The organism is Flavilitoribacter nigricans DSM 23189 = NBRC 102662 (assembly GCF_002646595.1).
GTDB lineage: Bacteria > Bacteroidota > Bacteroidia > Chitinophagales > Saprospiraceae > Flavilitoribacter > Flavilitoribacter nigricans.
Map to the genome: position 1 here is coordinate 56,136 of NZ_PDUD01000018.1, position 115,343 is coordinate 171,478.

Here is a 115,343-nt window from a genome sequence, read left to right on the forward strand (position 1 = left end):
TACCTGCACGGTATCGGGACCTTCGCCGGAACCCTGATCGTCATTCTGGCCGCCGGCCAGTTCATTCAGGTAGAGCAATAAGCCACCCAGCGAGGCTGCCGTGTGGAGGCGATTGCAGGCCTCCTCGTATTGGAGTGCGTATTTTCGGAGGGCATCAATGTTGTTGAGTCGCTGCCGGGCATTCCCCCAGCTGACGATGATCCGCCGGAGGTCCAGTTCTTCCAGCAGCAGATCGAGGATCTCCGCGCTGGAGAGCTCTACCACCTGTTCCCGTAGATCGTTCAGGGACCGAATGAAAGGATTGTGGGCCGCCCAGGCTTCGCGTCGACTGTGTCGCTGGGCTTCTTCTCTGGCTTTCAGAAATGACGCCCGGCTTTCGATGATCTCCTCGATGGGCATTCCGCCCGCCAGCAGCAATATCTCAGCGATGGAGAGTGAGTCGTATTGGTTAAGGATGAATTTCAGACAGGCCAGGATCAGCTTGGCTTCCGCCGTTGCCACCAGTCCGGAACGGGAAATTGCCGCTTTCAGACCGGCCCGGTGCAGCGCCTCCGCTACCAGCTGACATTCGTTATTGGAGCGACAAAGCACCGCCACATCTCCGGGCTGCGCCGGCCCCCAGGCGTTTTCGTCCTTGGGAAATACATAGATCTTTTCGTCCAGTAATTGCTTTATGGATTCGGCGATACAGTTTTCCATCCAGGGGCGTCCCGGAGGGCGTCCTTCTCCGTCGTATTCGAAATGCCAGTGCTTGAGGGCCAGGCCGGTTTCCGTGGGCTCATCCGTTTTATTTGCAGTATCGGCATCCGCTTTTTTGCGCCTCTTGGGCTGCAGGGCCACCTGATCTTCGGGTAATTCGCTGAACGCTTTGCAAAAGATGGCGTTGGCGGCCAGTACCAGTTCTTCCCGGGAACGCCAGGAGAATCCCTGAATGTTTTCCGGTCGAATGCCACCGGTCTGTTCCACAATGGCCTGCATTAGGCGCGGTTCGGCACCCCGGAATCCGTAAATGGACTGTTTTGGATCTCCAACCCAAATGGAATGGCGGGCAAATTGGGACAACCTCAAAAAGATCTCCAACTGAATGGGACTGGTATCCTGAAATTCATCCACCAGCAGCAGGTCGAGTTCCTCCCGCAGGACGTTCTGTACCTGGGGATGATCCAGCAGACGCTTGATGAGCACCTCCATGTCGGTATAATCGATCAGCCCGCGCTCCTTTTTGTAACGGTCGTACTCCCGCAGCGCCTCGATCCCGATATCGAAAATATGGAAAATAAAATCGCGGATATCCTGCTGAAATTGCGGGTGGCCGGTATGACTGAGGGCAAATTCCACCAGGTCGGTTACATCATCCCGGCTTTTGGCGCCTACACTGAGTTTGCCGATCCGGACCCACTGGTGCCAGAATAATTCACCCCTTAATTTTAGCTCTCTGAGAAAGTTCTTGAGCGTTTGGACTTCTGATGCCGTCTTTTTGGTACTGTCCTCGTTCTGTTCGAGCGCGTAGATGGTACTGCCCAGCAGTTCTTCCAGTCGAGCTGCATATTCCCCGGCCGGCCGGTCGGATACAGGGCCCAGGTATTCCCGGAAACTATCAAAAGAAAGTTGTTTACTCCTTTCCAATACCTCAATGGAAAAATCATTGGCCCGGGCGATATCGGTCAGCTGTTTGACCTCTTTTCGCCAGTCGTAATATTCCCGTTTGTGCAATCCGAGGCGGTCACTGAGGCCTTCCACCGTCGCTACCCGCTGGGCGGTAAGGACCGTTGCCAGCGCCTGATTGAACATCAACTGCTGGTCTTCGTCGGCAATGATATCTACTTCGGGCGATACACCCGCTTCAAAGGCGAAGCGGCGCAACAACTTTACACCCAGTCCGTGGACCGTACCGATCAGTGCATTGGTCAGTTGATCGGCCTGTTCGGTCATGCCCTCCTCCAGCAATTTGACCCGGACCCGCTCCTGCAATTCTGCAGCCGCCTTGCGGGTAAAAGTCGTCGCAATGATCCCGCTGGCCCTGACGCCTTCCCGCAGCAGCCGGACCATTTCCTGGGTAAGGCGGTAGGTTTTACCGCTACCGGCACCGGCGGAAATGATCTGAATGTTGAGTTGGGTCATGGATCTTCGTTTTTTGGAGTGAGGGATCAGAGGAGAAGGTCAGGCGTTTAGAATTTGTTCTTCCACATCATACTTTCCACGGGACGGACGGTGCGCTCGTTGTACTTGGCGTTCTGCTTTTTATTGTAGTAATTGATAATGTCACCTTCTACCTGGAAATAGATCAACTGGCCGATGGGCATACCGGCGTAGACGCGGACCGGATGGGTGCAGGAGATCTCCAGGGTCCAGGTATTGCAGAAACCCACGTCTCCCTTACCAGCCGTGGCGTGAATATCAATACCCAGCCGGCCGACACTGGATTTACCTTCAAGGAAAGGCACGGCGCTGTGGGTTTCGGTGTATTCTTCGGTAACCCCCAGATACAGGGTATTGGGGTGCAGGACAAAACCGGTTTCGGGGATCTCCAGATGTTCGATCTCATTGTGGCGGCGGGCATCGAGAATGTGGTCCTTGTAGATGGCCAGGTATTTGCCCAGGTGAACGTCGTAGGAATTGGTGCCCAGACAGGTCCGGTCAAAAGGTTCGATCACAATTTCACCGGATTCAATGCTTTGCAGAATACTCTTATCGCTGAGGATCATTAACGTTAATTTTATGGAGCGACAAAAATATCAAAAAATCCCGGTTTTAAAGTTGCTAAACAATTAGAGGGTATTTGTCCAGGACAAATACCCTCTAACCCGTTTAGTGATTCGGGATCAGCCTAAGCGCCCCGACTTATTGGCGGAAGAAACGCTGTTGGGCGCTGGTGCCTCCGTTCGTTACCCGCAGTACATACATGCCGATGGGAAGTTCTTCTACATCCAGCGTGAAAGTACTTACCTGCTCCACCATATTTTCCTGACGTCCGATCAGCCGGCGCCCGGAAAGGTCGAATACCTCAATACTGATGGCTCCTTCGAGGTCAAGATCTTCGAACAGGGCCTTGAGGTGGATATTCAGTGATTTGCTTACCGGGTTTGGATACAACTGTAATTTGAGACGGTTGGTCACGGTATTGAAAGGTACCTGGATCACGTAGGGTGAACCCGGTCCGACCCGCTCAACCATCACAAAATTCTCAGACAGTACAAAGCATCCGGAACTCATCATAACCTGTCCCAGGGTATCACCCACTTCCGCGATCACTTCACCGGAGTAGGAGAGTCCCCATACCCGACAGATGCCTTCGCTGGCTCCTTCGAAATCCTGCGTATCACCGGCGGGAACACCGAGGATGGCGTTGTTTTCGTCGGTAATCACATAAGTGTAGCTCACGCCGGAAGTGCCGGTGCTGTCGAATGCGATCACATCTTCGATACCATCACCACTGATGATACTGATCTCCGTTTCACCGTCTTCCGTGCTCACCGTGCCACCATCGAAGTGATCGTTCACCAGACTGATGTAATTGGCGGATACCGCGGAACACTGGTCGGATAACTGTGCTTCCAGGATATTCATGCCGAATCCAGCGATGAAGTCACCGGTGAAAGACACACCCCACACGCGGAAAAATCCGGGATTCGCTTTGTTGAAATCTACGACATTACCGCCAATATCCGGGATCAGGATGTTGTTCAGCGTATCGGTGATCACGAAGCGATAGTTCGGATCCGTGCTGGTGGTTTCAAATGCTCCGATATCTCCCATACCATCGTCCAGACAAACGTACAGTGGGTTGCCGAAGGCCGAAGTGATCGTACCGGCATCCAGCGGCGGTGTGCGTTCTACCTGCACAGAGTTGGTGGAAAGTTCGTAACAGCTGGTGGCCAGATCTACCTGGTCGAGGGTATCGCCGACCTCAAAGTTGAGAGAGCCGGTGTAGGAAAGCCCGTGTACCAGATAATCGCCCACTTCATAAGTGTTGAAATCCACCGTGCCTGCTTCGGCTGTGCCCAAAATGGCGGAGTCCGGAGTGGTAATGATATAGGTGTAACCGACAATTGCGGTACTGGTTGTCGCAAAATCAACGATGCCGCTGGTGCCGCCGATACACACCCTAAGATCGGTGCTGCCTTCACTGTCGCTAATCATACCGCCTTCGGGCAGCCCGTTGATCAGGGTGATGTAGTTATCGGAAGTATCGTAACAGCTGTCAGAAAGCATCACCGTGGTAATATCCATGCCGATCGGCAGGGTAGGGGTACCAATATAGGCAACACCCCAGATCCGCAGCGTGTCAAAAGGAGATCCTTCCACATCGATCGTATTGCCGTTTACTTCGCCGAGGATAGAGTTGGTTGCGGTCGTGATCAGGTATTGGTAATTGACCTGCGGGTCATTATTACCGTTTTGGAAAGTGATCGGGTCCGCCACTCCATCGCCGGAGCAGACATATTCCACGTCGGTAGATCCGCTACCGGTGAAAATCGTGCTACCGTCCACACTCAGACGGTTCAGGGTAATGAAGTTCTCGCTGATGCTGAAGCAATCGCTGGACACCGGAACGTCATTAATATTGTCTCCGGGTACCGCAATGATCTCGCCGGTGTAGGCCATACCGTAGATCCGGCAGATACCGCCTACGGCATTGTTGAAGTCAAACTCCGTATCCGTGATCGCAGCGATCAGGAAACCGGATTCATCGGTGATCAGGTAAGCGTACTGGGAATTGGACGCGCCTTCTACACTCAGTTGTACAACATCGGCAAAAGCGTCTCCCACGCAAAGGGTTAGGTTGTCACCGCCAGGAGTGCTGATCGTACCGGCATCCGGTGTATCCCGCACAACGGAGAGATAGTTGCCGGAAAGATCGAAACAGTCATCGGATAAGTTGGCCTGAGTGATGTCATCACCGGTCTGCACCAGCAAATCACCGGTATAGGCCAGTCCGTAGATCCGGCAGGTACCGAGATCCGCCTCGTCAAAATCGAAGCTGGGCTCGGTGGTAGACATCAACAATTCATTGTTTTCATTGGTGATCAGGTAGATAAAGCTACCGGGGAAATCGCTGTCGCTGCTGAATTCCAGCAGATCGGAGCGTCCGTCACCCGGGCAGGTATACTGGATATCCGAACCATCGGCGAAAGTCATGGCGCCGCCGGTTGGCGTTTCCCGCACTACCGTAATGAAGTTGTCGGAAATGCCCCAGCAATCGTCAGACAGTGGATCCTCGGTGATCAGCGATCCGGACTGGATGATCCAGTTGCCGGTAAAGGCAACACCGTAGACCCGACAGTTGCCCGGTTCGGCAAAATCGAAGTCGTATTTGCCGGTGAAACTCACATCCAGCACGCGATTATCTTCCGTAGTGATCAGGTAGATATAGATGCCGGGATAGGTAGAGTTGGTGGTAAATTCCAGAATGTCGGACTGGCCGTCACCCGGACAGGTATAGATAATGTCGTCACCGTCTACGAGATCAATGGTCCCGCCAGTGGGTACTTCGCGCACGACCTGGAGGAAGTTCTCGGAGAGCGAATAACATTCGTTTGAGAACAAAAGGGTATCGGCCTGCTCGCCGACCGGTGCATTCAAGGTGCCGGAATAGGCCAGACCCCAGATGCGGCAGATGCCTTCCGGAGCTCCGTCAAAATCGAAGTTGCTTTCGGTGGTTGTAGCTAAAATAATGTTGTCAGAGTCCGTGACCAGGTAAACGTAGCCGTCGGAAGAAAAACCATTGTGCAGGTAGGTTAGTACATCCGGGTTGCCGTCGCCGGGACAGGTGAACTTCTCCGTTCCGCCTCCGGTGAATTGCAATTGCCCGCCGTTCACTTCTTCCTGGCGGATGGTCGCAAAGCTGTTACTCAGATCGTAGCAACCGTCTGATGGCGCAATATTCGTCAGAATGCTGCCAAAGGGAACATTCAGGGTGCCGGTATAGGAAAGCCCCCAGATGCGATATGTACGCGGAGCAAAAAGATCAAAATCAATGATGCCTCCGTTCACCGTGGAGAATACGCGGTTGTTCACGTCGGTTACTACCAGCACGTAAGGCTGATCGGTAGCCGTAGTGGTCGAAGTAAAGGTAAAGGCATCGGGAATATCGTCATTGCCGCAGGTCAGGGCCTCGGTGTCGCCGTTCAGGATGGTCAGATCGCCACCGTCCACGACGATCCGTTCCACTTCGATAAAATCGTCGGAAAGGTCAGAACAGCCGTCCACCAGCGTGGCGGTCGCCGCATTATCGCCGGGCTGGGCCATTAATACGCCTTCGTAATTGAGTCCCCAGATACGGCTGGTACCTTTGGGCAGGTCGGATAGTGGGATGGCCTCTCCTTCAATGATCTGCAGAATATTATTATCGGTATCGGTTAGCAGGTAAGTATAGGAAAACTCGGCATCGCCGGTATTACTCAGGTTGAGAATGGTCTGTCCGAAGGTATCCGGGCTGTCGCAGCCGGTGAAAGCGTTCGAACCGTCCGCCAGGGTTACTGAGCCGCCTTCGGGGCGGATCCGCGTAATGGTGATGAAATTTTCCGAAACCTGATAGCAACCGTCGGTCAGATCGGCTTCTTTGAGTTCCTGGCCGATGACAGGCAGGATGTTTCCACTGTAGGAAAGTCCACGAACCCGGAAATCATCTTCATCGTCGAATTCATCGATGGAGATCAGATTTTCCGTATAAATGCCTTTGATGAAATTATTGTCGCCGGTCAGGATCCAGGCGTAGCCTTCCTGAGCGGTGCTGGTCGTTTGGAAACTGAAACTATCCGGCAGTTCGTCGATACCGCAGGGGCGGACTTCGGTACTGCCATCGGCCAGCGCTACCTGGCCGCCGTCCACAAAGGTGCGGGTCAGGGTAATGAAATTATCGGAGATATCGAAACACCCGGTCTGCACGTCCGTGAAATCCGGATAAGTTCCGGACGCTCCGGTCAGTTCACCGGCAAAGCTGATCCCTCTCACCCGGCTGTTCCCCATGGGGAGCTCGGAAAGGTTGATCGTATTGCCCTCCACAACCGTGAAGGTCGTTTCGGCTTCATCGCTCAGTATATAAGCGTAGTTAAAGGTTTGGTCATTATCATTACCCAGTGTGATCACTACGTTGGTAGCTTCGGGGTAGTCGCAGGCCTGTACATCTTCCGTTCCGCCGTCGGCGGTGATGGTTCCGCCTTCCGGCTGGGTGCGTACTACGGATACGTAATTGTCGGAGACGTCGTAGCAGCCTTCGGCCAGTTCGGTTTCGTGAATGTTTTGTCCGGCTTCGACGATCAGACCGCCGGTATAGGCAATACCGTAAACGCGGCAAACCCCCTGACTGGCATTGGTGAAGTCGACGTTGCCGTCTTCACTGATGCTGAGCAGTTGGTCATTCTCATCGGTCACCAGGTAGGCGTAGATGGGTTCGTTCACTTCACTGGTAGTGAAAGAGAGCAGGTCGGGCAACTCATCATCCGTACAGATGTATTCGGTGCTGCGTCCGTTGCCGGATTCCACCGTGCCGCCTTCGGGTACAATGTTCAGAACACCTATATAGTTGGGCGAAACGGCCGAGCAGACCGAAGCCAGATTGCTGTCAAATATATTACCGCCCTCCTCAGCTAACACCAGGCCAATGTAGGAAAAGGCATATACCCGCAAATTACCGCCGGGTAAACCGTCGAAAGATACCTTATCACTGATGCTGACGCGCAAGATGGTTCCATCTTCTTGGGTGACAATAAAACCGTAGGGCGTATTTACCCTACTGGTACGGAACCGGATCCACATGATGGCACCGGGTTCACAGGTGATCGTCGTGTCTCCCTCGCGCACCGCAATTTCGGCGGGCACGCAAAGCGAAGAGTTCTGAGCCTGTACCCCGTAAAAAGACAGGAAACATAGCGCCAAAAGCGTGTAAAATCTGATGAGCTTCATAGAATGACGTTAATTTTCTAGTAATCTAAAAAAGACAGTTGTGTTAATAAAAAACCGGCCTGGGTAAAGGGGAGTAGATGGGGGTAGGATAATAAAAGAATACAGACTATTGTGTTCTACGCTACAAACTACATATGGTTTCTAATAAATGCTAAATTGGGTCTAATTGATCCGTTCCTCACGGTTAAATGAGGGAAGGGTACGGTTTCTTGACTAAAAGGCGAGTGGATGTAAAAAGACTATGTTTTGATTAATTGCAGACGCTAAATTATCACAATTTTCCGGACTAGGAAAAAAATAGCCACTTTTTTAATATGTTTTCTTTTTAAATTAAAAAGATCTTTAACATGATGGAAGTTTCGTAGAATAATTCTAATTTTATCCTCCTCACAACTATCTATAATAGCAACTACGAGAAGACCGTTTTAAGCTCAATAACTACTCAATTTACAAACCGGATTGTGTAGCTACTGCTTATCCCTATGGTAAAAATGACGTTAAATAATTGGTGTTTTTTCTCCTTGCTGGGAGTTGTTTTGGTACTTGGCGCACCGGTGGAGTCCCTGGGTAATAACCCGGAAGGCCCCGGAATACCTAAGTCTGAAGGACCTCCTAACAAAACAATTCGTACGGAAGTCGGCCTCACTCCCGAGGAACTGGTCCGCAACGTATTTGTTGCCGGCACCTGTGATAATATCAGCAAGATCAAAGGACTGGGAAATCCCGACGGGATAGGGTATTTTGAGAATGGTAATGCGGCGATCGGATTGGATCGGGGCATTATTTTGGCTACCGGGCCGGTGGCTTACGCCGCAAATTCGAACAGCGCCGGCGATAAAAGTGGCGATTTTGGCGACAAAAGTGGTGATAGCGACCTCGGTAAGCTGGCTTCTACTTCCATCCGGGACCGCGTAGGCCTGGAATTTGATTTTGTTCCGCTCGATTCCTTCGTGACTTTCCGCTACGTTTTCGCCTCGGAAGAGTATTGTGAGTTCGTGGGCAGCAAGTACAATGACGTATTCGGATTCTTTGTCAGCGGCCCCGGAATTGAGGGCGGTTTCACCGGAAATGCGGAAAATGTAGCGCTCATCCCCGGGTCGGCGGATTATGTTTCCATCAATAACGTCAACCATAAAAAGAACAGCCAGTATTACATCGATAATACCCGGAATCACGATGCTGAACGCTGCGGATTCCCCTATGTAGCCTCCGAACGGGAAAAATACATCGAATACGATGGGTTTACGGTACGATTGACGGCGCGTCTCCGACTGACTCCCTGCGAAACCTATCATATCCGCCTCGTAGTAGCCGATGTGGCTGATAATTTTTACGATTCGGCGGTCTTCCTGGAAGCCGGTAGTTTCGACCTCGGTGGCCAGATCAGTGTAAAAGCGATCACGCCCTCGGAGGAAGCCGTATCCGAAGGGTGTAGCGGTACTTTTTTCGAATTTAAAAGAGATAATCCTTCCGTTGAGTTCCCGATGAGCGTGCGTTTTCGGCTGACGGATGAGACAACCGCTGCGGAAGGAACCGATTTCGGTGCTTTCCCATCCTTCATCACCATTCCTGCCGGTCAGCGTACCGTGCGACTGCCAATAGAGGTCTTCAACGATGCGCTGGTAGAAGGCGAAGAAAAAATTGCCATAGAATTAGATATACCCTGTGCCTGCTATTCCGACGGGGCGGAAGTCCTGATCGACGATCCGCCGGATCTGATCGTGCAGTTGGATGATCTGGCAATCTGTCCCGAGCAAACGGAATACCTCATTCCCGAAGTCTCGGGCGGGAATCCGGGTTATCAGTATGCCTGGAGCGACGGATCTACTTCCGACCGACTGCTGATCGAACAGATCCAGGAGGAGCCTTATTATTTGACAGTTACCGATCAGTGCGGCCACGAGATCAGCGTATCCGCCAAAGTTACCCCGACCCAACCACCGCGTGCGACCATCTCGGGTATACAGGGCATTTGTGCCGGGGATACAGCCAGGATAGAAGTGAACTTTACCGGTATCGCGCCCTGGAACTTTACCTATAGTATCGACGGAGAGCCGATCGCCCGGAAAGAAGGTATCAAATCCAATCCGTACTTTCTGGACGCTACCCGCGATGGGGATTACGAGTTGATCGAGTTCTCGGATGCCGGTTGTAGCGGTGAAGTGCAGGGCCTGGGCTCCGTCAGTGTCTATGAGATCCCATTGGGAGCCGAAGCCAGTCCGGTAAGTTGTGCGGGCAGTTCGGATGGCCGGATCGTAATTGATCTGACGGAAGATTTTCCACCCTACCAATACAGCTGGGAGGAAGTGCCGGGTAATACCTCCAAAAATTTGAATAATGCTTCAGCGGGAGATTATACTTTTCGGGTACGTGATGGCCGTGGCTGTTCCAGCTCGATCCGGGTGAGTGTGGAAGAACCGCCGGCATTGATCTTCCCAGAACTGGATTGCGAGTCCATCCGGGACGGAAGCTGGCGACCGGTGGCGACCGGTGGCACGGGACCCTATGACTATTACCTGAACGGTTCCGGGATCAGTGTTGACGTCCTGGCCCAGAGTCTGGAAGCGGGTAACTACTACGAACTGGAAATTGTTGATAGTCGCGGATGTACGGTAACCGATAGTTTACTGGCGCCATATCTGGGAGAAAGTTACGTCAGCCTGCCGCCATCGATCAGTCTGCTGCTGGGATCGGAATACCAGTTGATGCCCGATCTGAGTCTGCCCCAGAACCTGCTGGCCGGCGTGAGGTGGTTGCCGGGAGAGAATCTGTCCTGTGACGATTGCCTGAACCCTTTTATCGAAATGCTGGAAGATGGTAACTATACGATCCGTGTGATCGATAAATTTGGATGTACGGATGAAGCGACTTCCCAGATTATCCTGAATACGGAATATCCGATCTTTATCCCCAATGTATTTTCTCCCAACGGTGATGAAAAAAATGATAGATTTGGCGTGATGTCCCACGCGGCCGTAATAAGCCGGATCCTGAATATGACCTTGTATAACCGATGGGGGAACCAGATCTTTCAGGTCCGGGATGTGCTCCCGGATGCCATCAACGCAAGCTGGGACGGTACCGCCGGCGGACGCCCGGCGCCTCCGGGGATCTACGTTTATCAAATGGAAATAGAACTCGCTAACGGAAGGACTAAAATATTGACGGGCGACGTTCTATTGCTGCGATAACCATACCGACCGAAGCGCCTTGGCAAGCCTGATGGGGTAAAATGGTCAGGACCAAACCGTTACTTTGCGTCGGGAACAGCTGCCTGTGACACACGGCAGCTGGTTCGCTGTAGAGAATTCAAACAATATGCTATGAAGAAAATCGTGCTGCTCTTTGCACCGCTCTTACTTTTGACTCCCTTATTCGGACAAAAGGATTTTTACAAAACCTACGAGTTTACGGAAGCGGATACCCTGAGGGGCATGTTACGACCGGAAAGAACTTGCTATGATGTTACCTTTTACGACATCAATATTCGCATTGACCCCAACCAGCAGGAACTGTCCGGTTGGGTGGACCTGTTCTACCGGACCGTTGAAGATTTCTCCCGCCTACAGATCGACCTCTACGAAAACATGGACCTGGACAGCATCAGTTTTCAGGGCAGATCACTGTCATTCGAGCGCCGGCACGATGCTATTTTCGTAAACTTTCCGACCGAACAAAAAAAAGGGACCAGTGGTCAATTCCGGATCTTCTACCACGGTAAGCCAACGACCGCGAATAATCCCCCCTGGGACGGCGGCTTCGTCTGGAGTAAAGACCGCCGGGGCCGGCACTGGATCGGGGTCGCCTGCGAAGGCGATGGCGCCAGTCTGTGGTGGCCGAACAAAGATCACCTGTCAGATGAACCGGATAGTTTATCCATTCGGGTTTCGGTCCCAAAAAATCTAAGCTGTATTGCCAACGGCGAATTGCGGAAGAAGGTCGATCAGGGCGATTACCAGCGCTGGGATTGGTTCGTATCCTATCCGATCAACAATTATAACGTCACGGTCAACATCGCCAATTACACCCATTTTTCCGATACTTATCAGGCAGCGGACGGCGAGGAGTTGTCGCTGGATTATTATGTACTGGATTATAATGAAGAAAAAGCGCGGGAACATTTCGAGCAGGTTAAACCGATGCTGGCGTGTTATGAGAAGTATTTCGGCAAGTATCCCTTCTGGAACGACGGTTTTGCGATGGTGGAAACTCCCTACCTCGGCATGGAACACCAGGGAGCCATCGCCTACGGTAACCGCTACATGCGCGGATATCTGGGAGGCATGATCCCGGCCGGAATGGATTGGGATTACATCATCATTCACGAAACCGGGCACGAGTATTTTGGCAACAGCATCAGTTGTAACGATCTGGCGGAGATGTGGATCCACGAATCTTTTACTACTTACATGGAGGCTCTTTACGTGGAGTGTGAATACAGCTACGAAGATGCCGTCGGCTATCTGGTCAGTCAGCGGCCGTACATCGATAACGAAGAACCCATTCTGGGGCCGAAAGGCGTCAATTGGGAAGACTGGTCCGGCAGCGATCATTACTACAAGGGAGCCTGGATGTTACATACCCTGCGGCATGCGCTGCAGAATGATGAACTGTGGTTCGATATCCTGAAATCCTTTCACCTGGAACACGCGATCTCCAACGTGACCACGGAAGATTTTATCCAGTGGGTCAATGATAAAACGGGAGCGCAGTGGGACGCCTTTTTCGAGCAGTACCTGGAATATCCCGAAGTTCCTACTCTTGAATACCGGACTACCGCGGTTGGTAACGATCTGAAAGTGGATATCCGCTGGGACTGCGCGGTGGAGGAATTCGCCATGCCGGTCCTGCTCGGAGATCCGGAGGACTGGGAAATGGTTCGCCCCACCACCTATTGGCAATCCGTTACGCTAAAAGACATCGACGAAAAAACCTTTGAGATCGCCACGGATCTTTTCCTGATCAGGACGAAACGGGCGAAGTAGCCATTGTCGGCAGTGCAAAAAGAAAAGTAGCTCCCTGGTTGGGTTTACTGATCACCCGGATCGTGGAATTATGTAGATCCATGATCTTGCGGGCAATGGCCAGGCCGAGCCCCGTACCGGTACTTTTCTCTTTCGCCGGTTGAGCCGATTTGCGGTACCGTTCAAAAATAAAGGCCTGCTCGTCTTCCGGGATCCCGGGCCCGGTGTCCGTCACCCGAACTTCCACCTCCTGTCGGTTGGCGGTAATGGCGATGGTGATCACACCTCCTTCCGGCGTAAACTTCAGCGCATTGTCCATCAGGTTTTGCATGACCCTTTCTACCAGGCCAACGTCGGCAAAAACCATCGGCAGGTCCGGACGCATATCCAGATTGATCTGCACGCTTTTCTGATCAGCCAGGATCTGGAACTTATTTCTCAGATCATTGGCCAGTTCCGTAATAAAGAAGGGTTCCTTTTCCGGAGTGATCTGCTTGGCTTCCAGTTTGGAGTATTCGAACAACTGGTGAACCAGGCGGCTGAGCTTATGGCTGCTGCTCAGCACGATATTCAGGTATTTGTTTCGTTCTTCGGGGTTCAGTTCATCCGCTTTGATCTGCATGGTCTCGATGTATCCCTGCATGATCGCGAGCGGGGTACGGAGATCATGGGATACGTTAGCGATCAATTCCCGGCGCAGGTTCTCCACGGATTTCAATTCCTCGATATTAGCTACGATCCTGTCGGCCATTTCGTTGAAGGTTTCGGTCAATACGGGCAGGTCCTTGCCGGTGGCCGCCGGTATACGAGCCTGCATATCGCCATCGCGGAAACGGCGCACCGTCTGGATGGTGCTCGTCAGTCGCCGGGTGAAATAGCGCAACGCCAGCAGGCCGATCACTACGGCCCCAAGAAGCGTGAGGAAGAAAAGATTCCCGCCCAGCTGAAACAATCGACTTTTGTAAATGGAAGAGGTAACCTGAGCCTGTTTTACACTGGCCAGAATGATGTAGGCATAGCCGTTTAGTTTACCGTCGTGATGAAAAGGCGCGGCGGAAAATACCATCTTTTCATCCGGGATCCGGGGATTATCCCCCACGATCACTTCGTCCTCTTTTTTGTTTAGAAAGCGTTGGATCGGAGCAAGATCCACTTTATCGAGTTTCACATTTTCTTGCGGCACCACGTAAGTGACGATTCCGCCGAGGGTATCGAGCAGATAGACCTCCACGTTGGGATTGATCACCATCATGGAGTGCATGATCTCGTGCAGCATGGCCGTATCCACCGAACCGTCCGCTTCGATCTTCGGCTCGGTTTCTTTAACCAGGTGTTCGGCAATCGAGCCGTACAGGCGCTGGTTGGCCTCCTGAAAATATTTTTGTTCTGTATAGATGGTAACCGCCACGTAGGCAATCCCCAGCAGCACCAATACGCCGAGAAAGGTGAGGGAGATCTTCCAGTATAATCGATTAGTGAAGAGATTTTTCAAGGCCTTTGAGTTAGTTTAGCGTCATGTCTCGTTTTGTAAGGGAGGTAATTGGTGCAAAACGACTGATGACTAATTTGTAAACAATTCTTCATTGAACCGGTAACCTACTCCCCAGGTCGTAAGGATGAACTGTGGATTGGAAAGATCGGGTTCAATTTTGGCGCGCAGACGATTGATATGTGAATTGACGGTATGTTCGTAGCCATCGAAATCATATCCCCAAACTAAATTGAGAATACGGGTTCGATCGTAGCTTTTGCCGGGATTGGAAGCCAGTAGCGAAAGGAGGTCAAATTCTTTGGGCGAAAGTTCGATACGCTGATCACCGACGGTAACTTTCCGCATATCCAGGTCAATGGCGAGCTGACCAAAGTGCATGCGGCGTTTCTTTCCATTGGCATCCTTTTTACTCATCATCTGGGTGCGGCGGAAAATAGCCTTTACCCGGGCGATGAATTCACGAACGCTGAAGGGTTTGGTGAGATAATCATCCGCACCAAATTCCAGACCCAGCACCCGGTCGATCTCTTCGGAACGGGCCGTTAGCATCAGTATGGGCGTGATGATCTCCCGGGCCCGTACCTGCCGGCAGATCTCCGTACCCTCCATTCCGGGGAGCATCAAGTCCAGGATGATAAGATCGTAAGAGGGATCGAGGGCTTTCTGGAATCCATCCTGTCCGTCGAAAGCGAAGGCCACTTCGCAGTCGAGATCCCGCAAATGAATTTCCAGTAAGGCGACGATATCCCGGTCGTCCTCCACGATCAAGACCTTCTTTCTCATGACAATAGGGGAGTATTTGGTGATAGATAACTCCTGCAAGTTAGTCTCCAAATATCACAAAACTGTCACAAGGCAATCTTAATGGTGTGACGCGGACGTTTTTCGGGCGGGTTTTAACAGAAACCTGCCGATTGTCGCGTAATGGAGATCGACAATCGGCAGGATCGGGCTTAGGGTAAGGTGAAACGTACGCCAAATCTGGCGTCTACACTTTCCAGGCTACCCAGACGGATCAGGCCGTCGCCGTTGTTAAAGGCATTTACATTGCAGGTCATGGGCTCAAGGGCGATCGCGGTGCGATAGGGAGGAGTGAAAACCTGTAGGAAATTGTATTTATTATCTCCGGTTTCCTGCCAATAGCGCATTTTTCCCTTTTCGCCGTGGACGTACACGGATGCTTCCACCCGATCGTCGCGGAGGGCAAAGCAGTTATCCAGCGTGGTGCCTCCTAATGTTTTGAGTTCGGCAAACTGGTCGTAATCGTAGCGTTTCCCGTTGGGCAACATTCGCTGATCGATGGCCACCAGTTCGCAGGGCGGGAACTGGAGTTCCAGTTGATCGACTTTTTCGCCCAGATTGAAATAAGGGTGCCAGCCGAAGCCGACGGGGATATCCTGTTCACCATCATTCTGGAAAGCCATCAGAACAGTAAGTTGATTACGCTGATCGATGGAAAACTGGATGTTGAACGTAAATGGAAAGGGATAGGCCGGGTTATCTCCGGCATTTTGGTATTCACAGCCGATGGTAGCTCCTTCGGGGCTTAATTCGACCTGGGTGATCCGCATCGGTTCTTTAGCGCCGAAACCATGGAGGGCGTTGTTGGTGGCCGGGTCATTGATCGGGAACTGGTACGATTGCCCGTCCCATTCGTAAGTGCCGTCTTCCAGGCGGTTCGGGAATGGAAACAATACCACGTTTTTGGACCAGCGATTGCTGTCCATTTCCTGCGGGGTCTGGTAACCGTCCAGAATGGAAATGCCTTCAAAAACGAGATCCAGTACACAAGCTCCGTGGCCGGGTACCAATTCCAGCCGGTTTTTTCCATCCGGACTGCTCAAAGTGTGTTTCTCCCATTTTCCGAATGGGCTGATCTGGTGTTGATACATGCTTTAATTTTTCAGTGCTCGGCGCTGGCCTTCCATCCCATCGTTTGACGGAGAAAGGCTGAGCTTGGCCTAATTTTCCAGTGTTGTAGGTGATTCCTGCAATAGTCGCAATAATACGCCATTTGTCCATCCAAAGCCATCCTGGACCGGATATTCTCCACCGCCGGCTTCCAGGCTCATATCGAGTACATTGTATTTCTCGACCATTTTTCCGGTATGCTTATAGACCCGTACATTGAGATCCACCCAGCGTTCTTTAATGGTATCGGCGAGGTCATTCCGGCCGTAATTCCGTAAGCCTTTGATGGTGATCCACTGCAGGGGTGCCCAACCGTTGGGCGCATCCCATTGCTGACCGGTATTGGTGAGGGTGCTCACCACGCCGCCTGGTTTCAGAAAATCCGACTGTACGATCTGGGCTACCTGCTCGGCCATTTCCGGTTCGGCCATACCGAAGAACAGCGGGTACAGACCGGCGAGGGAAGGCGTGGCGGTAAAGGCGTCTTTTACAAAATTATAGTCCATAAAAAATCCCAGCTCGGGGTTCCAGCAATACCGGATCAGGTTGTCCCGTCGTTGCTGGGCGCGCTGGGCGAAGAGATCGGCTTCGTCCTGCTGCCCGTTCTCGGCGTAAGCCTGTTGCAATTGCAGCTCCAGGTTGTAGAGCAGTGCATTCAGATCCACGGGAATGATCTCGGTAGTCTGGATCGTATTCAGGGTTTGCCCGTCGGCGAGCCAGCGACTGCTGAAATCCCAGCCCGACTCGCAGGCTGCCCGCAGGTCGGAATAGATCTCCTGGGGTGTTCTTTGCTCGTTTTCTTTGGCGGTTTCCACATCGTCCCGGTACATTTCAGCCCGTGGACGTTCGCCCTCATCCCAATAGCGGTTGAGGATACTGCCGTCTTTGAGCCGCACTACGTGTTTGCGGGCCGGATTGGCATTGGAAACGTCTTCCATGCCGTTCATCCAGAAAGCGTATTCTTTTTCCAGAGCCGGCAAATAATTCACCCGTACGGATGGTCCTTTTTCCCCGGCGAGCAGGTCCACCATGGCGGCAAAAAAAGGCGGCTGGGACCGGGTCAGAAAGTAGGTGCGGTTGCCGTTGGGAATAAAGCCGATGGTATCGATCAGATAGGCAAAATTGTCGATCATATTTTCGATCATGTCCACCTTGCCGGCGCTTTGCAGTCCCAGCATGGTGAAATAACTATCCCAGTAGTAGATCTCTCCGAAGCGGCCGCCGGGCACGATATAGGAGTTGGGCAATGGGATGAGCGTCCCCGGTTCTACATCATCCGGTTCGCGGGTAAGTACCGGCCACAGGGCGTTGATGTGTTCGGCGGCGCTGCGGCTGGTATCGGCCTTAAAATTGGTGCTGTATTGGTGGGGCAGCTCAAAATGTTCCAGGACGAAAGCTTCCAGGTCAAAATCTGCTTCCTGCTTTGCCTCCTGGTAGTCGGCTACGATTTTAGTTGGTGCCATCTTTGGGCTGCAGTCTACAAAAGTTTTTCCGTCGGGAAATACGGCGGCCATCTGCACGTCGACGAATAATTCACCGTAGAGTGCTTCGGGCGACTGGAGTCCCGTCAGCGGTGCTGAGGTATCCGGTGCTACATTTTGCCGGCAGGCCGTAAAAAAGAGAATGAACAAAAAGCCATAGATAATACGCATAATCGAAATTTTGAATTATGGGCTTAGCAACTAAACGTCGGGTTAAGGTGTTAACATGGCTTATTCCCTTCCGGGAAAAAACGCCGTTCTGTTTCTGGTCTGATCCGACCAAAGGTACACATCAAAACAATATTCCATGGGGAAAATGGTAAAAATCACACTTTTGCTGGCGAGTACATTGACCGTGATGGCCGGCGCGGCCATTGCCCCGGCATTGCCGACGATCAGCGTGCATTTTGCCGAGGTTCCCCGGGTCGACTTACTGACCAAACTGCTGCTTACCCTGCCGGCGCTTTTCATTGCGCTCTTTTCCCCGGTGATCGGTTATCTGCTGGACCGTTTCGGGAAAATGAGCATATTCCAGGCGAGTATGCTGTTGTACATCGTGGCGGGCTCGGCCGGTTTTGTGCTTTCCAGCCTGCCGCTGCTGCTGGTAAGCCGAGCGTTGCTGGGCATCGCCGTAGCGGGAGTGATGACCACCGCGGTCACCCTGGCGGGAGATTATTTCGAAGGAGAAGAACGGAATAAATTTCTTGGTACCCAGGCGGCGGTGATGGCATTCGGAGGCACGGTATTTGTTACTTTTTCCGGTCTGCTGGCCGATTTCGGTTGGCGCTTTCCCTTCCTGATCTATACCCTGGCGCTTCCCGTTTTGATTTTGGTTCGATTCTATCTGACCGAACCCGAAGTTTCGGATGAGCAAAAGCAGGATGCTCTAAATGGCAATAAAAGCCTGGGAGATAAAGTTCCGGCCCTGATCCTCATCTACGCGACGGCTTTTCTGGGCATGGTAGCCTTTTATCTCATTCCCGTACAATCACCCTTTCTGCTTAAGGAGATCGGCGCCGAGCGACCTTCCATGCAGAGTGTGGGCCTGGTGCTGGCCACCATTATGGCGGCCCTCATGGCGCAGAACTACGCCAGATTGCTCCGGTTCTTAGGCTATCGGGGTATTTTTGCCTTCTGTTTCGGTATTATGGCAGTGGGTTTTATCATAACGGCTACGGCCGGGCAGTACTACCAGGCGGTGATCGGTCTTTTTCTCGCCGGCGGCGGTGCCGGACTACTGATGCCCAACTCCAATACCTGGCTCATGCAACTGTCTCCGCCCAGTATGCGCGGGCGTTTCATGGGGGCTATGACTATGGCTATCTTTCTCGGACAATTTTTTTCCCCGGTATTTTTCCAACCTCTGGTGCGAATTCAGGGTTTACAAGGTGCGCACCTCACCGGAGGGCTCTTCTTACTGGGTATGGCGGTCCTGTACGTGATTAACGGGATCTACCAGGCCAGAAAATGATCTGCGGATAACCTGTCGAAAATCATCGCATTTGGTGATGATGATGGTTTTGGCGAAAGGAAATAATCGGTAAATTTACAGGAAGTGCATGCGCAATCCCTAACTATAAACTGTACTTAAATTGGTTGGCTTCCCCACCAATTTGACGTCGGTATAAAAAACTTCCTCTTATGAAAAACACCATCCAAAGACCGGGAAAATCGGAAGTTGTTCTTTTTCATACTCATTATGATGCCAACGATTCCTTTGACCAATTCCTGGACGTTTTGTTCTACCGGGAAATGAAGTATTTTGCCAGTGATCTGCTCGAAAAGGGGCTGAGCCCGGATGAGATCCAACAGGCCGTCAGCCGGGCCATGCTGGTCGGTAAAACGGCCGGCCTCAATCTCCGACAGCATTTTACCATTGTCTACACCCAATACCGGGGCGGTCTCATGAAGGATTGTAAATTGTCCAAACTGGGTTACGCCATGGTTTTGCTCAATGCAAGTGCCAGCAGCCCGATGGTGGCTAACTGGCAAATGCAGGTCCTGGACCATTTCTTTCAAAGTGAAAATGATACCCTGAATCACTGATCAGCGAAAATCACCGAAAATAATTTTCGCAGTCGCTTTCCCGGATTCTTTGGGGAGGGACGCACAGGTTTGTTGTACACAACGACGAATAACGTTGTGGATACAGCCTTTAGCCGGTGCGCTAACTTCACAGCGCATCATGCAATCTACGGCAAAGCTCGGCATACCCTCTTTAATAGAACGATCGCCTTCGATCAGCGGGATACTAACGGAAGAAACGGTAGTACCATTCGTAAAGCGACCGAGAATGGTATAATAAGTGCCAGCCTCATCTTCAGCTTCCACCAAGGCGGCTTCCGTAACCCAGGCGGAGGCATTTTCCGCAATGGCTAAAACGAAAGCATCGAGACTTTCTTCAGAATGGATAGCGTAATCCTGACCCTGATAAGTTACAGAGAGATCAAAAGGAAGGGTAGGGGACGTGACCAGGTCCTTTTCCTGCCAGGTGAAGGATACAAAGACCACACTGACAAAGAGCAAGAGCAGCAAAATGTTTTTCATACCGTCTAGAGTTTTAAAGGTTAACGCGTTATTTATCAGTAGATAAAATAGGTCGAAAACCTTCAAATGTCCCGGAAAAAACTAGGGTTTAACGGGGTTTTAATACTTCCTTTCCGCTATTTCCCTCCAGCTTATGCCCTCTTAACATTTCTTTACAGGCTTTTCCTCGATAGCTGAATGCGCCCGAAATTGTGATCGACCTGATTGCTGCTCACAATTAGAGGCTGATTTAATTATTCCCTACCTTCCAGCCAGGCTCCTAGGGAGGATTGCGCTAATGGCTCTACGGCCAGATTGGGGAAAGCCGATTTGATCTTTTGGTGCTCCATAGTTTCCGGGGCACTGATCACCAAAGTGCGGATGCCCGGATCATCGGCGGAATCCAACAGGCGTTTTATACCCGTTGCTGGTGGAGCCGCCTTATCCAGCTTTTCAACAAATGTCTTCTGAGGGTGGATCCCAAGCAGATAGTTGTTCTGTTCTCCAGCGACGACATAGATCAGCAGTACTTCATCCTCAAGATAAGCCTGAATCTCCTCTAGCGATCTGGGAGGTTGGCGGGAGGATAGTACTGCGTTGGCCAATTGCGCCGCAGCAAGTGGAGAAAGCAGTTCTTCCTTTTCTCGTTCCAATTGTTGCAGATCCGTCCGCCAGCCCTGGACTTTATCCGAATTGGCGCTTCCGGTTTTCTGCATTTCGTTCCGGATCTGTTCCCGGTAGAATTGAATGTTGATCTCCAGGTCATTAAAGCGCCCCTGCAACGTGTCGGGCAGCGTAGCGATCTCAGACCTTAAGGTAGAAATGGCTGCTTCTTCTTTTTGCGCCATCCGGGCGCGCTCGGAAACTTGGAAGAGCGGTTGTAGGCTCCTGGGTTCCGCTGCGCTTTCGTGGCGCCAAAAAGCAACATCGGCGGACCGTTCGTAAACCGGAAAGGTGTCCTGTGCAAAAAGGACCGCGCTACCCGCAAAATGCTCCCGACGTAGCCGCTCCGCCAGTTTGATGGCCTGCAGATGGTGCTCCAGGGCCGAATTTAGGCGGGACTTATCTTCGGGCTTAGCTTTCGACAGTTCAATCAGCGCCAGCCCCTTATCTCGCAACAGTTTAAGAGAATCCAGATTGCTAACGTTGCCGACCGGTAGGCGGAAGGCAGCGTCGTAATAACTCAGTGCCTGCTCAAAATCGCCCTGCATCGCAAAAATGGTACCCATGTGCCGGAACTTTTTGGCCATCAGCGGGTGATCGGCCCGACCCATTTCCTCATAGGCGGTAATGGATTGTTGCATATAACGGATGGCATCATCGTAGCGGCCCAGGCTGCGGTAGGCATGACTGAGGTTGTGCCAGGTGAATTCCTGGTGGTAGGGTTCCGTTTGGTGGATGGCCTCGGCTTCCTGGAGCACCTGCAGCGCATTATCGGCCTGCCCGGCTTCCAAATAGGCCAGGGCCAAATTATTGCTGCCGTCAATCAATCGCTTGACCACCTCCTGGGAAGCAGATTGCTCCAGCAGTTTCAGATTTTTGGAACCGTATTCGATCGCCTTCTGCAGTTCTCCCTGGCGCATCCGGACGATGCAGAGGTTGTTCAGCACATTGGCTATACTGAGGGCCTCCGCATTCTCCGCATTTTCCAGGATTCCCAGGGATCTTTCGTAGTATTGGGCCGCCCGCCCCCAATCAGACCGGTCCTCGTAGAGATCGGCCAGATTGTTGAGATAGGAAGCAAAGAGATAATCCGGCTCCGTGTAGGCAATCGTCAATAGTTGGTAATTCAGCGCCAATTCGTATTGCTCCAGCTGCCGGTAAGCGACTCCGTACAGATTATACAATTCACCCCAACGGGCATCCCCCTGGGAGAGAGCAAGTTGCTGCATGCGTTTTTCCGCCCGTTTCAGATCCGGCGGTATCTCCATCCATCGGGCCAGTTTGACCCGGTTGTTGGCATTGAGTAGCAGACAGGAGACCAGCGTTTCCGATCGGTCCAGATTTTCCAGGATGGGTATGGCTTTTTCCATATACACCAGAGAACTGTCCCAGCTTCCGTAAACATAATGGAAAACTTCCGCTTTGGTCTGGTAAGCACCGGCCAGCGCTTCCGACCTTTCGTCAAGCTGGGGTGCGGCTACCGCAATGACTTCGTTCAGTGGGCCAAGCATTTTATCCAAATTGCCCCCGTAGAAATGATAGGTCGCCAGGGCTACGCCTCCGGCGGCGAAGGCTTCCCACGCTTCCGATTCCCGGTATAAAGCCTGTAATTGCTGCCGGATCCGGATGGCGGAATCCAGGGCTGGGGTTTCGGCGAGGCTGTCGGCGCGGGCTTCCCAGGTTGGGGCGGTTTTTAGAGTTATGGGGCTGGTACTTTGTGCTGTAAGTAATATTGGCAATGATAGTATCAATTGAAAATGAAGAGTTTTTAAAAAGTGGATCATGACAAAATTTGATTAAAGAATAGAGTGCAGATTTTCAATTCACAATAGGATAAAGTTATACGGTTTTTAGCACGATGATTTTACTCTAATTTCTATTGAGATTTTTCGACGCTTCAACTCACAGCTATTTTACTTTTATAATCTTTGATTTTATGAGGAGTTATCTTCCTTAATTTTTAGTTTGGCTTTTTTTACTTTTAGATCAGCATCTATTTTTTTTAATTTATCTGCAGACACAATCGAAAATTGCTCTAATATAAATATGCCGTGGTTTTCTACTTGCTGTTTATATGTTGCCTTACCTTCGGGATATGGAATATTTTTAAATGTTACATATCCAATAGTTTCCGTATGGATATCCTCAGATGGAATATTGTATAAGAAAAAATCAGCAGGGCAACCTGATCTAACTTGTGTATATTCAGGGTCTTTAAATGGCACAATTACTTCAATTACCCCTTCAAAATAAATATATAACTTTTCAATATTTGGTTCTTTTGGCCATTTCCAGTTTATTGTTCGAATTGTGACGTCAATATGAGGATCGGCAGCAGTGATATTTGTAACTTCTATAGGTGCTTTTTTCCAATTTATACTTGGCATAAGTTTTGAATATTATGGTTAAATTCAAATGAAATTTTCTACACTTAAGATTTGGGGAAGTATCAGATTGTTGGAATAAAAGGAATCAACTGCCATTGCTGCGAATCAGTACCATTGTCATTCCAGGTTCCTATTCCATTTCCATTGCTAACACTTTTTCTTGCATCCCAAACCTGATCATCTTGCTTAAAGGGGGAGCGAATGGTAATAAAAGGATTTGTACCTTCATCCCACCAACAAATGTTCCATAAGAAGTTATTATCTATTTCATTCGTGGTGTTAGAAAGCTTGGGATCCTTCAATTGAAGGTATTCATTTTCACCATTGTAAACTATGGCCTTATTAACAAAAGCTGAATATATTAGCAATCCCGCTGATTTTAAAATAAAATTATTTTCGGTTGATGATGGTACATGAAAGGATATTTGCCATTGAAAAGCGGCTTCAGTCTGATCAAATTTACCAAGACTAACTGCGAAGTTACTATTGGCATTTGGGTCTACGCATATGGAAAGCGTTCGGTTTGATTTGTTTGCAATTCTAAAGATCATATTGTATCGTCTTGAATAGTTAACAAAAAATAGAAAATCAATTAAATTTCGTTTTTATAAAATAGTTTGAGTGTTTCTTTGTATGATTCCAAATTATCGACAAAGCAATATTAGGAAGCTATTCATTTATATGTAAGGACAAGTTTTAACAATTGTTTTTTATTATGAAGATGTTATTTTTTTTTCTTTTATAAACTATTGTTGTGTAGTGATTTACAATTTTTTTTCATAAAAATATTGTTTCAAAAAAATCAACATCTTTCAAATAAAAAAAATAGCTTTTTATATATCTATCAATAACAATTTATATCAAACCTTTTTAATTTTGCAAGGCGGGCTTAAAAGTGTTCTCTTCATAACATTTCTCTAGTCAAAGTCCTATTGTCTGATCTGTAAGAGTTATGTAGTATGAATATTTTTAAAATTTGCATGCCACGGACTTATTTTTAAAAACTCAAAAACCATGAGCCAACCCGCCGTAGAATGGGACTTTATTCTCAACACCCTCATCGACGGGAAGTGTATCCTGCTGATCGGTCCCCATGTCGCGCGCTTATCCCCCGAGCAACCGTTTTTGGATGGCTTATACGAGTCGCTGGATATTGCCAATAATCCGCACATCGCCTCCTTCTACGAAAAGGAGGACTTTTTTTTATTCGGTAGTCCCCAGGCCAAGACCAGAGTGTATTATCAGATCAAGGATTATTACAAAAAGAACGCCCCCCCGCCGGCACTGTACGAAAAGCTGGCCCGGCTGCCTTTTAAAATGTGGATCAATGCGACACCCGATCGCTTTTTGAACGATGCGCTCGATGATTTGGAGATCCCCTACGAGTTCGAATATTTCGATAAAAGTAAGGCCCGGACCGATATCCCGGAACCGTCCACGGCGCGGCCGGTGGTCTATAACCTGACCGGTGTATTGGAAGAGGAAGAGTCACTGATCCTGACGCACAGCGATCTGTACCAGTTTCTGGAGGCCGTACTGGCCCGGCAGCAGATCCCAGGGCGACTCATGAACGCCTGCCTGAGTGCACATAGTGTTATTTTCCTGGGTTTCAATTTCGATAAATGGCACGTGCAGCTGATGCTGCGCCTGCTGCGGATGCACGACGAAGCCGGCCGGCACGTCCGCTACGCTACCGATCAGAAATTTAATGCCGATACCTTGTCCGTTTGTAAGGATCAGTTTCAGATCGAGTTCATCAATGAAGATATCGAAGGTTTCGTCGGGGAATTATATCGCCGTTGCGAAGAGGAAGGTGCCTTGCGGGAACCGGGAGAGAAACAGGAAAGTCCGGCCAATCAGATCCGCATGCTAATCGCCGAGGATGAGCTGGAAGAGGCACTGGATCGCGCCCGCGAATATTTCGAAGGCAGAGACGAAGACCTGATGATGGAAACCCTCGGGATCATCAGCCGGTTTAACCGCCTGAAAAAACGCATGCGCCAGGGCGTACTCGACGAACGGGATGCGGATGTACAAATGGCCAAAGTCCGCCAGGCGATCCTGGAACTAACCAATGAGATGTGAAAATGACCTGCCAGATTTCACCAATCTGGCAGGTCTCGATCCCACAACTCCATCAATTTATTTTATAACCCATTTCACCCATCCATGCAATACCGCTATCCCGGAGCCAGACCCTTTACCGACGAAGACCAGGAGTTGTTCTTCGGCCGGGATCGCGATATTGACGATCTCACCCGGCTCCTGCTGCGTGAAAAACTGGCGGTACTGTACGCCCGCTCGGGGCTGGGCAAAAGTTCCCTGTTACAGGCCGGCATCGTTCCCCGTTTGCTGTCGGAAGGAAGCTACGAGCCCTACAGTTTTCGATTCGGTACCTGGCAGGAAGGCCGGGAAAGCCGACCGGTCCAGCTGACGGTTGATCGCCTCGGATTGGGGGCCGGGCCCTTTTACCTGGACAAACTGATCCCCAACGAAGATTCCCTTTGGTACCACTGCAAGCGGCTGCAACTGCAGAGTCGGCAAAACCGGCTGATCTGGTTGTTCGACCAGTTCGAGGAGATATTTACTTACAATACCGCTGCAGTAGCCCAGTTTGGCGACCAGCTTTCCGACCTGTTGTACCAGCAGATCCCATCCCGCTTCCGGGACGCACTCGAAGAACAAGCGGATCTGCTTACCCAGGAGGAAATGGACCAGTTGTACGAACCCTTAGAGGTACACGCCCTGTTTTCCATACGGGCGGATCGATTGAGCCTGCTCGATCAACTTTCCGGCATTTTGCCCGCTATTTTGCACCAGCGCTACGAATTGAAACCGCTTTACCGGCTGCAGGCCGAAGATGCCATCCTCAATCCGGCTTACAGTCGCCTACCGGGTTTTGCCACTCCGCCGTTCGATTATACGGATGAGGCACTGGATTATATCCTGGAGTATCTGACCGAAGGGGGCACCGAAACGATCGAGTCTTTTCAGTTGCAGATCATTTGCCAGTACGCCGAACAGCAGATATCCGGACCGGAAACCGGTAAACTTATTGCCGTATCGGATCTGGGCGACTTAGGGAATATTTTTAAAAACTATTATGATGGCCGTATCGGCCGATTATCCACTCCCGAGGACCAACTGGCGGCCAGAAAACTGATCGAGGAAGGACTGATCTTCGAAGATGACGAGCGAAGACTCAGCCTGTACGAAGGGCAGATCGAACGGGATTTCGGAGTATCTTCCGCATTGCTGAAAGAACTGGTGGATACCCACCTGCTGCGCTCCGAATCCGATCCGCGGGGCGGCTTTGTGTACGAATTGAGCCACGATACGCTGGTGGCTCCCATCCTGCAGGCCAAACAGCGCCGTCGGCTTCGGGAAGAAGAGGTCCGCCGAAAAGCGGAACTGGAAGAACAGGCCCGGTTGCTGGCCGAAGAACGGAGGAAACGGCGCAAAGCTATTTTGATTGGTATCGGTGGTGTTGCCCTGGCTTTGATTGCCTTCATAGCGATGGTGGTAGCGTTTCATCAGCGATCCCAGGCTAAGGCCAGCCAGCTACTGGCCGAGCAAAACCGGGAAAAGGCGGAACGATCAGATGAGATTGCTCAAATCAAAGCGACCGAAGCGGAGGATTCCCGAGCGCTGGCGGTAAGCCGGGCAAATGAAGCCGAAACCGCCCGGCAAACGGCGCTGGCGGCAGAAAAAGAAACGGCGCTACAACTGGCCCGGCTCCAGGCCGCCAACCGTCAACGGGTAGCCAAGAAGCTGGAAGAGGCGCAGGAACTGATCAATCAACTACAATTCGCACGGATTATACCCCTGTTGCAGGATGCCAGAGAGCTAAGGGTAAATCCGGAGGATACCCGCAAAGCCTATCTGGAGTTGATCTTTTTTTATACGGAAGCCGGCCGGGCCACTTCAGCTTATCAATTGTGGCAGGAAATAGCGGCAAACCGGTCGACGACGGCGGTTGGTACAGATACTTTAGGGTACCTCAGCAAGCAGTTAACGGCTGTGATGCCCGCAGCGTGGTCAAAAACCATTCGGGATAAATATTACCCTCGTCTAATCTCTGTACAGGGAGGGAGCTTCATCATGGGATCATCCAAAGCTAACCGGTCCGATATCTTACCGGAGCACGAAGTCCAACTTGACGATTTTAGTATGGGAGCGACGGAAGTAAGCGTTTTGCAGTACTATTTATATTGTGCCCGGACTGTCCAGGAAATGCCCGACGTGCCCGGTTTACAATTGCTGGGGGATCATCCCATTACCGGAGTGAGTTGGGCCGATGCGGAGCAATATTGTACGTGGCTGGGTGAACAGACCGGCCGGCCGATCCGCTTGCCAACGGAAGCGGAGTGGGAATACGTGGCCCGAAAAGGAAATTATACCGGCAATCTCGGTTCCGTAGCCTGGTTCGAAGAGAATAGCCAAGGGCGGCTCCATCCGGTCGCTCGTAAAGAACCTAATGCCCTTGGGTTCTACGATCTGCTGGGAAATGCCCAGGAATGGTGCAGCGATTGGTATGAGGCCGTCTACTATACCGGTAGCCCGCTCCTTAATCCGAAAGGTCCCGAAAATGGCATCCGGAAAGTACTGAGAGGGGGATCCTGGGAGGATACACTGGGTAATATACAACCCGTGATCAGAAATAAGAATATACCCGGCATTCGCAGTGATAAGAATGGTTTTAGAATAGTGGAAGAATAAATGGGTTCTTCCACTATTCTAATAACCAATACGCTTACACATCCTTCATAGACAACTGGATCCGCCCGCGTTTGCGATCAATCTCCATCACCCGGACCTGGACTTCCTGATTGAGACTAACCACCTCCGCCGGATTTTTGACGAATCGGTTGGCCAGTTGGGAGATATGGACCAAACCACTTTCCTTGATCCCGATATCTACAAAAGCACCAAAATTGGTGATGTTGTTGACGATACCCGGTACGACCATGCCTTCATTTAGGTCATCGATCGTTTTGATGTTGGCAAACTGAAAGGACTTGGCCTCTCCCCGGGGGTCGAGTCCCGGTTTTTCCAGTTCTTTCATGATGTCCTTCAGGGTGGGCAGACCCACTGTTTCGGTGGTGTAACGGTTCAGGTTGACTGATTTCCGTAGCTGGGCATCATCGATCAGGCGCTGTACTGTTACGCCCAGATCTTTAGCCATCTGCTCCACGATCGGATAGCTTTCCGGGTGGACGGCGGTATTGTCCAATGGATTTTTTCCTTCCCGGATGCGGAGAAAACCGGCACTCTGCTCGTAGGCCTTTTCACCCATGCGCGCTACTTTCAGCAGAGCTTTCCGGGATTGGAAGGCGCCGTTTTGCGTACGGTACTCCACAATGTTCTGGGCTAGGGTAGGGCCGAGGCCGGAGACGTAGGTCAACAGGTGTTTACTGGCGGTATTGATGTTGATGCCGATGCTGTTCACGCAACTTTCCACCACCTGGGTCAGACTTTCCCGGAGCTGTGGTTGGTTGACATCGTGCTGGTACTGCCCGACACCGATGGATTTCGGATCGATCTTTACCAGTTCGGCCAGCGGGTCCATCAACCGGCGACCGATGGAAACGGCTCCCCGCACCGTGATGTCTTTATCCGGAAATTCCTCCCGGGCTACATCCGATGCGGAATAAATGGAAGCTCCCGCCTCGTTAACCAAAAACACCTCTACCCGTTTGCCGAAATCGATCTTCTGGCACAGGGCCATGGTCTCCCGACCGGCCGTACCGTTACCGATGGCAATAGCGTCGATCTGGAAGCGGTTCACGAGTTGTTCCAGCGTTCTACAGGCGCCGTATTCGTCCGATTGGGGAGGATGGGGATAGATGGTGTCATTTTGCAGCAGGTCGCCGCTATCATCGAGGCAAACCACTTTACAGCCGGTTCGAAAGCCGGGGTCGATACCCAGTACGCGTTTTTGGCCCAGCGGTGCCGACAGCAGTAATTGCCGGAGATTCAGCGCAAACACTTCGATGGCTTCCTGATCGGCTTCGGATTTGGAAGATTGACGGAATTCCGTCTCGATGGACGGTGCCAATAGTCGCTTATAGGCATCCGCAATGGCCGTTTTAACCTGTTGGGTGGCGGGGCCGTAACCTTTTAGGAATAGCTTTTCGAGTCCATAGAGACTTTGCTCTTCTTCCGGCTCAATGATCACCCGCAAAATTCCTTCGGACTCCCCGCGACGGATAGCAAGCATCCGGTGGGAGGGGCACTTTTTTAGCGGTTCTTGGTAATCGAAATAATCGCGGTATTTTGCGCCTTCTTCCTCTTTGCCCCGGGCTACTTTACAGGTGATCATGGCTTCTCGGGCGAAAGACCGGCGGACCTTATTCCGGGCTTTTTCGTCCTCGTTGATCCATTCGGCCATGATGTCCCGGGCGCCCTGAAGGGCTTCTTCAGTATCCGCAACTTCGTCGTTAAGGAAGGACTGCGCCAGTTGTTCTACGTTTTGTTTCTCCTGTTGGAATAAGATCTCCGCCAGCGGTTCCAGGCCTTTTTCCTTGGCCATGGTGCCCCGCGTCCGGCGTTTGGGTTTGTAGGGAAGATAGATGTCCTCCAGTTCGGTGGCATCGTAGCAGTTCAGGATACGCTTCTTTAGGTTGTCGGTTAATTTTCCCTGATCTTCAATCGTTTGTAGAATAGTTTCTCTTCTTTTTTCCAGATCCGCCAGCCGGCGTCCTTCTTTTTCGATCGCGGCGATCTGCGTTTCATCCAGCGATCCGGTCGCTTCTTTCCGATAGCGCGCAATGAAAGGGATGGTCGCTCCGCCATCTAACAGAGATAATGTGCCGGCCACTTTTTTAGTGGGCAATTTAAGCTGGTCGGCGATCAGGTTGATATGTTGTTGTTTACTCATAAATGAATGTCCTTGCTGGCCAATTGCCCGGTAGCCGGACCAAAGCACGGGGCCTTGAACCGGTTACCGGGCTATCGGCAAATCCGATTACGCTTCCGTGAAATTTTTAATGGTTTGAATAATGATGTCACAGCATTCGTGCAATTGCTCCTCGCTCATCACCAGCGGCGGGGCAAAGCGGATGATGTTGCCGTGGGTTGGTTTGGCCAGTAATCCGTTCTCGGCCAGCTTCAGGCAAATGTTCCAGGCCATTTCGCTTTCTTCGTCATCATTGATCACGATGGCGTTGAGTAGCCCCATTCCCCTTACCAGGGTGACCAGATCGGAAGTCTCAACGAGCTCCTGCTGGATACGGCGTCGGAAAATTTGACCCAGATGTTCGGCCCGTTCGGAGAGTTTTTCTTCTTCTACGACCTGCAGCGCGGCCATTGCCACGGCACAGGCCAGCGGATTGCCGCCGAAGGTAGATCCGTGCTCGCCGGGTTTGATGGTCAGCATGATCTCGTCGCGGGCGAGTACGGCGGAAACCGGGAATACACCGCCGCTGAGAGCTTTCCCGAGGATCAGGATGTCGGGTTTGAAACCGTGGTGCTCGCAGCAGATGAGCTTACCGGTACGGGCAATTCCCGTCTGGACTTCGTCCGCAATGAACAGCACCTGCTTTTCCCGGCACATCTCATAAGCCCGGCGCAGGTACCCTTCGTCCGGTACGACCACGCCGGCCTCACCCTGAATAGGTTCCACCATGAAACCGGCCACGGTCGGATCTTCGAGTGCATCCGCCAGAGCATCCAGGTTGTTATAGGGAATGATCTCATATCCGGGCATATACGGCCCGAAACCTTTCGTGCTGCTTGGATCAGTGGAAGACGAAATGGCCGCCAGGGTGCGTCCCCAGAAATTCCCGCTTACGAATAGGATCTTAGCCTGGTTCAGCGGCACGCCCTTTACTTCGTAAGCCCATTTCCGGCAGAGTTTGATGGCCGTTTCGCCACCTTCTACACCGGTATTCATGGGTAGGACTTTATCGTATCCGAAAAATTTTGTGATGAATTGCTCATAGCGTCCCAGCACATCATTGTGGAAAGCGCGGGAGGTGAGGGTCAGTTGGTCAGCCTGATCCTTGAGTGCCTGGATGATCTTTGGGTGGCAGTGCCCCTGATTGACTGCGGAGTAAGCAGAGAGGAAATCATAGTATTGTTTGCCGTCCGTATCCCAGAGAAAGACGCCTTCACCACGGTTAAGCACCACGGGAAGCGGGTGGTAATTGTGGGCACCGTAGCGGTCCTCCAGTGCAATCAGGTCGGCTCCTTTTAAGTTGTCAGTTGTGGTCATTATCTGTCGGTTTATTGATTAGGCAGGTTGTTGATTATCGGTTGATACGATGATTTGATAATCAGGTATCAGCCCAGCAGGTCTTTACTCTCTATAAGTTTTGCACCTTTTTCCGATAGTTCTTTTAGGGCATTTTCGGAATCTCCTTCCTGGAGATTTACCCCACGACAGCCGTCGGTGATCAGGTAGGTGGAAAAACCCAGTTGGAGGGCATCCAGTGCCGTGAATTTTACGCAATAGTCCGTAGCCAGCCCCATGATGTAGATGGTATCGACTCCTTTCTCCTTTAGGAAATCCCCCATTCCCGTGGCCTTACGGTGACCGTTGTCAAAAAATCCACTATAGCTATCAATGGCCGGATCCGTTCCTTTATTAAAAACGTGTTGAATTTTGGAAGTATTGAGTTCACGGACAAATTCGGCACCGAAACTCCCCTGTACACAGTGGATCGGCCAGAGTACCTGGGGTAGGCCGTGCAGGTCGATCACTTCTCCCGGCGTTTTACCGGCGTGATGGGCGGCGAAACTCTCGTGAGCGATCGGATGCCAGTCCTGGGTGGCTACCACCAGATCGAATTGATCCAGCAGCTGGTTGGCAATGGATACCGTCTGGTCGCCTTCCCGAACGGCCAGCGCACCACCGGGGCAGAAATCGTTTTGTAAATCAATTAAGATCAGCGCTTTCATATCTTCGTACTTTACTTGATGATCAGGGTATCCAGTCCGGCTTTCTGTCGGACAAATTCCCGGATACTTGCTTCGTAATTTCTTTTCTGAGTACTATTCAGGCCGGTTTTCCATTGGATCTCCAATTGGGGGATCTGTAGTGTGGTATCCACTTTGATGATCGGATTCCTGGAAAGGGAAACCGCATCGATATACGGATTCATGCGGACCACATCCTGTTGAATGTTGATCATCCGGATGGAATCCTCGCGCAGACTATCCGCCAGCGTATTTTGTTTTTCCAGCACTTCCAGCTGCCTTTCGGAGATAATACTGAACGAATCGAGCAATTGTTCAAATTGCCCGGTAGTTCCCCGTTGCCAGCGTTTGTCCAGATTTTCCAGCTCAATACTGTAATCCGGGATGGCGTGGAAGCCGGTCCGGTAGATACCGAAGGAATCCTGCATGATCCGGCGGAAATATGCGAAGGAATCAATGGGTATTGTTCGGTTCATCAACTCCAGCACCAGAATATTGGAATCGTACGGGATCTTACTGTTGAGATTAAAGATCTGGGCAAAGCTATATTGATTGTCGTAGGGGAAAGACAAACCTTTGCCCCGCGAAAAGCCGTAGATGTGGGAATCAGTACAGTACCTGAATTCCGAATTAATGAATTTTCGGATACTGTCCTCGTACTGGAGTTTCTGCCAGACATTCCGGAAAATAAAGAGACTCGGAATGATCAGTAAAAAGCTAAAAATCGCAATACGAAAACGAGTTTTCCGCGCTTCCGTCGGATTCACGTAGGACATGTACGGGAAATCCAGCAGCCGGATGATCAGGTAAGTCGTACCGGCAATCGTAAAGGAGTTCAGAAAAAACAGATAAAAGGAATTGATCGCAATCCCATAGTCGCCATTGGCGATCCCGAAGCCGGTCACACAAAGCGGCGGCATCAAAGCCGTAGCAATAGCAACGCCCGGAATGGCGTTGCTTTTATCCTTGCGGGTGGTGGAGATTATACCAGCCAATCCGCCGAAAATAGCTACCCCAACGTCCAGAATGGTCGGCGCCGTCCGGGCCCGGATCTCATCGGTGATCTGATCCAAAGGCGATGCCCAGAAGTAGATGATGCTGGTGGTAAGCGCGATAATAATAGCGATCAGAAAGTGCCGCAGGGAGATCATCAGCGCTTCCCGGTCACTGGTACCCACGGCCAGTCCAATCCCCAGAATAGGCGCCATCAGCGGGGAAATAAGCATCGCGCCGATGATCACCGCCGGAGAATTGAGATCCAACCCCAGCGAAGCGATCATGATCGAGCACATCAGCAGCCAGGCGTTGGCCCCGCGCATGCGCTTATTGGTCTTAATGGCAATGATGGTACCTTCGCGGTCCATCCCTTCCTTAAGATTCACAAAATCCTGAAACCAGCTGCGAAAGGATCGCGCGGATTCATTAACTACATCTTTCAGGGTGTAGCGCTTGCGGGAAGAATATTCGGGCTTGGGTGCTGACATGGGCGCTTAGGTTTTGGTTCATGATCACTTTTTTAAGCGTCCGTCCTCCATTTCCAGTCGCCGGTCACTCATTTCTGCCAGTTCCTCATTGTGGGTAACGATGATGAAGGTCTGTTGCAGATCCTTGCGCAACTGGAAAATGAGTTCATGCAGTTCCGCGGAAGTATTGGAGTCCAGGTTTCCGGTCGGTTCGTCGGCGAAAACCACAGCCGGTTGGTTGATGAGCGAACGGGCAATGGCCACGCGTTGCTGCTCTCCGCCGGACAGTTGGTTGGGTTTGTGTTTGAGGCGTTCGGCCAGTCCCAGATAATCCAGTAATTCTTTTGCCCGGGCCCGGGCTTTATCTTCGTTCTGATTCTGGATCAGCGCGGGGATGATCACGTTTTCCAGAGCCGTAAATTCGGGTAATAAGTGGTGGAACTGGAAAATGAAACCAATATTGTTGTTGCGAAAGGCCGCAAGCCTGCGGTTATTCAGTTCGGAAATGACCTGATCGTTGATCTTAAGCGAACCTTCATCGGCCAGATCCAGCGTGCCGAGAATGTGCAACAGGGTGCTTTTCCCGGCGCCGGATTTCCCGACGATGGCAACGATCTCGCCGCGATCTACTTCCAGATCGACCCCTTTCAGTACGTGTAAATTTCCGAATGATTTATGTATATGTCGTGCCTGAATCAACTTCTTTTGCTTTTGCCCGCAAGATAGGTAATTTTTGGACGATTGGAAGACGGGAAGGGGCTAAGTTGGCAAATTGAAGCTTTTGTAAGTAGGCGGGCGGGGTGAGGTTCCGTCCCGCCTACTTTTCGACTATTTCATTAGGCGCTGATCTCCTTTCCTTTACCGGAAGAAATACAGCAAAATGGCCGTCAAAACCAGCAGGATGACGGATTGATACCGGTAGTTTTTGTACCAGGGAAGCTCCGCCAGTTCTTTGGTCTCCTCCCGAATGATCTTTTTGTTCCAGGTATAGTTGGCCACTTTATCGGCGGGCGGTGGCTGGGTCAATAAACTGGTCACCACATTGACGATCAGGCAGAGGAAAAACAAAAGAGCCGTGCGGTGCAGGAAGTGCATGTTCGTAAACCAGCTGTCCACTCCCCGGATCGACTGGATCAGGAACAGGATGGCGTAGGCAAACCCGAACAGCAGGCTGACGATACTTCCGTTGGCGTTGGCCCGTTTCCAGAACAGGCCGATGATAAAGGTAGCCGCAACCGGAGGAGCGATGAAGCTCAGCACCACCTGCAGGTATTCCCACAGGGAAGCCGCTTTTTCGATCTGCGGTGCCCAGAGGCAGGCCAGGATAACCAGCGTCATGGTAGCGACCTGACCGGTGCGCACCAGTTGCTTGCTGGTCAGACGCGGATTGATCTTGGAAACAAAATCCATCGTGATTAGCGTGGAGGCGGAGTTAAAGGTGGCCGAAACCGAAGACATCATTGCCGCCAGCAATCCCGCCAGTACCAAGCCGAGGATCCCCTTCGGCAATAGATTGAACAAGAGCAGGGGATAGGTCGCATTCGGGCAATCGATCAGGTTCTGGCAGATGTTTCCGTTTGCCAGCTGGTAATTCAATTCTCCGATATTCACATCCTGGAACAGAAGGATCGCAATAGTCCCCGGCAGGATCATTATGAAGATGACCGGCAATTTCAGCAGACCGGCAAAAAGTGCTCCCCAGCGGCCGTGGTTCAGACTTTTAGCGCCGAGTACCCGTTGCACCATGAATTGATTGTTGGCCCAAAAGTAAAAGCCCAGTATGGGGGCACCGATCAGCAGGCCCGACAGGGGCATAAACCGGTCTTTTTCCGGTCGAAATAAACTAAGGATCTGTTCGGCCGTGGTCGGCTGGTAATATTCCGTCTGGTAGATCCGATCCGCTAGGGGAATCGAATCAATAGCCGTATTGGGCGGAAGGCCCATTGCGGCCAGGTCTACATCATTGATCTGGGGGAGTTCCCCGCGGCTGCCCAACTGATTGAGCCCGGTCATCAGTTCGTCCCAGCCCCCGATCTGGTCAAACGCATAATAGGTGATCAGACAGGAACCGATAATGAGCAGTACGGCCTGAATGACCTCGGTCTGGATCACGGAGTTCAGGCCACCGGGCACCGTATAGGCGGCGGCCGCAACGGCGAGTATCGTAATTACCGCAGCGGTGGATAATTCCGGGAACAGCAATTTGAGTACGAGGCTACCGACGTACAGACTGGCTGCCGTATCGATCAGTACGTTGCCCACAATGGTAATAAAGCTGAAATAGTAACGCGAACGACTGTCGTAGCGCCGCTCCAGGAATTCCGGCATGGTGTAGACATTGCTACGCAGGTAGAAGGGCAGGAAAAAGATGGCAAAAAACACCAGCACTACGGTGGCCAGCCATTCGTAATTGAAAACCTGGGTGTTGGTCTTGTACGCGTCTCCGGCCAGCCCCACCAGTGTTGAACTGGAGATGTTTGCCGCAAAAAGGGAGATGCCCACGATGGGCCAGGTCATATTCCGGCCGGCCAGAAAATACTCTTCCGAGTTTTTTTGTTTGCCGTGGTAGATTCCGTAGCCAATTATGAAAATTGCGTAAAGGACCATGATGCCGATATCCAGGCCGGTCAATTGGAAAGTTCCCATAATTTGAAGGTGTCGTTAAAGTTTCGGAAAACAAACTTTGGCTAAGTGGGGGAGGGGGCAAAAAAAAGAGCAAAGACATTAAAAATGCTTCGCTCTTGTAAGAAATCACCCGACTGTTATTATGAAGGATTAAAATTCTTTTGGCTCCTGGCCTGTATCTTAACTCGCTGTGCGAGAACTGTTCATGATCACTTTGACAATTCAAAAGTAGAAATAAACCTGCAGATAAAAAAATTTAGTGTTAATAAATCATTAAATCCGCCTTACAGAAGCAATATTAGGAATAAGATTTAAAATATCAAAGAAAATTTTTCATTTGCCTCATTTATAAATACAATTCTCGATAAAAAATAGTTTAACGGAATAAAAATAGAGTATTTCGAAGCAGCAGCAAATAATGTTTAGTGGGAGTGTTAATTTTTCCGAAAAAGCAAAGAAAATTACAAATTCATAAAAATGGATGTCCTTGAAAATCAAGTAGATAAAAGTAGGGGAGTGGTCCCATTCGCAAACTGGAAAGGGTACTGTCAGGCCTATTGAGGGCGACCAGGAAACCGCAGAACAAAATTTTCCCGCAAGTTAGGGGACGATGCCGCCGGGGAAGGATTTTTTGTTCCCGGAAGATACTGTAAACCGGGTAAAAGGCAACTTTCCCCGTCGCAAATAGTCCTTAAAGATATGATCACCTACGCTGAATTCTGGACTTTTTCCATCTGTCTACTGGGCGCAGTACAATGTTTTTTGCTGAGCTCCTATTTCCTGGTACTGAAAAAGGGTAATTACCGGGCGCACCGGATCTTTGCGGTACTCATGCTCCTGATCGGATTGCGTTTACTGAAATCGGGGCATTACCTTTTTATCGGCGAAGAGATGCCGCGTTGGTGGATGAATGTAGGTTTTGCAGCCCACCTGGCGGTCGGGCCAACGGTGCTCCTTTACCTGAAAACCTATTTCGGACATAAAATACGCCCGAAAAGATACCTGCTGGAATTGTTCCCCGCCGGTTTACTTTTACTATCGGCTCCCTGGCTGGATACGGCAAATTTTTGGTACGTAGGAGGCTACAGTCTCCTGTTGTGCTATACACTCATTTACCAGGCTCTCTCGATCCGGCTGTGGTGGCTGGAAAAAGCAAAAGAACCGGGCAAAGTTTCCTCCCGGTGGATTTCGAGTATTCTTTTTGGCACCGGAATTTTTTTCCTGGCTTATTTCGCCAACTATATCCTGCGGGTGATCCCCTACGAAGCGGCACCGGTACTGTACAGCATGGCCGTATTACCGATCAGTTTATACGCCTGGCGCAGTTATCCGGAATTGGTCCGGTCTCCAGGCAGAGATCCGGCCCGCTACGAAAACCTTAATCTGGACGACCAGCAGATGGCAGACATCCGGGACCGGATCCTTAAATTGCTGGAAAACGAGACTTTATATCTGGATCCGGATCTTGATCTGGGTAAACTGGCGGCGTCGGCATCCGTTCCCAGTCATCTTTTATCCATGACCTTCAACCGGTACATGGGCACTAATTTTCCCCGTTTGATCAACGGTTACCGGGTGCAGGAAGCCTGTCGCCTGCTGCACGATCCGGATAAGGCCCATTACACCATTGCCGCCATTGCTTTCGAGGCCGGTTTCAATTCACTTTCCGTGTTTAATCAGCATTTCAAGAAGGAAACGGGCGTGACGCCTTCAGTCTATCGCAAAGATCGCTAATAAACGAAAAGGCCTGCCTATTGCTCGAAATAACGGATCATTTCTTTCCGGGCTTGCTCGTCCGGTAATTTGCCGTAGGCGGCGCCCATGTTGTCTTCCATGTGGTGCACCTTGGACGTAGCCGGTATGGCACAGGTAACCGCCGGGTGGGAAATGATGAATTTTAGAAAGAATTGGCCCCAGGATGTAATATCGTACGCTGCGGCCCAGTCGGGAAGTTCCTTGCCCTTCACCCGGCTGAAAAGACTGCCACCGCTATACGGCCGGTTGATCAGTACCGCCACGCCCCGGTCTTTAGCCAGAGGGAGCAGACGCCGGTCGGCGTGCCGGTCGTTGATCGAATAATTGACCTGAATGAAATCCAGATCTTCCGTCCGGATCAATTCGGCCAGATCATCGTGTGCGCTGTCGGTGTAATGGGTGATCCCGATGTAGCGGATTTTTCCTTCCGATTTCCATTGCTTCAAGGTCTGGATATGGGTGTGGTAATCAACGAGATTATGCACCTGCATCAGATCCATGGGGTTGGCCCGCATTTCCTGCATGGATTGTTGCATCTGCCGGATACCGGCCTGTTTGCCCCGGGTCCATACCTTGGTAGCCATGAACAGCTCCGGAATAATTTTCAGTTCTCCGGCCAATTCTCCGACCACATCTTCCGAGCGACCGTACATGGGAGAGGAATCGATCACCGTTCCACCTTTTTCCGCGAAGGTTTTCAGTACCTGCTTAATATTTTCCCGTTCGTCGGCATTGTTGCCAATATCGAAAGTTTGCCAGGTGCCCATGCCGATGGCCGGCAGTTGTTCTGATGTACCCGGAATGGTGTGTTTGATGATCTCCATAGAAGGGGTCAAATTTTTGCAATAAGCTAATACCGGTAGTTGGGCGGCAACCATGGCCGCGCCGGCTTTTAAAAGGTCTCTCCGGTTCATACGCAAGTTCTTAAAGTTATTTTGGAATTGATGCTTCATGATCTTTTAATTTTGGTTCGGAAATTTTAGCCAGGTACCAGGAATTCCAGACCCACCATCCACTGATGGGAATACTGATCAATGCGGCGCTTATCGGATGACTTAATCCAACAAATACCAGATCGTAGATCCAGCTTCCGGCAACGTCTCCACTCCGGGAAAAAACCGTATCCACCAGGTTTTTTGCTCCGTATTTGGCACGGGGTTTCAATTGTGTATGCAGCACTTCCCGCAGCGGTCGAACCAGGGCATAACTTCCGACCTTATGCAAGGTCATACCCATCACCAGGATCCAAAAAACCGGACTCAGGAACTGAAAGAATAAAAAGATCCCGACCGTCATGGGAATGACCACGAGCAGTTGTTTTTTTGAAAACCGTCGAACAAGGTGCTGAAAGCCAAACCATTGCAGTAAAAAGCTTGCAACGTGGATGATCAGTGCAATGTTCGCGAGCAGACGCACCTGTTCCAGTGGCTGCAGACTACTGGCAATGACCAGCTCCAACTGTTCAAAGTAAAAAAAAGTGTTGATCATGCCGTACAAAAAGATCTGGATCGCACTGGCCCGGAGTAAAGGCGATTGCCGGACTATCCGAAACAATTCTTTAAAGGCAGCTAAGCGACCTCCCGCATAATTCTGCTTTTCAATCTGCTGATCTACATCCTTTTGGAGGATCAGATGACGTTGAATCCAGAAACTGATCAGTATTGCCGGAATGGCCAGGCCGATCATTCCTTCCCGGCCGATATGATTGACCAATAGACTGCTCACGGTCGATCCGACAATTGCTCCAACCGCCAGTCCGGTAGCAATTTTTCCGAATAGTTGTCCGGCATCTTCTGCCTCAAATCGACTCACCAGTTCACTCCATAACAACGATATACTGAAGAGATTAAATACACTGATACTAACGAAAAAGCAGGCGTTCAGAGCCGGGCCGTTCAGGGACCTGATCTCCGCAAACAGGAACACACCCAGCCAGATACAGAACAGGCCGTAAAAACGCGCCAGCCAGGATCTGAGGGCCGTCCGGCGACCGAATTGGATCGCCAGTGCCAGCATCAGCACCAGGGTGCAGAGAAAAAGGTAGGGGAGCAGGGAGGCACCCAACTGAATACCAATACCGTCCCGGATCGGCCGCAGCAAGAAATTCGCGGTATTCAGCAGAAAAAAACCGGCAATGGCGTATCGGACCGTTTTGGGCATAATGTGGTTTGAGATATGGACTCCAAGTTAGGCCCAAACCGCTTTTTAAACCACCGGATTAATTAATTCGAGAAGCTATACGGAAAGAAATCGGAAAAATGCGGAAAGGAAAAAACGGGAGAGAAGATATTGTATGGATCATCTTCTCTCCCGTTTGGGCATGGGTTTACTGTTCTCCCGGGCGGATCACCTCTACCCAGCCACCGGCCGTGCGGGCATTGATCGTTTCATCGTACATCGCCTGGCAGGATACCGCCGGCAGATAAAAACGACCCTGGTAAGCCGCATTGAGCTGGACGCGGTAAGTATGAGTTTTGGTCGGGAATATATCGAAGAAGGTATACACCCGGTCGTCCCGGAAATCCTGATATTCCGCGGAGCTGGAAGCGGTGAAATTCTGGACGTTATCCATGCGGGTATTCAATACTTCCCATCCGGAAGGAAAGATCTGGTTCAGGGCCATTTCCCGGTAAGGGATCGTTCGAACCCCGGGGTGCTTAATGCTTACTTCGGCGATAAAGTCCGTTCCCTGCGGCAAGACCGACGGATCGATCGTGCGATTTTGCAGGTCCTTATAGGCTACCTTGATACCGAGACTGTTTTCCGCCGGGGTTTCAAAACCCGCCAGTGGCTGTCCGGTCAGAATAAGCCGGGCGAAAAGCAGCCCGTTCCCTTTGTTATCGACTTTGATCGCTTTTCCGGCACTGCTTCCGGCCGGTATATCGATCAGCATCATGGGTTTATCCGAAGCGGCATTGGTTGCCGTTCCTCCCGGAAGCTGGTAGGCAAAGTTGAGTTCGTCGTCCAAACCGGCGCTGGCGGCGAATTTGCCGATCGCCAGCAGGCAGTAGGCGGTAGTCTGGGTACTGTGCCAGCGCTGATTGTTCAGCCCTTCGGACAGCGCCTGCAGCATTTCGGCCGCCGCTGCTTCCTCCTTCATGACTGTGAGCGCTTCCAGGATCATAGCGCGATCGCGCAGCCCGGAGCCGTAGGTATACGACAGCTCCGTGTAATCCTCCACATTGGTGCTTAACCCCTGGATCAGTTGTTTGGCTACATCCGGTTTGCCGGCCTGGGCGTAAGCTGCGGCCAGATTCCATTTTGCGGCGGGTTCCAGTTGCCGGCTTTCGCGTAGCCGGTTCATGGCGCCCAGTTCGGCCTTGCCGGCCAGCGCCAGGGTGTAGAGGCGGTAGCTCTGGGTCATTTCGTAAGCCCGTTTGCTCATGTAGCCGTAATCCTTCAGACTGGGGTCCCAGTTGCGGGCCACCTTTTTCTGGAAGGCGGCCCATTTTTCCAGTTGAATATTGGGCACCGTATAGCCAAGCGCTTTGGCTTCCAGCAGGAAATGACCCGCGTAGCTGGTGGCCCAGTGGTTGGGCGAATCGTCTCCCGGCCAGTAGGCAAAACCACCCTGGTCGGTTTGGAATAACTTCAGGCGGTCAACGGTCGCTTCGATATTTTCCGGTATCTTTTCTTTCTGCTCATCATCCAGTGGAATGAGTTTGTCCACATAAAGCTGCGGGAATCCCGAAGAAACGGTTTGTTCGAGGCAGCCGTAGGGATACTGCAGGAGGTATTTCAGCCGCTCCCCGAGATTGATCGGTGGCATAGCCGAAACTTCCAGTTGGACCTCATTGGTACCTTCCATCCCCGGCAGTTCAACTACCGGCGACCAACTGCTGCCGGCCTGGATGTTTTGACGGACGACATTCGTAATGTATGGATTAGGATTCCGGACATCGATCTCGATCTCCTGGGAAGTCGATTCGCCGTTCCCTTCGGCCCGGATGGTGAATTTGGCGATACCGGTCCGGTCCGCCATTTTTATGGGAAAGCGTACCAGTTGATCTCCGACCCGGCTAAAGCTTACCGACTGACTGGCGGAGCCCAATTGCGCCAGACCGGAACTTTCCTCAATGCTAACCCGGACGTTCCGGACTTTATCTTCCATGGCAAAAACGTTGACGGGTAACTCCAGGCTTTCACCCGGACCCAGTACCCGCGGTAAGGTAGCCAACACCATCAACGGTTTTCGTACCGGAACGCTTTTATCGGCGCTGCCGTAAGCTCCATCGGCGCTGGCCACGACCATCGCCCGGACGGCACCTACATAATTCGGTATTTTGATGGTGTGTTTGGCGGTCCGACCTTTTCTCAGCTGGAAAGGCCCCAAGTGCATCACTACCGGTTTAAATCGGTTGGCATTCTGGTCATCCGGGTTCAGTGCGATCTCACCGTCACCGCCAATACTGAGTATCCGTTCCAATTCTCCGCCGTGGGCGCCGACCACCGCATCGTAAAGATCCCAGGTGCGCACGCCCAGCGCCTCCCGGGAGTAAAAAGCATCCCACGGATCGGGCGTTTTGAAACGCGTCAGGCTGAGCAGCCCTTCGTCCACCAGGGCAACGGTATAAGCCATTGCTTTTCCGTCGGCCTCACTAACTTCGATCGTGACTTCCTGTTCCGGCTGCAGTACTTCCGGCATGTCGATCTCCGGTTGCAGGTGAGTGCCGGGATCCTCCACACTGATCGGGATCACCCCGTACATGCGGATCGGAAGGTCATTATCCTGTTGAGCGTGGGGCTGGATGAGCGCAACGTGGGCGTATACATTGGGCGTCATGGCCTTGGTCGTCTGGAAGGAAAAGGTATTTTCACCGGCTTTGGATTCCCGCCAGAAGGATTCCAGTACCTGGCTGCCGTTCTCAATTGTGATCAGGGCGCGCCCGGAACCACCGCTCGGAATGGTAAGTTTCACTTCCTCGCCGACATTATAAGTTTGTTTATCTGACGAAAAATTCAGCATGGCCGCAGCCTGACGTCCCTGGTCGTCGTCGCCGTTCCAGGGATATCCGGCGTAGAAAAAGTCTCCGGAGCAATGACCACTTTCCGTATCGCAAACGCGCACGAGGTAACGTCCCCAATCGTCTATTTTCAGGTCCCATTCCACCTCTCCGCTGTTGTTCGTCTGGAGGTTAGCAGTTTCCTGGGCATCGTAATGGTTGCTGTTGTTGAAGCGACTGACGTTGTCGTAGCCTTCATCCCACCACCAGCGCCAGTTGACCCGGTACAATCCTACTTTCAGGCTCCGGTTGGCGAGCGGTCGACCGTTCTCGTCCACGGCGACCAGGTCGAGGGATTCATCCTGACCGAGGTCCAGTCTTTTTTCACCGTATTTATTTTTGGGAATCGCAATACCGGCATATACCGGGAAAGGAGAATAGGGAATGGTTACATTATCCGTGCTGAAATCTCCGCCTTTTTCGAATACCCGGGTTTTGAAGCTGGCATTCAGAAATCCGGGCAGCAATTTGGTATTGACCAGTTTGGCGGTGAAGCCGGCCTGCCCACTGTCGTTGAGTTTGCCGTCGTACAGCGTACGGGCATCCTGCTCGATGCGCCGGGCGGGATCATCAAATACATAATCTCCGAATTTATCAAAAGTCGTTCTCTTGGAACTGAGCTGTACTTCCACTTTGGCTTCCAGTCCGGATGCCGGAGCGCCGTGCAGCCAGTTAACCTGTAAACGGGTTTCCAGCGGCTCGTCCGCCTGCCGGATCAGATCCATCTGCGCCAGATTGAGATCGATCTTCAGCCGGTTGGGCTTTACGGTCTCGATCTTCAAAGTTTTCTGGAAAGTAGCGCCACCGGCTTTTACCTTGGCGAGCCAGTTGCCGGTCGGGGCGCCTGTACTGGTAGCAAAATGCAGTGGGTACAGCAGGTCTATATTTTCGGCGGTAGATCTTTTGGTGTGGAGTTGGCCACGCGGATCATACAGTTCAAACTGGATCGGGTAATTGGGCGGCAATTTAGCCTGCCGGTCCTCCAGAATGAAGTTCAGATAGACAGAATCTCCCGGACGCCATACACCGCGGTCTCCGTATAGATAACCCTTTAGCCCTTTCTGGGTAACCGTACCACTGACATCAAACCGGCTGAGAGATAGCGATTTGCCGTCTTCCAGTTTGAGGTAGCCTTTCTCCGGCCCCCGGCTGGCGACCACAACAAAGGGAGACCGATCCAGTTTAACCGTAGCGATACCCTCGCTATTGGTTTGAGCCGTTTTCAGGCTTTGCTTTTGGTAATCAAAAAACTCCAGTTGAACTCCGGACACCGGGTTGGCATTGCGCAGATCCGAAACGGCCAGCAGATAACTACCGTCGTTACCACCTTTGGCCACGATGCCGAGATTGGAGGCCAGTACGTTCCGTTGTACAAAGCGGTCGGAATTATAGTAGGCCGGGTAGCAGGGATCGTCCCGCTGATCCCAGCGATAATCTTCGTAATAACCTTCGATACCGTACCAGGATTCCATAATACTCTGGATGTTCCCGTCTTCATCGAATGGACTTTCGGCCGCGAGTAAGTCTTCTTCCGCTTCTTCCCGGCTTTGATTGTTACAGAAATAATTGCTGTAAGCCGGGCGGAAACCGATCCGGATCTGGTAGATGGCCTCATTGTCCTTTTCAAACAATTCATTGAGATCGAGGGCATAACGCGTCCAGCTTGCCGGATTTGCCTGCGTATTCAGGTTCATCAGATCGACCCGTTTTTGCAGGATAACCCGGCCGACCCGTTGCAGATCATATTCACCATTGAGATCGTTGGTCTGCAGGAACTGCAGGATATTGTTGCTATAGATCTTGAATACTTCAACCTCAACGGCACTGAGGCCAATAGCCTCAAACGGGAAGATCAGGCCCTCCGATTCGGGAAGGATCACGCCGCGTCCGGCCAGCCGGACTTCCGGTTTTATATCTTCAAAGGTAATCTCGTAGACACTCGCCTTCGGCATGCGCTTGTCATTGATGTTGCGCAATCCGGGAGAAACGGTAATGCGACGGGAGCCGACCAGTCGCTCACTGGGATAAACGCGAATGTCGTTCCCCTCAATGATGTAGCGCAGATTGCCGGTATAATCGGAAATAGAGATCAGCCCGTCCAAGTTCTGGTTGGGTTGCAGCGGGTCGGAAAAATGGAGCCGCAGGTATTTTTCATCTCCCCGTACCAGTTGTGCCTGGGTCATTTTAAAGTCGCCCAGAGCCGGCACTTCGACGGTTTCGGAGCCTTTGATGTTCAGGTCGAGCGGCCGCCCGTTCCAGCTCAGATCCACTTCGCCGGGAGCTTCTCCGCGGCGGATACCCATAACGGTAAAGTTGTGCTCATTGCCAACGTGGGACCAGTCTACTGTAAGGTTCCGTCCATCCTGCTTGGCGGTCAGCAGTTGTTCCACGTCCTCGTCATCGGCCCGGTCGGAAGTGACGAGTGTCCCCTGGAGCGCCTGTTCGCTCAGTGTCTGGACATTAGGCGGATAGAGGCCGGCGGTACTGACTGCAAAATACTGATTGCGGGTGTGGAATTCGAATTCGAGATTCCGTACATCGGAGGGAAGATTGTCGAATAATTCACTCAGGTTGACGGTTGCTACGTACACCGTTCCGGATTTCAGCAGTTCGGACGGTTCGAAGCGCAGGGTCTGCTCGTCTTCCCAGATCGCGGTCCCCGAAATACCGGGGGAAAAAGAAATGATACCGCCATCGGCTTCCTGACCGACCTGTTCCATATCGGTGACCTGACTGGCGAATCGAACCCGAATGGGATCTTCCCGCGAAATAATGCCGGAAGTATAGCCGTATACGTAGGCGCCGGCACTTTCCGGCATGGCTTCGGCGTGTTGCTCCCGGCGGCAGGCCGGAAGGAGGATAAGAGAGATCAAAAAAAACAAAAACCAATGTCTTCCTTTGGCTTGGGGTAAGCTGCTTTGCATGCTTTTGGGTTTTTAGAGTGGTTTCAGGATTTTTCCTGTGCTCAAATTTCTTAATTTTAAGCTAAGATCACACAACTAGTAGAGGAATTTTATGTTGGTTGTTAAAAATACCCACGGTCATTATGTCAGACTTATTACCCATGTTTCCCCTTCAAATTGTGGTATTTCCGAATGAGGACCTCAATTTACACATTTTTGAGCCTAGATATCAAGAGTTGGTGCGGGATTGTGAAGAAGAAGAATTAACCTTTGGTATTCCGGCATACATCGAAGGAAAACTGATGGCGATCGGTACCGAGATCCGCCTGAACCGGATCGTTAAAAAATACCCCGGCGGAGAGTCTGATATTCGCACCAAAGGCATGGGCATATTCGCCATTAAAGAGTATTTTGAAAAGGTGCCGGGTAAGCTCTATTCCGGAGCTTCCATTGAACGGCTGGAACTGGACATGGAAGAAGCCCCTTATCTGAATGAGCAGATCCTGGAGAAAACCCGCGAGCTCTTTCAACTGCTGGATATCGAAAAGGACCTGCCCGAAGCGGCCTCGGATCTTTCCGTTTTTGATATTGCCCATCACATCGGACTGAGTCTGGACCAGGAGTACGAGCTTCTCAGTATCGGTAATGCACAGGAAAGACAGGAATTCATAATTGACCATCTTACCCGCCTGATACCGGTGGTGAAACACATGGATGAGATCCGGGAAAAAGCCCGGATGAACGGACATTTTCGACGCATCAATCCGCCGAAATAAAGTGTCGCAATCCCATTAATACATGGTATTGTCGTTGGCGCTGGTCTCGGGTATTTCCTGGATGGCATCCCAGTGCTCTACGATCTTGCCCTGATCATCAAAGCGAAAAAAATCCATAGTGACGTATTGGTCGCCATCCGGCCACATCTGATGGGTGTGCAGCGCAACCAGATCGCCCTGAGCGACGGCCCGCACAAAATCAATACTTTTGGCGGGATACTCCCGCTGCATTCTTTCAAAATAATCGATAAAAGGACCGGTGCCGTCCGCAACCAGCGGATTGTGCTGGATATAACGGTCGCCGACGTATAGGGAGACCGCCTGGCGGGGATTACCTTCGTAAGCCATCCGGTAGAAGGCGATGGCATTCGCCTTGTTGTTTTCTAACTGTGTATTGGTCATAATCTAGGCCTTTATATCCGCTATATGTTGTTCATCGATCTGAGCGGGAACTATTTTTATTCGTAATATAATCACAATACTGACGATAAAAAAGAATCCCAGCATCAGTACGCTGTTGCGCATACTGCCGGTGATCATTTCGAAGAAACCGAACAGGAAAGTACCGAGAATGATGGCCACCTTTTCCAGTACATCGTAAAAACTGAAATAGGAAGTGGTATCCTTGGTGCTGGCGGGCAGCAATTTGGAATAAGTAGAACGGGAAAGGGACTGAATACCGCCCATGACCATGCCTACACCGGCCGCTACCAGATAGAACTGCAACTTGCTATACACAAAATAGGCGGTGATGCAGATGAACGTCCAGATCACCAGCATGGTGATCAGCGAAATTTTATTGCCCTTTACATCCGATAGCTTAGCGAAAAGGTAGGCGCCCACGACGGCAACCAGTTGCAGGATCAGCACGAGAATAATGAGATCAGACCCGGCAAACTCCAGCTCTTTTTCGGCAAAAGTAGAAGCCAGGAACAGGACCGTTTGTACACCTGCACTGTAGCAGAAAAAAGAGAACAGAAAGAACTTGGTATTGTGTTGCAATTTTATGGCCTGCCATACGCGCTTCAGTTCATCGATACCTTTCTGGATCAATCTTTTCTGCGGTTTGTTTTCCGGATCGCTGGGCAGGCGTTTGAAAGGGATCTGGGCAAAGCCGATCCACCAGAGCCCCACCATCAGGAAGGAGATCCGGGCCGCCAGGGTGCCCTCCTCTGGTAAGCCGAACCAGTCGGGCTTTTGCAACATCAACAGATTAATGATCAATAGCAGAATACTGCCAATGTAGCCGTAGGCAAACCCCTTGGCACTTACCCGGTCGTAATTTTTTTCCGATGCAATCTCGGGCAGGTAGGAATTATAGAACACCAGACCACCGGCAAAACCGATGAGACCCAGCATGAACCCGATGGTGCCCAGCCCCAGGGTTTCGTTGCCCTGAAAGAAAAACAGGGAGATACAACCCAGCGAGCCAACGGTGGTGAACAGTTTCAGGAAAAACTTCTTCTTCCCGCCGTAATCCGCGATCCCGGACAGCAGCGGAGAAAGGATGGCAATGATCAGGTAAGCAAAAGAGATCGCGTAGGCAAAGAGAGTCGAATTGTACATTTCAAAGCCAAATACGGAGATCACATCATCCGTTACGGCCAGAAAGTAGGCCGGGAAAATAGCAACCGTGATCACCAGGGCAAAAGATGAATTCGCCCAATCGAACAAGGCCCAGCCGTTTATAGTTTTGGGATTATCCAGTTCGGAGGCTGAGCCGTGATCATGGGGTGAGGTCTGCGTTGGTGTGTCCATTATTATTGTTGATCTTATCCGTTTTGGGAATACCGATCCGGAATGAGGGTGCGAAAATTAGTTGGGGATCCATCCCTAATCAGCTTGCAGTTTTGTGGGGGGCTTTCATTTTATTTGCGTTATACATAAGTACGATCTGATCTTCGCACAAAGCATAAATATGGTGGAAAAAAACCGGGAATTTTAATCTGACGACTGCAAGATGTCATAATTTTTTTTTCTTTGAGACATGAAGATTGCCATTTTATCACGGGGCCCGCAATTGTATTCTACCCAAAGCCTGTTTCGGGCGGGGCGGAGAAGGGGGCACAGCATGCAACTGCTGGACCACGCGCGTTGTAGCCTCGTCATGGAAGACGGGCAATTTCGCATCATCGAGAACGGGCGTATCCTGCAGCCGGTGGATGCCGTAATCCCCCGGATCGGGGCTTCGGTCACGAATATCGGTGCATCGGTAATTACTCATTTTGAGAAAATGGGCATATTTACCGCAGCTTCTTCCCAGGCGCTGCTGCGCGCCAGGGATAAAATGCGTTGCCTGCAGGAATTGCAGGAACACGGGGTGCCGATCCCGACCACTATTCTGGTGGGGAGTAGTCTGGATCTGCCGCAGCTGGTCGACCGGGTCGGTGGCCTGCCCATCGTAATTAAATTGCTGGAGAGTACGCACGGAGCCGGGGTTTTACTGGCGCAAACGATGACGAACGTCCGGGCTACGGTAGAAGCATTCCACCGACTCAATCAGCGGGTGACCTTGCAGGAATACATTCGCGAATCCAACGGTAGTGATATCCGGGCCCTGGTGGTGGACGGCCAGGTGGTGGCCAGTATGAAACGGCAGGCGCAGGCCGGAGAATTTCGTTCCAATCTTCACCGCGGCGCCAGCGCCAGTGTTGAACCGCTCACTACTGAGGAAGAATCCATTGTACTGAAAGCCGCGCAGGTGATGGGACTGGCGGTGGCCGGAGTCGATCTTCTGCGTTCGGCCCGTGGGCCCCTGATCATGGAGGTGAATGCCTCACCGGGGCTGGAAGGCATTGAAAATACTACAGAAGTCGATATTGCGGGCGAGATCATTAATTACGTTGAACGGGGCGTCAGCGCCCGCAAACTCGTGGAGAAGCTGCCCGGAAACGGCCCGGATATTCAATAGATACCAACAAACATGATGACCTTTACCTTTCAGGATGCAGATATTTTTCGGGGAGCTCAACGTATCATTTCGGGGCTGAACTGGCGGTGGAAAGACGGCCAGCACTGGTTGCTTACCGGACCGATCGGAAGCGGGAAAACGACCATTGCGGAAGCGATCATGGGGCGTTGTCGTACGAGTCCCGGCGGACTGACCTTTTACGATGACGGTCAGGTGGTCTCCATATATTCCCTCAAACCGCACATGCATTATCTGGCATTCACCGAAGATACGCATAAGCTGCGGTTCGGCGATGTGTTCTACTACCAACAGCGCTACCAGGCTATGGAAAGTAATGCCGGCCTCACCGTGGCGGAATATCTCTTTGGTAAAAAACCGCAGACGGTTCCCGGAGCACTGGCCCCTCTGAACGTCGAACCTCTCCTGGATCGGCGTTTTATCCAGCTTTCCAACGGACAGACCCGGCGCGTGCGACTGGCAAAAAGCCTAATGACGAATCCCCGCTTTCTGATCCTGGAAGAGGTTTTTACCGGTATTGACCGGCAGACCACCGGCATCATTGAGAATATGCTGGTTCAACAGGCCGAACTGGGTACCCGGATCCTGCTTATCGGAGAATACGCACCTTCCTTTATTACCAATGTGCTGAGTTTGCACGAATCCCAGTCGGCCGAGAGCTGGACCCGGGCCGATTGGATGGCCCGTTCCGATGATCCCACCGTCGCCGATGTAAAGACAATACCCGTCGAACTGACGCGGCCACCGGCTGCCAATCCGGACTGGAATTTTGCGGATGCACTGCGCTTCGACGAGGTTTCGGTCTCCTATCAGAAAAAGACGGTGGTAAAGGATCTGAACTGGCGGGTAAAAAAAGGGGAGAAGTGGATGCTCAGCGGTCCGAACGGATCGGGAAAATCTTCTCTGATCAGTCTGATATTTGCGGATAACCCGCAAGCGTATTCCCAAAAGATCACCTTGTTCGACCGGACGCGGGGAAGCGGCGAAAGTATCTGGGACATCAAGCGAAAGATCGGATTCATCTCACCCGAGCTGCAAACCTACATGCGCAGCCGGCGTAATGCCGTCGACATCGCGGCGGCCGGATATACCAATACCATGGTGCTGAGCCGCAAACTGGTGAAACACGAAATTGATCGTTTGCGCGATCTGTTCGACTATTTTGGCATCCGACATTTGGCCAAAAAACCGTTTACTGATCTCTCGAGCGGCGAACAACGCCTGGTCCTTTTTGTACGTGCCGTTATCAATAATCCGGCGCTGCTGGTCCTGGACGAACCTTTCCACGCTATGGACGAGCATTTTCACCGGCAATGTCTGCGATTTTTAACGGATTTTTGCCACGAGGAAAGGACACTTATCTACGTTTCTCACCTCCAGGAGCCTCCTCCGAAATTTATCACGCACGAACTTGATCTCGGGGCATTATAAGGCCCGAAAAAAGAGGTAAAAATGAACACATTTTCATGCTTTCATGGTTTTGGAAATGTAATTTATTTGATGACCGGATGTTGATTTTGACATCATATAGGTGTTAAAAACAGGTTACTTTTTTACTTTTTTACACTAAGGTTTTGCGTTCATGAACTTAATTAATTGAAAATCAATTGATTAGTTCTAAAAATATGCACTTTTTAACAAAAGAAAATATGAAGATTTATTCATTTATTATATGTAAATAATTGAAAATTAGATTGTAATAAATATTTAAATAAAAAATTTATATCATATCTAACATTTGTTACCCCGTAAATTTGCAACTCATTCCTAAAGGGTCTATACTTGTGTCAACAAAAGGAAATAAATATGTTCAAGACTCGTCAAATGTGTTGTTGCTGTTGTCTGGTGAGCGATCACTCCGGCGGGGCATTTTCGTATTGATGAGCTATATTTTGACAGCTCAGAAGGCCTACTCGGAGATCACGGGTAGGCCTTCTGACGTTTACAGCCCTTCCCTCCGATTCAACCAAACTCAATAGATCATAACAAAAACCAAAAATAACAGTATGTCGGCTTTTGATTTTTCCAAAGTAAGCGAAGCAGCGCGCAAAGATATTATTGAACTGGATCGCCGGATCAACGACTTCAACAGCGGAAAAGAGGACGAGGAGCGCTTCAAGCATTATCGCCTGACGCGTGGGGTTTACGGACAGCGCCAATTTGGGGTACAGATGTTCCGGACCAAGATCCCTTACGGAAAACTCACTTCCGACCAACTGGCCCAGATCGCCAACGTTTCCGAGAAATACACCAACGGTAATCTGCACCTGACCACCCGTCAGAATATCCAGATGCACTATGTAAAGCTGGCTGATTCTCCGGCCATCTGGACGGAACTCGCTTCCGCCGGCGTAACGGCCCGGGAAGCTTGCGGCAATACCGTCAGAAACATCACGGCCTCGCCGACCGCCGGAGTTGATCCGGAAGAGCCGTTCGATGTGTCTCCCTACGTTCATGCTGTTTTTGAATATTTCCTGCGCAATCCGATCTGCCAGGATATGGGCCGGAAGATCAAGCCCGCATTTTCCGCTACCGAGCGGGATTCCGCCTTTACTTATTTCCACGATTTTGGTTTTATTCCCCGCCTTCGTATTGTGAACGGCAAGGAAGTGCGCGGCTTTAAAGTCGTACTGGCCGGTGGATTAGGAGCAGTACCCTTCATTGCCCCCACCGTGTACGACTTTATGGAAACGGATCAGATCATTCCGTTCATGGAAGCTACCATCCGCGTATTCGATCGCTACGGCGAACGGGAAAAGCGGATGAAGGCACGGATGAAATTCCTGCTGCAAAAGTTGGGTCTGGAAAACTTCCTGGAACTGATCGAAGTGGAAAGAAGATCGCTTCTCAATCAGTCTGTACCCATCGAGGTGGAGGAGCAGGAAGTGATAGTACCCGAACTGCCCGAAGAACTGCCGGTTGCGGATATTGATCAGACGCGCTACGAGTTTTGGAAAAACACCAACACCTTCGAGCAAAAGCAAAAGGGCTGGTACGCCGCTTATATCCGGGTGCCACTCGGAGATATCCAGGCGGAAGAGGCCCGTCAACTGGCGGCCTTCATTAAAAAATACGCAGCGGACGATATCCGGATCACCGTCAACCAAGGACTGCTGGTGCGTTACCTGCGTCCGGAAGTATTGCCGCTGCTCTACCAGCAACTGGAAGCGATCGGTTACGGAGAAGGCGGCGCCGACAGTATTGCGGACGTTACGGCCTGCCCCGGAACCGATACCTGCGCCCTGGGCGTAACGAACAGCACCGGCCTGGCGGATGTACTGAGCCAGACCATTCAGAAAGAATATCCCGCGCTGATCACCGATAGTGAGATCAAGATTAAGATCAGTGGCTGTATGAATGCCTGCGGGCAGCACATGGCCGCTCAGATCGGCTTCCACGGAAGTTCCATCAAGCGTGATAATATGGTGATCCCCGCTATGCAGGTCGTACTGGGCGGTGGGGTTTCTCCCGAAGGTAAAGGAAGCACGGCAGATAAAGTGATCAAGTTGCCGACCAAGCGTATCCCCGATGCGATCCGCGCCCTGCTTAACGATTTTGCCGAGCATAAGAATGGAGGAGAGATCTTCAATGACTTCTACCAGAGAAACGGCAAACGCTACTTCTATAACCTGCTGAAGCCGCTGGCCGAGCTCGATGAACTGACGGAGACCGATTTCTTCGACTGGGGCCAGAACGAGCAGTACGAGCAGGAGATCGGAGTAGGGGAGTGCGCCGGGGTAAGCCTCGATGTGGTCGGTACCATTATCAATGACGCCCGGGAGAAGATCGAACTGGCGGAGGATGCTCTGGAAACCGATGAACTGGCTGCGGCCGTTTACCACGCTTACACCAGTTTCGTGATCGGCGCCAAAGCATTGCTGCTGAGCAAGGATGTAAAGTGTAACACCCATATCGGTATCCTGGACAGCTTCCAGGAAGCTTACATCAATGCCGGGGAGTTTCCGCTACAGGGCGATTTCGCATCTTACGTACTGCGCATCAACGAACAACAACCGAATACTCAATTTACCACCCAATATCTGCAGGATGCCAGGGCTTTTGTTGCCAATGTGATCCGTATCCGGGAAGACCAGTTGCAAGGAACTGCCGGAGTGGACAAACTGGTAATTGGTAACTACTATAAAGCGTAAACAATATGTCCTATCATCCACAACCTAAAGTATCTCTGGTCGGTGCCGGTCCCGGTGATCCGGACCTGATCACGGTGAAAGGCTGGAAAGCGCTGCAGAATGCGGACGTTGTTCTGTACGACGCGCTGGTGAGCCCGGAACTGCTGGAAGAAGCTCCCGCAAAAGCCGTGAAGATCTACGTTGGCAAAAGAGCGGGAAAGCACAGCTATAAGCAGGAAGAGATCAACCGGCTGATGTTGGAGTGTGCTATGAAATACGGACACGTTGTCCGGCTGAAAGGCGGAGATCCTTTTGTGTTTGGAAGAGGACACGAGGAAATGACCTACCTGGCGGGCTACGGCGTGCCGGTATATGTGATCCCCGGAATTTCCAGCAGTATTTCGCTGCCGGCTTTGCAGGGCGTTCCGGTTACCCGCCGCCATCTGAACGAGAGCTTTTGGGTACTTACCGGTACTACCCGCGCGGGCACTTTGTCTTCGGACGTGTCCCTGGCCGTGAAAAGCAGCGCTACGGTAATCATTCTGATGGGCATTCGTCGCCTGCGGGAGATCGCCGAACTGTATCGTTCCGAAGGTCGGGCTGATATTCCGGCCATGGTCATCCAGAACGGTTCGCTGCCGGAAGAACGCAGTGCGGTAGGCACGATCGGCGAATTGCCGGCACTGGCCGAAGCGCAGCAAATTGGTACCCCGGGTATTATCGTCATCGGTGAAACGGTTCGGTTACACCGCGACTTTTCCAAAACACTTTTTCAATTAAACAGCCTGCACCAGGAATTGGTGGCTCAATAAAAGGCAAGAGATCATGACAAAAATTACCAGCCATATGATGACGACCGGTCGCAAGCCCAACGATTGCGTACAGCACTGGGAAGTGGATTATCTGAACGAGGTGTTTTCCCCGATGACCTTCCAGGAAAGAATCCAGAATCTATACGAATACTTTTGTGAGGAGGACGTTATGATGACCACTTCGTTCGGTACCAAATCCGTTTTTATGCTGTATTGGGTGAGCCAGTTGCGGCCAAGTCAGGCAGTACATTTTTTGGATACAACCTACCATTTTCCCGAAACCCTGCAGTACCGCGATGATCTGACCGAGCAATTTAAACTCAATATGATCACCCTGACCCCGGAAAAAGAAAAGAACGAGCGCAGCCTCAAAGAATCCTGGTGGTCCACCAATACACCCCGCTGCTGCTATACCAACAAGATCCAGCCACTGGAGCCGGTCAAAGCGGCCCATAAGGTGTGGATGTCCGGGCTGATGTCCTACCAGACGGAATTCCGTTCCGGCCTGAAAGTTTTCGAGCAGCAGGGAAATATGCTGAAATTCCACCCGATCATCGATCTGGATGAAGGAGAGTTCCTGTACTATATGGACTTACTGGAGCTGCCCCACCATCCGCTCGAAAACCTGGGCTACGGCTCCATCGGATGTACGCACTGTACGGAGCACGGATCCGGCCGGGAAGGACGCTGGAAATCTTCCGACAAAACGGAATGTGGTCTTCATCCGGACTTCTTTTTGAACAAAAAGAAGTAAAAGCTGACATTAATCATACCTTTAAACATTATCAATATCTTAATTTTGTGCCAATTTTGAAACTTCTCCGGAGGGCGGGTCGCGCTTCGGGCAGAGTTTCACCATCTACATTTGAAAGTTAATACCATGATTGAAACGGATATCCTTATCGTTGGCGCCGGGCCGGTTGGGCTTTTTACGGTGTTCGAAGCGGGGCTGGTCAAATTGCGTTGTCATCTAGTAGATTCGCTTCCACAGGCAGGTGGACAGCTGAGTGAGATCTACCCCAAAAAACCAATTTATGACATCCCTGGTTACCCTTCCATTCTGGCCGGGGACCTGGTTGACCGCCTGATGGAACAGATCGCTCCTTTCAACCCTGGCTTTACCCTGGGCGAGCGTGCTGAACAGATCGAAAAGACCGAGGACGATAAATTTATTCTGACTACGAATAAAGGTACCAAACACAAAGCTTCTGTGATCGCCATTGCCGGCGGACTGGGATGTTTTGAGCCGCGTAAACCACCCATTGCCAATCTTGAGAATTTCGAGGATAAGGGCGTGGAGTACATCATCAAAGATCCGGAAGTATACCGCGATAAGCGGGTGGTGATCGCCGGTGGTGGAGACTCGGCTCTGGACTGGACCATTTTCCTGGCCGATGTTGCCAGTGAAGTAACTCTGATCCACCGCCGTCAGGAATTCCGCGGTGCGCTGGATTCCGTAGAGAAGGTGATCGACCTGGCTAATCAGGGCCGGATCTCCCTGCTGACCAACGCGCAGGCCGTCGGCTTGAACGGAAACGGCAAACTGACCGATGTGCTGATCAAGCACAAAACGGAAGGAAATATCACTCGTTCTACGGATCATTTTATTCCGCTCTTCGGTCTGTCGCCCAAACTGGGTCCAATCGCAGACTGGGGGCTGAATATCCAAAAGAACGCCATCGAGGTGGATACCTTCGACTACAGCACCAATGTACCGGGGGTGTACGCTATCGGTGACATCAACACGTATCCCGGCAAGCTGAAACTCATTCTTTGCGGTTTCCACGAGGCGACGCTGATGGTACAATCTGCTTTCAAACACATTTATCCGGACCGTAAACTGAGCTTTAAGTATACGACGGTGAATGGGGTGGAAGCGTTTTAGGTGTTTAGGTGCGAGGTGTCAGGCGTGAGGTGACAGGTGTCAGGGGCGAAGGTGTCAGGATCATTAACGCTGATATCTCGCACCTGACACCTCACAGCTCGCGCCTCTCACCTGACACCTGCCTCCTCTCACCTGTCCCTCACTCTCACACCTTCCGCTGCGCCCGTTCCCACAGCACACTTTGCCGGCCACCCAGGATCCGAAACAACCCTCTGTATACGGCATAATTCATGATGCAGAAATAGTAGGGGATGAACAGTGCCTTACTGCGCAGTTTTCTTTTTTCCAGCAACCAGCCCAGCAGTGCGGCCAGGTAGAACAGCACCTGCCCCGCCAGTGTGATCTGATAGAAAAGCGAGCCGGTGCTCAGCAGCGCAAGATTACTGATAAACAAAGTGATCAGAGCCAGCGGGGCGAGGGTCCAGCGGAGCACACGGTGCGATATGTACTGAAAACTCAGCCAGCCGTACCGAAAGATGTTCAGCAGGGGAGCCAGCCGGTAAATGGCCTGTAGCCCGCCGGCGGCAATCCTTATTTTGCGTTTCAGTTCTTCTTTTACCGAAGCTGAGGCCGTTTCCATGGCGTAGGCCTGATCCTCGTACTGGACCCGGTATCCCTTTTGGGCGATACGTAGGGTGAGATAAAAATCTTCGATGATGGTATCGTTAGGAATATTTTCGTAGAGGTCCGTACGAATGGAAAAAAGCTCCCCGGCGGCACCTACCACGGAATAGAGCTGGGCATCCCATTTTTTTAGCTGGGATTCATATTTCCAGTAAAAACCTTCTCCCGAACTGCTCGCTTCTTCTTTTTCTTCCTGTAGAATACGTTTTTCTCCGGCTACCGCACCTACCTCCGGCACCTGATAGTGGCGTACGATATTGCGTATGGCCTGGGTGTTGAGCAGCGTGTTGGCATCGGAGTAAATAACGATAGGTGAATTTACTTTAGGCATTACGCGGTGAACGGCGGCAATTTTACCCCGGCGTTCGGGCTGGTGTTCTACCAGTACCCGAATGGACGTATCCTGACTGAGGGCCCGCAACTGATCGGGCGTATCGTCATCAGAGCCATCGGTAACGAATAATAATTCCAGTTTTTCGGCGGGATAATCGAGCTCCAGAGAGTTCCGAAACTTCTCTTTTATCCAGTGACTTTCATTGTAAGCGGCCACCAAAAACGTGACTTTTGGCACCTCCGAATCCGGTGCCGGAGCGGGGATTTTTCGCTTTCCCTTAAATTTAACTAGGAAAAAAAGCAACATTCCATAGCCCAAATAGGTATAAAACAGTAGAAATAGGCTGACCCAAAAGATTACTTTCATGTGATCTTTTAAAATATATGTTAAAAAAACGAACAAATAAGGGGCTGAGGAAATTCAGATGTTAGATAAGGGCACAAAATAGGCAGCTCACTTATTTAAAATTAAAAAAAGAGTGAATTAATTTTAACGAACCTCCAGTTTTTGTATTTTTACGTCGGCAATAAACACTAAACAAGCTCCAGGCAAATATCTTAATAATTCAATTCTTATTTGAGCACGCAGTCCCAACTCCGCAAGACGTGAAACAAATATATTTGCCCTTACCTTAAGATCAGTCTATCCCACTTTTAGAGTACCCAGCACAAAAATTTTTTAAGACCATTATGTGGTGTATTTCCATGGAAGTATTCCCGGTCAGCTTTATGGAATTCCACTAAGGCATTTATCTACTTCTCCGTATCCCCCCCGCGAGTTGTATTATTTTTTTATGTTCTAATACATATTTAATACAGTATGTACCAACCATCTATGTCCACGATCCTAGTAGTGGAGCAGAACCCTAGTCTCGGTGCCATAATAATGGAAGCCTTGAGGGGGAAATACCAGGTGTCTGTCAAAACGGATCCTGCCACTACTTTTACTTATCTGTTTCAGGGGAATTTACCTGATCTGATCATACTCGATTACAACCGGGACCAGATCGAAATTCAGGAACTGTTATTCGAACTGCAACAGAATCGCTTCTTCAAACACATACCACTGGTTCTGCTGGGTAACGATCCACTCTTATCGAATGGTAGGGGAGGCAGTCCATCTTCGGGGCACCACCTGATCGGAAAACCCTTCAATCCGGAAAAGATTTTAGCGTATACTGATAAAATTTTGCGGCGAACTGAACATCTGCCGTAATCCCTCTGGTTAAACTATTATTTCGAACTACTCCGAACCATCTTACAACAAAATACCAGATATCCTATGAATCAATTTCACCCCGCTAAAAGTCGTAATATAACCAAAGGAAATATTTTGACGATCGGGCTCTCTGCTACGGAGTCCGCTAAACTTTCTCCAAAATCCAAGTACAGTTTTTCCTGGAATCATCTAAATCAGCTTCCCGAGGCTGATCGCTGGTTGCGCTTCAAACAGCGCAATATCCCGATGATGGTTTTTGCCGATTACCGGAAGGTAGTGGATGATCAATTCAACTGGGTTAGAAAGTTTAGAAAAGACCCGGCTCTGCAGTATGTACCCGTAATTTTGCTTAATTGTCCGGATAACATGGATTTCCGCAGAGCTTTATCCGCAGGTATCGATGACTGGTACCGCAGCGACGAGGACTGGGGAGCGCTGATCGCCCGTGGCCGACAGTTGCAGCGGGTACGCAGCCAACTTGACCGGCCTTCACCGAAGGCTGACCTGGAAATGAAAAAGACTTTCTGGCAACGGGGCAAACGGCTGTTTGACATCGTCGCTTCGTCCTCCTTACTTTTGCTGAGCGCTCCGATCTGCCTGCTGGTAGCCCTGCTGATCAAGCTGGAGTCTAAAGGGCCCATCATTTATCGCTCCAAGCGTGCCGGCCAGCATTACCGGGTTTTTGATTTCCTCAAATTCCGCTCTATGTACATGGACGCCGATCAAAGACTGGAAGAGCTCAAAAAACTGAATCAGTACGGCGAAGAGGGAGCCGCTTTCGTTAAGATCAAGAACGATCCGCGGATCACCCGGGTTGGCCGCATCATTCGTAAAACGAGCCTGGATGAGCTGCCCCAGCTGGTCAATGTACTGATGGGAGATATGTCTCTGGTTGGCAACCGGCCGCTGCCGCTGTACGAAGCAGAACAACTGTGCAAGGAAGATACCGCCGAAAGGTTCTCTGCACCCGCCGGGATTACCGGTCTCTGGCAGGTGACCAAAAGAGGTAAGGATGATATGTCGGTAGCCGAACGCATCAGTCTCGATATTGAATACTCCCGGAAATCCAGCTTTTGGTTTGATATGAAGATCGTTCTCCGGACCGTTCCCGCTATGTTGCAACACGAAAATGTATAAGTAAGGACCTGTGATTGTATTATTGATACCAGCAGTTGTTGTATTATTCTTTTTATTATTCCCATTCCTGGAAGTATTGCTGAGCCGGATGGTCAGGCCGAAAACTCCCGAACGCACGGATGACTTCCGCTCGTTCGGGATCATTATTACCGCCTACCGGAACTGGGAGATCAGTGTGCCTCTGGTAAGATCGCTGTTGAAGCAGGATTACCCGGGCAATTTCCGGGTGTATCTGGTAGCGGATAATTGCGAACCGGCCACCTTTCCGGTGGAAGACGAACGGCTCACTGTGATTTGGCCGGAAACGCCGCTCAACCTGAAAGCAAAGTCTATAATTCACGCTACGGAGCGTTTTCAGCACACCTACGATCACATTGTGATCTTTGATGCGGATAATCTCGCAGCACCCGATTACCTCCGCTGGATCAACCGGTATATCACTTTGGGTTATCCGGCAGTGCAGGGTCAGCGCACGGCCAAAAATCTGGATACCTTTTACGCCCGGGCCGATGCCGCCGGAGAATTTTACAAGAACTATACCGACCGGGCACTTCCGTTCCGGCTGGGTTCCTCTTCGGTCATCTCAGGTTCCGGGATGTCCGTCGAACGGGAGGCCTATCTCGGATATCTGAATAGCCCGGAGATCCAGGATGGGCAACACCTCTGGAAGAAGATGCTCCAGGAGGACAAGATCCTGCAAAACCACCTGTTGCGGCAGGATCTCCGGATCGCCTACGCTCCGGAAGCGGTAGTGTACGACGAGAAAGTCTCCGACGGTGCTGCCGTCGAGACCCAGCGTAGCCGCTGGTTGTATTCCTACTTCCAAAATATGCCCAATGCCATCGGCTTGCTGAGACGGGGACTGACCCGACTGAGCTTCAATCAATTCTGGTTCGGCCTGGTTACCATTGCGCCGCCACTGTTTATCCAACTGCTGCTGGCGGGTGTTCTGGGACTACTGGGACTGATCTTTTACCTGCCGGTATTCCTGATGATGCTGATCGGGGGGATCGTCTTCATCGGGAATATTCCTTTGAGCCTTTATCTGGACAATGCTCCCCGCTCGGTGCAGCAGGTCTTCTGGCGTTTGCCCGCCTTTGCCTGGCGACAGCTGAAGGCCCTGGCCAAGATCAAGGATCCCAATAAAAATTTCAAGCATACCGAGCACCGGAAAATGGTCACTCTGGACGATGTTGAACGTCCGGCCTGATCAAAGCCCGGATACTTCTATCGTGGCAGTCCGGTAAGCGCCGTCTGCCGGTCTAAGAACTGTTGGTTCGACAACTGAAGTCACCCTGGTAGGGCCCTCAGGTCCACGTCTATCTGCATTTCCCGCTTTTGATAATATTATACCCAAAAATATCCCGCACTGGAGATATATTCATTTCTTTGCTGTAATGAAGCGAAAGTATCTGTTGTGGCTGTCTCTGGCCCTGAACGGGATCGGGCTAATGGCGGCCGGTTACGTCATCTACCGCCTGGGCGGCTGGAATTTCTTTCGTTATCGCCTGGAACAGAGGGGCGTAGCGGCCGAATACGAACATCGAAAATCACTTTACGAAATTATGCAGTCGGATACGGCAAGTATTGTTTTTTTGGGAAACAGCCTGACGGCCTATTGCGACTGGGCCGAATTGCTCGGTAATCCGAAGATCAAAAACCGGGGCATTCCCGGGGACCGGATCAACGGTGTGCTCGATCGGCTGGAGGACATCATTCGGCTGGAACCGGATCAGTTATTCCTGATGATCGGGATCAATGATCTGCTTTTTGACGATCCGGTTTCCGTCTCGAATAAGTACCGGAAACTGGTGGATCGCCTGCAAAAAGAAATTCCTGGCTGTCAATTGCATCTTAAAAGCGTTTTACCCGTAAATAACCAGGTAAGGAATACATTCATTAACAATGAGGATGTACAGGTAGTAAATGAGGCAATCGAGCAATTAGCCCGGGATCGGTCGATCCCATTCATTGATCTCAGACCTTTGCTGTGTGATCCCTCCGGCCAGCTAAATGCAGCTTATACCGAGGATGGGGTCCATCTGAATGGACCAGCCTACAAAATTTGGGCCGCTGAGGTCGAAAAATATCTGCGCTAATTTGCCGACCTTTACGCCTGAGGTACACAATAATTAGACCCTCAATGGTTTTTAACAGTCTGCCGTTTTTAATCTTTCTGATGTTGTTCTTACCCCTCTACTTCGCACTGAAGGGGAAGAGCCGGCTCTGGTGGTGCCTGGCCGCCAGTTATTTCTTTTACGGTTGGTGGGACTGGCGTTTTCTCGGACTGATCATCTTTTCTACTTTGATCGACTTCACGATCGGAGCCAAAATGGCCATAGAAACGGAAGAAGATCAGCGCAAAAAATTGCTTTGGCTGAGCGTAGCCATAAATCTCGGAGTACTCGCCTTTTTCAAATACTTCAATTTCTTTGCCGATTCTTTGCAGGAGGCCGTGTCCGTGTTTGGCTGGCAGCTATCCTGGAATACCATGCACATTATTCTACCCGTCGGCATTTCCTTTTATACCTTTCAATCGATGAGTTATACCATCGATATCTACCGCAGAGATCTCGAACCGGAGCCCAGTTTCCTGCGCTTCGCTACCTATATTTCCTTTTTTCCGCAACTTGTTGCCGGGCCAATCGTGCGGGCCAAGACCTTTTTGCCGCAGTTGCGCCGGGATCACGCTTTCAACTGGGATAATTTATACCTGGGACTGGCGCAAATGCTGTGGGGATTTTTCAAGAAAGTGGCCATCGCCGATACGCTGGCGCTCTTCGTGGACCAAAGTTTTGGTTCTCCTCACCATTATGGCTCGCTCCATTTATTCATCGGAGTGTTTTTCTACGCCGTGCAGATCTACTGTGATTTTAGCGGATATTCGGACATTGCTATCGGATTGGCCCGGACAATGGGCTATCGCTTCCCCGTTAATTTTCGCACGCCTTATTTTTCCCAGGATTTTAGTGAATTCTGGACGCGCTGGCACATTACGCTGTCCAGTTGGCTGCGGGATTACCTTTACATCTCTCTGGGGGGGAATCGCAAAGGATACTGGAAAACACTCCGAAATCTGATGATCACCATGTTACTCGGAGGCCTCTGGCACGGCGCGGGATGGACCTTTGTTTTCTGGGGATTCCTCCACGGTCTTTATTTGATACTGCAGCGGATGCTCAGTCCGGCCTGGCAAAAGTTACACGCCAGATTACGGACCCCGAAAGTACTGTACGGCGGATTGAATATCCTGATCGTATTTTCGCTGACCTGTCTGGCCTGGATCTTTTTCCGGAGTACCAGTTTCGACCGGGCGCTCATTATCCTCGAACGGATGGCCTCACTGGAAGGATTCAGCTGGAGCAATGTGATCAACAAATTTGCGGTACTGCAGGGTGGATTTCTGATCGGGATCCTGTTGCTGGTGGAAGTTTCCAGTTTTCAGTTGGATTACCGGCGTCGGATTATATATCAACCCGTTTTCCGAGCGTTCTCTTTTGGTGCCCTTCTGTGGCTGATCGCCCTTTTTGGTACTTTCGGAGCGAATGCATTTATATATTTCCAATTTTAGTTTAACCCAATTTCGGAAGGCCGAACCTTTTGAGATCAAATACCGATTACGCCTCAGCATGAAACAATTTCTCTGGATAGCTGGATTTATTCTACTGGTTCTGGCGGGTGACCGCCTGGGCGGCTATTTGTTGAGGCAGGTGATCGAAGGAAGTGAGTTTCGGTACTCACGCCTTTATACGGGCAGGGCCGAAGCGGATCTACTGCTCCTCGGCAACTCGCGCGGCCTGGCGTTTTATCAGCCCTACATCGAAGAAAAGACGCAACTGGCTACCCTGAATTTAAGCTATAACGGACTTCCGATCAATCTGGCCGCCGGCCTTGTCCGTGATTATTACGATCATTACCCGGCACCGGAAAAGATCGTGATCGATGTGAGCCTGTGCGATCGATTTGACGATCAGCTCATTATGAATTTTAGTCCCTATCTGCCGTATTCCCAACGTATAGACAGTCTGATCAGATTGGCCGATCCCCAGATCAGGGGCGGTTTGGGCCTGAGTCATCTATTCCGTTACAATAGTGAGATCTTCCAGCGAGCGCTTTACTATCAAAACCGATCGGATGAAGGATGGGTGGTGGAACGGAACCTGAGTGAGAAAGAGTCCCGGTCAGTTGCTGAGGACTACGAGTTCATCATCTACTACCCCGAAGAAGCACCGGAAATACTGGCGGATCTGGTCCGGTATTGCCAGCAGCAGGGCAGTGAGGTACAATTGGTGCTGGGGCCCTATTTCCCCGCATTTTTGGCCAAAATGTCCAATCTGGAAACTTATATTAGTACCATCGAACAGGCTACCGGCTTACCCGTTCATAATTTCTCCAACACGGTCGATGATTTTCATCTATTTGCCGATTTTCAACACCTCAACAAGGCGGGAAGTAAGGTCTTCATCGACAGTCTGTTCCAAATGGGGGTATTATCGAGCCGCACGGAACAGGCACTGGAATAGAACACCCTACTTCCCGGTCAATTGCTGAATTTTTATTGCGTCCGGGTCGCCCAGATCTCGTACATCGGTTGTCCGGAACTGCTTTTGCCACTGTGGTGCCACTCTTCGTCCTGACGGCTGAAATCGAACGGTAATTCTGCACCTACCCGATTGTCGTCACGCGAGAAAAAACGGATCTTTTCCACGTAGGCGCCATCCTCGGCGGTATATTCTCCACCACCACTTCCGAAAAACTCGCCGCTTTCCGTATTGTAAGCGATCCACTGAAAGCGGGTACCGCTTAGCAGTTTCATGGTTTTTCGTGGCTGGTTGGTATCTCTTCGCTGTACTTCCCCGTCGCGTTCGCGGCCGGCAAACAGCCAAGCGCCGGTGAGAGGCGTTTTTTCTCCAACATCGATAGACTGCCAGGTACTGGTATTTCCGGCCAGGCTCAGCGCCAGTTCCTTGCCCTTGGGTTCGAGTTTCCATTCTTCCAGTTCCCCGACCTTGCCCTGATCGGCGGAGTGGAATTCGAGATAGCCCCGGAGGAACATTCCCGATTTGGTGTAGTAACCTCCTTTGGTCCAGATAAAGGCACCATTTTCCTGCTCGTGACGGGTGAGAGAATAATAGCCGTCCGCGATCAGCAGGATCTCCGTCAGGTCTTTCCCGCCCTCGCTAAATTGTCGGCTCCAGGCGCCCGTAGGCATGGGGTCATCCATATTGATGTTGACGGTCCCTTTAGTGGCGTTGCGGGCGCAGGATTCGCCAACCAGGAAAACCGTCAGCAAAAGAAATATTCGGATAGGGTAGGAGTAAAGCATAGTTTTTCTTTTTGTAGGTAATTGGATTAAATATGTTCGTAAGCTAATGAATAATTCAAATTGCCATGCAACTTAGTAGAAAGTATAGAGAAGAGGGTAGTGGGACTGCAAATCGTTAAAATGAGCGATTTAGCACTATTCTCCCAGTCTCAGTCTCTCCACTCTCTACCATCTTCTCTCTACAATTCAAGTATCGACTAGAATTAATTAAGATAAAATACGTTACCGGGAATTTCAGTCCGGATTGCAACTTTTTTTAGCAGCGGGAGTCTTTGTGAAAGTATAATGGATAAAAAATCAGACCACCCGACATGAATTCACACACCTTAAAACTCACACTACGCAATTTCCGTCGTCACAAAAGTTCATTCTTCATCAATTTAATCGGCCTCTCTACCGGATTGGCCTGTACTTTATTGATCGTACTTTGGGTGAACGACGAACTGAGTATGGATAAATTCCACGCTCAGGAGGATCGCCTCTACAACGTCATGGAACACCAGCAATATGCAGAAAGTGTTATGACGACCAACTCCACTCCCGGAATGCTGGCCGAAACCTTAAAGGAAGAAGTTCCGGAAATTGAATACGCGGCCACGATTACCTGGAATAATACCTATACGCTCTCAGTAGGAGAAACCAATATTCAGGCAAAAGGTTATCACGCCGGCAGCGATTTTTTCAAAATGTTCAGCTTTGAATTGTTACAGGGACAACCCGAATCGGTACTGCGCGACCTCAATGCCATCGTTCTTTCCCGGAGTACGGCCGAAAACCTGTTCGGATCGGCTACGGATGCAGTGGGGCAGTCACTGGAAATCAATCACGAAGAAGTCTACCAGGTATCCGGTATTTTCGAGGATACCCCCAACAATTCTTCGTATGATTTCGATCTGATCCTCAATTTCGAAAAGTTCAAGAATGAAGAGGGCAATTCCTGGCTCCGGAGTTGGGACAGCAATGGTCCCAGTACCAAAGTGATCCTGACGGAAGGTGCCGATGCAGCGGCAGTGGAAGCCAAGATCGCCGACTTCGTAAAACAGCGAAATGAAGACAGCAACGTCACTTTATTCCTGAAGCCCTTTTCCGAGAGTTATCTCTACGGACGTTACGAAAGCGGCAAACTGGTAGGTGGCCGGATCGACTACGTACGTTTATTCTCCATCATCGCGGCCTTTATTCTGATCATTGCCTGTATTAACTTTATGAACCTTTCGACGGCCCGGGCTTCTTTGCGGGCCAAGGAAGTTGGTGTGAAAAAAGCGGTAGGAGCGGGTAAGGCCTCCCTGATCTGGCAATACCTGACGGAATCCACTCTGATCGCTTTTGCGGCCTTTGTGGTCGCCATTCTGCTGGTATTCCTGGTGCTGCCGCAATTCAATCTGATCACCGATAAAGAGATCAGTCTGCGTTTTAGTCCGGAAATGGGCCTGGGTTTTCTGGGCATCATGTTCATTACCGGTCTGTTGGCCGGCAGCTATCCGGCGCTGTACCTTTCTTCTTTCAAACCGGTAGCCGTATTAAAAGGGGAGATCAAAACCTCCCTGGGCGAACTCTGGGCCCGTCGCGGACTGGTGATCTTTCAGTTTACCCTTTCCGTTATCCTCATCGTTGCGGTATCGGTCGTATACCAGCAGATCAAATATGTGCAAAGTAAAAACCTCGGATACGATAAAGACAACCTCATTTATTTCTCTATGAACGGACGGGTCGAGGAACAGGCCGAAGCCTTCCTGGCCGAAGCCGGGAATCTGCCGGGAGTGGCCAGCATTTCGAGCATCGGCCACGATCTGATCGGGCGGCAGAATAATACCAGCGGACTGGACTGGCCCGGTAAGGACCCCGAGACTCGGATCCTCTTTGAGAACGTGCGGGTGAATTACGATCTGCTGGAAACCATTGATGTGGAAATGCAAGACGGTCGTACTTTCTCCCGCGAATTCGGTGCGGATACGAGCAAGATCATCTTCAACGAAGCCGCGATAAAAGTGATGAACCTGGAAGACCCCATCGGCCAGAAGATCCGTTTGTGGGGCCGGTACGACCGGGAGATCATCGGCGTGGTAAAAGATTTTCATTTTCAATCCCTCCACGAGGAAGTTAAACCCCTGTTTTTTGTATTGGACGAGGAAAATACCTGGATGGTCATGGCCCGTCTGGAAGCCGGAAGAACCCAGGAAGCAATCGGAAATCTTCAGGAGTTCTACGAAGCCTACAATCCTGGTTTTGCCTTCAATTTTGAGTTTTCGGACGAGCAGTACGCACTGCAGTACGCGGCCGAACAAAGGGTCGCTTCCCTGTCCAAGTATTTTGCCGGTTTTGCGATCCTTATCTCCTGTCTGGGCCTGTTCGGGCTGGCGGCCTTTACGGCCGACCGCAAGAAGAAGGAGATCGGCATCCGCAAAGTATTGGGGGCGAGCGTAGCCAATATCGTCACGCTGCTCACCCGGGATTTTACCCGCTTGGTGCTGGTTGCCATTCTGATTGGCCTGCCGGTAGCATATTATATCACGGGGCAATGGCTCAATCGCTTTGCCTTCCGAATCGATCTTACCATCTGGTACTTCCTGCTGGCGGGTAGTTTGGTATTGTTCATTTCCTGGCTGACGGTAGGATCGCAGGCGTTCCGTTCGGCCCACGTCGACCCGAAAGAGTGTCTGCGCGACATATGATGGACGGGAAACTCCAGGCGGCAACAAAGCACAGGCTTTTTTGTTAGGCCTCTATGGAACGACAACTGGCTCAACCGTGGATGCAGACGACTTTGCGATTAGCGGCCGTCTACAATATCGCCTGGGGAACCTGGGCGGTACTTTTCCCGAATGATTTTTTCTATTTCACCGGAATGGAATTGCCCCGTCATCCGATGATCTGGCAGGGAATGGGCATGGTGATCGGAGTCTATGGTTTGGGATATTGGTGGGCCAGTGTGGCGCCGATCCGGCACTGGCCGATCGTAGCGGTGGGTTTTCTGGGAAAAATATTCGGTCCCATCGGCTTTCTCCTCAATTACTGGCAGGGCAAGGTGCCGGGGGCGTTCGGTTATACATTGATCACCAATGACCTCATCTGGTGGATTCCCTTCCTGCTGATCCTGCGGGCTGCACATCGAGCGGGCTGGCCCTTGGAGGGAGAGCAAGAAAGTGGCCATTAAAATAGGTTGAGCGGTGAGCAGGATAGTGCAGATATGCGCCTTGCTCACCGCTCATTTTTTATGACCTACCAAAGCTGGTGTACTTCCGCTTTGATCTTATGGTCGTAGATCTTTTTCACCGCGGCCATCTGCTCGTCGGTCAGCGGCGGCAGACCAATAGTAGCCAGATTATCGTCTACCTGCTCGGGGCGGGAAGCGCCGGGGATCACGCAACTGACTTCCGGGTGCATCAAAACCCATTTGATGGCGATCTGGGCGAGGTTTTGGTCCGGAAAGATATGTCGGATCTCTTCCACGGCTTCCAGTCCCAGGTCATAGTCTACTCCCGAAAAGGTTTCACCTTTATCAAAGGCTGCTCCGTCGCGGTTGAAGGTACGGTGATCGTCTTCCAGGAAAGTCGTATCCCGACTGAATTTTCCGCTCAGTAGGCCGCTGGCCAGTGGCACCCGGGCGATGATCCCGATATTTTTTTCTGCTGCCTGCTGGAAGAACAGCCCATCGGGACGCTGCCGGAACATATTGAAAATGATCTGTACCGTATCGACGTTGGAATATTCTATGGCCTTCAGGGCTTCTTCTACTTTTTCCACGCTGACGCCCAGCTTGGAGATCTTCCCTTCCTGGATCATTTTGTCAAATTCGGCAAATATCTCCGGCCGGTAATACACTTCCGTGGGTGGACAGTGCAACTGGATGAGATCGATCTGCTCCAGGCCCATATTTTTCAGACTGGCCTCTACGTAACCGCGTAAGGCTTCCGGGGTGTAATTCTCATTGATGTGCGGCGAGATCTTCCGGCCGCATTTGGAAGCTACATAGATCTTATCAGCGTGGGATCTTACGAGTTTACCTACTGCTTTTTCGCTTTCTCCATCACCGTAAACATCCGCGGTATCGATGAAGTTAACACCGTTGTCTACAGCGGTATTCAAAATGCTATCAGCTAGCTTATGGTCGAATTTAGCGCCCCATTTACCGCCTACCTGCCAGGTGCCAAGGCTGACTTCAGAGATGACGAAGCCGGTTCTGCCCAATGTTCTGTATTCCATATATTTAGTCTTTTGTAATTATATTTTACTCAGCTAAAATTTTCTTTCTATTGTATTTCCCAATATAAAAATGCAGGAATAAATAGAAATGGTTTTTATCGTGCAGGAAATGATTTAAGTATTCCTGACGAAACCAGGAAATCAATACATTTGCTATTGAACGCTTTATTTTGCTGTCAGGTTTTAGATCAGCGTCAACTTGACCAAAATACTTTAACCGGCGATCCGGTAGGGTAGGGATACCGGACCAAATCCCGGCAACCTTATATTAAAGTCATTTTTTGATGATAACTAGAACATGGCAAACAATCTAATTTATTTTTAGGGTGTAATTTTACTCAGTTAAAAAAATCTCATTAATAAAAAGAACTTAAAATAAACATGAAGTATATAGTTTGCGAACAACCCGGACAATTCCGCTTAGGGGAAAAGGAACCACCCGTAGCCAGGGAAGGGGAGGTGCTGGTGGATATCAAACGCATCGGCATCTGCGGGACGGACCTGCACGCTTTTAAAGGCAATCAGCCTTTTTTTACCTATCCGCGCATCTTAGGGCACGAATTATCAGGTGTGGTCAATACCGTTAATTCCATATCGGCAACCGTGAAGGAAGGGGATAGGGTAGTGGTGGTGCCTTACGTCAACTGTGGGGAGTGCCTTCCCTGTCGGAATAACAAGCCCAACTGTTGTGCCAAACTGAAAGTCCTCGGCGTACATACCGATGGAGGCATGCAGGAGCAGATCAGCGTACCGGCAGAGCTGTTGATCCCCGTGAATGACCTGAGCCTGGACGAAGCCGCCATCATCGAGCCCCTGGCTATCGGTGCCCACGCTCTGTTCCGTGCAAAAATATTGGACAAGGAGACGATCGTCGTGATCGGTTGCGGACCGATTGGATTGGGCATTATGAAACTGGCTCAGGTACTTGGCAACAAAGTCATCGCAATTGATGTCAATGCGGACCGTCTGGCCTACGCCCGGGAATCCATCGGCATCGAATACACGATCAATGCCCTGGAAGACCCACTGGAGCAGGTGAAAGATCTGACGAACGGCGATCTGGCCACTGCCGTATTTGACGCCACCGGTAACAAAACGGCCATGGAGAGTGGTGTCCAGTACCTGGCCCACGGCGGACAGTATATTCTGGTTGGTTTGTTCAAGGGGGACCTGCAGTTCAATCATCCCTTTATCCACGCCCGGGAAGCCTCCATCCTGTGCAGCCGTAATGCAACTTTCACGGATTTTCATCAGGTGATCGATGTGCTGTACGAAAAGAATTTTCCCGTGGATTCTTACATTACTCATCGTGCTCCTTTTGACCGGATGATCGATCATTTCAACGGATGGCTCGAGCCCGAAAACGGGGTGATTAAAGCAATGGTAACACTGGGGGATTAAGGAAGTACGCCAGCAGAAATATTCCAAATGCTAAATGTCTGACACACAATAATTAATGCTTTCGGCCGGGGTTCCGAAAGTTACTTTCTCCGCCAGGTGTTCATTTGCGGACGACATTGTCCGAATGCGCACAATTTTGAGAAATCCCGTTGGTTTTAAGGTGCTGTATTTCAGTGGATTATAGTCTGGCATGGAATTGGTGATGTAAAAAGTATTCGCTCATCATCACAAAACCATTTTATGTCCTACCTGAAATACATCAATCGACGCTTGAATTACCTCTTACTCTTTTTACCGGTTCTCGCTTTCACTTTCCTGAATGCCGGAACCTATGAAACGAATACGGATCCTGGTATCGCAACAACCATTACCCAGGCCAAGGAGGTCGACGGCAAGTGGAAATCCAGTTGGAACGGAGATCAGTGGTGCGTGGAATTCCGGGTAACACCAACCGGCAACAGCAACTGGCAGATGGATGAATGTTTCCAGGCCAGTGAATACGACCGGGTACCCACCGATGGCCACCAGGCCACGGTCCGTATCACCCGGGAAGCCGGCACCATGCAGCTTGACGGCACCTTCGGGGATCGGAAAGGCCACGGCAATTTCGTTTTCCTGCCGGATGAAGCCTTTGTAAAATTCCTTGAAAAAGAAACGACGGGATCGATCCGTGATAAACAGATGGTACTCCTGTTTATGGGCAATGTTGGCCGGGAATACATCAATTATCTGAGCCAAAACGGATACGATCAACCAAATATTGAAGATATTGTACGCTTGGGCATCCATAATCTGGATTATGCCTACCTGCAGGATTTCCTGCCCGCCGTAAAAGCCTATGGCATTGATCAGATCCCGCTGGATGGTCTGGTAAAAATGAAGATCCACCACGTGAGTAGTGATTACATCCGCAAACTGGCTGATCTCGGGATGAATGATCTGGATGTGGACGACCTGGTACGGGGAAAGATCCACAACATACAGCCGGACTACATCCAGGCCGTTTACGATTCCGGGCTGAAAGAGATCCGCTTTGAAGATCTGATCAAATTCGGTATTCATCACGTCGATCCCAATATGATCAAACGGATGGTACAGGCCGGCTTTACCGATATTTCCGCCGAACAAATGGTACGAGTAAGCATCCACCACGTAGATATGGACCTGGTAGAGGCCGTTCAGGAAGCTGGGCTGAGTAATATTTCGCTGGAAGACATCACCCGCATGTCCATTCACCATACCAGTCCGGAATTCCTGCGTTCCCTGAAAGCGTTAGGTTATAGTGATCTGACGGCCGATATGATCATCAAGGCCAGTATTCATAATGTAGATGTCAGCTTGATAAAAGGCCTGAATGAGCTGGGCTACAAGAGCGTGCCAATGGACGAGTTGGTAGCACTTTCCATTCACCACGTGACGCCTCAATTTATCCGTCGCGCGAACGAGAAAGGCTACGTGAATTTATCCCTGGATGAATACAAAAAGCTGAAGATCCACAATATCGTGAACTAACTGAGCGAGACGAGAGGACCAGGTGACGAGGAGACCAGGAGACAAGGAGAAGGGGTGACTTCTCCCAATCTCCTGGTCTCAAAGTCTCCCGGTCTCCAAATCACCGTCAAACCACTACCGGCAGCGGCATCTCCAGACCATACTTCCCAGCATAAGGTGCAATCGCCGGGAGTATACCGGAATATAATTCCACCCCACTACGCAACTGTTCAGCACGCAGTTGTAGTCCGCGTTGACCGGGCATCCGTACCGGTGGTGCACCCGGAGGAGCGGGAGTAGCCAGGGCATTATCCCGGAAAAAACTCATTTCCTGCTTAAAATAATCCAGGCCGCCGAATGCTGCCGGATTGATCACCTGCAAGAAAACAGAACCACCCCAGTTGTCCGGTTTACTGGACCGGCCGAAACCTCCCAGAGCATTGGTCAGTGCTTCGACCAGAATACCCAGTGCAAATCCTTTGTAACCGGTATCCTGGTTACCCAACGGCAGAATAGTGGCCGGCGGATCGACAAAAAAGGCTTCCGGGTCATCCGTTACGCCACCCTGCGCGTCCTGCAGCCAGGGATGCGGGAGTTTTGCCCCCGATTTTTGCTTCTGAATTATATAACCATTGGCCGTTGCGGACATGCTGATGTCGATCAGTATCGGATCACCGTCCGTGGGGAAACCGGCCGCGATGGGGTTCGGACTGTATCCCCCCTTTACGCCTCCGTAAGGCGCTACCGTCGCATTTCTCGGATCCGAACAGGACAACAGCAGAACCAAACCCTGGCTGGTAACCTTTTCCGGATAAGCCGCCAGACATCCGATGTGATGGGCTTTTTGAATGGTGGCGCTGACGACCGGGTGCTCAGCGGTACGGGCTACCGCCTGATCGATCGCTTTGTGGACCAGATAGGGACCGGGCAGATAGTTTCCGTCCCAGCTAAAGGAGGCTCCGTGGTCCTGAATGACGGTCGGTTCGCCGGACCTGGCCATGCCTCCGGATTCCAGTTCCTTCAAATAAACCGGTAACAATGCCAGGCCATGGGTGGTGTGCCCCATCAGATCGGATTCGATGAGCGTGTCGGCAACGGTGATCGCTCTGGATTCGGATAAGCCACAGGCTTTCAGCAGCCCTATACTCAATTCTTGCAGGTCTTTCTTATGGTATCTCAAAGTGACTATTGGTTAAAAAAGTGAAAGTCAATCGCGCTAAAATAGAAGATATCTTTATATTGCCAATGGTCATTCGGGGAATTCTCGTCCCGGATGAGATACCGGATTCTGTCTGGAATGCGTTAATTTCGGACATTGTTTTATTTCAAGTACAAAGACAGCATCCCAGCGATGCACCTTCACAAAATTTCATTCAATGAATTACCAACTGATTAAGAAAACAACACTGTTGCTGGCAGTTTGCCTGCTGGCCTTCTCCCAGGCCTACGCTCAGGACGTTCCCAAACCGCTCCCGATGAAACCGGGGATGACCGAATTCTGGGAACCGGAAATTGATGTAGTCACTCCGGGCGAACAAACGGATAATGCCTTTATTTCGGCTCCGTCCGACGCCATCGTACTTTTTGACGGCAAGAATCTGTCCGAGTGGGAGCACGCCGATGGATCGGATGCGAAGTGGACCGTGGCGGACGGCGCTTTTACGGTGAATAAAGGTACCGGTGACATCAAGACCAAGAAGGAATTTGAGGATTTCCAACTGCATCTGGAATTCCGCATTCCCGAGGATATCACGGGCAAAAGTCAGGCGAGAGGCAATAGCGGGATCTTCCTGCAGGAGCGCTACGAGGTACAGGTACTCGACAACTACAACAACCGTACCTACGCCAACGGCCAGGTGGGGAGTATCTACAAGCAATCCCGGCCGCTGAAAAACCCAATGCGGGCACCGGGTTCCTGGAATGTTTACGATATAATTTATGCTGCTCCCCGTTTTAAGGAAGACGGTTCGCTGTTTTCCCGGGCTACCGTCACAGTGATCCTCAACGGAGTAGTGGTGCAAAACCATACGACCATTCTGGGGAACACCATGTATATCGGCTTGCCTGATTACGAAGCCCACGGTCCGGCTTCCATTCGTCTGCAGGACCACGGAGATCCCAGTGAACCGATCAGTTTCCGGAATATTTGGATCCGGGAAATGTAAGAATAGACCCTGAGTCGGACCTTGGTCCGGGCTTCTTCGGTCTAACTTTTCAGGCCGGAAAGTCGGCGGCCAAGGTCCGGCGATTCTCATTTAGCAGCTTTGCCCAAGCCAGCAGCATGAAGCATAACATTCAGATCAACGAGCACTCCAAAACCCCGAAGTACATCCAGATCATCAACTCTATCCTCAGTGGGATCGAATCCGGTGTATTGGAAAAGAAAGAAAAACTTCCCTCGGTAAATCGCTTGTTGATCGATTTCGATATTTCCCGGGATACGGTCGTAAAAGCTTACGATCATCTGAAACAGATCGACATTATCGAATCGGTGCCGGGAAAAGGATATTACGTCAAGCGGACGGACATTCAGCGCAAGGCCAAGGTCTTTTTACTTTTCAACAAGCTCAGTGTACACAAAAAGATGATCTACGACGCTTTTGTGGAGGTGCTGGGTGAGGAAGTATCCATCGACTTTTTTATTTACAACAACAACTACCGCCTGTTCAAACAGTGGATCCTGGAAAACCTCGATAAGGATTACTCCCATTTTGTCATTATCGCCCACTTTCTGGATGGCGGTAAAGATGTGGTGGAAGTGATCAACCAGATCCCAAAACACAAGCTTATCCTGCTGGACAAAAAGGTACCCGGCATCGAGGGCGAGTACAGCGCGGTCTATCAGGATTTTGGTAATGATATCTACCAGGCACTCACGGAGGCCAAAGATAAACTGAGCCAGTACCGCAAGATCAAGATCATCTTTCCGGAAGACAGCTATCATCCGAAAGAGATCCTTTCCGGTTTTCGCCGATTCTGCGCGGAGTTCGCCTTTGATTACGAGATCGTACGCGACATTTCCTCCAGCCCGATCGAGCCGAAAGATGCCTTTATCAATCTGATGGAGGACGATCTGATCACCCTGATCAAACGGGTAAAATCCCTGGGATTAAAGACCGGTGAGGAGGTAGGGATCATTTCCTACAACGAAACGCCACTCAAAGAGATCCTGCTCGATGGGATCACGGTCATCTCTACGGATTTTAAAAAACTGGGAGAGACCGCGGCTCAACTGATCCTGGAAAAACAAAAGGCACATATCATCAATCCTTTCTATTTTGTCCCCCGCAACTCACTGTAATTGTTTCCGCTAGCACCTCTGGTAGAATAACTAAGCGCACACTTACCAGAAGTGTTCTTTTTCCACCTGTACCAGTTCGGGATATTGTTGCCCCCGGTCTTCATATTGTTCCTGCAGATCGAGTAGGAGTTGTTTCAGCTGCCGGACCTCTGCGCTGTACGCGGGATCGTCGTATACATTCCGCATTTCTGCCGGATCGGCCTCTAGGTCAAAAAACTCCCATTCCGGTGGCGTAGGATCAAATTCCGTCTGTCCCAGCGGTAAGCCGTAATAGAAGATCAATTTGCGGTCCTTAGTCCGTATCCCGTAGTGGGCGGCAACTTCCCGGTGCAATAGGTGCTGCCAGTAGTGATAATAGACGGCCGTCCGCCAGTCTTCCGGAGTCCGGCCTTTTAAATTGGCCAAAAAGCTTCGCCCCTGCATCTCTTCGGGGACGGACAATCCGGCCATATCCAGGAGTGTGGGAGCAAAGTCGGCGTTCATCACCAGGTCGGTATTGCTCGTACCGGCATTGATCCATTCCGGATAACGGATGATCAGGGGCATCCGCATCGCTTCATCGTACATAAAACGTTTGCTGAAATACCCGTGCTCCCCCAGGAAATGGCCCTGGTCGGCGGTATAGATGATGATGGTATTATCGTATAGCCCGGTTTCCTTCAGGTGCTGGATTACTTTACCGACATTATCATCCAATACCCGTCCGCACCGCAGAAAGGATTTGATGTATTGCTGGTAGATGTACCGGCGTTGCTCCAGGTCGGAGACTCCTTCCAGTCGCCGGTGCGGGAAGGTACTCTGGTTCATGCGCTCCAGTTTCAAACCGGTCCTTTTTGCGGCTTCCGAGCGATTAGCGTAATCATCGAGCAGATTAGCCGGTTCGGGCAGGTCCTCATTTTCCCAGAGGGTATCGTAGGGCGGCCGGGAAGCCCAGGGATCGTGGGTTGCTTTATAGTGGCAAAAAGCCAGGAAAGGTTTATCCGGATCGCGCTGCTCCAGAAAATCGATCGTCATCTGGCTGATCACATCCGTGGACCATCCCCGGTGGGTGATGAGACTGTCTGTGCCCTTTTCGTGAAATTGGGGATCCTGATAGCGGCCCTGTACCGGCAGAACCTTATAATCATCAAAACCGGTCGGTAGGGAGCGCAGGTGCCATTTGCCAAAAATAGCGGTCTGGTAACCACCAGCCTGCATCAAAGCCTGTACGGTGGTCTGGGAACCGTCAAAATCCTGCCCGAGGCAGCGCACGCCGTTTTTATGGCTGTATTTTCCGGTCAGGATGGTGGCCCGACTGGGCGAGCAGATGGCGTTGGTACAATAAGTATTCGTGAACAGCATACCTTCCTCGGCCAGTTGATCAATGTTTTCCGTTCGGGCGTAATCAGCAAAAATACCGCCGTAGGCACTGATCGCCTGGGTGGTATGATCATCGGCCATGATGAACAGAATATTGGGTCGCTGTTGTTCCGTTACCTTTTCGGAGGGAGATTGGCAACTGATGCTGGCCAGCAGACACAAAAGAAAAATGGTCCTTGAGCTATTCATACAAATTGGAGTTAGAACATTTTTAAAATTCGTTTTTGATGGCGAAAAAATGGTAAAGTGAGGTTCATTAGATGGTTATTTGACCGGGACGGGCCTGTACGGGCAGGCCAAAGGATGAATTTAACCATGTTTTTAGGTGCCGGCGACCATCCATTCTGTTCTGCGGATCATCCGGACGCCGAAAATTAAGCCGATCAGACCGATCGCCGTTGCTCCGGCCATTACGGCCGCCATGGATAGCGCTGATCCGCCGGCGAAGAGACTGACCAATGCGGAAGCCAAAGCTCCCATGCCCATTTGTACGCTGCCTAATGCAGCGGAAGCTACCCCTACGTTTTCCGTGAAGGGACTGAGGGCGAGGGCCAAAGCGTTCGGCCCCACCATGCCCAGACAAAGGGTATAAAACCCGATCAGCACGATCATGATCGGCAGGGTGATCGTTCCCTGATAGACCATGAACGCCAGAATGATCCCATTCAGTAACTGGAAAGCCACCATCGGGATTACAACCTTATGGCTCTGGCTGTATTTCAAAAAGATACGATTGATCTGACTGCCCAGAATGAAGCAGGCGGCATTGCCGCCAAATATCCAGCCAAAGGTTTTAACATCCAACCCGTACAAGTCTATATAAACGTAGGAAGAGCCTGATATATAAGCAAATAGCCCACCGGTATTCATGGCCCCGGCAATGACGAAAGGGATAAAAAGCGGGTTAGCCAGGGTTTTTCCATAGTTCCGCATTACCGCCGGGAGGCGAAGGGATACACTTTTATCCGGAGCCTTACTTTCCGGGAGCGACCAGATTACGGCGGCCAGCACGACGGCACCGATCGAAGCCAGTACCCAGAATACGGCCCGCCAGCCCCAGTCTTCTACCACAAAACCACCTACGGTCGGAGCAATGATCGGCGCTACGCCCATCACCAGAATCAATTTGGAAAATACTTTGGCCGTTTCTCCCGGAGGAAAGAGGTCCCTTACTACCGCCCGGTTGACCACCATCCCGCAACTTCCGGCGAAAGCCTGAAAAAAGCGAAAAATGATCAGTCCCTCAATACTATTGGTCCAGGAACAGGCCAGACTCATGATGATGTACAGACTGAGGAAGATCAGAAGCGGATTCCGGCGACCAAAGCGGTCGATGAGCGGGCCGTGGATTAATTGCCCGATACAGATCCCTGCAAAATAGCTACTGAGCGAATAGCCCACTTCGGGAACGAGTGTGTCGAGTCCTTCGGCGATGGCGGAGAATGCCGGTAGGTACATGTCCGTAGTGAACGGGCCGATCATACTGACACCCCCGAGGATAAAAATAATAGCGGTGGCGTTTCTACTTTTCAATGCGACAAATTTTGAATTCTAACAACGGCACGAGCAACAAACGAATGACTGTACCTGGATTGTAAGCGGCTGCTGAAGGATGTGGAGGTGCTTTTCTAAGCGATCCGAATTGTTCCGGTAATACATTTAGCGCTTAAAAACACCGACGTTCGGGGCTTTAAACAAATAGAAAGCATTTATCGCCTGAATTTGTTTCATGCGGTTGGGAAGAATGGCCATTTTTTTAGGAAGTAGGAAAGTCCGCGGGAGAAAGCCGGATAAAGAAGCACAGGAGAAAGACAGGAATAAGAAAGGGGTGCCGATATCAGCAATTGACTGTCGGCACCCCCTCCTCAGCGTATATCAATTATTTTTCCGCATGGAAATGAAGATCGGCAAAATCCATATACCGTTCCCAGTCATAGCGGGTTACATCGTGACGGCCGGATCGGATATGATAACCCAGCTGCCCGCTACTCACCGGCTCGTTGACTTTGGGGTGCTGGAGTCCGAGTCGGGTGCGGTAACCCAATAAACGATAAGCCGGCTGGGCGAAATAAAGCGAGAGATATTCGCCGTAGGGATCGGCCCAGTCATCCTGTTGGGCACTGGCCACGTACAGCGGTCGCGGAGCCACCAGAGACATCAGCATATGCTGGTCTACGGGCAGGGTCTCTTCTTTACCGTTGTATTGCCGGAACGAGCGTGCAAACCAATGGGGGAAATTACCATTGATATCTTTCAGGCGCTCTCCGGACTTCCGGCGCGAAATGGCGGCCCCGCCACAGCCCGAATCATTGGAGATCACCAGTGCAAAGCGTTCGTCCTGGGCACCGGCCCAAAGCGCTGCTTTACCGAGCCGGGAATGGCCCATCACGGCCACTTTATTCCGGTCAACGTCCTCATCCTGCATCAGGTAATCCATCGCCCGACTGAGTCCCCAGGCCCAGGCACCGATCGTACCCCAGGATTGGTTATCGCGTTCGCCGGAAAACAGCGCGTGCACGCCATTCGTGAAACCATCGTCAAAATCGGGGTCAATATCTCCGCTGTAGACGACCGCCAGGGCGTATCCGCGCTGAATGATGCGCTCGGCCGGCCAGCGGTAGGCCCGGACACCCCGGGAAACCTCGTCGGCCTGATGATCAAACACACAGAATTGAGAATTATTGGGCGTCCAGCTGGAACTAATAGGAATATCCGAATCGGCATGGACAGTATGATTACCGTAGAAATTCAATCCCAAAAAAGTAGGGTAGGGGCCCTTATCGGATTTGGGAACCAGCAGGTACAGGTTGAAATTGTGGCTTTTACCGTTTGCGCTGAGCATAACCGTTACCGATTTGCCGATCGCTTTTCCCTCCAGGGCATCTTCATCGATATTATCCACGGAGAACTTTACCTGATAGTCCTGTTTGGGCACTCTTCCGTACACATTGGCCTGGAAAGCATTAAGGATCTCGGGGCGTCTTTTGGCCGCCCAGTCCGTGCCGGTCGTGATATTGTAACCGCTGAAGGTGGTCATGATGTCCGGCAGGTTCATCTCGTCCGGTGGCGGCGTACGATCGGCCTCCCAGGCATTACCGGCAGTTGCATCGCGGCCGGTCATCGTGGTGGGCGTCTGTGCGGCAAGCTGTTGGAAGCCTACTAACGCAAACAGCAAGCATAGGAGAGATGTAATTCGCAAATTCATAATCAATGGTTTGGTTTTAAGCGAACGATCAATGTGATGAACTGATAAGCTATCCATTCTTCTGTTTGTACCATAAACGATCCGGCTTGGGCGATCACTTAAATTAGGTGCAGAAAAATTTTACTCAGTTAAACATTTCCTAATAGTATATAAATCAGAATAGTAACAACAGTCAATGCAATTCCCATAGGTTTTGCGTATTTCCACTGGGTCATTTCCACCACTCCGACATCCTGGATCGAAAATGTCTTTTTCGGAGGATAGGCGATAGACACGGCGTGCATGACGATAATGTTCAGAATAAATTCAATGCCCCAAACGTGTACGAAATGCAGATCGATGGCAAAAACCATATACACCAGGATGTAGAACAGCAGACCAAAGATCAACCCGGCCTTGGCTCCGATGGCCGAAACCCTCGGGAATAAAAATCCGGCGATAATCACCGTGGCCATGGGAATAAAGAAGATCCCGTTCAGCTGCTGCAGGAGCTGGTAAAGCCCATCGGGTGCATTGGCCACAAAGGGTGCGATCGCGATCGCACCGATCGCCAGTATAGCGGAAGTAAGTTTCCCAATATTAACCAGTCGGTTGTCCGTAGCTGCCCGGTTGATGTAACGCTTGTAGATACCCACACTGAACAGGGTAGCGGCGCTGTTGAGCGCACTATTGAACGTACTGAGAATGGCTCCCATGATCACCGCCACAAAAAAGCCGGTCATCCAGAGGGGCAGTACTTTTTTCAGCAATTCGGGATAAACAGTGTCCTGATCTCCGTAGAGTTGATCGCCAAAGTAATAGAATCCGATGATCCCCGGCAGTACGATGACGATGGGCATCAAGATCTTGAACAGTCCGGTAAACAGCAAGCCTTTTTGGGCTTCCTTGAGACTGACTGCCCCGAGGGCCCGCTGAATGATCGACTGGTGCATGGCCCAGAAATACAGCTGGTTGATCACCAATCCGGTAAACAGTACACTAAAAGGCAGTATGGCATCCCGCGAACCGGGCCCGACCGAAGTTTCCCGGCTGACCACATTAAACTTTTCCGGAGCGTGCTGGTATACTTTGGAAAGGCCATTCAGCAGATTGCCGTCCCCGATATCCCAGAGAGCGAGGATCGGGACGAGCAGGCCGGCGATCAGTAGCCCGAATCCGTTGATGGTATCCGTATGGGCAACCATCTTCAGCCCGCCAAAAATGGCGTAAACGGCACCGATACATCCGACAACGACAACGGTCAGCCAGAGGCCTTCGCCCTGCGAAATGCCCAACAGTTCCGATATGCCGAAAATGCTCTCAATATTGATGGCACCGGTATACAGTACGATGGGAAGGAGCGTAGAAATGATGGATACGATCAGCAGCAGATTTATCAGGGTACGGGTTAAACCGTCAAATCGCTTTTCGAGAAATTCCGGGATGGTCGTCAGACCCATTTTCAAATACCTCGGAATGAAGTACAGGGCTGCGATCACCAGAGCGATGGCGGAAGTAACTTCCCAGGCGATAATGATCGCTCCGTTTTTATAAGCGGAGCCGTTCATCCCGATCAGGTGCTCGGTGGAAATATTGGTGAGCAACATCGAGCCGGCGATCACTACTCCGGTAAGACTGCGTCCTCCCAGAAAATAGCCGTCTTTGGAGCGTAGATCATCTTTCCTGAGTTGCCGGCTCGCGTAATAGGCAACAAAGGCGGTAAATGCGATAAAAACTAGAAATTGAACCATAAGAGGATAATTATCCGAAAATTATTTGTAAAAAAGCGGATAAGCTCTGATTAAATTTCGAAACTTGCACTTCCTAAAAAAATAGAACCATGAGTAAGAATTCGCTTAAGGAAGAAGCGTTACATTATCACCAGAAAGAAAGACCCGGTAAGATCGAGGTGATCCCGACAAAAGAAACTGCCAATCAGCGCGACCTGTCGCTGGCATATTCTCCGGGTGTGGCCGAACCTTGTCTGGCGATTGAGCAGAATGTAAGTGATGCCTACAAGTATACGGCCAAGGGCAACCTGGTCGCAGTGATCAGCAACGGTACGGCGGTACTCGGATTGGGGGACATCGGTCCCGAAGCGAGCAAGCCGGTGATGGAAGGAAAAGGACTCCTATTCAAGATCTACGCGGATATCGATTGTTTTGACCTGGAACTGGATACCAAGGACGTCGATGAGTTCATCCGGACCGTAAAAGTACTGGAGCCGACCTTCGGTGGGGTCAACCTGGAAGATATCTCGGCCCCTGCCTGCTTCGAGATCGAAGAGCGCCTCAAAAAAGAGCTCAATATTCCGGTGATGCACGACGACCAGCACGGTACGGCCATCATCAGTGGCGCTGCCCTGCTCAATGCACTGGAACTGGTCGGAAAAGATATTTCCAAAGTAAAGATCGTCGTCAACGGTGCGGGCGCTTCGGCTATTTCCTGCACCCGTATTTACGTCTCTCTGGGTGCGAGTCCGGAGAATATTTTCATGTACGACAGTAAAGGTTTGATTCACCCGGATCGCACGAATCTGGACGGTAAAAAATCCGAATTCATCAACGGGCAAGTTCCGGCAGATACCTCCTTGGCCAAGATCCTGGAAGGCGCTGATGTATTTATCGGTTTGTCGCGGGGCAATGTCCTCGACCAGTCCATGGTAAAAGAAATGGCCGAGGATTGTATCATCTTCGCGATGGCGAATCCCACGCCGGAGATCAGTTACGAAGACGCCAAGGAAGCCCGTCCGGACTGTATCATGGCCACCGGCCGCTCCGATTATCCCAATCAGGTGAACAATGTATTGGGTTTTCCCTTCATCTTCCGCGGTGCCCTGGATGTGCAGGCCTCGGAGATCAACGAAGCGATGAAACTGGCCGCCGTACATGCGCTGGCCGATCTGGCTAAAAAGCCGGTGCCGGACATTGTAGATATGGCTTACGGCGATATCAATTTGAAGTTCGGCAAGGATTATATCATTCCCAAACCGGTAGATCCGCGCCTGATCACAACCGTGGCTCCCGCGGTGGCCAAAGCCGCCATGGATTCCGGCGTAGCCAAATTCGAGATCACCGACTGGGAATCTTACAAGGAAGAGCTTTCCAAGCGCCTGGGACAGGATAATACCATCTCCAAAGTCATTGAGAATAAAGCCAAGCAGGACATCAAACGGGTCGTGTTTGTAGACGCGGAGAATATTTCCGTACTCAAAGCGGCGCAGGTGGTCCTGGAAGACCGGATCGCCATCCCTATTCTGCTCGGCAACCGGAATAAGATCCAATCATTGATGGAAGAATTTCATATTTCCCTGCCCGGCGTACGCATCATCGATCCCCAAAAACCGGTAGATGATGCGGAAATACGTACCCACGAGCGGTACAGTGAGATCTTCCTGGAAAAGCGCAAACGTAAAGGAGTTACCTCCCTGGAAGCTGCCGATGTAATGCGCAGCCGGAGCTATTACGGCGCCATGATGGTGGAAGTCGGTGATGCGGACGCCATGATCGGAGGTCTGGCGAAGAAATATCCCTACACCATCCGGCCCGCTCTGCAGATCATCGGTCCGCGGGAAGGGGTAAAAAAAGTAGCGAGTGTTCACATCCTCATGACCCGTTTCGGTCCCTTATTCCTGGCGGATACGACCATCAACCACCACCTCACGGCGGAAGACGTAGCGGATATCACCGAACTGGTGGCCGAGGGCGTTCGCAAATTCAATATTCAGCCCAAGATTGCCCTGATCACCTATTCGAACTTTGGTTCGGTGCCCAATGGAGAATCGGCCGTATTGATGCGCCGGGCTACCAGCCTGCTGCACAAACGCCACGATGACTGGATCGTCGACGGGGAGATGCAGGTGCACATGGCCCTGAATCCGGACTTATTGCAACAGTTCTATCCGTTCTCCCGTCTGGCCGGACACCGGGCGAATACCCTGATCTTCCCGAATCTTTCTTCGGCGAATATCGCTTACAACCTGCTCAGCCACGCGGCTGACCTGGATATCATGGGCCCCGTTCTACTGGGACTGAAAAAACCGGTACACGTGCTGCAGTTGGGCGCTACGGTTCGCCAGATCGTTGACATGGTCGCGATGGCAGCGGTGGATGCTCAGGACGCTTAAATGCCGTTGATGATGCTGTGATCGCCAGGAAAGCGATCACAGCATCTCAAACCTTTCACGTGTAAGCATAGATCTGTATTTTCTCGTCTTGGTAGCAAACCATTTATATCAAGATGACAAGCAGACGAGACTTCATTAAGCAAAGTGCGCTTTATTCCTCAGCTTTCGCGCTTTTCCCTTTCGCCAGGCCCCTGGCGGGCGACAAAACTGACCACGACCTTTCCCTCCACGTTTTTTCTAAACATCTGCAATTCCTGAACTATACGGATATGGCGGAGGCCGCCGCGGAGATCGGTTTCGATGGTGTCGATCTGACCGTCCGTCGTAACGGTCACGTCTTACCCGAAAGGGTAGGGGACGACCTTCCCCGGGCGGTGGAAGCTATAAAATCCGCCGGACTACTCGCGGATATGATGGCCAGCGATGTGAATAATGCGCTCGATCCACTGCACCGTAGTGTGCTACGGGCCGCTGCCGCAACCGGTATCAAGTGGTACCGGCTGGGCTATGTAAGTTTCAATGACGATCCCATCCCCGAACGCCTGGCCGAACTCAATGAACAGATGAAACGCCTGGGCCGCTTTAATCGTATGCTGGGGCTGACCGGCGCTTACCAAAACCACGCGGGTATACGGGTGGGAGCAGCCATCTGGGATATCTGGCATCTCCTGGCCGATCTGGAACCGGATGTAATGGGTTGCCAATACGATATACGTCATGCCATTGTGGAAGGCGGTACTTCCTGGAAAAACGGCCTGAAACTGATCCGTCCGAAGATCAACTGCATCGTGCTGAAGGATTTTATCTGGAAAAAAGTCGATGGCAGCTGGAAGGTGGTCAATGTCCCTCTGGGCGAAGGTATGGTCGATTTTGCTGCTTATTTTAAAATGCTCAAGGCCTTCGAACTGAATGTACCGGTGTCTATTCATTTTGAATACGATCTGGGCGGGGCGGAACACGGAGACCGCAACATCAGTGCTACCCAGCAAAAAGCGGTTTTCGAAGCGATGAAGCGCGATGTCCAATTTGCGAGAACGACCTGGAAAAATGCGTAATGTGAAACAAGCCTGTTTTAAGCCCTTTCTTTTGCTGGTGGTGCTGACGGTAGGACTGGTATCCTGTCAACCGGATCAGGTCGAACCGGGCGCCATTCCCATGACCCTTTTCCGGCGGTCCGTTCTGGACCAAAAGATCCGGATGCTTAGCCTGCGTTTTGGCGATGATCGTTTTGCTGCCTATGATCTGGAAAACGACCGGCTGCACAAGGTGTGGCGCGGCGGCGTACTCTGGAACGGCGCAGCCTTCAATAATATGAAAACCGTACAACCGGAAAGTTACGGTACTGCCTACTGGGAAGACGACGGCCAGCGGGATGAATGGTGGATAGAAGTTAATCGCAAAAAGCAACCGGCAAAACTGAGCTTCCGGGCCTTTCTCGACCTGGAAGATGGTCCGACCCTGGAATACCAGCTGGCTGCCGGTAAAGACAATGTAGTGACGGTTCGGGAAGCTCCCCGTTTTCGGGAAGTGGAAGGCGTCACTACTTTTGAAAGACATTTTCAGATTACAGCAGCTCAACCCAGTCAGCAGGTTTACCGGAATGAAGCGTTGATCTCCCAAGATGAGCCTTTGATCGTCGTACAGGCGGAGAGCGATCTGCCACCGGCCCCGCCGCCGGCCAGAGCGGTGAGTACCAACAACAGTCAATACTGGCTGGAACGGAGTGGCTGTAATACCTGCCACCACGAAACGGAGAAAGAGATCGGACCGAGTTACGAAGCGATCGCGGCCAATTACGAAGCGACTAAGGAGAATATAGCCCTGCTGAGCGAAAAAGTCAGGAAGGGTGGTTCCGGCCAGTGGGGGAATGTAGCCATGATCCCGCACCCGAACCTCGGCGATAACGATCTTAACCGGATGGTCCAGTATATTTTATCGCTGCGGCCAAAAGTAGAAGGCAAAGCGGCGGCCAGACCGAAGGCCGTTTCGGAAACGATGAGCCCGGATCAACCTGGATTTGGAACTCCCGTTGCGGGAGTGCATCCGGGCCTGGAGCTGATCAATTTCCGACCGGCGGATTTCCGGCCCCGCGTCGGCGGTATGGCTTTTCTACCGGATGGCCAGCTACTGGTCAGTACCTGGGATTCTACCGGAGCGGTTTACGCCCTCTCGGGACTGGAAACCGGAGACAGCAGTCAGATCGATATCCGGATGGCCGCCAGCGGGCTATCGGAACCACTGGGACTTACTACGGTCGGCAAAGATATTTTCGTACTCCAAAAACACGAACTCACCCAATTGATCGATCTGGATGGGGACGGCATCACCGACGAATACCGGCAGATCAATGATCAATTCGAAGCCACGCCCGATTTCCACGAATATTCTTACGGACTGGAATACCGGGACGGTAATTTCTACGGCGGATTGGGACTGGCGATGCGACTGATGTCCCACGAGCTGCAGCTTTCCGATCGTGGTACTATTTTCAAAATGAGTATGGACGGTTCGTTCGAAAAGATCGCTACCGGTTTGCGGCAGCCCAATGGCCTCGTGTTTAGTCCGGACGGCGAACTGTTCGTGGCCGAGAATCAGGGGCAGTGGGTACCGGCCTGTAAGATCATCCATATTCAGGAAGGCCATTTTTACGGTTGTGAATTCGGTGCGGGAGATCGATTTACCGGACTGGATGCAACTCCACCGGCAGTGTGGTTGCCACAGGATGAGATCGGGAATTCGCCCAGTCAGCCCTTGTTCATCAGCGAGGGGCCTTACCGCGGACAGATGATCCACGGTGAAGTGACCCACGGCGGTGTGAAGCGCGTTTTTCTGGAACAAGTCAACGGTGTATACCAGGGAGCGGTATTTCGTTTCACGCAGGGTTTGGAAGCGGGCATCAACCGCATGGCCTGGGGGCCGGATGGCGCATTGTACGTCGGCGGTGTGGGCATGAACGGCAACTGGGCCCATATGGGCCACCAGTTCGGATTGCAAAAACTCGTTTTTAAAGACGAATTACCTTTTGAAATATTGGCCATCCGCAACCGGGGTGATGGTTTTGAAATTGAATTCACCGAGGCGGTAGCTCCGGAGATCGCTAATCCAGCTAAGCTCATTCAGTTGCAGCAGTGGTATTACGAGGCAACGGATGCCTACGGAGGTCCTAAACTGGACCTGCACGATTTAAATATCAGCTCCGCTGAATTCTCGGATGATCGGACCCGTTTAACGCTACGAATACCGGGCCTGAAAACAGGCTATGTCGTCTATTTTGGGTTGGATCCCCAATGGACGAGTGGATCGGGCAAAAAATTATGGAGTGGAGATGCCTGGTATACGCTTAATGAAAAAATGCGTTGACCGCGATTTTTAAGAACCAATGATCCGGCTTGTCGATATGTCAATCCGGGAGAAATAAGAAAATCTATGAATTCAAATCGTCGCTCCTTTCTCCAAACCGCGGCCTACGGAGCAGCCGGATTAAGTTTTTTACCTGTTTTAAACTGTCAGACCGGAAAAGCTATGAACAAACCCAAAAAATCACTGCAGATCTCGGCCGTCAATTCCAACTTTGAAAGAGAACCACTGCGGCATCCGTTTGGCTTCAAAGGGAGCGCGATGACCAATGTCTGGCAGATCATTGCCAAGCTGGAAGAGGCGAACGGCACGGCAAAGATCGGCCTGGGTACCCAGAACGTTCTGTGGTCGGACTCCCGCGTATTTGCCGCTCATTCGGAGAACGGAGGCAATGCCCTGATGTACGCCATTACCGAACGGGCCCTGCAAATGATCAAAGGACAGACGTTTTCCGATCCTATCAGTATGCTGGACGAGATCCTGCCGGAGGTACTGGCCTACGGTAAGGAGATCACCGGCCTGAACAGCCTACGGAAAACTTTCGCGCTGAACGCGCTGGTGCCGGTGGATAATGCCGCCTGGCTTTTGTACGCGGCGATAAACGGGATCGATAGCTACGACAATATGGTACCGTCGGAATATCGTCCGGGACTTTCCGCCCGTCATGACAAAGTGATCAGTATACCTGCGCTGGGCTACGGCACTTCTATGGAAACTATCAAAGGCCTGGCCGACCGGGGCTTCTTTATCATGAAGATCAAGATCGGTGCGCCGGGAGACCAGAAAACCATGCTGGAAAAAGATAAGGCTTTTCTCAAGGGCATTCACGAAACCATTGGGCACTACGAAACGCCCCACTCCCCGAATGGGAAAATACCGTATTATTTTGATGCCAACGGCCGCTACGAAAGCCAGGACACTCTACACCGCTTCCTGGATTACGCGGAACAGATCGGCGCACTCGATCAGATCGCCGTACTGGAAGAACCTTTCGGGGAACACAACCACGACTCGGTGAGCAGTCTCACCGCCCGCGGCCCGCGCGTTGCCGCTGATGAAAGCGCCCATACGGACGAAGATGCGATCAGTAGGATCGAGCAGGGCTATAATTCCATCGCCGTAAAGGCTATTGCCAAAACGATGAGCATGACCATGAAGATCGCCCAGGCGGCCTACGAACGAAATGTACCCTGTTTCTGCGCTGATCTTACGGTGAATCCCATACTGGTAGACTGGAATAAAATGGTAGCGGCCCGTCTGCCGGCTTTCCCCGGCTGGAATATGGGCATGCAGGAGACCAATGGGTGGCAGAATTATCGCGACTGGGAGGAAATGCTCAGCCATCATCCCCAGCCAAATGCAGACTGGGTGCCGTCCAGGGACGGGCTTTATGATACCGGCGCTGCCTTTAACCGAAAAAGTGGGGGCATCTTCGCGGAGTCGGAATATTATAAAGGGCTCGTATAGCTAAGGCACAGGATTTAGGGACGTTTGGGTGCTGAGCCCAAACGTCCCTAAAATTATTCTGAAATAAAATACACCTTCGCAATTTTGTGATCCACGATCTTATAGATAGCGATCGCCTGTAAAACCCGCCCGCCGGGAAATCCCGTCACCCGCTCGTGATCGATTACGGTATTGCCCATAATGGTGCGATTGACCAGCTCGCAGTGCAGATCGGGGATCTGTTTGAACATACCGGAGTAATTTACCCTCATTTGCTCCTTGCCCTTTCCGATCAGTTGATCCGGGAAATTGTACAACTCCACATCCTCGCTGTAAGGAGCTACGAAGGCCTCGATATTCCGGGCATTGTAGCCATTGAGTTGCTGCTGGACCAGATCTTCCGGGGTCGGCAACAGAATGGTATCCGGTTGCATCAGGTTACCGGCTTTGATCACATAAGCTACATCCTGGATAGCCTGAATATCTTCCAGTGGATTGCGGTTGAGGACCACCAGGTCGGCGATCTTGCCGGTCTCGATGCTGCCCAATTCATCTCCCATATCCAGTATTTTGGCCCCGTTAATCGTGGATGCCGCGAGGATCTGTGCGTTGGAAAGACCGGCACCTTTCATCCGGTCGATTTCCGAGAAGTAAGACGAGGTATGCAGGGTGCCGATGTTGCCGGCGTCCGTACCGGTGGCTATCGTCACGGACTGACGGCTGATCAGTTCTAAGTTAGCATCCATAATGCTGTCTTCCCGGGCCTGCCGGGCCTCCAGCGTAGGCAGGCGGGCTTCATAACGGTCGAAAACGCTTCCTTCCGGAAAGTGCTGCGGATCGTGTAAGGATCCGAGGGGGATGGGATTGGCGTAGGCAAAATCAGCAGCGGTGTGATCCAGTTTTTGCGCAAATGCCTTTAGGTACTGACCACCCACCATCAAGGTTGGAATATACACGACCTCATTTTCTACCAGCGAACGAATGAATTCATCGTCTACCGGATCGTCTACGCTGTGAACTAAAATGTCTGCTCCGGCTTTTATAGCCAGTTTGGCGGTATTGAGCTGCGTTGCATGCACGGCCACTTTCAGCCCGTGTCTGTGGCTTTCGGCTATGGTCGCTTCAATGATCTCGTAGGTTGACTCGGCCGAAAGTTCCCGGGTAGCGATGTACCAGATCTTGATGAAGTCCGGTTGGTAGGGGAGTTGCTTTTGCACCAAAGCAATCGCTTCTTCCTTATTATTCACCTTTACAATGGGCGGATCCTCGATCTGAAAAGCGGCCGGCTGGTAGGTAGATACCAGAGGACCGGTGAGAAATAGATTGGGATACAGGGTACTGTCCCGGTAAAGATCCCGGATCGTATAGTTGTACATCGGTCCGCCCACATCGATCACCGTGGTGATGCCGCTGCGGAGGTAACGCTTGAGCAGATCCGGTGCCTGTTCCTGTAGCCAGGCGATCTCTTCTTCATACGGGCGGTTTTTGGTGAGGTTGATGGCATCCGGGCGGGTGTAAAGTCCGCCGGATTGGAACAGGTGGATATGGGCATCCACCAGGCCGGGTATGAGCCACTGGCCACTGCCATTCAATTTAGTAACACCATCGGGTATGGAGATATCCGGACCCACAGCCCGGATCTTTCCATCTTCGATCAGGATGGAGCCTTTTAGAGCACGGCCTTCAACTACATCGATATAGTTGATGTCCGTGATGGCAAGCGTAGTCTCTTGTCCAAAAAGCAGGGAGACCAGCAGAAGCAACGCAAGGGAGAAACCGTATTTCATAATTTGATTTTCGGGAATGATTAGAGCAGTGTTTTACGAATTCATCAGTATAGCTGCCACCATAAATAACACGCAATTACCGATTAAAATGATCAGAAAATGGCGATAGTGTCGCTTTAAAACAGCATCGTCAGTTTGGTCCAGGTACGCCAATAGCGCTGACCTGTCGGCCGCAGCATAACTTACGAAGGGGTAAATTAACATTAAAAATACAAATGACCCGATCTTGCTATCCGGAAGCAGGTGATTACCCGATCGTCCCAAAAGGATAATACACCAGAGAGCGGGGATCAGGCACAATTGCATCTTGGCCAGAAATATCCAGGCGCCACTGACCGGACGTTTTCTGGCGTCTGTATTGAAAGCATATATGCCGACCAGGAGTTTACTCAGATAATTTATCGTTGTCATAAACGCCAGTTTTTGCGGGCAGCGGATAACAGTATGCCCCGTTTGTATAGCCTCGCGTTGAACAGTGATCTTAAGGTGTTAAAAACGAACACTTTAGCAAAATTGACGATTTAATAAATAAACGTCATTGCTATGTTATACCCATACACCAAATTTCCATTATTTCTATTATTCTTTATCGGTTTTGTTCTGCCGGTCGCGCAGGCCCAGGACCCGAATGTCGGTTTCACCAATAGTATCACCATGGCCGAGACCAACAAAAGTTACGGGCGGGACATCGTCGGACGCTTGACGGAAGCGGATCTGCTCAAACGAAAAGGGGAGTGGCAGGAGGCCCTGCTCGCCATCGACAAGGCGCTGGCCCAGCAATCCGAATGGATCCCGGGGCTGGTCGCCCGCGCCGAGATCCTGACCTTTATGGGGCAAAATGCGGAAGCGGAAACAACTCTTAATCGGGCCAGACTGATCAACGAAAGGGCAACGGAAGTACTCATGAGTTATAAATTGAAGAATCCTACCCGCTTTCTGGCATTATTCCCCCAGGCCTGGATCACGGAACGCCTGCCGCTGCCGGTGGCCGAAGTATTGTGGGTAGATATTAATGCGCCCGATTATGATCTGTTGGAGCTGGACTATTTTAATACGCAATACGATCAATTGATCTACGCTCCGGATTCCGTTGGTGTATTCGATCTGATCCGCTTACAGCTGAGCGAAGACATCGGCGATTTGCCGCAGGATGTCGATCCGTACCTGACACCGGAAACCGATGTGAGCCTGCGGGAGATGCTGAAGGGAAATGTAGAGCTACTGTACCGCCATCCCAATGATGCTATTTACCATTATACCCGCGCCATTGAGCAGGGTACGGAATCCTGGCCGGAATTACGATATAATCGCGGACTTACCTTTATTTTTATGAACCGCTATGCCGTAGGGTGCCGCGATCTGGAAACCAGTGCGGACCAGGGATTTCGGCCGGCGCTGGCTATGCTGAAGTACCTGTGTAATTTCTAAGCCGGGAAACGGGAAGCAGTACAGCGTGTGTACTGCTTCCCGTGGAAGCTACTTCAGCGTCACCAGAAAAGCCATCACATCTCTGATCTGGTTTTTATCCAGGATATCGGCCATATTGAACATGCCGGAAGGAAGCATTTCCCGTTCCTGTATTTCTGATTTGGCAATGTTACGGACCGGATCATTGCCAACCTTTACCTTCAGTGCGGATTCGGTCTCTTCTTCGAGAATACCCGCAACTTCTTTCCCATCTTTTAATTTCAGGAGGATCGTACCGTAACCGGGAGCGATCCGGTCATTAGGCGCCACCAGAGCGAGCAGAAGGTCTTTGCGATCCAGCTGGGAGGCAATATGGGTCAGTTCCGGCCCTACAGCCCCTCCACCTTCATTAACCACGTGGCAGCGGACACACTGGGCGGTTTCATTCCGGAAAAAGATCCGGCGCCCCATCCGTTCATCACCGCCGTACATGGTCGCCGAATAGAGCGCAAAAACATCGGTACTGTCAATTGATGCTTCGTATTCCTTGCTTTTCGCTTTCAGCGCATCGAAACTACTGTTATCAATGGCCGCCAGGACGTCAAATTGCAGTGATGGATCGATCGCTCCCTGACTAAATCTATCCCACCATTTTTCCAGTAAAGCTTCGGCCTCGGAAGTCGACATTTTGGAAAGGCTCGCCAGCGCCCGTTGCTTTTCGGGAACGGTATTATTGTTGAGTATCTTTTCGTATTTCCCTACGAGTTCCGCTTCGGGTAATTCCACTTCGCTCAACAGGTCCTGGGCATTGGTACGCAGGTCCATATTTTTATCGACCAGGGCAATATCCAGGGCTGTCGCCAGATTTTCGCTTTTCAGGGCAGCCAGTGCGTTGAGTGCAGCCGCCCTGACGTCCAGTTTAGCGCCTTTATTTTTGAAAAACGTGAAGATCCTGGCTTCTCCCTGCTTATAAGCCAAACGGCCCGCAGCGGTAATGGCCGCTGCCTGCAAGGCCGCATTAGATTGATCCAGTAACTGGTCAAAGGTCGTTTTCAAAGCAGCCTGCCCATCGGACAACTGGTGCCCGCTTAGTTCCCGGTAGCGGCCGTCGACCCGGTCGAGTAGGGGAGGATCGCTCCAGTAGCCCAGCGCCCAAAGTGCATCGGCCCGCATAGCTTCCGGAGCCCTGGCAGATCTTGCATAGTCGGCCAGTCGCCGGGCACTCGCTGCATCGGCAACTCTTAAATTCGCGTTGATTGCCCGGCGCAGAAAAATTTCATTGGTGGAATTGGTGGTTGCGAGCGTTTGGGCCAAAATTGGCAATGCCTCCGGAATAGAAAGATCATCGTTGATCGCCCGGGCGGCTTCCGCCAGCACTAAAGGATCTGTATCCTGCAAAAATGTAGTAACGGCCGGATCACGCAGCGTCCGCAGGGCCATGATCGCTCCGAGCCGGACCTGCCGGGAAGAATGACTGGCGAGTTGGCCCAGTGCAGCGGGCTGGTTCAGCCGGGAAAGCGCATGGGCGATACCGTGCCGCAGATGAGTTTCGGATTCTTCGACCGTTACGAGCAGATCGACCAATGGATCAAATGCCGCATTGTCGCCAATTTTTCCGAGGGCTTCGGCGGCAAAAAACTGAACCCGCCGGGAAGGATCCTGCAATCGGCTGATCAGAGGGATCATGGCTGATTTAAACCCGACCTCACCCATGACCTTTGCGGTCTGGGCGCGTACTTCGGCTTCCGGATCATCCAGAAGAGACTGTATAGATACTGCCACGTCCATATTCTGGTTGAGACGGGCGTATTGGCCTACGCCCCAGATGCCGTGTAATCTTCCGAAAAGATTGGGGCCGGTCTTCGCCGTAGCGATCAGTGGGTCCGGTTCGTTGCGACGGACGAGTTCAAACTGAGCCGCCATCCGTACGCGCTGATCGGAATGAGCGAGTAATTCAGCCAGTTCGGCTACGCTGTGATTGCCCACGCCGGATTGGAGCAATTGCTGGGTTTCGATGCGTTCCGGGCTTCTTTCTTTCACGATATCCATTTGCCAGATCCGCCCGGTCGGCTTTTTATCATAACTGTCCTTCCAGTCGTTGATGTACAGCGCACCGTCGGCGCCGAAGGTAATACCGGTAGGTACAATACCGCCAACGACATCCTGCTCTTCCACAATTTCAAAGGAAGCGCCTTTTGGCTTGATCTTAAAGCCGATGATTTTGGAACGGGCCGACGAGGCGGTAAAGTGGGAAGAGAAAAAGAAATCGTTCCATTTGGATTCCAGCGCAGTACCGGGATTGAATGCTAGACCGGCCGGGCCGTCGTATGCCAGAGCCAGGGGAGGCGTAATGTAAGCAGCCTGCCCGGAAAAATGCGGAACCGATAATTGCTCGTCCATCCATACTTTATAGGATTCGTTCGGATTATCGTATTTACCGAATTGCCAGTTGATCCGCCAACCCGAATCCGATCCTTCTACAATATGTACATACCGTTCGTGCTCGCCCTGGTGGTCGCCATCGTTGTCGACACTGATGAGGTTGCCAAAGTTGTCGAATGCCAGTTCCTGGGGATTGCGAAGACCGTGGGCGAATACTTCAAAATCGCTGCCATCCGGATTGCAACGCATGACCGCACCCTCGTTGGGATACGCCCAGCGTTTCCCGTCCGGCCCGACAACATTGACGCCGATATCGCCAATGGACCAGTAAATTTTACCGTCAACGCCCATGGTGAGCCCGGACATATCGTGACCGGCGTAAGCGATGTGAATGCCGTAGCCGTGACTGATCTTTTCCCGCTGATCGGCAACGCCGTCCTGATCAGTATCCCGCAATTTCCAAACATCCGGAGCTGCGGTCAGGTATACATTGTCATCGTAATTTAAAATCCCGGCCGCAACGCCCGTCAGCATGTCGTTGAACCCTTCGGCGTAGATTTGGGACATATCCGCCCGGCCGTCGCCGTCACTGTCCCATACGCGCCGGATATATTCACTCTGCACCTCCAGATCGCGATAATCGTGAATGCCGTCTTCATTGAAATCGTCCTGCCAGGTATTCTGATCGCTCAGCTCGGTCGCTAATTTTTCCAGGTGCAGGGCCCGGGTATCTTCCAGACTCTGCAGGCGCAGTTCGTCGACCATCCAGTCGCGGTGCGCCCGGATATCGATATCTGAACTTTTTCGGCGATTGGTTTCCGCTACGTACGCAATTCCCTGATTGTCAAAGGTTATTGCGACTGCGTTACGCAATAACGGCCCCGGAGCCCAGAGTTTGAGGGCCAAACCTTCCGGTAAAGTGGCCGACACCTGGTTAGCTTCCTCAAAATCAGCCGGTTCCGCGTGGACGGTTTCCGGTGCGATCTTGTCTTCTTTGCAGGCCGTCAGGACCAATAAGAGTGCAAAAAATAACTTCGATAGTTGGTTCATCATCTTGAAATTTCTTCCCATTTTTGGATAGGGGAGTAGCCTCCGTAAAATTAATAAATCACCCCAGGGGGCTTACTTCTTGTGTTGTGGTTTCAGCTAAATTCTAAATAAAACAATTTGTTTTTTGTTTAATTCGGCGTACATTTTCTTGCAACTCAATAATTATGTTAAGTAGAATCCTGTTCTAAAATAAACTGAACATGGAGCGGAATAGGGCACCTGATTTTGGCTAAGATAGAATGGATCGGGAATATTTCCTCATGCCGGAGGCAGGATGAAGTGTTTTTATTTTTTGCCGAAAAAGTATAGTTCCGGCCGTATTGCGGCGAATTTGGAAAATTTGTGCGGACTAAGTGCTTTGAATTAAAATAGGCCATTGCTCATAGATAATCTAGTTCCTTGACTGTGTAGCGAATCAATAGCCCTTACTTAGCCTTCTTTATTCTGCTGTATTTGCCGTCATACCGGGCCACTACCCGTATTTTCTGCTGTATTTGATTCCTATAATATATATTATGTTAAGTAGAATAGTGAAAAATGCCAAATAAGCCCCTTTTGGGCATTTCTGAAGAAAATTCGTAGTTCTGGAGAAGTTTTGAAAAGAATGAAATTCCATAAGCCCTTGTTTCGAAAAAGTTCTACCAGTAATACTGGATGAAAATTCCTGCGGAAAAAATCACCATCCCCTACCCTGGGTAAAATCGCTCCAGACTCCTCCGGGTGTGCCATCCGGAGATTTCCAGCTTATTGCTTTTAAAAACTGAAAATAAGATTAATGCCTTCATTTAGAACGCAAAACGGTCGCGAACTCAATATATTATGAAATAATAAATGTAAAAAACACATTTAAAACTTTGGGGCTTTGACTTATTTAAATATTTTTGTAGAAAGCTAGATATTAGAATAAAATTTTGTGGTTCGAACGAATCCAAATTATTATTTTTAATAGTAGTGACCTCTGTATTTATAGTGTTTATTCACTAAATCAAGGATATGAATAAAGCAAAACAATCCAAGCCATTGTCAGGCAGGGCTACGGCAACTGCATTCCGACACCTTCTCCTGACACCTCTACTCCTCCTGTTGCTGAGTTCTGCTCTCCTTTCCCAAACTCGCGTTATTACAGGAACCGTACAATCAGACGAAGAAAACATCCCCCTGGTCGGAGTTAGTATCCAGGTCAAGGGGACCTCTACCGGAACCATTACCGACATTGATGGAAAATACCAGCTGGAAGCTGCGAACGATGATGTTCTTGTGTTTTCCTATATCGGTTATCAGAACCTGGAAGAAACGGTTGGTGAACGTTCCCAGGTCGATGTCAGCCTGCTGTCCGCATCAGAGCTACTGGATGAAGTAGTGGTTATCGGTTACGGTACGGCCGAAAGAAAGGAGATCACCAACTCAGTGGCCAGTGTAGATGCCAAAGATTTCAACAAGGGTAATGTGAACGACCCGGCGCAGCTGCTCCAGGGTAAAGTAGCGGGACTTTCCATTGCCAAACCGGGCGGTGACCCGAATGCCGGATTCAACATCCGTCTTCGCGGTTTGTCCACTTTTGGTGCCAATTCCCAGCCGTTGATCGTTATTGACGGTGTGCTGGGTGGTTCGCTGCAGACCATCGATCCGAATGACATTGAATCGATCGAAGTGTTGAAGGACGGCTCCGCTGCCGCCATCTACGGTACCCGTGGCGCTTCCGGGGTGATCATTGTAACGACCAAAAGAGCCAAGGTCGGCGATGGCGCCCGTATTGACTTCAACTCCTATGTCGCTACGGAAAACGTCGCCAAATTTGTCCAGAACTCTACCCCGCAACAATATCTCGAAGCCGGTGGCGTGGACAATGGTAGCGAAACCAACTGGCTGGACATGCTGACCCGCAACGGGCTAACGCAGGTTTATAACCTCTCCGCCTACAACAGTATCGGCAGTGGCAATTACCGCGTTTCCGTAAACTACCGGGATGTAAACGGTGTGGCGCTCAACAGTGGTTTTGACCAGATCAACGGTCGGTTGAGCCTGACCCAGCGGGCCATGAATGACAAACTGAGATTGTCTTTCGATCTGGGTGTGACCAAACGTAACTCGCAATTCACGCCTTACGAAACGCTGCGGTTTGCCATTATTGCGGACCCCACGGCTCCCATCTACAATAACAACAATCCGGACGACGGCTATTGGGAACCCAATACCCCTGAATACCATAACCCCTACGCTATTTCCCAGGAAGTAACCGACCAGGGGATCTTTAAGACCTTACTCGGGAATATCCGGGTCGATTATGAATTATTCAACGGATTGAGCCTGGGAGCATTTTACTCCCATCAGTACGCCAATGACCTGCGGTCTCAGTACTTCAGTTCCAAAACCAGGTTTACCTCTGCTTCCGGGCAGCGGGGCCGGGCGAATAAATTCACCGAAGATCGGAAGAATGAGTTGTTTGAATTTACCGGTACGTTCAAGCGGAATTTCGGCAAACTCAGCCTGAACGCAGTAGCCGGCTATTCCTGGCAGGAGTTCTTATTTGAGAACTTCAATGCCTTTAACACCAACTTCATTACGGATGATCTGCTGTTCAATGCCCTCGAACTGGGGCTCGGTACCGCCGTTGGCAGTGACGCTACGGCCGGTATGAACAGTCAGAAAGAAGAATCCCGGCTAATTTCTTTCTTCGGTCGGACGATATTCAACTTTGATAATAAGTATTTCCTTTCCCTGGCATTACGGCGGGAAGGATCTTCCAAGTTCGGACCAAACAACCGCTGGGGTAATTTCTACTCCATCAGTGGTGGTGTCGACCTGGTGCAGGCCGCCAATGTCCCGATGGACGTGTTGAAGCTACGCGTGGGTTACGGTGTTACCGGCAACCTGCCGAATCAGAATTACGAATATCGGACGCGTCTTTCCCGCGGTTCCCGGACTTTCTTCAACAGTCAGCGCTATCTGCAGGGGGTAAACTTCGCTTCCAACCCGAACCCCAACCTGAAATGGGAACAGAAAGCAGAAACCAATATTGGTCTGGATTTCGGTTTCATGGATAACCGGATCAATGGTGCTATCGATTACTACGTTCGGAATACCACGGATGTACTGCAGTCGATCAGTGTACCGGTACCACCGAACTTCTTCCCCTCTACCCTACTCAATATTGGTGAGCTGAAGAGTAACGGTCTGGAGGTTACGCTGAACTACGCAGCGATCCAGGGGCCAAGCTTTAGTTACAATACCGGACTGGTATTCTCCACCTTCAACACCGAACTGGTTACGCTCGACGGCGAAAGAGAGCAGATCTTTATCGGGAACCTGGGCCCTCCGGGCCTGAACGGTATCAACGTGATCCGGGTAGCTGAAGGCCAGCCGATCGGCGATATCATGGCTCCGCTCTACGAAGGACTCAACGATGACGGCCAACGGATCATTACCGATCAGAACGGTGACGGAACGATCAGTCAGGAAGATGATGCCGTTGTGGTGGGTAACGGTCTGCCGGACTTTGAACTATCCTGGAACAACTCGGTACAATTCGGCAACTTCGATCTGAGTGCCGTGATCCGGGGTGCATTCGGCCACAGTCTGGTAAACATCAACCGTGCCTATTACGAATCACCGGCTGCTGCGAATAATTACAACCCGGTTCGGACCAAATACTACCTGCCCGAACTCACTGAATCCGAAAACTGGAACAGCTACTACGTAGAAGAAGCTGATTTTGTGAAGCTGGATAACATCACGCTCGGTTATAATCTGAACTTTTCCAACGCCAGTGTGCGGAGTCTACGCTTCTATGCCTCAGCTCAAAACCTTTTTGTGATCACTGGATATACCGGAGTGGATCCCGAAGTTCATTACAGCTACGGATCTGTACTTGCGCCCGGAGTGGATGACCGGAACTCCTATTTCAGGACCCGGACCTTCACTTTTGGTATTAACCTGGGGCTTTAACCTTTAAAGAATTGGAAATGAAGCATTTAATAAAATTTAAAACCGGTGCATCTGTCTTCCTGCTTTTGAGCTTCGTCGCCTGTACGGATCTCGATACAGAGATTTACAGTGATTTGACACCGAATACGGAATATACTACGACGGATAACCTGCTGGCTGCTATCCTTACGGCCTACGGTCCGCTCAGCAATAGCTACGGTAATAACGGACTCTTTGAGGTCCAGGAATTGTCCACGGAAACGAGCGCGGCTCCCGCCAAGTTCGGCCCCTGGGACGATGGAGGGATCTGGGCCCGTCTGCACCGCCACGAATGGGAAAACAACGCCTGGTTCATCAACAACACCTGGAACATGTGTTTCAGCGGTATCTCCACCTGCAATCGCCTGATCGAAGAGTTCCAGGCTACCAGTGGTGATGTGACCGCTGCGGTAAATGAATTGCGCGGCGTACGTGCCCTTTACCTTTTCACGGCCATGGATCTGTGGGGCGGAGTACCCCTGGTGACGACGTTCAAAACGGCGGAGGCGAATCCCTCACGGGCTTCCCGTACGGAGGTGTACAATTACATTGAGAGTGAATTACTGGATATCATTCCTTCGCTTCCGGATAATCCGAAAGGGGAAAACTACGGTAGGATCAACAAGTGGGCGGCCATGGCCCTGCTGGCCAGAATGTATCTGAATGCGGAAGTCTACACGGGTACTCCCCAGTGGCAGAAAGCTGCTGACATGGCCCAGATGGTCATTGACGGCGGTCAGTTCTCGCTGCAGACGGATTATCTGGACAATTACATCACCCGCAATGAGAGCTCCGTGGAAAACATCCTGGTGGTCAGCCACTCTGCTTCCAGCGGCGGTGCATTCAATATGCATATGCGTACCCTGCACCCGCTGAGTAAGGAGACCTACGGCTTTACGACCGGTCCGTGGAATGGATACACCGCCCTTGAGGAGTTCTATAACTCTTTCGAAGAGGACGATAAGCGACGGGATATCTTTATTACCGGACAACAGTATACCCTTAGCGGAGAACCGATCCAGGATCCGAACGGGGCCATCGAGATTGACTCCAAAGGTAATCCCGATCCCGACGGAACGCCACTGATCTTCACGCCCTATATCAACGAATTGACGCCGAAGGCTTTCAGCCAGTCCGGAGCCCGGATCGGGAAATACGAATTTGCGACCGGCCTCGACCTGGCCATGGATAATGACTTTCCGGTATTGCGTTACGGTGAAGTCCTCCTGGTGCGCGCCGAAGCCCTCTGGAGGATGGATAACGGCAACCGGGAAGCGGTGGAACTGATCCGCCAGATCCGGGAAAGAGCCGGTCTGGAGCAGATCGATCCGTTGACGGAAGATGCCCTCTACAACGAGATCCAAAGAGAACTGGCTTTCGAAGCCCAGGCCAGAACGGTCATGATTCGGTACGATCGCTTCAATAATACCTGGTGGGAAAAAACGATTACGGACCCGAACAAGAACCTGTTCCCGATTCCAACGGCACAGTTGAACGGCAATCCCAATCTTACTCAGAACCCGGGATATTAATGGATAAATGCGCAGGGTGGCACTGGACGCCACCCTGCGTTTGATCTTTTGGACTTTCTCCTGTTAATGGCGCCGGCGGACTATCGGCAAAGGATACCTTTTCCGAGCGCACTGGCTTCGACCACTCCTACTACCCTACATTCATCGGGATCGATTCGGATCGAACCCGAAACTACGCTTATCCATTTCGAAGCCTTCCATACCCCATTACGGGAAGACCGGTCAGATCAAACTACTCAAAATGGGAGCGTCCCCTACCCTTTTCAATATGATCTGGTTTCCCGGTCGACCGCTAACCCCGGCTATAGAACAGGTAACTAAGTAAAACTGATATGGACACGTACCGAGAGGCTATTGTTGCCGGTCTGTTAATACTTGTAATGATCTTCATCGGGTGTGACTCGCCGGAACGGCGATACAAGCGACTGGAAAAGAAAGAACTAGCCAGGAATGAGCGCTTTGATGATCTGTTCTTTGGCATTCGTTTTGGCATGAGCAATCAGGAGTTTCGTGACCACTGTTACGAGATGAACCTCCAGGGGAAATTCAAACAGGGCGGACAACGCAATCTCATTTGGGTAGAATGTAAGCTACCCGAAGAAATGGACTATCCGGCAGCGATTAATTTTTATCCGGAGTTTACGAACGATACCATCACCGGAATGAATGCTTCCGTATATTACGACAATGCCGTCTTTAGGGATGGTATTTTTGAAACGGACAGCCTCCTCCTGGACGTCCTGGCCCTGTCGGATAAATGGTACGGTGCCGGACATACGCGGATTGAGAGCCCGGTCTTTTACAAGGAGGATATCTACGTAAAGATCCGGGGAAACCGGCGCATCACTATTTATCCGGATATTAGCGGTCAGATGATCAACCTCTGGTATCAGGATCTGAAATCAAGAAAGCCTAATGAAGATGAGTAGAACGTCTTGGCGGTTAGTGTGTTTTTTCGGTATGTTGTTATCTTCCTGCGGAACGAAAAGCCCGGAAGGTAATCCGGATACGCTTTTTACGCTAATGGGGGCAAAGACGACGGGAATTGACTTTGAAAATACCATTACCTACGATAAGGACTTCAATATTTATACTTACCGCAATTTTTACAACGGAGGTGGTGTAGCGATCGGTGACATCAATAATGACAGCCTGCCCGACATTTACTTTACTTCCAATCAGGGGGCCAATCAACTCTATCTCAATAAAGGCGACTTCCGCTTTGAAAACATTACGGATCGCGCCGGGGTAGCCGGCACCCATGCCTGGTCGACCGGCGTGGTGATGGTGGACATTAACGGAGATGGTCTGTTGGATATCTATGTCTCCAATTCCGGAGATGTGGAGGGCGACGATAAACAAAATGAACTGTTCATCAACCAGGGCGATCTAACTTTTACCTCTGAAGCCGAAAGCTACGGACTGGCCGATGAGGGATTGACGACCCAAACCGCTTTTTTCGATTATGATCAGGACGGCGATCTCGATGCCTACGTTCTCAATAACTCCTTCCGCCCGATCAGTTCTTTCAACCTGAAAAACAACGAACGGGTGATCCGTGATCCAGTCAATGGAGATAAGTTATACGAAAACCGAGATGGACATTTTTACAATGTCAGTGATTCCGCCGGCATTTACGGCAGTATCATCGGCTTTGGGCTGGGTATTCTGACTTCGGATCTCAACGGCGACGGTTGGCTGGATATCTACGTGTGTAATGACTTCTTTGAACGGGATTACATCTACATGAATAATCGGGACGGCACATTCAGCGAGCAACTCACCCAGCAGATGCGATCGACCAGCATGGCCTCCATGGGCGTGGATATCGCCGATCTGAACGACGACGGATACCCCGAGGTATTCGTGACCGAAATGCTCCCGAAAGACGAAGCGAGACTCAAAACTTCCATGACCTTTGAGAATTGGGCCAAATACCGGTTCAACCACCGGTATGGCTACCACCATCAGTTCACCCGGAATATGCTCCATATTAACAGCGGTCCTTTTGATACCCTCCAGGATATCGCTTTTACCGAACAGGGCCGGCTGCGCGGAGTGGAAGCCAGCGATTGGAGTTGGGGTGCACTCCTGGCCGATCTTGACCTGGACGGTCACAAAGATCTCTACATTACCAATGGGGTTTATAAAGATATTCTCAACCAGGATTACCTCCGTTACATTTCGAGTGACGTCGTCATCGAGAGTGTTATCTCCGGGGAGGGCGTCAATTACCAGAAGCTTATTGACATCATACCGTCGCAACCCATCTCCAATGTTGCTTACGCCGGCAGTAAAGAGGTGCTGTTTACGGATAAAACCCGGGAATGGGGACTGGAAGTGCCCGGATTTTCGAACGGTGTAGCCTACGGTGATCTGGACAACGACGGGGATCTGGACCTGATCGTCAATAACGTAAACATGCCGGCTTTTGTGTACCAAAATCAAAGCCGGCAAATAGATCCCGAACGGTCCTATCTGAAGATCAAACTGCGGGGACCGGATAAAAACACCCAGGCTATTGGTGCCCGGGTATTGATCCGGCACCGGGGTGAAAGCCACTGGCTGGAACAGGTGACGGTTCGGGGATTTCAGTCTTCCGTCGACGATGTACTGACCTATGGTTCCACCAGTACCGAGCCGATAGACAGTCTGGTGGTTTTCTGGCCGGACGGACGGGAAAAAGTCCTGACCCAGATGCCCCTAAACCAGACTTTGTACCTCAACGCGGCCGATGGACCGGATACAATAGCTGATGACCGGGATGAATCTTGGACCGCACCTGACTTTGCCTTTCAGGATAGGACCACTACCCTACCGGATTCGCTCCTGCATCGGGAAAATGAATTCAGTGATTTTGATCGCAACGGCATGTTATTCCATATGCTGTCAACGCAGGGACCGAAAATAGCGGTTGCGGATATCAACGGCGACGGTCGGGAAGATCTATTTCTCTGCGGTGCAAAAGATGCGGCCGGAAAGCTTTACCTACAAAATGCCGACGGCAGACTTTCCGCCCTGGCATCGGCCACTCTGGATGCCGATCGACGCTGTGAGGACGTAGATGCCCTGTTTTTCGATGCGGATAACGACGGCGACCAGGACCTTTACGTGGCTAGCGGTGGCAATGAATATGTATCCAGCTCATCGGCCCTCTCCGATCGGCTGTATCTCAACGACGGTCGCGGAAATTTCACTAAATCACCCCAGCTATTACCCGTTTCCCAATTCGAAAGTACTTCCAATGTCACTGCTGCCGATTTCGATAAAGATGGTGACATGGACCTGTTCGTAGGGATTCGACTCAAGGACCGGATGATCGGTATACCACAGAACGGCTACCTATTAGAAAATGACGGTCAGGGCGATTTTACGGAAGTTTCCAGTGAGATCGCCCCCGGACTACAGGAGATCGGCCTGATCACGGATGCCGCCTGGACCGATATCGATGGCGACGACTGGCCGGACCTTATCGTTGTGGGGGAATGGATGCAGGTTGAAATATTCCGGAACCAGAATGGGCAATTTTCCCGAATGACCGAAGCCGCCGGTCTGGACCAATACCGCGGCTGGTGGAATACCGTAGCCGTAGCGGATCTGGATGGCGATGGGGACTCAGATCTGGTACTGGGCAATCACGGATTGAACAGCCGCTTCGAAGCATCTTCGGAAAAACCAGTGAGTTGTTACGTGAATGATTTTGACCAGAACGGAACGATCGAACAGGTGATCTGTACCTACAACGGAGCGGATGCCTATCCCTTAACGCTGCGGCACGATCTGACAACGCAAATGCCGGGATTAAAGAAGCAGTTCCTGAAATACGAGGATTACAAACTCAAAAAGATCGAGGATATCTTCTCAAAAGACCAGCTGGCCGGTGCCCTCGTCCACTCGGCAAATTTTCTGCAGTCCGCAGTAGCCATTAACGACGGTAACGGTCATTTTCACCTGGAAGCTCTTCCTCTGGAGGCTCAGGTTGCACCGGTATACGCCATTCACATTACGGATCTGAATACCGACGGCATTCCCGATCTTCTGCTGGGAGGGAATTTATTGGAAGTAAAACCGGAGGTCGGACCCTATGACGCAAGTTTCGGGACCTGCCTGCTCGGGCGTGGCGATGGCACCTTCCGGCCGGTTGCCAATGCGGCCATCGGTTTGAAACTCGAAGGACAGGTTCGGGATCTGCGTCCCTTCCGTATTGGAACCAAAGAATTAATTTTGGTGGGTACCAATAACGCCAGAGTGCAGGCACTGGAAACGATTAAGGCAAACCGTTTAATTACTGCCCAATGATCAAATGGCCTACGGTTTTGGTGTGTAGCGGATTCATTGCGCTAAGCCTGTGGAGCTGCCGCAGTCGGGAAAAGCTTTTTACCGCTCTACCCGGGGCACAGACCGGAGTCGATTTCACCAATCTCGTGGTTGAAACCGATAGTTTCAATATCAATCAGTATCTGTACGCCTACAATGGCGGCGGAGTTGCCCTCGGTGATATAAATAATGACGGACTGGTTGATATCTACCTGGGGTCAAACCAGGGATCCAATCGCCTCTTCCTCAATAAAGGAGACCTGAAATTTGAAGATGTAACGGAAAAAGCCGGTGTCCAGGGATGGATCGGCAAGCGGTACTGGACGACCGGTTTGTCCATGGTAGATATCAATCACGACGGCTGGCTGGACCTATACGTTAATCAGGTGAGCAACACCAGTCATCTGGACGGTCACAATTTGCTTTTCATCAATAATCAGGACGGTACATTTTCAGAGCAGTCCCGGACTTACGGCCTCGACTTCCGCACCTTCGCCCAGCAAACGGTCTTCTTTGATTATGACCGGGACGGCGACCTCGATGCCTATCTACTCAATCATTCGCTTCACGAACTGGACGTTTACGTAAAAACCGCCAAGCGGGATCGCCCGGATCCGCTGGCCGGCGATCGTCTCATGCGCAACGACGGAGGAGTTTTCAAAGATGCAAGTAAAGAGGCGGGCATCTACAGCAGTGCCATGGGTTATGGCCTTTCGGTTAGCCTGGGTGATGTAGATAATAATGGTTGTCCGGATATTTATGTTTCCAATGATTTTCACGAGAACGATTATCTGTATCTCAACCAGTGTGATGGCACTTTCCGCGAACAGATCCGATCTCTACTCCCCTACTGCAGCACCTTCTCCATGGGTAGTGATATGGCGGACCTCAATAATAACGGCTGGCTGGACATCATGAGTTTGGATATGAAACCCGAAGATGAAGTGATCCGCAAGCAGTCTTCCGGCGCAGATCCGTATGATGTTTACAATTATAAACTGAGTTTCGGCTACCACGAGCAGTACCCACGTAATATGCTCCATCTGAACCAGGGAACGACGGCCTCCGGCATGGTCCCCTTCACGGAAGTTGCCCAGCAACTGGGCGTTGAGGCCACGGACTGGAGCTGGTCGGTATTACTGGCCGATCTGGATAACGACACCCATAAAGATCTCCATATTACCAACGGTATTTACCGGCGCCCCAATGATCTGGACTACATCAATTACACCTTTCACGAAGGCAATCAACAGCGCTTGTCGGCCCTCGAACTGGTTTCCAAAATGCCGGATGGCCGGGCCGCAAACTATGCTTACCGCAATAGAGGCGGCTTGCAAATGGAAAATGTCTCTGAGCAATGGGGCCTGGACCTGCAGGCCTACTCCATGGGGTCGGCTTACGGGGATCTGGATAATGACGGAGACCTGGACCTGATCATCAACAACCTGAACGCTCCCGCGACCTTATACCGGAATAATACCGACCAAATTAGTCCCAATCAGCACCTGACGGTTAAGCTGGAGGGGCCGGAAAAAAATCCCCGGGGTATCGGAACGCGCTTGGAACTTTTTCTGCCGGATCAAAAACTTATGCAGGAAGTATATCCGGTGCGCGGCTGGTTATCTTCCTCGGATTATTCGGCCGTTTTCGGATTAGGCACCCACCAACCGGACAGCCTGATCGTACGCTGGCCGGATGGGAGATCACAAACGATACGCACACTGAGTCCCGGGCAACCTGTTAGCCTGCAATACGAGGCATCCACTAATGGCTCCCGGCCATTGGTTAACACAAACAACCTATTGCAAAAAATAGCGGACCATCGTGGTCTGGAGTTCAGTCATCTGGAAAATAATTTTACGGATTTTGACCGGGAGCTGTTATTACCCCACGAAATTTCCCGGGAAGGACCGCCTCTGCTGGTTGCGGATCTGAATGGTGATGGTGCCGAGGATGTATTTATCGGAGGAGCAGCGGGCCAGTCCGGCCGGCTCTTTTTTCAGGATGAGCGCTCCAGACGGTTTGTGGAGCGTATACCTGAACCGTTTATGGAGGATGAGGCCAGGGAGGATATTGACGCGGTCTTTTTCGATGCAGATGCGGATGGTGATCCGGATCTGTACGTCGTCAGTGGCGGCGGACAATATGTAGGCGATCTCAATGCCGACCGTTTGTATCTCAACGATGGACTGGGGAATTTTTCCCGCTCAACCCAGATCCCGGCAATCACGGCCAATGGCGCCTGTGTGGTAGCCGCTGATTTCAACCGGGATGGTTTTACCGACCTGTTCATCGGTAATCGTTCAGTGGTGGGCAACTATGGGTATTTACCGGATGCCTACTTGCTTTGGAACCGCGGCAACGGCCGGTTTGCAGCGGACCGCTCGGAAAAGACCAGTGCGCTTCGGTCCATTGGAATGATCACGGATGCCTCCTGGGACGAAAAAGCGCAACAACTACTCGTGGTTGGAGAATTTATGCCCATCAGTATCCTTCGTTTTCAGGACGAGGAACTAAGCCTGGAAGCTTTGGAAAATACTCACGGCTGGTGGAATACGATCCATCCGGTGGATATTGACTGGGATGGCGATCTGGATTTTCTGGTGGGCAACTATGGATTGAACAGCCCCCTGCATCCCAGTTCCTCCGAGCCGGTCCGCCTGATCGTCAAAGATTGGGATAATAACGGGCAGTCCGATCCAATGCTTACGCATTACCGTCAGGGAAAAGAATGGTTATACCACGGTCTGGATGCGGTCAAAAAACAAATACCGGTGATCCGCCTGCGGTTCAATGATTATCACCTTTATGCTAAACATACCCTGGATCAGACTTTTTCGGAAGCGGACCTGAATACCGCGGAAATCCTGTACGCTGAGACCTTTGAGTCGGTAGTATTGATTAACCAGGGAGCAGATGGCTACATCATGCAGGCCCTACCGGCCGAAAGCCAGACGGCTCCCATCTTTGCATTCTATACCGCCGACCTCAATGGCGACCAGCTGACCGACGTGCTGGCCATGGGCAATACCGAAGTGAATCCGCCCTCCATCGGCAATCAGAAGGCATCTACCGGGTTCTGCCTGCTGGGAGCGGGAAATGGGCAATTTCGTGCGCTGCCCCCGGGCGAGAGCGGCCTGGCCGTTACCGGATCGGTGCGAAAGATCCGGGGTCTGGACCTGCAAAATGACCACTGGATACTGGTGGCTAAAAATAATGACAAACTGGAAGTGTGGCAAAGTCAAAGCAAGCAACGGAAAATGACGGTAGAAGGTAATATATCGGCCGATCTCCCGGAAAGTAGTGAGGATCATGATCTGTAATCTCGTTGTCGCTAATTTTTGACTATCGCCTCCTTTCCCATTATTCAATAAATCAAAATACAATGATCAGTCTGAAACAACTGAATTTACGGAAGGCAACAGGTAATGCCTGGATCTTCCTTTCCTTTGGATTGCTGTTTAGCCTGAATGCCTGTCAGCAAGCCGTTGAAGAATCGCCGGTTGCAGAGGAAGATAGCCGGCTCCACGATTATCCCATCCAACCGGTAGATATCCGGCACGTAAAGCTAACCGATGCTTTCTGGCTGCCCATTGTCCAGCGGGTACAGGAAAAAACGATTGAGTTTGCCCTGGAGAAATGCACAGAAGAAGGACGATTCGAAAACTTCCTGATCGCGGGCGGCGAAATGGAAGGCGATGTCCGCGGATACATGCCCTTTGATGATACCGATGTCTACAAGATCATTGAAGGAGCCTCCAATTCCCTGATCAGTTCTCCCAATGAAGAACTTCAGGTCTTACTGGACTCCCTGATCAGGATCATAGAAATCGGCCAGGAAGACGACGGCTATCTGACGACCTGGCGGACCATCGACCCGGCCAAACCACCCGCTGAATGGGTAAAGGTGGTAGACGGCAAACGCTGGGAATCACTGGAAATGAGCCATGAGCTGTATAATGCCGGTCACCTTTTTGAAGCGGCCGCCGTGCATTACCAGGCTACCGGGAAACGCAACTTTCTCGACATCGCCCTGAAAAACGCCGATCTCATGGTCCAGACTTTTGGGCCCGGCAAGATCGAGACCGTACCCGGCCACCAGATCATTGAAACCGGTTTGATCAAGCTCTATCGGATCACCAAAAATGAGGATTACCTCGAACTGGCCCGTTATTTTCTAGATACCCGCGGAGATTATTCATCAGGCCGTTCCAATTTCGGTCCCTACGCCCAGGATCATCTGCCGGTGGTGGAACAGGATGAAGTCGTCGGCCACGCCGTACGCGCCGTATATATGTACGCCGGCATGACGGATATTGCGGCGATCTACCAGGATTCCGGCTACGCCGCTGCGGTTGATAAACTCTGGGACAATATGGTCTCGAAAAAGATGTACATCACCGGAGGGATCGGAGCCCGCCACGAAGGCGAATCTTTTGGAGACAACTACGAATTGCCCAATGCTACGGCCTATAATGAGACCTGTGCCTCCATCGGTGATGTGTACTGGAATCACCGGCTTTTCATGCTCTACGGGGATCACAAGTACTACGATGTCATCGAAAGGACCCTCTACAACGGCCTCATCTCCGGACTATCGCTGGATGGAGAGAAATTCTTCTATCCCAATGCCCTCGAATCGGACGGTGAGTACAAATTCAATCAGGGCGCCTGTACACGGAAATCCTGGTTTGACTGCTCCTGTTGTCCATCCAACCTCATCCGCTTTTTGCCGGCGGTGCAGGGGCTGATCTACGCCAAGGAAGCCAATGACCTCTACGTCAACCTCTATGTAGGCAGTGAGGCCGAAGTAGACCTCAACGGCCAGAACGTGCAGATCAGTCAAACAACGAATTACCCCTGGGACGGCAAGGTAACGATCCAGGTAACCACTAGCGATGCGGTGGATATGGATCTGAAACTGCGGATGCCGGGCTGGGCCCGGGGTGAAGTGCTACCCAGTGACCTTTACCAGTACGTAAACAATCCTACTGCTTCTCCCAGTCTGGCGGTCAACGGTGAAGCCATTGAATACGCTCCCGAGGCGGGTTATGTCTCTTTAGACCGTAAATGGGAAGGAACAACGACGATCACCATTGAATTCCCGCTGGAAGTACGGCAGGTGAAAGCCAGTGAGCTGGTGGCGGAAGATCAGGGGAAAGTCGCCTTGGAGTACGGGCCGATCGTTTATGCGGTAGAATCCATCGATAACCCCGGTAGTTTTAATGCCGTTGCGGTGGGTGCGGACGAAACTTTTCAGGTCAACTGGGATCCAACCTTGTTGGAGGGCGTAAATGTACTGGAAGCTGAGAGCGATCAGGGCAGCTTTAAGGCTATCCCCTACTACGCCTGGTCCAATCGGGGAATTGGCAAGATGAAGGTTTGGTTGCCGGCGGCGATGTAACCTGATCATAATGACGCCCTTTCTTTTTTGGTGGGAGGTGTCAGGTGGGAGGTGTCAGGTGCGAGGTGTGGGGTGTCAGGAGGGGCGTCATTATTTCTTGTTTGATCGTTTAATGCTATAGAAAACATTTTTAGATATCCGATCCAGATGATACCAGTTTTGCTTCGATCCGTCCTGTTGCCACTATTGTTTTTGCTCTCTGTAGTGGTTTATTCCCAGGATACCTTCTCTATCGTGGCCGTAGATCCCGAAACCGGAGAAGTCGGGGTCGCCGGCGCTTCCTGCGTGGACGGGGCCGGGTCTTTTGGCGGCGTCCGCATCATCAATCGGCTCATACCCGGTCGTGGCGGTGTAAACGCTCAGGCCTGGATCTGTGTCAATCCCAATGTCAACCTGAATAATGCGATCACACGCATGCAGCAGGGCGATGCTCCCAACGAGATCATCGACTGGCTGATCGCCAATGATGCCTGCGAAGCGCGAAATTTCGATCCCCGCTTCCGGCAATACGGCATTGTCGATCTTGGGACGGACGGTAATCCACGGGCGGCAGCCTTTACCGGGAGTTTAGCCGATGATTATAAAGGGCACATTACCGGACTTAATTACAGTATTCAGGGAAATATACTGATCGGACCGGAAGTATTAATCCAGATGGAAGAACGCTTCCTGAATACCAGCGGAAGCCTGGCCGAAAAACTGATGGCAGCCATGCAGGGAGCAAAGATCCCGGGTGCAGATGCGCGTTGCCTTTCCCGGGGCACCACTTCCACGTCGGCCTTTCTCCGGGTTGCCCGTCCGGATGATCCGGTAAATAATATCTCCCTGGACCTCAATGTCTCCGAAGTGAATTTCGGGAAAGAACCCATTGATGCCCTCCAGAGGATCTGTTTGATCAACAATTCCCGACTTCCTTAGTCGCTCCGGTACGGGAAGTTGTTACGGTCCGGCTCTTCCCCAATCCGTCACGGGAAAATTTATCCATTTCCGTAGAAAACGGAGATATAATACAGATACAGCTTTTTAACTACCTGGGACAACTTCAGCTACACCAGACTTTTGCGCCTGCCAACCAGACCAGTGTCGACATCAGCTCCCTGCCTTCAGGCCTGTTTATTGCCCTGGTTACAGACCAAAACCGACGGCAGCATCTTCTGAGATTCACAAAGAACTAAAAAGGGATTTACCGGGCAGTTCGTTCCAGGTATTCACAAAGTATATTGACATTATAGTTGAATAAGCGGCTGGAAATACGGTCGGCGGTGCGGTATTCACCGTTCCACTCCGTTACGGCGATCTCCTCCCGGAAGCGATCGTTATGTACGATCCAGCGGCCTTGATCATCCTGAGCACTTATGATCTTCGCTACCATCTCCTGCAATTGCTCATCGCTGATCCCCGCCTGCTGGTATTTACGGTCTTTGCTAATTTCCAGAAAACGGGTTTCCACGGCTTTCAGTGCCCCTGTAAGATCAACCTCATAGCCATAACCGGTACGCCGTTCGAGGGAAAGCTGGTGAAGCGAATCTACCCGGATGCGCCCACGATCGTAGTAGAGTGCCTTATTGGTGCCCAGCTCCAGAAATCTCCCCCATTTGCCGTTCGGCAATTGCGACGCCTTCAGCCAGCGGATGGCATCCGGGATCGCCTCCAGGTACACCCGCTGCCCGGTATGGGCGTAGAGGTCCATCAGACTGTGTAGGTTATTGATGGTGGCCGACGGACATACCGCGGGTGGTTCAAAGGAGCGGGCCCAGGCGGGTTGTAGATATTCATTGTACTGCTGCGCCCAGCCGGGTTGCGGTGGTGGCAGTTGGGAGATCAGCATAAAGCGGGCTACCTTTTCCAGACTTTGCTCGTAGGTCGGCTGCTCATAATAAGTATCGGCTTCGATCATCACCCGAATGCAGTCATTGATACCGTGATCATTGAAGGTCGCGTAGTCGTGATAGTTCCCCTGTATCGGATACTTATGGGGCCAGCCTCCGTTGTCCAGCTGGGTCAGGACCATCATTTTCAGCGCCTTTTCAACAGCCTGGCTGAGTTCCGGACGATCGATCTCCTGGTCCAGCGCCATCAATAAGCTAATGGCGCTCTGGGTTTGGTTATCATCAAAGCTCACTTTATTCCCTTTAGGGCGATCGAAATAGATCTTATGGTCCCAGCCACCGAGCTCATTTTGTCCTTTAATTAAACCATTGGCCGCTCCCTCCGCTCCCTCCAGGAAAGCAGGTTCCCCGGTAGCGCGATAGGCCCGCAGCATACTCATCCCAACTGCCGGGGTACCGGGCGGTTGCACTTCAATTGTCCGGTCATCGGTTTTACCTTCTCCCCATTTTTCCTTCCCATCCAAAGTGTAATGGTAAACGTAACCACCTTCAATGGCCAGGCTTTGAAAAAAGTTAATCCCTTTTTTTAGGCTTTCCCGGGCGGCTGAGCGTAGGTCCTTGCCTTGCATTCGTACAGTGCTCTGGGCGGATGCCAGGCTAAACGATGCGAGTAATACGGTAATCAGTAGGGCAGATCTATTCATAGCTTGCTTTTTGTGATGCGGAGGCCGGGAACCAAATTGAACAAAGGCCCGGTATTTCTTTGTTGTTTGTTGTGTAAACCTTTGATAAATAAATCCTTAACCAAATCCAGTCGAATATGAAGAATGTATTAATCCTTTTGCTGTTCCTGATCCAGACCTTTGCGTTGACGGCCCAGAATACGGCCGGAATCAGTCCGATGGATGTCGCGAAGATCCAGTCTGTCGGTCAGGTAATCCTCCATGAAGACGGTGAATTGGCGGCTTACACTGTAAGCGTCCCGGCCGATCCGATGAAAGAAAATAAACCCGCATCTTACCGCCTGTATGTGGTCAATCTGGAGAATGGCGTTTCGGTGCCGATGGTGACCAGTGGGACGGTCCGGAATATCGCTTTTCGCCCCGGTCACCCCAGCATTACTTTCCTGGCCAAAAGAGAGGGTGATGAAAATACCCGCCTGTACGAGATCTCTCTAAATGGAGGCGAAGCCCAAGCCCTGTATACCTATAAAAATTCCATATCCGGTTATCGCTGGTCTCCCGACGGACGTCATATCGCTTTTTATGCGAACGAAGATCCATCGGAGGAAGCAGCCGAAAAGTCCGAACCCGCATTACCCTACGAACCGGAGATCTACGAGGAAGGCCTTTCGTTGTCACGGGCCTACGTGGCGGATGTAGAAAGTGAAAAGATACGCGCCATCAGTGTTCCCGGCAGTATATCCCACCTGGAGTGGAGCGATGACGGAGAACGGATGGCTATCGCAGCTGCTCCAACTTCTCTGGTGGATGATTTCTATATGAAGCAGGTGATCCACATTGTGGATGCTGAGAACCTGAAGGTGATCCAAAAGATCGTCCACGAAGGTAAACTCGGGGATTTTGCTTTTAGTCCAAATGGAAAAGAACTGGCCATGATCGCCGCGGCGGACATTAATGATCCGATCGCCGGAAGATTATTACTGGCGGAAGATTTCGGAAAAGCACCGAAAAACCTGCAACCGGAATATCTCGGAATGTTTGAGGAAGTCATGTGGTCGGATAACGATGAACTGACGTATCTGGCCAGCCAGGGGGTACATTCCGTACTGGGCACGATCGAACCCGACGGCGATGATCTCGAACAGATCATTGCTCCCGGAGACGAAATGATCATTAATTCATTTGCCCGCGCCGGAAAGGGCACCATTGTATTTACCGCTTCCAGTGCCCGTTATCCCGGTGAATTGTTCGTTTACCACCGGGGAGACGAAAAGCCCAAACGTCTGACCCATCTGAATCAATGGATGGAAGAAAAGCAGCTTGGCAAACAGGAAATGGTCTCGTATAAAGCCCGGGACGGTCAGGAAATCGAGGGATTGGTTATTTATCCTCTTGATTACCGCGAGGGACAGCGCTATCCGATGATCACGGTGGTGCACGGTGGCCCGGAATCACATTATGATAATGGCTGGCTGACGGCCTATTCCATGCCCGGGCAAATGGCCGCCGCGAAGGGCTATGTTGTCTTTTATCCGAATTACCGGGGTAGCACCGGGCGCGGAGAGCAATTTGCCAAATCGAGCCAGGGAGACCTGGCCGGAAAGGAATTTGACGACATCGTCGACGGCGTGGACTACCTGATCGAACGCGGCCTCGTCGACGGCGATAAGGTGGGCGTAACCGGTGGATCCTACGGTGGCTATGCGACCGGATGGTTATCCACTAAATACACCGACCGCTTTGCTGCCGGCGTGATGTTCGTCGGGATCAGCAATAATATTTCGAAGTGGGGAACCAGTGATATTCCCGAAGAACTCTACCACGTGCACGCCCGCAAACGGGTATACGATGATTACCAGTTTTTCCTGGAACGCAGTCCTATCTTTTACGCCGATCAGACCAAAACACCACTGTTGATCATGGCGGGTAAGGAAGATACCCGGGTCCATCCCG

General features: G+C 51.1%; 74 protein-coding genes (2 of these 74 cut by a window edge). 40 read left to right on the top strand and 34 right to left on the bottom strand.

Features of this window, described 5'->3' with window-relative positions:
• The 3 genes from CRP01_RS11420 to CRP01_RS11430 form a co-directional block, all read right to left on the bottom strand.
• Positions 1-2,121, bottom strand: partial view of a UvrD-helicase domain-containing protein gene (locus CRP01_RS11420; RefSeq protein ID WP_099150176.1) — the 5' portion only. Its footprint begins 1,131 nt before the window's first position; only the first 2,121 of its 3,252 coding nucleotides appear in the window; the start codon lies at positions 2,119-2,121; its stop codon lies beyond the left edge, outside the window.
• Between the two features lie 47 nt (positions 2,122-2,168).
• Positions 2,169-2,705, bottom strand: coding sequence for a dCTP deaminase (dcd, locus tag CRP01_RS11425; protein WP_099150177.1), 537 nt, complete (start codon positions 2,703-2,705; stop codon positions 2,169-2,171).
• Between the two features lie 136 nt (positions 2,706-2,841).
• The gene (locus CRP01_RS11430) at positions 2,842-7,905 is read right to left on the bottom strand and encodes a T9SS type A sorting domain-containing protein (RefSeq protein ID WP_099150178.1); all 5,064 of its coding nucleotides are present in this window, start codon (positions 7,903-7,905) and stop codon (positions 2,842-2,844) included.
• A gap of 491 nt (positions 7,906-8,396) precedes the next feature.
• Between CRP01_RS11430 and CRP01_RS11435 the strand changes: the two genes are divergently transcribed.
• Positions 8,397-11,096, top strand: coding sequence for a choice-of-anchor L domain-containing protein (locus tag CRP01_RS11435; protein WP_170110331.1), 2,700 nt, complete (start codon positions 8,397-8,399; stop codon positions 11,094-11,096).
• Positions 11,097-11,228: 132 nt separating this feature from the next.
• Positions 11,229-12,890: a M1 family metallopeptidase gene (locus tag CRP01_RS11440; protein ID WP_099150180.1), complete on the top strand. Its 1,662-nt coding sequence runs from the start codon at positions 11,229-11,231 to the stop codon at positions 12,888-12,890.
• On the opposite strand, the gene CRP01_RS11445 is transcribed toward CRP01_RS11440, so the two are convergent.
• The 4 genes from CRP01_RS11445 to treF all read right to left on the bottom strand — a co-directional run bounded on the left by CRP01_RS11445 (position 12,868) and on the right by treF (position 17,924).
• Positions 12,868-14,361, bottom strand: coding sequence for a sensor histidine kinase (locus CRP01_RS11445; protein ID WP_099150181.1), 1,494 nt, complete (start codon positions 14,359-14,361; stop codon positions 12,868-12,870). The two genes, CRP01_RS11440 and CRP01_RS11445, sit on opposite strands and share 23 nt — an antisense overlap.
• A 69-nt stretch (positions 14,362-14,430) precedes the next feature.
• Positions 14,431-15,144 (bottom strand): response regulator transcription factor, encoded by a 714-nt coding sequence (locus tag CRP01_RS11450; RefSeq protein WP_099150182.1) that lies wholly within the window; start codon positions 15,142-15,144, stop codon positions 14,431-14,433.
• Positions 15,145-15,314: 170 nt separating this feature from the next.
• A complete protein-coding gene (locus CRP01_RS11455) occupies positions 15,315-16,253 on the bottom strand; it encodes an aldose 1-epimerase (protein ID WP_099150183.1) in 939 nt (312 codons plus the stop codon).
• 69 nt (positions 16,254-16,322) lie between these two features.
• Positions 16,323-17,924, bottom strand: a complete 1,602-nt coding sequence (gene treF / locus CRP01_RS11460) for an alpha,alpha-trehalase TreF (RefSeq protein ID WP_099150184.1) — start codon at positions 17,922-17,924, stop codon at positions 16,323-16,325.
• A 136-nt stretch (positions 17,925-18,060) separates the two neighbouring features.
• Between treF and CRP01_RS11465 the strand changes: the two genes are divergently transcribed.
• Together CRP01_RS11465 and CRP01_RS11470 are read left to right on the top strand one after the other, a co-directional pair.
• Positions 18,061-19,224 carry an MFS transporter gene (locus CRP01_RS11465; protein WP_099150185.1) on the top strand — a complete coding sequence of 388 codons (1,164 nt, stop codon included), beginning with the start codon at positions 18,061-18,063 and terminating at the stop codon, positions 19,222-19,224.
• Between the two features lie 170 nt (positions 19,225-19,394).
• On the top strand, positions 19,395-19,799 hold the full coding sequence (locus CRP01_RS11470) for a hypothetical protein (protein WP_099150186.1): 405 nt from the start codon (positions 19,395-19,397) through the stop codon (positions 19,797-19,799).
• On the opposite strand, the gene CRP01_RS11475 is transcribed toward CRP01_RS11470, so the two are convergent.
• The 4 genes from CRP01_RS11475 to CRP01_RS41870 form a co-directional block, all read right to left on the bottom strand.
• The gene (locus CRP01_RS11475; RefSeq protein ID WP_099150187.1) at positions 19,800-20,300 is read right to left on the bottom strand and encodes a hypothetical protein; all 501 of its coding nucleotides are present in this window, start codon (positions 20,298-20,300) and stop codon (positions 19,800-19,802) included.
• A gap of 233 nt (positions 20,301-20,533) precedes the next feature.
• A complete protein-coding gene (locus CRP01_RS11480; protein ID WP_170110332.1) occupies positions 20,534-22,681 on the bottom strand; it encodes a tetratricopeptide repeat protein in 2,148 nt (715 codons plus the stop codon).
• A 195-nt stretch (positions 22,682-22,876) separates the two neighbouring features.
• A complete protein-coding gene (locus CRP01_RS11485; protein WP_099150189.1) occupies positions 22,877-23,329 on the bottom strand; it encodes a hypothetical protein in 453 nt (150 codons plus the stop codon).
• A 62-nt stretch (positions 23,330-23,391) separates the two neighbouring features.
• Positions 23,392-23,880, bottom strand: a complete 489-nt coding sequence (locus CRP01_RS41870) for a hypothetical protein (protein WP_143473354.1) — start codon at positions 23,878-23,880, stop codon at positions 23,392-23,394.
• 463 nt (positions 23,881-24,343) lie between these two features.
• Here CRP01_RS41870 and CRP01_RS11495 point away from each other — a divergent pair, with 463 nt between their 5' ends.
• Both CRP01_RS11495 and CRP01_RS11500 read left to right on the top strand, forming a co-directional pair.
• Positions 24,344-25,414, top strand: a complete 1,071-nt coding sequence (locus CRP01_RS11495; protein WP_099150191.1) for an SIR2 family protein — start codon at positions 24,344-24,346, stop codon at positions 25,412-25,414.
• Between the two features lie 84 nt (positions 25,415-25,498).
• Positions 25,499-28,048: a formylglycine-generating enzyme family protein gene (locus tag CRP01_RS11500; protein WP_099150192.1), complete on the top strand. Its 2,550-nt coding sequence runs from the start codon at positions 25,499-25,501 to the stop codon at positions 28,046-28,048.
• Between the two features lie 34 nt (positions 28,049-28,082).
• On the opposite strand, the gene CRP01_RS11505 is transcribed toward CRP01_RS11500, so the two are convergent.
• From CRP01_RS11505 to CRP01_RS11530, 6 genes are all read right to left on the bottom strand, one after another.
• Positions 28,083-30,209 carry a Tex family protein gene (locus CRP01_RS11505; protein WP_099150193.1) on the bottom strand — a complete coding sequence of 709 codons (2,127 nt, stop codon included), beginning with the start codon at positions 30,207-30,209 and terminating at the stop codon, positions 28,083-28,085.
• 87 nt (positions 30,210-30,296) lie between these two features.
• Positions 30,297-31,544 (bottom strand): ornithine--oxo-acid transaminase, encoded by a 1,248-nt coding sequence (gene rocD / locus CRP01_RS11510; protein WP_099150194.1) that lies wholly within the window; start codon positions 31,542-31,544, stop codon positions 30,297-30,299.
• Between the two features lie 68 nt (positions 31,545-31,612).
• A complete protein-coding gene (pncA, locus tag CRP01_RS11515) occupies positions 31,613-32,230 on the bottom strand; it encodes a bifunctional nicotinamidase/pyrazinamidase (protein ID WP_099150195.1) in 618 nt (205 codons plus the stop codon).
• Positions 32,231-32,241: 11 nt separating this feature from the next.
• On the bottom strand, positions 32,242-33,732 hold the full coding sequence (locus CRP01_RS11520; protein WP_099150196.1) for a DUF389 domain-containing protein: 1,491 nt from the start codon (positions 33,730-33,732) through the stop codon (positions 32,242-32,244).
• Between the two features lie 24 nt (positions 33,733-33,756).
• Positions 33,757-34,410 (bottom strand): ABC transporter ATP-binding protein, encoded by a 654-nt coding sequence (locus tag CRP01_RS11525; RefSeq protein ID WP_099150197.1) that lies wholly within the window; start codon positions 34,408-34,410, stop codon positions 33,757-33,759.
• Positions 34,411-34,569: 159 nt separating this feature from the next.
• A complete protein-coding gene (locus tag CRP01_RS11530; protein ID WP_099150198.1) occupies positions 34,570-36,357 on the bottom strand; it encodes a sodium:solute symporter in 1,788 nt (595 codons plus the stop codon).
• A gap of 678 nt (positions 36,358-37,035) precedes the next feature.
• Between CRP01_RS11530 and CRP01_RS11535 the strand changes: the two genes are divergently transcribed.
• Positions 37,036-38,070 carry a helix-turn-helix domain-containing protein gene (locus CRP01_RS11535; RefSeq protein WP_099150199.1) on the top strand — a complete coding sequence of 345 codons (1,035 nt, stop codon included), beginning with the start codon at positions 37,036-37,038 and terminating at the stop codon, positions 38,068-38,070.
• Between the two features lie 17 nt (positions 38,071-38,087).
• Here the strand turns inward: CRP01_RS11535 and CRP01_RS11540 are convergent, their stop codons facing one another.
• From CRP01_RS11540 to CRP01_RS11550, 3 genes are all read right to left on the bottom strand, one after another.
• Positions 38,088-39,044 (bottom strand): aldo/keto reductase, encoded by a 957-nt coding sequence (locus tag CRP01_RS11540; protein ID WP_099150200.1) that lies wholly within the window; start codon positions 39,042-39,044, stop codon positions 38,088-38,090.
• The gene (locus CRP01_RS11545) at positions 39,022-40,251 is read right to left on the bottom strand and encodes an NTP/NDP exchange transporter (protein WP_099150201.1); all 1,230 of its coding nucleotides are present in this window, start codon (positions 40,249-40,251) and stop codon (positions 39,022-39,024) included. Before CRP01_RS11545 ends, CRP01_RS11540 begins: the two co-directional genes overlap by 23 nt.
• Before the next feature lie 166 nt (positions 40,252-40,417).
• A complete protein-coding gene (locus tag CRP01_RS11550) occupies positions 40,418-46,018 on the bottom strand; it encodes an alpha-2-macroglobulin family protein (protein ID WP_099150202.1) in 5,601 nt (1,866 codons plus the stop codon).
• Positions 46,019-46,140: 122 nt separating this feature from the next.
• Between CRP01_RS11550 and CRP01_RS11555 the strand changes: the two genes are divergently transcribed.
• Complete coding sequence (locus CRP01_RS11555; RefSeq protein WP_099150203.1) at positions 46,141-46,773, top strand: LON peptidase substrate-binding domain-containing protein; 633 nt, start codon at positions 46,141-46,143, stop codon at positions 46,771-46,773.
• A 15-nt stretch (positions 46,774-46,788) separates the two neighbouring features.
• Here the strand turns inward: CRP01_RS11555 and CRP01_RS11560 are convergent, their stop codons facing one another.
• On the bottom strand, positions 46,789-47,175 hold the full coding sequence (locus CRP01_RS11560) for a nuclear transport factor 2 family protein (RefSeq protein WP_099150204.1): 387 nt from the start codon (positions 47,173-47,175) through the stop codon (positions 46,789-46,791).
• Positions 47,176-47,178: 3 nt separating this feature from the next.
• On the bottom strand, positions 47,179-48,531 hold the full coding sequence (locus tag CRP01_RS11565; RefSeq protein ID WP_099150205.1) for an MFS transporter: 1,353 nt from the start codon (positions 48,529-48,531) through the stop codon (positions 47,179-47,181).
• Positions 48,532-48,760: 229 nt separating this feature from the next.
• Between CRP01_RS11565 and CRP01_RS11570 the strand changes: the two genes are divergently transcribed.
• From CRP01_RS11570 to CRP01_RS11595, 6 genes are all read left to right on the top strand, one after another.
• A complete protein-coding gene (locus CRP01_RS11570) occupies positions 48,761-49,684 on the top strand; it encodes a RimK family alpha-L-glutamate ligase (protein WP_099150206.1) in 924 nt (307 codons plus the stop codon).
• Between the two features lie 12 nt (positions 49,685-49,696).
• The gene (locus tag CRP01_RS11575; RefSeq protein WP_099150207.1) at positions 49,697-51,133 is read left to right on the top strand and encodes an ATP-binding cassette domain-containing protein; all 1,437 of its coding nucleotides are present in this window, start codon (positions 49,697-49,699) and stop codon (positions 51,131-51,133) included.
• 575 nt (positions 51,134-51,708) lie between these two features.
• The gene (locus CRP01_RS11580) at positions 51,709-53,853 is read left to right on the top strand and encodes a HEPN domain-containing protein (RefSeq protein WP_099150208.1); all 2,145 of its coding nucleotides are present in this window, start codon (positions 51,709-51,711) and stop codon (positions 53,851-53,853) included.
• Positions 53,854-53,858: 5 nt separating this feature from the next.
• Positions 53,859-54,644, top strand: a complete 786-nt coding sequence (gene cobA / locus CRP01_RS11585; protein WP_099150209.1) for a uroporphyrinogen-III C-methyltransferase — start codon at positions 53,859-53,861, stop codon at positions 54,642-54,644.
• Between the two features lie 13 nt (positions 54,645-54,657).
• Complete coding sequence (locus CRP01_RS11590; protein WP_233752670.1) at positions 54,658-55,398, top strand: phosphoadenylyl-sulfate reductase; 741 nt, start codon at positions 54,658-54,660, stop codon at positions 55,396-55,398.
• Positions 55,399-55,524: 126 nt separating this feature from the next.
• Positions 55,525-56,529 carry an NAD(P)/FAD-dependent oxidoreductase gene (locus tag CRP01_RS11595; protein WP_099150210.1) on the top strand — a complete coding sequence of 335 codons (1,005 nt, stop codon included), beginning with the start codon at positions 55,525-55,527 and terminating at the stop codon, positions 56,527-56,529.
• Positions 56,530-56,674: 145 nt separating this feature from the next.
• Here CRP01_RS11595 and CRP01_RS11600 read toward each other — a convergent pair whose 3' ends face one another.
• A complete protein-coding gene (locus CRP01_RS11600) occupies positions 56,675-57,853 on the bottom strand; it encodes a glycosyltransferase family 2 protein (protein WP_099150211.1) in 1,179 nt (392 codons plus the stop codon).
• A gap of 468 nt (positions 57,854-58,321) precedes the next feature.
• Between CRP01_RS11600 and CRP01_RS11605 the strand changes: the two genes are divergently transcribed.
• The 6 genes from CRP01_RS11605 to CRP01_RS11630 all read left to right on the top strand — a co-directional run bounded on the left by CRP01_RS11605 (position 58,322) and on the right by CRP01_RS11630 (position 64,365).
• A complete protein-coding gene (locus CRP01_RS11605; RefSeq protein ID WP_143473355.1) occupies positions 58,322-58,702 on the top strand; it encodes a PleD family two-component system response regulator in 381 nt (126 codons plus the stop codon).
• Between the two features lie 66 nt (positions 58,703-58,768).
• Positions 58,769-59,842: a sugar transferase gene (locus CRP01_RS11610; RefSeq protein ID WP_222845710.1), complete on the top strand. Its 1,074-nt coding sequence runs from the start codon at positions 58,769-58,771 to the stop codon at positions 59,840-59,842.
• Between the two features lie 10 nt (positions 59,843-59,852).
• Positions 59,853-61,052 (top strand): glycosyltransferase, encoded by a 1,200-nt coding sequence (locus tag CRP01_RS11615; protein ID WP_143473356.1) that lies wholly within the window; start codon positions 59,853-59,855, stop codon positions 61,050-61,052.
• A gap of 187 nt (positions 61,053-61,239) precedes the next feature.
• The gene (locus tag CRP01_RS11620) at positions 61,240-61,941 is read left to right on the top strand and encodes a GDSL-type esterase/lipase family protein (protein WP_099150214.1); all 702 of its coding nucleotides are present in this window, start codon (positions 61,240-61,242) and stop codon (positions 61,939-61,941) included.
• A gap of 80 nt (positions 61,942-62,021) precedes the next feature.
• Positions 62,022-63,413, top strand: a complete 1,392-nt coding sequence (locus tag CRP01_RS11625; RefSeq protein ID WP_222845711.1) for an MBOAT family O-acyltransferase — start codon at positions 62,022-62,024, stop codon at positions 63,411-63,413.
• A gap of 58 nt (positions 63,414-63,471) precedes the next feature.
• The gene (locus CRP01_RS11630) at positions 63,472-64,365 is read left to right on the top strand and encodes a hypothetical protein (protein WP_099150216.1); all 894 of its coding nucleotides are present in this window, start codon (positions 63,472-63,474) and stop codon (positions 64,363-64,365) included.
• A gap of 32 nt (positions 64,366-64,397) precedes the next feature.
• Here CRP01_RS11630 and CRP01_RS11635 read toward each other — a convergent pair whose 3' ends face one another.
• Positions 64,398-65,168, bottom strand: a complete 771-nt coding sequence (locus CRP01_RS11635) for a membrane or secreted protein (RefSeq protein WP_099150217.1) — start codon at positions 65,166-65,168, stop codon at positions 64,398-64,400.
• Positions 65,169-65,479: 311 nt separating this feature from the next.
• Here CRP01_RS11635 and CRP01_RS11640 point away from each other — a divergent pair, with 311 nt between their 5' ends.
• Together CRP01_RS11640 and CRP01_RS11645 are read left to right on the top strand one after the other, a co-directional pair.
• On the top strand, positions 65,480-67,840 hold the full coding sequence (locus CRP01_RS11640) for an ABC transporter permease (protein WP_099150218.1): 2,361 nt from the start codon (positions 65,480-65,482) through the stop codon (positions 67,838-67,840).
• 80 nt (positions 67,841-67,920) lie between these two features.
• Entirely contained in the window at positions 67,921-68,322 is a 402-nt protein-coding gene (locus CRP01_RS11645; RefSeq protein ID WP_099150463.1) for an alkyl hydroperoxide reductase, read from the top strand.
• A 65-nt stretch (positions 68,323-68,387) separates the two neighbouring features.
• Here CRP01_RS11645 and CRP01_RS11650 read toward each other — a convergent pair whose 3' ends face one another.
• Complete coding sequence (locus CRP01_RS11650; protein WP_099150219.1) at positions 68,388-69,371, bottom strand: aldo/keto reductase; 984 nt, start codon at positions 69,369-69,371, stop codon at positions 68,388-68,390.
• 381 nt (positions 69,372-69,752) lie between these two features.
• Between CRP01_RS11650 and CRP01_RS11655 the strand changes: the two genes are divergently transcribed.
• Together CRP01_RS11655 and CRP01_RS11660 are read left to right on the top strand one after the other, a co-directional pair.
• Positions 69,753-70,772, top strand: a complete 1,020-nt coding sequence (locus tag CRP01_RS11655; protein ID WP_099150220.1) for a zinc-binding alcohol dehydrogenase family protein — start codon at positions 69,753-69,755, stop codon at positions 70,770-70,772.
• Between the two features lie 240 nt (positions 70,773-71,012).
• Positions 71,013-72,284 carry a hypothetical protein gene (locus CRP01_RS11660; RefSeq protein WP_099150221.1) on the top strand — a complete coding sequence of 424 codons (1,272 nt, stop codon included), beginning with the start codon at positions 71,013-71,015 and terminating at the stop codon, positions 72,282-72,284.
• Positions 72,285-72,390: 106 nt separating this feature from the next.
• On the opposite strand, the gene CRP01_RS11665 is transcribed toward CRP01_RS11660, so the two are convergent.
• Entirely contained in the window at positions 72,391-73,443 is a 1,053-nt protein-coding gene (locus tag CRP01_RS11665; RefSeq protein WP_170110333.1) for an Ldh family oxidoreductase, read from the bottom strand.
• 196 nt (positions 73,444-73,639) lie between these two features.
• Here CRP01_RS11665 and CRP01_RS11675 point away from each other — a divergent pair, with 196 nt between their 5' ends.
• Both CRP01_RS11675 and CRP01_RS11680 read left to right on the top strand, forming a co-directional pair.
• Entirely contained in the window at positions 73,640-74,428 is a 789-nt protein-coding gene (locus CRP01_RS11675) for a 3-keto-disaccharide hydrolase (protein WP_099150224.1), read from the top strand.
• A gap of 116 nt (positions 74,429-74,544) precedes the next feature.
• A complete protein-coding gene (locus CRP01_RS11680) occupies positions 74,545-75,564 on the top strand; it encodes a GntR family transcriptional regulator (protein ID WP_099150464.1) in 1,020 nt (339 codons plus the stop codon).
• A gap of 42 nt (positions 75,565-75,606) precedes the next feature.
• On the opposite strand, the gene CRP01_RS11685 is transcribed toward CRP01_RS11680, so the two are convergent.
• The 4 genes from CRP01_RS11685 to CRP01_RS11700 all read right to left on the bottom strand — a co-directional run bounded on the left by CRP01_RS11685 (position 75,607) and on the right by CRP01_RS11700 (position 81,858).
• Positions 75,607-77,112: a sulfatase family protein gene (locus CRP01_RS11685; RefSeq protein ID WP_099150225.1), complete on the bottom strand. Its 1,506-nt coding sequence runs from the start codon at positions 77,110-77,112 to the stop codon at positions 75,607-75,609.
• Positions 77,113-77,244: 132 nt separating this feature from the next.
• On the bottom strand, positions 77,245-78,456 hold the full coding sequence (locus tag CRP01_RS11690; protein WP_222845712.1) for a multidrug effflux MFS transporter: 1,212 nt from the start codon (positions 78,454-78,456) through the stop codon (positions 77,245-77,247).
• A gap of 346 nt (positions 78,457-78,802) precedes the next feature.
• A complete protein-coding gene (locus CRP01_RS11695) occupies positions 78,803-80,128 on the bottom strand; it encodes a glucuronyl esterase domain-containing protein (protein WP_222845713.1) in 1,326 nt (441 codons plus the stop codon).
• Between the two features lie 128 nt (positions 80,129-80,256).
• Positions 80,257-81,858 carry a solute:sodium symporter family transporter gene (locus CRP01_RS11700; RefSeq protein WP_099150227.1) on the bottom strand — a complete coding sequence of 534 codons (1,602 nt, stop codon included), beginning with the start codon at positions 81,856-81,858 and terminating at the stop codon, positions 80,257-80,259.
• An 89-nt stretch (positions 81,859-81,947) separates the two neighbouring features.
• Between CRP01_RS11700 and CRP01_RS11705 the strand changes: the two genes are divergently transcribed.
• The 4 genes from CRP01_RS11705 (at position 81,948) to CRP01_RS11720 (ending at position 89,057) form a co-directional block, all read left to right on the top strand.
• Positions 81,948-84,233, top strand: coding sequence for an NADP-dependent malic enzyme (locus tag CRP01_RS11705; RefSeq protein WP_099150228.1), 2,286 nt, complete (start codon positions 81,948-81,950; stop codon positions 84,231-84,233).
• 113 nt (positions 84,234-84,346) lie between these two features.
• Positions 84,347-85,288, top strand: a complete 942-nt coding sequence (locus CRP01_RS11710; RefSeq protein ID WP_099150229.1) for a sugar phosphate isomerase/epimerase family protein — start codon at positions 84,347-84,349, stop codon at positions 85,286-85,288.
• A 1-nt stretch (position 85,289) separates the two neighbouring features.
• Positions 85,290-87,593 carry a c-type cytochrome gene (locus tag CRP01_RS11715; RefSeq protein WP_143473357.1) on the top strand — a complete coding sequence of 768 codons (2,304 nt, stop codon included), beginning with the start codon at positions 85,290-85,292 and terminating at the stop codon, positions 87,591-87,593.
• 162 nt (positions 87,594-87,755) lie between these two features.
• On the top strand, positions 87,756-89,057 hold the full coding sequence (locus CRP01_RS11720) for an enolase-like domain-containing protein (protein WP_099150466.1): 1,302 nt from the start codon (positions 87,756-87,758) through the stop codon (positions 89,055-89,057).
• Between the two features lie 53 nt (positions 89,058-89,110).
• Here CRP01_RS11720 and CRP01_RS11725 read toward each other — a convergent pair whose 3' ends face one another.
• Positions 89,111-90,823 carry an amidohydrolase family protein gene (locus CRP01_RS11725; RefSeq protein ID WP_099150231.1) on the bottom strand — a complete coding sequence of 571 codons (1,713 nt, stop codon included), beginning with the start codon at positions 90,821-90,823 and terminating at the stop codon, positions 89,111-89,113.
• Positions 90,824-90,856: 33 nt separating this feature from the next.
• Positions 90,857-91,234: a hypothetical protein gene (locus CRP01_RS11730; protein ID WP_099150232.1), complete on the bottom strand. Its 378-nt coding sequence runs from the start codon at positions 91,232-91,234 to the stop codon at positions 90,857-90,859.
• A 132-nt stretch (positions 91,235-91,366) separates the two neighbouring features.
• Here CRP01_RS11730 and CRP01_RS11735 point away from each other — a divergent pair, with 132 nt between their 5' ends.
• Positions 91,367-92,251 (top strand): hypothetical protein, encoded by an 885-nt coding sequence (locus CRP01_RS11735; RefSeq protein WP_099150233.1) that lies wholly within the window; start codon positions 91,367-91,369, stop codon positions 92,249-92,251.
• 48 nt (positions 92,252-92,299) lie between these two features.
• On the opposite strand, the gene CRP01_RS11740 is transcribed toward CRP01_RS11735, so the two are convergent.
• Entirely contained in the window at positions 92,300-95,665 is a 3,366-nt protein-coding gene (locus CRP01_RS11740; protein ID WP_170110334.1) for a HEAT repeat domain-containing protein, read from the bottom strand.
• A 990-nt stretch (positions 95,666-96,655) separates the two neighbouring features.
• Between CRP01_RS11740 and CRP01_RS11745 the strand changes: the two genes are divergently transcribed.
• The 8 genes from CRP01_RS11745 (at position 96,656) to CRP01_RS43420 (ending at position 112,053) form a co-directional block, all read left to right on the top strand.
• Complete coding sequence (locus CRP01_RS11745) at positions 96,656-99,607, top strand: SusC/RagA family TonB-linked outer membrane protein (RefSeq protein WP_099150235.1); 2,952 nt, start codon at positions 96,656-96,658, stop codon at positions 99,605-99,607.
• Between the two features lie 17 nt (positions 99,608-99,624).
• Positions 99,625-101,157, top strand: coding sequence for a RagB/SusD family nutrient uptake outer membrane protein (locus tag CRP01_RS11750; protein ID WP_099150236.1), 1,533 nt, complete (start codon positions 99,625-99,627; stop codon positions 101,155-101,157).
• Positions 101,158-101,489: 332 nt separating this feature from the next.
• Positions 101,490-102,086 carry a hypothetical protein gene (locus tag CRP01_RS11755; RefSeq protein WP_099150237.1) on the top strand — a complete coding sequence of 199 codons (597 nt, stop codon included), beginning with the start codon at positions 101,490-101,492 and terminating at the stop codon, positions 102,084-102,086.
• Positions 102,079-105,456, top strand: a complete 3,378-nt coding sequence (locus CRP01_RS11760; RefSeq protein WP_222845714.1) for a VCBS repeat-containing protein — start codon at positions 102,079-102,081, stop codon at positions 105,454-105,456. The genes CRP01_RS11755 and CRP01_RS11760 overlap by 8 nt, the downstream gene beginning before the upstream one ends.
• Positions 105,453-108,797 carry a VCBS repeat-containing protein gene (locus tag CRP01_RS11765; RefSeq protein WP_099150239.1) on the top strand — a complete coding sequence of 1,115 codons (3,345 nt, stop codon included), beginning with the start codon at positions 105,453-105,455 and terminating at the stop codon, positions 108,795-108,797. The genes CRP01_RS11760 and CRP01_RS11765 overlap by 4 nt, the downstream gene beginning before the upstream one ends.
• Positions 108,798-108,859: 62 nt before the next feature.
• On the top strand, positions 108,860-110,878 hold the full coding sequence (locus CRP01_RS11770; RefSeq protein ID WP_099150240.1) for a glycoside hydrolase family 127 protein: 2,019 nt from the start codon (positions 108,860-108,862) through the stop codon (positions 110,876-110,878).
• Positions 110,879-111,025: 147 nt separating this feature from the next.
• Positions 111,026-111,796 (top strand): DUF1028 domain-containing protein, encoded by a 771-nt coding sequence (locus CRP01_RS11775; protein ID WP_099150241.1) that lies wholly within the window; start codon positions 111,026-111,028, stop codon positions 111,794-111,796.
• Positions 111,766-112,053, top strand: coding sequence for a T9SS type A sorting domain-containing protein (locus CRP01_RS43420; protein WP_099150467.1), 288 nt, complete (start codon positions 111,766-111,768; stop codon positions 112,051-112,053). Before CRP01_RS11775 ends, CRP01_RS43420 begins: the two co-directional genes overlap by 31 nt.
• Before the next feature lie 8 nt (positions 112,054-112,061).
• On the opposite strand, the gene CRP01_RS11785 is transcribed toward CRP01_RS43420, so the two are convergent.
• The gene (locus tag CRP01_RS11785; protein WP_099150242.1) at positions 112,062-113,411 is read right to left on the bottom strand and encodes a pectate lyase; all 1,350 of its coding nucleotides are present in this window, start codon (positions 113,409-113,411) and stop codon (positions 112,062-112,064) included.
• Positions 113,412-113,527: 116 nt separating this feature from the next.
• On the opposite strand from CRP01_RS11785, the gene CRP01_RS11790 reads away from it, so the two are divergent.
• Positions 113,528-115,343, top strand: the 5' portion of a protein-coding gene (locus CRP01_RS11790; protein ID WP_099150243.1) for a S9 family peptidase. The gene runs 212 nt beyond the window's last position; only the first 1,816 of its 2,028 coding nucleotides appear in the window; the start codon lies at positions 113,528-113,530; the stop codon falls past the right edge of the window.

Bases quoted from the DNA above. Each gene is read 5' to 3' on its own strand.
- CRP01_RS11470 (WP_099150186.1), top strand. From the start codon at position 19,395: ATGAAAAACACCATCCAAAGACCGGGAAAATCGGAAGTTGTTCTTTTT.
- CRP01_RS11640 (WP_099150218.1), top strand. From the start codon at position 65,480: ATGAATTCACACACCTTAAAACTCACACTACGCAATTTCCGTCGTCAC.
- CRP01_RS11610 (WP_222845710.1), top strand. From the start codon at position 58,769: ATGAATCAATTTCACCCCGCTAAAAGTCGTAATATAACCAAAGGAAAT.
- CRP01_RS11655 (WP_099150220.1), top strand. From the start codon at position 69,753: ATGAAGTATATAGTTTGCGAACAACCCGGACAATTCCGCTTAGGGGAA.
- cobA (WP_099150209.1), top strand. From the start codon at position 53,859: ATGTCCTATCATCCACAACCTAAAGTATCTCTGGTCGGTGCCGGTCCC.
- CRP01_RS11550 (WP_099150202.1), bottom strand. From the start codon at position 46,018: ATGCAAAGCAGCTTACCCCAAGCCAAAGGAAGACATTGGTTTTTGTTT.
- CRP01_RS11450 (WP_099150182.1), bottom strand. From the start codon at position 15,144: ATGAGAAAGAAGGTCTTGATCGTGGAGGACGACCGGGATATCGTCGCC.
- CRP01_RS11605 (WP_143473355.1), top strand. From the start codon at position 58,322: ATGTCCACGATCCTAGTAGTGGAGCAGAACCCTAGTCTCGGTGCCATA.
- CRP01_RS11565 (WP_099150205.1), bottom strand. From the start codon at position 48,531: ATGGACACACCAACGCAGACCTCACCCCATGATCACGGCTCAGCCTCC.
- CRP01_RS11495 (WP_099150191.1), top strand. From the start codon at position 24,344: ATGAGCCAACCCGCCGTAGAATGGGACTTTATTCTCAACACCCTCATC.
- CRP01_RS11635 (WP_099150217.1), bottom strand. From the start codon at position 65,168: ATGCTTTACTCCTACCCTATCCGAATATTTCTTTTGCTGACGGTTTTC.
- CRP01_RS11455 (WP_099150183.1), bottom strand. From the start codon at position 16,253: ATGTATCAACACCAGATCAGCCCATTCGGAAAATGGGAGAAACACACT.
- CRP01_RS11705 (WP_099150228.1), top strand. From the start codon at position 81,948: ATGAGTAAGAATTCGCTTAAGGAAGAAGCGTTACATTATCACCAGAAA.
- CRP01_RS11675 (WP_099150224.1), top strand. From the start codon at position 73,640: ATGAATTACCAACTGATTAAGAAAACAACACTGTTGCTGGCAGTTTGC.
- CRP01_RS11650 (WP_099150219.1), bottom strand. From the start codon at position 69,371: ATGGAATACAGAACATTGGGCAGAACCGGCTTCGTCATCTCTGAAGTC.
- CRP01_RS11540 (WP_099150200.1), bottom strand. From the start codon at position 39,044: ATGAAGCATCAATTCCAAAATAACTTTAAGAACTTGCGTATGAACCGG.
- CRP01_RS11770 (WP_099150240.1), top strand. From the start codon at position 108,860: ATGATCAGTCTGAAACAACTGAATTTACGGAAGGCAACAGGTAATGCC.
- rocD (WP_099150194.1), bottom strand. From the start codon at position 31,544: ATGACCACAACTGACAACTTAAAAGGAGCCGACCTGATTGCACTGGAG.
- CRP01_RS11685 (WP_099150225.1), bottom strand. From the start codon at position 77,112: ATGAATAGCTCAAGGACCATTTTTCTTTTGTGTCTGCTGGCCAGCATC.
- CRP01_RS11645 (WP_099150463.1), top strand. From the start codon at position 67,921: ATGCAGACGACTTTGCGATTAGCGGCCGTCTACAATATCGCCTGGGGA.
- CRP01_RS11520 (WP_099150196.1), bottom strand. From the start codon at position 33,732: ATGTCAGCACCCAAGCCCGAATATTCTTCCCGCAAGCGCTACACCCTG.
- CRP01_RS11465 (WP_099150185.1), top strand. From the start codon at position 18,061: ATGGGGAAAATGGTAAAAATCACACTTTTGCTGGCGAGTACATTGACC.
- CRP01_RS11505 (WP_099150193.1), bottom strand. From the start codon at position 30,209: ATGAGTAAACAACAACATATCAACCTGATCGCCGACCAGCTTAAATTG.
- CRP01_RS11595 (WP_099150210.1), top strand. From the start codon at position 55,525: ATGATTGAAACGGATATCCTTATCGTTGGCGCCGGGCCGGTTGGGCTT.
- CRP01_RS11570 (WP_099150206.1), top strand. From the start codon at position 48,761: ATGAAGATTGCCATTTTATCACGGGGCCCGCAATTGTATTCTACCCAA.
- CRP01_RS11740 (WP_170110334.1), bottom strand. From the start codon at position 95,665: ATGATGAACCAACTATCGAAGTTATTTTTTGCACTCTTATTGGTCCTG.
- CRP01_RS11660 (WP_099150221.1), top strand. From the start codon at position 71,013: ATGTCCTACCTGAAATACATCAATCGACGCTTGAATTACCTCTTACTC.
- CRP01_RS11695 (WP_222845713.1), bottom strand. From the start codon at position 80,128: ATGAATTTGCGAATTACATCTCTCCTATGCTTGCTGTTTGCGTTAGTA.
- CRP01_RS11680 (WP_099150464.1), top strand. From the start codon at position 74,545: ATGAAGCATAACATTCAGATCAACGAGCACTCCAAAACCCCGAAGTAC.
- CRP01_RS11535 (WP_099150199.1), top strand. From the start codon at position 37,036: ATGATCACCTACGCTGAATTCTGGACTTTTTCCATCTGTCTACTGGGC.
- CRP01_RS11500 (WP_099150192.1), top strand. From the start codon at position 25,499: ATGCAATACCGCTATCCCGGAGCCAGACCCTTTACCGACGAAGACCAG.
- CRP01_RS11435 (WP_170110331.1), top strand. From the start codon at position 8,397: ATGACGTTAAATAATTGGTGTTTTTTCTCCTTGCTGGGAGTTGTTTTG.
- CRP01_RS11590 (WP_233752670.1), top strand. From the start codon at position 54,658: ATGACAAAAATTACCAGCCATATGATGACGACCGGTCGCAAGCCCAAC.
- CRP01_RS11440 (WP_099150180.1), top strand. From the start codon at position 11,229: ATGAAGAAAATCGTGCTGCTCTTTGCACCGCTCTTACTTTTGACTCCC.
- treF (WP_099150184.1), bottom strand. From the start codon at position 17,924: ATGCGTATTATCTATGGCTTTTTGTTCATTCTCTTTTTTACGGCCTGC.
- CRP01_RS11625 (WP_222845711.1), top strand. From the start codon at position 62,022: ATGTTGTTCTTACCCCTCTACTTCGCACTGAAGGGGAAGAGCCGGCTC.
- CRP01_RS11755 (WP_099150237.1), top strand. From the start codon at position 101,490: ATGGACACGTACCGAGAGGCTATTGTTGCCGGTCTGTTAATACTTGTA.
- CRP01_RS11760 (WP_222845714.1), top strand. From the start codon at position 102,079: ATGAGTAGAACGTCTTGGCGGTTAGTGTGTTTTTTCGGTATGTTGTTA.
- CRP01_RS11720 (WP_099150466.1), top strand. From the start codon at position 87,756: ATGAACAAACCCAAAAAATCACTGCAGATCTCGGCCGTCAATTCCAAC.
- CRP01_RS11560 (WP_099150204.1), bottom strand. From the start codon at position 47,175: ATGACCAATACACAGTTAGAAAACAACAAGGCGAATGCCATCGCCTTC.
- pncA (WP_099150195.1), bottom strand. From the start codon at position 32,230: ATGAAAGCGCTGATCTTAATTGATTTACAAAACGATTTCTGCCCCGGT.
- CRP01_RS11620 (WP_099150214.1), top strand. From the start codon at position 61,240: ATGAAGCGAAAGTATCTGTTGTGGCTGTCTCTGGCCCTGAACGGGATC.
- CRP01_RS11485 (WP_099150189.1), bottom strand. From the start codon at position 23,329: ATGCCAAGTATAAATTGGAAAAAAGCACCTATAGAAGTTACAAATATC.
- CRP01_RS11430 (WP_099150178.1), bottom strand. From the start codon at position 7,905: ATGAAGCTCATCAGATTTTACACGCTTTTGGCGCTATGTTTCCTGTCT.
- CRP01_RS11475 (WP_099150187.1), bottom strand. From the start codon at position 20,300: ATGAAAAACATTTTGCTGCTCTTGCTCTTTGTCAGTGTGGTCTTTGTA.
- dcd (WP_099150177.1), bottom strand. From the start codon at position 2,705: ATGATCCTCAGCGATAAGAGTATTCTGCAAAGCATTGAATCCGGTGAA.
- CRP01_RS11725 (WP_099150231.1), bottom strand. From the start codon at position 90,823: ATGAAATACGGTTTCTCCCTTGCGTTGCTTCTGCTGGTCTCCCTGCTT.
- CRP01_RS11555 (WP_099150203.1), top strand. From the start codon at position 46,141: ATGTCAGACTTATTACCCATGTTTCCCCTTCAAATTGTGGTATTTCCG.
- CRP01_RS11785 (WP_099150242.1), bottom strand. From the start codon at position 113,411: ATGAATAGATCTGCCCTACTGATTACCGTATTACTCGCATCGTTTAGC.
- CRP01_RS11530 (WP_099150198.1), bottom strand. From the start codon at position 36,357: ATGGGAACTTTCCAATTGACCGGCCTGGATATCGGCATCATGGTCCTT.
- CRP01_RS11575 (WP_099150207.1), top strand. From the start codon at position 49,697: ATGATGACCTTTACCTTTCAGGATGCAGATATTTTTCGGGGAGCTCAA.
- CRP01_RS11580 (WP_099150208.1), top strand. From the start codon at position 51,709: ATGTCGGCTTTTGATTTTTCCAAAGTAAGCGAAGCAGCGCGCAAAGAT.
- CRP01_RS11545 (WP_099150201.1), bottom strand. From the start codon at position 40,251: ATGCCCAAAACGGTCCGATACGCCATTGCCGGTTTTTTTCTGCTGAAT.
- CRP01_RS11745 (WP_099150235.1), top strand. From the start codon at position 96,656: ATGAATAAAGCAAAACAATCCAAGCCATTGTCAGGCAGGGCTACGGCA.
- CRP01_RS11710 (WP_099150229.1), top strand. From the start codon at position 84,347: ATGACAAGCAGACGAGACTTCATTAAGCAAAGTGCGCTTTATTCCTCA.
- CRP01_RS11700 (WP_099150227.1), bottom strand. From the start codon at position 81,858: ATGGTTCAATTTCTAGTTTTTATCGCATTTACCGCCTTTGTTGCCTAT.
- CRP01_RS11735 (WP_099150233.1), top strand. From the start codon at position 91,367: ATGTTATACCCATACACCAAATTTCCATTATTTCTATTATTCTTTATC.
- CRP01_RS11600 (WP_099150211.1), bottom strand. From the start codon at position 57,853: ATGAAAGTAATCTTTTGGGTCAGCCTATTTCTACTGTTTTATACCTAT.
- CRP01_RS11750 (WP_099150236.1), top strand. From the start codon at position 99,625: ATGAAGCATTTAATAAAATTTAAAACCGGTGCATCTGTCTTCCTGCTT.
- CRP01_RS11630 (WP_099150216.1), top strand. From the start codon at position 63,472: ATGAAACAATTTCTCTGGATAGCTGGATTTATTCTACTGGTTCTGGCG.
- CRP01_RS41870 (WP_143473354.1), bottom strand. From the start codon at position 23,880: ATGATCTTTAGAATTGCAAACAAATCAAACCGAACGCTTTCCATATGC.
- CRP01_RS11775 (WP_099150241.1), top strand. From the start codon at position 111,026: ATGATACCAGTTTTGCTTCGATCCGTCCTGTTGCCACTATTGTTTTTG.
- CRP01_RS11730 (WP_099150232.1), bottom strand. From the start codon at position 91,234: ATGACAACGATAAATTATCTGAGTAAACTCCTGGTCGGCATATATGCT.
- CRP01_RS11765 (WP_099150239.1), top strand. From the start codon at position 105,453: ATGATCAAATGGCCTACGGTTTTGGTGTGTAGCGGATTCATTGCGCTA.